Source organism: Rhizobium sp. BK176 (assembly GCF_024808055.1).
Window position 1 is genome coordinate 1 of the sequence record NZ_JANUBV010000004.1, and the last position, 111,855, is coordinate 111,855.

Sequence of the window (111,855 nt, forward strand, 5' to 3'; positions counted from 1 at the left end):
AGAAGCATGACGACGAGGCCGACAAGGGCGGCAAATCCGATGACGACGAGGGTCAGCTTGACGCTGTAAAGAAGCAGGATCGGAATGAAGACCAGCAATGACACGCCGTCGAGAAGCGTCAGAAACAGGCGGCCGGTCAGAAACTCGCGAATCCTGCCTGTCTGCTGCATGTGCTTCACGAGGACGCCCGCCGAAGCCTGCTCGAACAAGGCGATTGGAAGATTGAGCAGATGCCCGAACGTGCGTGTCGCGATGCGGATATCGATCCGGTTCGTCGCATAGAGCAACAGGTAACGGCGTAGGAAGCTGAAGGCAGCATCGAAGACAAGGGCAATGCCGATGCCGATGGTCAGGACCGTCAGCGTTGCGTAGCTCTGATGGACCAGCACCTTGTCGATGACAAGCTGAAAGAAGATCGGCGTCATCAGGCCAAGGCCGTAGAGGACGATGGCGGCAAGGGCAACATCGCGGAAGAAGCTGCGCTGCTTGATGATCTCGGGAATGAACCAGCGGAAGCCGAAAGGCTGGTCGGCATCGTTGATGCTGAAGTTTCGCTTCATCATCACGACGGATCCCCGCCAAGACCTGGTGAACTGCTCCTCGTTCAGGAGAATGAAGTCAGGGCGCTCGGCGAGCGGGTCGAGAACCCTGATTTTTGCCTCTTCTTCACCCATGGCCGGGCCGGCAATGACGACCCAGTTGCCGTTGTCGAGTTCCGCCAGAACCGGGAAGGCCTCGCCCAACTGGACGAGTGATGTCCAGGAAAGGCTGATCTGCCGTGCGCGCAATCCGGCATCCTTCGCCATGCGCAGCAGCTGCCGCATTTCGACCGGCCGCTCGTCGACTGCGTAGTCGTGCTGCAGGCGTTCGGGTGATAGATCGACGCCGTGATGGCGTGCGACGAGAGCAAGGCAGTGTAGATTGGTGTGCAAAAACGTACTCATGGCCCACCCGGGTGTCTGCGTTGAAGAAGAGGCGTTGGTCAGTTGAAGTTCGGCGAGGCGTTTGCCGATGCACCAGACGGCTGAATGATTTCAGCCTTGGGGGCCGATGGCAGGTCGTTGATGCGACGCACTGCACCCGCCTCGACAAGCCCGCCAAGCGCCTTCTGCATCAGGTCGACCGCATTCGCGAACGCGTCGACCGGCAAGATAATGCGTTGGCGGAATACCGGCTTCGGGTTGTTGCTCGCATCGCGCTCGGTGGCCGACAGCGACATCAGATCGATGCGCACGATGGTGCCGGTAACGGTGATTTCGCCAATTCCATCTGCATAGAGTTCATTGCTCATTGTCGTCTCCTCGTTTCGATAGCTGATCATGGATGGTGATGTTGTGCGTGTTGCCAGGCCGGGAACGGATCCGCGAGATGCCTACCGAGATCGGGGTCGAAGCTTGCTTCGTCTCCGATCAGGCAATCGTCGAGCGCGGCGCTGATCGCCCGCTTATCGAAGCCGGCGCCGATGAACACGAGTTCCTGGCGGCGATCGCCCCATACGGCGTCCCAATAGCGGTCGAGCAGTTGGCGGAACTGCGGATAGCGTGGCCAATGCGCCTTTGACACGCTTGCCCACCAGAAGCCCTTGGTGTCCATGCGTCGCTGTGTACCGGCAATCGAAAGGAGCCCGATCTCGTTCGGCCGCGTCGCCAACCAAAAGTGTCCCTTGGCGCGAATGAGGCCCGGCCACTGCTGCGCGAGAAAGCGGTCGAGCGCGGCGGGGTCGAAAGGACGGCGTGCGCGATAGACGAAGCTTGAGATCCCGTACTCCTCGGTTTCCGGAACATGGTCGCCCCAGCCATAGAGCTCCTTGTGCCAGTACGGGTGACGGGCCGACTTGGCCTCGCTGAAAAGGCCGGTGTCCAGAATGGTGGAAAGCGGGAGATGGCCGAAGTCCGTCTCGATGACGCGAGCATCGGGATTGAGTGCCGCAACGATCTGGCGCACCATCGCGCGGGTCTCGGAACTGACCTCGGAAACCTTGTTGATCACGACCACATCGGCAAATTCGATCTGCTCTACGAGCAGGTCTACAAGCGTTCGTACGTCATCGGTGTCGCGAGTTTCGCCGCGATCGCTCAGGAAATCGGCGCTCGAGTAATCCGCCAGGAGGTTTGCCGCGTCGACGACCGACACCATTGTATCAAGCCGCGCAACGTCGCAAAGCGCGCTGCCGTTTTCGTCGCGAAAAGAGAATGTAGCGGCGATCGGCAGAGGTTCGGCGATGCCGGTGCCCTCGATGAGCAGATAGTCGAAGCGACCGTCGGCAGCAAGCCGACGCACTTCGCTCAACAGATCGTCACGCAGCGTGCAACAGATGCAGCCGTTGGTGAGTTCCACCAGGGTTTCATTGGTGCGCGACAGGTTGGCACCCCCATCACGAACGAGCTCAGCATCAATATTGATTTCGCTCATGTCGTTGACGATGACGGCAACCCGGCGTCCTTCCCGGTTACGCAATACATGGTTGAGGATGGTTGTCTTTCCCGCGCCGAGGAAACCCGCCAAAACCGTTACTGGGAGGCGCTTGTCGCCACCTGTCATTGATACTCCCCCACTCGCTGTTACGCTGCGAGCTGCTGCCTGAATGCCACGTCCACGTAGTAGTTGGTGCTGTTGAATGTGCTCGTCGGGAACAGCCCGCTGGAGCCATATGCATAGACGCCGTTACCACCGCTCAGCGCCGACGACATCGCCTGCAGATTGCCGTTGGTCGTGGTGTCGCTGAAGTAGTTGCCGGTTGCCGAGTAATTGCCGTTCGTGCTGTAGGATACGACGTATGTCGAGCCGGCATCGATGGCGACCTGCTGCGAGAGATCGACAGATTGCCAACCGCTTGCGCTCTCGTTGGTGAAGGTGGCGCTCGCCAGCAGGGTACCGCTTGCTGTCCAGAGATAGCCTGTGTGTGCTCCGGTATTTTCCGCGCTCTTGTAGAAGCGAATACCGGTGATCCAGCCCGCTGCATCCGACTGGAATTTCATGCCGAGATTGACCGGGCTGTTGTCGTTGACGGAGACGATCGCCGGCGTCGTACCGGCGGCGAAGACATTCTGCTCGCTGCCTTCGTTGGAAATGTTGAGGGATGCCTGCGCAGTGGACGTTGCACCCTTCGTATCGGCGATGGTGTAGGAAAAGCTCGCAGATCCGGTGTAGCCCGTTTCCGGCGTGAAGGTGATCATGTTCGACTGGCTGTCGAAGGACACCGTTCCGTGCAGCGCGTTGCCGACACTGGTGACGGAAATCGCGTCGCCATCGGGGTCGCTGTCGTTGGCGAGCAATGCCGAGGCGAGGATCGTCAATTGGGTGTTTGCAACACCTGATATTCCGGAGTCGTTCGCAGCGACGGGGGCAGCGTTTTGAGTCGCTGGCTGATAAAGAACGTCGACCCAATAGTTGGTCAAATTGTAGGTCGCGCTCGGGAAGAGGCTGCCTGTGCCATAGGCATAAACGCCATTGCCCGTAGAAGATGCGGTCAGAGTGCCGTTTGAGTGGCTGGTCGTGAAATAGTTTGGCGTGGCCGCATAGAAGCCGTTCGAATGATAGCTTGCCACATAGGTAACGCCTGCGGAGATGCTGACAGGTTGCGAGAAGGTTACCGTTTGCCAGCCGCTTGCTGTCTCGTTCGAGAAAGTTGCGGACGCAAGCAGGACGCCGGTGCTGCTCCAGAGTGAACCGACGTGCGTGCCGGTGTCTTGCGCGCTCTTGTAGTAGCGCAGGCCAGTAATCTCGCCCCTTTCGGAAGAGGTGAACTTGACGCCGAGTTCCACCGATCCTGGATCATTGTCCGCAGCAATGGTCGGCGTATCCGTTGACGAAAACAGGCCTGTGCCCGTTGGCTGTGCGCCAACCGTCAAGTTGACGGTTGCCGAGGCGGTACCGCCGCGGCCATCCGCGATCGTGTATGAGAAATTTGCCGCGCCGACGTATCCTGTTGTCGGAGTGAACACGATCGTATTTGTCACGCTATCGAAAGTGACTGTGCCGTTTGCCCCGTTTGCAACACCCGTGATCGACAACGGGTCGCCATCCGGGTCGTTGTCGTTCGCCAGGAGGGCTGCTGCCGCAATGGATAGTGCCGTGCTCGAGTAGGTGCTGAAGCCGTTATCGTTGGCTGCAACAGGCACCGAATTCACCGTCGATTGATTGAATACGACATCGACCCAGTAATTGGATGCCTGATAGCTGGATGTTGGGAAGGTCGTGCCGGTGCCGTAGGAAAAGACGCCGTTCCCTCCGCTCGCCGTCGCGGAAACGCCGGTGAGGGCTCCGTTGGTATGCGCTGTGTTGAAGTAGCCGACAGTTGCCACATAGGTCCCGGTCGTGTGATACGATGCGACGTAGGTTACCCCGGCCTGGATCTGGATCGGGCTGGAGAACTTTGCGGTTTGCCAACCGCTGAGAGACTCGTTGGTGAAAGTTACAGTCGTCAGGAGCGTGCCGTCAGTGCTCCAGATCGAACCAGTGTGGGTACCCGTATCGCCGGCCGCCTTATAGAAACGAATTCCGGTGATCGAACCGCTGCTCGATGAGGTGAACTTCATGCCCAACTCGACTGCAGAATTGTCGGTAAAGGCCTGCCCCGTGGGACCTTCGTTCGGCTGAAACAGCGAAACGCCGGCAGCAACTTCCTCCACGGAAAGGCTCACGCTTCCCTGGTCCGTGCCACCTCGCCCGTCGGAAAGGGTGTAGCTGAAGCTTGCAGGCCCGATGTAGTTGGCGTTCGGTGTAAAGATCACGTTGCCGGTCTGAGTATCCAGCGCAACCGTTCCGTTGACTGCATTGCCAACGCCGATGATCGTCAGCGCATCACCATTGGCGTCAGCATCATTGGCTGTCAGCGAGGCAAATGACACTGTCAAAACGCCATTGCGGGAGATGGTAAAGCCGCTGTCGTCGGTTGCCACGGGTATGCTGTTCGGACCAGCGTCAAACACAACATCAACCCAGTAGTTTGATCCGCCAGGGTTGTTGCCCGGGAAGGTACTGCTGGCGCCGTATGCATAAACACCACCACCATCAACTGCCTTCAGCACGCCATTGGTATAGGTCGAGCCAGGAGTGAAATAGTTCTCGGTGACTGAATAGAAGCCGTTGCTGTGATAGGAGGCAACGAAGGTCGTCCCCGCGGGGATATGAATTGGAGTGGAAAAGGTGACTGTTTGCCAGCCTGAAAGGGACTCGCCCGTCGATACGCCCGTGGCAAGCAACGTGCCATTGGCATCCCACAGACTGACCGTATGCTCACCAATGTTATAGAAACCCTTGTAGAAGCGAATTCCTTCAACGAAGCCACCGATGGTTGACTGAAAACGGACCCCGAGCTCGACGCCGTCGCGGTCGACCGCAGTCTCGAGCGTGGGCTTGGAGGCCAGTGTCCAAAGACCGGTCGTGTCCGGCAGTGTGACAGTGACCTGCTTTCCGGACGATGGCGTCTCCAGGTTGACGCTGTCGTCGACTGCACGCGACATGATCGTGTAGGTGCCGCTCGCCTGGACGACCCAGTTGTAGCTCCAGTTTTCACGGCCGGTTGCCTTGAACCAATGCTGGCCGCCGTCAGTAGACACCTCGATCCCGGCGATAATGCCGCCGCCGAAGTCCTGGGCCGTTCCAGTGATCGTGACGTGCTGGCCTTCGACAAAACTCGCACCGATGATTGGCGACGTAATCGTTGATGTTGGCTTCAGGTGGTCAGTGGACTGCGTCGCGAGAATAAGGCTGGCATCCAGAGTCGTTGGCTGGATGCCCATGTCCGCGAACATGTTGACCATAGCCTGCTGGACGTTAGGGTCGGTTGGCGTCTCGGCGCCTTGGTGTTGATCGTTCAATCCCCAGGACCAGAAAACGGTGCCTGCGCCGAACACCAAAGCTCCGCTTGCGGCTCTGTACATCGTCAGGCTGTGGTCGACGACGGCATCGCCAACGCTTGTTCCATAATCCCGGAGGTAAGTGTTCACCGCCACCGTAGACAGAGACAGGTTGATCAGCCCGTCTGGCCGGAACCCATTTTCGACGTCGGAATCCCATTCATAGCCAAGCAGGTTCTGGACGAGATTGTATGTTTCTCCGGGCTGGAGGTTGGCAACGTCGGTGTTTCGCCAGAAACGCAGGTTCGAATAGTCATAAGGTATTGAAATTGTATCGGAGCGATAGCTGTCGACCGTGAACATGGTTCCGGTCAGTGAGTTCTCCGGCTCCTGTCCGGGGTCGGCATAGCGTGGATCGCGCCAAGTGCCGGTGCCGATATCGCTCGGATCCGTGCTTGTCCCCCAAGTCTCCTTGTAGCAAACCATGGTCCGGTAGGCTTGGCCGTTGCCGTCAATGCTGCTAATGGTTGAGGAGCAGATTGCCATTGCGAGACGCATCAACGCCGGAGATGTAGGAGACGTCATAGCCGTTTTGCTCAAGCCATTGGATTGCTGAGTGCTCGGCGCCAAAGATGTAGTCCCACGTTCCTCCCATCACGCTTGTATTGGTGATGATCGGCCGGTTGTAGCTGATTGCCGATGCACGCCCAATCGCAGTCAGGCCGCAACTGCAGTTTGGAGGCATGTAGCCGATCATGTCTGCTGGGTCGACCGGTACATTGCCTTCGTAGAGGCTCGCCCCACCCCATGCATTGTAGGCCTGCCAGGTCGTGTCGGAGGTCTGGAAGACGATGTCGCTGTGCGAAGCATCGTCGCGCACGACAAACGGAATGATGCTTGCGTCTTCCGTCCCGTCCTCCCGCACCAGTTTGGCGATGTACACGCCGGATACTGCGTCATCCGGAATCTGCCAGCTCGCTGAAACCGACCAGTTGCCACAGTCGATAAGGCCAAGCGACATGTCGACGATGGGGTGCGGCTGGATCTGAGCCGTCGTCAATGACTTGTCGATCGACGCAACCTTGCGCGCGCCGTCGCCGCCGTAATAGCCGAGACGATAAATGTCGATGCGGTAATGGGTCGAGTCCGTTGCGATCTTGAAGTCTACGGTGCCGCCGACATTGGTGCTGATTTCCGTCGCAAAGCCCTGAATAGTCCCGCCGCCGTCGCCGTCGAGGCCCCATTCACTGATCGGGTCGCCTTTCAGCGCGTTTTCGCGGGCGATCTTGTTCAGCGTTGGAGTGGCCGCTACTGCCGCTGTGACTGTCATCACAGGTGTCGTCGAGGCCGTCGCGGCCAGCGTCGCCGGCGCTGACGTGGATGACGCGGACGAAGTATCGTCCTCAGCCGTCCCCACACTTGCGGCCGAAAACCTCAGGATCGGCGCACTCGACGTATCGCTTGCGCCCGAGACCGGCAGTGTCACCTCGGGAGCAGCCGAAAGGGCAGATTCCAGCGACGTCGTGGCAATCGGCGTGGAAGGATCGGGAGGCAGGACCGTGCGTGGCTTCGCTGTCGTCTGTGGGTCGGGCGTGGAAGAACTTGTCGTCGATGCCCCGGCGGTCGTTAGCGCGAAGCTGGCTCCGCCGGTCGTATCGCCTGTTGAGGGCGCACCTGAAGCCGGAGACATTTGCGACGTGGCTGGATCACTCGTCAGAGGAGATGCTGTGGTCTGTGCTCCCGTAAGCGAGCTTACCGAGCCGACGGCGTTCACGTCGGTAATCGGCGGAGCCCCCGTTGAGGAACCTACTGTTGCGTTCGCGAGAAGAGCACTGCCAGTGACCGCTGCGCTGTAAACGCTCGACGTTCCGCCGTATGCGCTCAGATAGTCGCGGTTCTTGATGTTGATCCTCAGCATGACGAACGCCCCTCACTCGCACTGCGACACATGTCCAGGGAAGTATCCTGTCATGTTTGCGGAAAGAGAGAACGACAGTAATCAGCGGTATGATGTATCGCGACGCATACACCAATAGGGTTACATCTTATCTATGGAGCTGTTTTATTCAATTTTACACCGCTTAGCCGAAGGTAATACTTAAGAAGCTGGCCAGGCTGAGGGCTCGTGCGAGTTCTCGGGTCGGTCAGTCTTTCGCGGTATGGCCGTCTGTCGGATGAGCAGAAAACCGCGATCGAACGTGTCGCCGGATCGGAGCGCATCACGGCTGTGCCGGCGCTGGCAAGACGACAATGATGAAGGCGGCGCGAGAGGCGTGGGCGGCGGCCGATTATAGGGTCGTTGGTGGCGCTCTTGCGGGCAAGGCGGCAGAAGGCTTGGAAAAGGAAGCTGGCATTGCCTCCCGCACGCTGTCCGCCTGGGAACTTAATTGGCCAAGAAGCTCGCGTCAGCGCGCTCCGTGCTCGCGCTTCGCATAGCGGATCGTCACGGCCATCGGCTGGCTCCCGTCACGCGCCCGCAGTGTCGAGCAGTGCCATTGCCTCGTCGGAGAGCGAAACTGTCGCCGACTTGGTTAGGCTGTCAAGCTGCGACAGGCTGGTGGCGCTGGCGATCGGCGCCGTCACGCCCTTCTTTCTGAGCAGCCAGGCAAGCGCGATCTCCGCCGGCTTGGCGTCGGTTTCCGCCGCGACCTTGTCGAGCGCTGCAAGGATGCGCATTCCCTTGTCGTCGAGATACTGCGCCACCCGGCCTTCTCGGGCGCGGCCTTCCGTATCGGCCTTGCTGCGGTATTTTCCGGAGAGAAAGCCGGCGGCAAGACTGAAGTAGGTGATGACGCCGATATCTTCCTTGACGCAGAGATCGGCCAGCGGTCCCTCGAAGCTAGCGCGTTCGTAGAGATTGTATTCCGGCTGGATCACGTCGTAGCGCGGCACGCCGACCTTCTCGGCGGCATCGAAGGACGCCTGAAGCTGTGTCGCGTCGAGATTGGAGCAGCCGATCGCGCGGATCTTGCCTTGCTGCTTCAGCTTGGCAAAGGCGCCGAGCGTTTCTTCATAGGGCGTGTTCTCGTCAGGCCAATGCGAGAGGTAGAGGTCGATATGGTCGGTTTGCAGCCGGCGCAGCGAATCCTCGACCGCCTTCAGGATATAGGTTTCCTTCAGCGTCTTGCCCTGGCCCATGTCGGAGCCGACCTTGGTGATGATGACAGCCTTGTCACGGGAGACCTTGCCGCGCTTCAGCCACTTGCCGATGATCTCCTCGGAATCGCCGCCCTTGTTGCCCGGCACCCAGGCCGAATAGACGTCGGCCGTGTCAATCGTGTTGAACCCGGCGTCGAAGAAGGCATCGAGAATGTCGAAGGATGTCTTCTCGTCGGCGGTCCAGCCGAAGACGTTGCCGCCGAAGACGATCGGGGCGATTGAAAGGCCAGTTTTTCCAAGACGGCGCATATCCATGGCGCTCTCCTAAAGTGCTGAATTGATTGAAATCGATGACGCGACAGAACGCCGCCGGGAGGTAACCTAGCGCGGCCATCGTGCGATGGAAACCTGCTCCTTGAATTGTGATCACGCCATTGCGCCGCCGCCGTCGCCTTACTAAGGTGCGCAAAAATCGAACCAGGAGAGGAGTGAGGCTATGCTGCGTTTTGGTATTCTTTCGACCGCGAAGATCGGCCGTGAACTCGTTGTCCCCGCCATCCAGGACGCCGAAAACTGCGTCGTGACGGCGGTTGCCAGCCGCGATCTGGCGAGAGCCCGGGAGATGGCGGATCGCTTTTCCGTTCCGCACGCCTTCGGTTCCTACGAGGAGATGCTGGCTTCCGACAAGATCGACGCCGTCTATATCCCGCTGCCGACCTCGCAGCATGTCGAGTGGACCATCAAGGCCGCTGACGCCGGCAAGCACGTGCTCTGCGAAAAGCCGATTGCGCTGAAGGCCGATGAGATCGACAGCCTGATCGCCGCCCGCGACCGCAACAAGGTTCTCGTCACCGAGGCCTATATGGTCACCTACACGCCGGTCTGGCGGAAGGTCCGTTCGCTGATCGCGGATGGCGCGATCGGCACGCTCTTGCATGTCCAGGGCGCATTTACCTATTTCAACCGCGATCCCGGCAACATGCGCAATATCCCCGAGCTCGGCGGTGGCGCGCTTCCCGATATCGGCGTCTACCCGACGATCGCAACACGCTTCACGACCGGCAAGGAGCCGCTCCGTGTTCAGGCCGTTACCCGCCGCGACCCTGAGTTCGGCACCGACATCTATTCGAGCGTCAAGGCCGACTTCGGCGACTTCGAGCTGACCTTCTATGTCGCAACGCAGATGGCGAACCGCCAGGTCATGGTCTTCCACGGCACGGATGGCTTCATCGAGGTGAAGTCGCCCTTCAACGCCGACCGCTGGGGCGCCGAGGAAATCGAGCTGACCAACCGCAGCCACAATGAATCGACGATCTTCCGCTTCCCGGACAGCCGTCAGTACAAGCGCGAAGCCGAAGCCTTTGCGCGGGCTGCCAAGGGCGAGAGTGAAGAGATCGTGACGCTGGAGAGCTCGAAGCTCAGCCAGAAGTTCATCGATTCGATCTATCGCGCGAGCGAGAAGGACGGCTGGGAGCCGGTCTGATTCAGTCGCGGCGGAAGACGAAGCGGGAATAGCCGATAAAGCTGAACACCATGGAGGCGGCGGTGGAGAGCACCATCGCCGCGAGCGGCTGCAGGTCGGGCAGCCGCAACAACAGCGCTGAATAGAGTCCATAGTTAACCAGTGCCGCGGTTACGCCGACGGAGCCGTAGCGAAATCCCTCGACGGCGAGCGAATGTCCCGAGCGATCGAACGTGAAAGTTCTGTTGAAGAGCCATGTCGTCGCCATTGCGAGAGCAATCGCGATCAAGCGCGCCAGGAATGGGCCAAGTGGCGTGACATGCAATAAAAACGCCAAGACCCCGGCATCCACGAGAAAGCCAAGGCCGCCTGCAATCGCGAAGCGCAGCAGCTTCTTCATCTGCTGCCGTTTCTACTCGGCAATTGTCGGGCAGTGTCGAGATCATCCACCAGCAACGGCGTCTGCTCGCGTGGGCGAGGGGACGCAAGGCTCATATAGTGGATACGAAGCTGTTCGGCGCGGGCGCGCGAAACGGAGTCCAGGATCACGCCGGCGGTAAACATCATGAATGATACCATCATCAGTGCCATGGACAGAACCCATGTCGGCATTCGGCTGACAAGACCCGTTTCAAAATACTCGACGAGAACAGGCGCCATGAATCCCAGACTGGCCAGCATAAAGGCGGCGCTGACGATGCCAAAGAACGCGAAAGGGCGGGTTTCCTTCATCAGCATCGCGAACATCCAAAGGATCTTTGCGCCGTCCTTGAATGTGGAAAGCTTGGAATGAGAGCCTTCCGGCCGGCGGCCGTAGTCCAGCTCAAGTTCGCTGATCGGCAGCTTCAGACGCGATGCATGCACGGACATCTCCGTCTCGATCTCGAAACCTCCCGAGACGGCAGGGAAGCTCTTGACGAAGCGTCGCGAGAAGACGCGGTAGCCCGAGAAGATATCGGTGAAGTCGGTTCCAAAGATCGTTCGGTAGAGCACGTTGAAAATCTTGTTGCCGAAGGCGTGACCCTGCCTGCCGGCGTCCGCCTGCACGCCTCGCCGCGTGCCGACGACCATGTCGGCGCGCTCCGTCAGTAGCGTGCGGATCAGTTCATCGGCGTCGTCGGGGGAGTACGTCGCGTCGCCATCCGCCATGATGTAGATGTCGGCGTCGATGTCGGCGAACATACGTCTGACAACGTGGCCCTTGCCTTGCCGCCGTTCACGCACGACGCTTGCGCCGGCAAGCATCGCGTGGAGGGCGGTGCCATCCGTCGAGTTGTTGTCGTAGACATGCACCACGGCGCCCGGCAGCGCAGATCGGAACCCCCGGACAACGGCGCCAATGGTCGAGGCCTCGTTGTAGCACGGTAAGAGCACCGCAATATTCAGATTGTCGATCCGCGATCCAGTCATGATCAAACCCGTGGCGAAGAAATCCGTTCAAGAATAGATGGTGGCCGTTAACAACTAGCTATGAATCCCACGAAAACCGCCGGCCAGTGGGACCTTTACGGTTTCTTGACAGGAGCGCGTTACTTTCTTGCTACTCAAAACGGTGAGATCCGCTTCATGACGAATGTTGCCCAGATGGTCGATGCGCCGACATCGGCATCGTTGACCGCCAAGCTGCGCACCATGATGATTAGGCTGTGGCCTTCGGCGCTCCTCTACAGCGCCCTCCTCGTTGCCGCGATCCTGGCTTTGAAGCTGCCTGGCGCCACGGATTATGTCGGCGCGGATAACGATGACGGTATGCGGCTTGTCGAGGTGCGCGATTTCCTGAACGGCCAGGGCTGGTTCGACCTGATGCAATACCGGATGGGTCTCGGCGAGGGCACGTTGATGCACTGGTCCCGCCTAATTGACCTTCCTATCGCCACGCTGATCAGATTTTTCGAGTTATTTCTCCCGCAGGAGCGGGCAGAGGCGCTTGCGCTTGCCGTCTGGCCGCTTTCACTAACCGTCCCCAGCCTCTGGGCCATGGGGCTTGCCGGCCGCCGCATCGGCGGCGTGTTCGGAATGCACATCGCCTTAGGGCTGACCGCAATGCTGTTGGTCGCCAGCAACCGTTTCCTGCCTGGCGCAATCGACCACCACAATGTCCAGTTCGCGCTGGTCGCCATCATGACGGCGATGCTGCTCGATGAAGACCATCGACCGCTCAGCTACGCGGTCGCAGGACTGGCGGCAGCAACCGCGATTGCCATCGGCGCCGAAACAACGCCTTTCGTGGCGGCAGCGTGCGTGGTTGTTGCCATCTCGTGGGCGTGGGAAGGCGAGCCGTTCGCAGGCGCAGCCAAGGCTTTCGGATTGGCCTTGGCTCTTTCGATCAGTCTGCTTTTCTTCGGTACCGTTCCACCGCGGCTCTATTCGGCAGTCAGCTGTGATAACCTGTCGCTCGGCTACTACAGTCTCGCGGCGATTGGCGGCGGGCTGTTGCTGTGTGCCGCCACCCTCGCCAGCAGAACAAGCCGGCTGCTGCGGTTTGTCGTTCTGGGCGGGATCGGCGCGGTCGTCCTCGCCTCTGCGATCACGATCGCTCCGCAATGCCTCCGCAACCCGCTGGCTGACCTCGATCCACTCCTTGTCACGCTATGGTTGGACGGGGTGCAGGAAGCTCAGTCGATTGTTGCGCTAGACCAGCGGGATCCGTTCACGCTCGGCTTTTTCTACGCAACCGGGGTTTTCGCAATAGCCGTCTGCATCCTTCGCCTTGTTTTCAGGGACCGGGTGCGAATTCACCTGATCCTTCTTTTCCTTCTTTCCGTCAGCTGGGCAATCGCGGCCTTTCAGGTGCGCGGCACGATGTTTTCCAATCTTCTCGCGGTCCTGCCGCTGACGTTGCTGATCATCGACCTGCGACGTCTATCGGCCAGCGACAGCGAGGATGTCGCCGCTGCCTTCTGCTACCTTTCCACTGTTCTTATGAGTGTGGCGGCAGTCTGGGGGCTCACGGGAGGGCTGATCGGTATGCAGGTGAACAACGAGAGCGTCCTGCAAGCGGCGTCCACAAAAACCTCTTGTGCGTCGAAGTCGGCTCTGGCGCCGTTGGCCGATGTTCCCCCGGGCCTTGTGGCGGCGCCGTCCGACGTGGGCGTCTCGATTCTCCGCTTTACAGGGAATCGGATTCTGGCCGCGCCGTACCATCGAAACCAAGGTGGCATGCTGACGGAAATGCATATCGGCCTGGCGGAACCGCAGGAAGCCGAGGCCTTCCTGAAGGGTGCAGGGGTCACGGTTCTGGCTTTTTGCGCCGACTATCCGCAGACCACGGAGCTCGCCAAAATGAAGCCGGATGGTCTTTACGCGCAGCTGACGAAGGGAATCGTCCCGGCTTACCTGAGGCCGATTCCAGCGCCCGAAGGTGCACCCATTCGGTTCTTTCGTTACGTGCCCACTGGGACGTAGAATTTAGACGAAGCGTCGGCGATCGAGGATACGCGCGAAAGCGTGGAGGCCGAGAAGGCAGATCAGAAGGCCAGCGTCATAGCAAACGATCGCGGCTGCAAGATCCAGAATGGATGTCAATGACACCAGGGCCGCGCAGGCGTAGGCGACGCAGACGAGGCAGCCGACCAACACCATCGAAAAGATCGAACGCATTGGCGCAGTGGCAAAGCCCAGTGTGGTGGCTGTCAAAGCGATCATCAGCATCTCCTGATTTGCTTCAGTATAGACGGGTCTGTCTTGTCGAACAATTAATGGAGCGGTTTGTTACGGTTTTCCCCAGTGTTCGCAATCGGCACAGGAGCGCCGCTGGCGGGACGGGCACCTAAGCGAGCCCGAGAACGCTCTCTGCCGTAGTGCCGGTGGCATGGACACGGGAAACCCGCAGCGGCAGCAGCGACCCGTCTGAAACAGAGGCAAAGGTCAGAACCTGCCCCGACGCCAGGGTCACAGCCAAGTCTCCGCCGATGCCGACATAGACCGCTCTTGTAATCTCCGGGAGATCGAGATTGTCATTGGGAACGATGGCGAAGCCGGCGCTTGCCGGACCAGTAAGAGAGGGTGCGTGGGAAGCAAAACGGTCGGACATGCAAACTCCTTTTGTCGTTTGCCCGATCATCGCTCTCCAAGGATTGTCGGGGAAAACGGTCCCGCGAGTTTCGCGGCGTGGTTCAATGAAGCAACTGATTTGCCACGGAAAAAACCGAGCTCTTGCGAATTCGGTTGAAAAAACATCCCCCTGTCGAGCCAGAAGCGACGCCTTCCCTGTCTACGTCGCCGCCGAGGGGCTGGTTGAAAAAGCGCTCATACCGGTCGAAGAGCTTCCTTAGGCTGATCTCCATGGTTTCCTCTCCGGATGCGGCTTGGTTCGGCAAGGGCGTGAGCCGAAAAAGCCATTGTTGCGAGATTCCGACTAAGCGGCCTTGCGCCTGGTTTTTTGTAATACCGCCAGACTAGCTTGCGGCAATAGCTGAGTGCGCAGAATGCCTGACTAAGACAAGGGCTGCTCTTTGCCGCCGCATCGGCTAGAACAGGACCATGAGCAATGTCTTCGAGAATGATTCGCCGAGCAATCTTGCCGAGTATTCGGTTTCGGAGCTTTCCGGCTCGATCAAGCGCACCGTCGAGACTGCCTTCGACCAGGTGCGTGTGCGGGGCGAAATTTCCGGCTACAGAGGGCCCCACTCTTCCGGCCACGCCTATTTTTCCTTGAAGGATGACCGCGCGCGTATCGATGCCGTCGTCTGGAAGGGCAATTTCTCCAGGCTGAAATTCCGTCCCGAAGAAGGGATGGAGGTGATCGCCACCGGCAAGGTGACGACATTCCCCGGCTCATCGAAATATCAGATCGTTATCGAAACGCTGGAACCGGCCGGCGCCGGCGCGCTGATGGCGCTCATCGAGGAACGCAAGCGCAGGCTTGGCGCCGAGGGGCTCTTCGACCAGTCCCGCAAGCGGCGGCTACCCTTCATGCCGAAGGTGATCGGCGTCGTGACCTCGCCGACGGGCGCGGTCATTCGCGACATTCTCCACCGCATCTCCGATCGTTTCCCGGTTCATGTCATCGTCTGGCCCGTCAAAGTCCAAGGCGACGGTTCCGGTGAAGAGGTCGCCAACGCCATCAGAGGCTTCAACAGCTTCGAGCCTGGTGGGGACATGTCGCGCCCGGACGTTCTGATTGTCGCCCGTGGCGGCGGCAGCCTTGAAGATCTCTGGAGCTTTAACGACGAAATCGTTGTGCGTGCCGCTGCCGAGAGCCAGATCCCGCTGATCTCGGCGGTCGGACACGAAACTGACTGGACGCTGATCGACTATGCCGCAGATGTGCGCGCACCGACGCCGACCGGAGCGGCCGAGATGGCGGTTCCGGTGAAGGCCGAACTGGGGGCGCAGACAGCAGCACTCGCCGCGCGCCTGCAGGGGTGTATGAACCGCCGCATGGATCATCATCGCCAGTCGGTTCGGGCTCTCGTCCGCGCGCTGCCTTCTCTGGATCAGCTCTTGGCCCTGCCGCGGCGCCGGTTCGATGAGGCGGCCGCCGGTCTTGGCCGCGGTCTCGAACTCAACACGATCAATAAGCGCCGTAGTTTTGAGCGGATCGCCGCGCATTTGCGGCCCGATGTCCTGTCGAACCGCATTACGGAGCGGCGCCAATATCTGAACGAACGTATGACGCGCGCGGAGCGGACGATCGAGCGTCTTCTCGACCGCTCGAAATCGCGGGTTGGCCGTGCGGACGCGATTTTTGCGACGCTGCCGGCGCGCCTGAAGACCCAGACGGCGCGCCAGCGTGATCACCTGGCCAATCTGTCACGTCACGCCGACACCGCTGTCAGGCATCAGCTAACGCGGGCACGCGGTGAGCTCACGGCTCAAGATCGTGTACTGCAGTCCCTATCTTACAAGAACGTGCTGAAGCGAGGCTACGCGGTTATCCGGGACGACGAGAACAGGCCCGTGTCGCAGGCGGCGATGTTGGCGTCGGGGACAGGCATCTCGATCGAGTTTGCGGATGGTCGTGTCGGCGCGGTGACGACGGACGGGGGCGCGTCCTCCTCCGCGCAGAAGAAACGAGCCGCGAAACCGCACGACGAGCAGGCGCCGCCAAAGCAGGGAAGCCTATTCTAGGTGGTCATCAGCCGCTGAATGTCACGCGGACATCATGGAAATGCAACATATGCGTGCCAACCTTTCGATAAATGGGAGGGAGAAACGTGAGGCTTGCATCGTTCAATGTCGAAAACCTGTTCGACCGCGCAAAGGCCATGAACCTGGACACCTGGGCGGAGGGGCGAGTCGTTCTGGACCGCTTTGCAGAATTGCAGCAATTGTTGGGGCAGGTCACCTACAGCAGCGCCGACAAAGCCCGCATGGCCACCTTGATCATCGAGCTCGGCATGGAGGAGAGCGATATCGGCCCCTTTGTCATTCTTCGTCGCAACCGGGGCAATCTTCTGAAGCGGCCAAGGACTGGCGGCGTTGTGATAACGGCCAATGGTCGTATCGATTGGGTCGGGTCGCTCGAGCTGCGAGACGAGCCGATCAATGAAATCGCAATGCAAAACACCGCGCGCGTCATGAGCGACCTCAATGCCGACGTCCTGGGGATTGTCGAAGTCGAAAGTCGGCCGGTCCTCGCGGCGTTCAATACGCAGGTGTTACCGGCTGTGGGCGGCATGCCCTTCAATCAGGTCATGGTTATCGATGGCAACGATGAGCGGGGGATCGATGTCGGGCTCCTGACGCGCAACGGCTTCGTCCTCGATATCATGCGCAGCCACGTCGACGATCGGGATGCGGCAGGCAACCCGATCTTCTCCCGCGATTGCCCGGAGTACTGCGTGACCACTCCTGCAGGAGTGACGCTGCTTGTCATGGTCAATCATTTCAAGAGCAAGGGTTTCGGGAGCGCCCAGTCCTCCGATGCTCGCCGGCATGCGCAAGCGCAACGAGCTCGGGACATCTACGAGAAGCGCATCGCCGAAGGGTTCGACCATATCGCGCTGATTGGTGACCTGAACGACACACCAGACAGCGCTCCGCTGACGCCGCTGAAAGAGAGCACGCTCCGGGACGCCTTTACACATCCCGCGTTCGACGACGGCGGTTTTCCCGGCACCTTCGGCCTTGGCAACGCCGGCAACAAGATCGACTACCTCCTCCTGTCGCCGAAGCTTTTCGACAAGGTCGAGCGCGGCGGCGTCTTCCGCAAAGGCGCCTGGCCCGGAAGCCGGCCGAGACGCTGGGAGACGTATCCGGAACTCACCGAGCCAAAACACGCGGCGTCCGATCATGCCGCGATCTGGGTCGACCTGAACATCTGAGGCCAAAGCAAGGAGGCTGCCGCCCACCGATGCCAAGGGCACACGCGAGGAGGGCGGCTGGTCCGGCTACTCGAATGTCGCCAGAAACTTGCGCAGCAAGGCGTCAAGCTGCGCTTTCTCCTCGGCGCTGAAGCCCTGCGTCAAACGCTGCTGATTGGCGACGTGCAGACCGACTGCGCTTTCCACGGCGGCAAGTCCCGCTTCGGTCAGGGCGATGAGGACGCTTCGCCGATCGTCGGGATTGAGAACGCGCTCGACCAGCCCGGCTTTCTCCAACTGGTCGATCCGGTTGGTCATGGTGCCGGAGCTGACCATCGTCATGGAGAGCAGATCGCCCGGTGAGAGCCGATACGGCGCGCCCGAACGCCTGAGGGTTGCCAGCACATCGAAGGACGAGGAGGACAGCCCCTGCTGCTGCAACACCTGGTCCACCTCGCGGGCGAGATGCGTCGTCAGCCGTTTCAGCCGACCCATGATGCCCATCGCCTCGGTATCGAGGTCGGGGCGCTCCCTTTTCCATTGTGCAAGTATCTTGTCGACGCGATCCATCGGCCAGCCCATTCTTCCGGGGAGATTGTTATCACCATGTCTCTTGACGTCAAGATAAATGGCGCTAGATTATATTTATCTTGATATAGAGATTCTTGAGATGAAGAAAACTGGAGCGCCTCTTTCCGATGTCCTGATCACGGCGCTGGCGCCAACGATCTGGGGCAGCACCTATTTCGTGACCACATCCTTCCTGCCGCACGGATATCCACTGACGGTCGCTTTCCTGCGCGCCTTGCCGGCCGGGCTTCTGCTGCTTGCGGTCGTCCGGCAACTGCCGCAAGGTATCTGGTGGGCTCGCGTGTTTTTGCTCGGCGGCCTCAATTTCTCGTTCGTCTGGGCAATGCTGTTTGTGTCTGCCTATCGGTTGCCAGGCGGCGTTGCCGCGACGGTTGGGGCCATTCAGCCGCTTATCGTCATCCTGCTGTCGCGCATCTTCCTCGGCAAGCCGATCCATGCTCTTGCCGTGGGTGCCGGGCTGATCGGGATGACGGGCGTCGCACTGCTGGTGCTCACGCCCAACGCGGCGCTCGACCCGATCGGCGTCGTCGCGGGCATCGCGGGTGCGGTCTCGATGGCGTTCGGCACGGTGCTGACGCGACGATGGGCTCCGCCGGTCTCAAATCTTGCCTTTACCGCATGGCAGCTGACGGCGGGCGGCATCCTGCTCGCGCCCGTCGCTTTCTTCCTTGAACCCGCGCTGCCGGTGCCGACTACAGCCAGTGTCCTCGGCATGGCCTATCTTGGCCTGATCGGCGCAGCCTTCACCTATCTGCTGTGGTTTCGGGGGCTCGCGCGCATCGAGCCGTCCGCCGCGGCCTCATTGGGCTTCCTTAGTCCGGTCACAGCCACCCTGCTGGGTTGGCTGGCTCTTGGACAAAGCCTGACGCCCGCGCAGCTCGTCGGCTTCGCAATGGTGCTCGCGAGCGTCTGGCTCAGTCAGCGCGCAATGTCGGTCAGGCCCACTCGCCCTGACGCATCACCGGAACCCGCGAGCCGTCTGGCCTGACGCCGTCGATATCGACCTGGCCGGAGCCGATCATCCAGTCGATGTGGATCAGGCTCGAGTTGCCGCCTTGGGCCTTGATCTGCTCCTGCGTCAGGCTGGCGCCGTTGACGAAGCATTTCGAATAGCATTGGCCGAGCGCGATGTGGCACGAGGCGTTCTCGTCGAACAGTGTGTTGTAGAACAGAATGCCGCTCGCTGAGATCGGTGATGAATGCGGTACCAGCGCCACTTCGCCGAGCCGCCGTGCCCCCTCGTCGGTATCCAGCACCTTGTTCAGCACTTCCTCGCCACGCGAGGCCTTTGCTTCGACGATCCGGCCGCCGTCGAAGCGAACCCGGATATTGTCGATCAGCGTGCCCTGATGGGACAGCGGCTTGGTGCTCGAAACATGGCCCTCGACCTTGAGCGCATGCGGGGTCGTGAAGACCTCCTCGGTTGGAATGTTCGGATTGCAGGTGATGCCGTTCTTGGCGGTCGACGAGCCGCCATGCCACTCGTGGCCGTCGGCAAGGCCGACCGTCAGATCGGTGCCGGGCCCGGTGAAGTGCAAGGAAGCGAAGCGCTCCCCATTCAGCCAGTGTGAGCGTTTGGCAAGATTGGCATTGTGTTCAGCCCAGGCGGCGATCGGGTCTTCGACATCGACGCGCGACGCCGCAAAGATCGCCTTGGCGAGCCTGGCAACGGCGATCGCTTCCGGATCGTCAGGGAAGACCAGCGCCGCCCAGGACGGATTGGGGTAGGAGACGATGTTCCAGTTGATGTCGAAATTCGAGATCTTCTCCAGCGCCGGCTTGTAGGCCGCCGAGTTCGCCCGATTGGCGCGACCAACCTTTGCCGGATCCTGTTCCGAAAGCAGCATCGGATTGTCGCCTGAAACGGCAAGCCGGGCGGTGCCCTTTGCATAAGTCTTTGCCATGCCGTCATAGAGCCAATCGGATGCGCGATCGAAGCTCTGATCGCTGCCGTATCTGTAGCGCGCGAGCGTCGACTCCTCGTCGGAATAGAATGCCGTCACCAGCCCGGCACCCGCCATGTAGGCATGCTTGGTAATCAGGCGCACGAGGGGCAGGGCGACGACCGGGGCCGTGATCACGAGGTCCTGGCCCGTCTGCAACTGCAGCCCGACCTTGACGGCCACCTCCGCCAGCTTTTCAAGCTTTACGGGATCGACTGAGGTCTGGCTTTGCGGCATGAAATTCATGGTCGGTCACTCCTCGAACAAAACGGATTGGCCGGTAGACTTAGACCCCTTTGCGGCGAAATTGAAGTTGCTTGTCAACCGATGGCAGCTCTTTGCCGCCACCGGCTTATGCCGGGATTAGGCGGCCGAAACGGATGGCTGCTGCAACAGTACCGCATCGTGGCGCTTCAGGAAGGCCATCAGCCGATCGGCATAGTCAGGCCCGACCGCGGCCTTTACGCTCGGCCTCTCCGACAATGCTTTCCGCCAGGCCTGGACGCGGTGCAGGCCGGCAAAGATGCCGCTGTCGCCGATGGTGTTGAAAACGTCGAAGTAGCGAAAGATCGGCGCGAACACCGCATCGACCAGACTGAAGCTGTCGCCCGCGAAGTAGGGGCCGCTCTTCAGTTCGGTTTCGATGGTCGCGAACTTCGATGCAAGGACCTGCCGTTTTGCCTCTAGTTGGGCGCGGTCCTGGGTCGTCTCGTAGACCCAGAGGTCGGACAGGATCGAAGAGCCGAACTCCATCCAGCCGCGGTGGCGTGCGCGCGTCAACGGATCGGCCGGATGAAGGCTCGCGCCGTCCTGCGTCTCCTCCAGATACTCGCAGATCACACTGCTCTCGAAAAGTACCTCACGACTGCCGTCGCTGTCGCGGACGCAGAGCAGGGGCACCTTGCCGAGCGGCGAAATCTCAAGAAACCAGCCGGGTTTGTCTGCGAGATCAATGTTGATCCGCTCGAAGGGTACTCCCTTCTCCGCCAGCGCGATCGCAGCGCGCTGCACGTACGGGCAAAGGTGGTGGCTGACGAGCAGCAGAGCCGAACCCGGTGCTTGAAGTGGCAAATGATCCATAGTGGGCATCTCCATTGTAGATGCAATTGCATGTAGTAGCTGTTGCGCCGAGGTTCAAGGTAGATGTAAATGCATGTATGAACAAAAAGAACGAAACGACGCCCTCCGATGCGGCGATCGATGCCTGGATCGGGCTGATGCGCGCGCAGCAGCGACTGCTCGGTCAGATCGAAGCGGATCTCAAGTCGGCCGGGCTTCCGCCGCTCGGCTGGTACGACGTGCTCTGGGAACTGGTGCGCTCGCCGCAGGGCAGGTTGCGGCCGTTCGAGATCGAAGAGCGGACGTTGCTCGCCCAATACAATCTCTCGCGACTGATCGACCGCCTCGAGAAGGCGGGGCTGGTGCAGCGCCAGACGTTCGACCGGGACGGGCGCGGGCAGTGGGTGGTCGTTACCGAGAAGGGGCGGGCACTGCAGAAGCGCATGTGGACGGTCTATGCCAAGGCCATCGAGGCCAACTTCGGCGCAAAGCTGAGCAAGGCCGATGCCGCGACGCTCGGTTCTCTGCTGGCACGCTTCAGCTGAGATCAGGCAATGAGCGGTGCCGCTGCTGCCTTCAGCGTCTTCAACGCGTCCTTCGGGTCAAGCCGAACCTGTAGGCCGCGTTGTCCGCCATTGATGTAAACCTGCGCCTCGGCAAGCGCCGCCTCTTCGATTGCCGTCGGCACAAGCTTCTTCTGTCCGAACGGGCTGATGCCGCCGACGTGGTAGCCGGTCAGGCGCTCGGCATCGGCGGGCTTCATCATGTTGGCGGACTTTCCACCGAACGCGCTAGCGAGCTTCTTCATGCTGACTTCACGATCCGACGGCACGACGACGCAGACCGCCTTGCCGTCGACCTCCGCCATCAGCGTCTTCAACACGCGATGCGGCTCCTCGCCAAGCGCTTCTGCCGCCTGCAGGCCGACGCGCTCCGCGTTCGGATCATAGTCGTAGGTATGGACCGTGAAGGCAATTCCGGCTTGGCTCAGAACCTGCGTGGCGCGCGTGGTTTTCGACATCGATCAGGCCTTGAAGAAGCTGCCGTAGATCTCGGGCTTGAAGCCGATGAGCAACTTGCCGTCCGCCTCCACAACCGGCCGTTTGATCATCGACGGCTGCTCCAGCATCAGAGCGATTGCCTTGCCCTCGTCGAGATTTTCGCGGTCAGCGTCAGGCAGCTTGCGAAAAGTCGTGCCGGCCCGGTTGAGCACGGTTTCCCATCCGGCTTCCTTCGTCCAGGCCTGCAGGTGGGCGCGATCGATCCCGACAGCCTTGTAGTCGTGAAACTGGTAGGCGACGTCATGCTCTTCCAGCCAGGTTCTGGCCTTTTTCATGGTGTCGCAATTTTTGATGCCGTAGATCGTGACGGTCACTTAGTCCTCCAGTGTTCCGGGTTTGCGCGTCGCCTTGCTGGCGGTCTTGCAAGCAATCTTCATCAGGTCGGCGCGGCGGCGAACGAGCCGCTCGGAGCTGCGGGTCACGATCAGGCCGGCCTGCGGCGCACGAATCTCGAGGCTGCCGTCAGCCATGCCGGGGCGAGTGATCAAGGTGGCAAGCACATCGCCTTCGCCAACCCATTCGCCGATATTGTGGTGGAGAGAACCGTGCCGGCCTCCGGCGCACGGACGATCTCGATATTGTCGAGCGGTACGGCGGGACCATCGAAGGCCGGCAGCGAGACGGCGGCATCGATTGCGCCGCGGCTCGCCAGGAATTTCCACAATCCCTCGGCATCCTTCTTCGCCATCTCGGGATAGACATCACGGCGGCCGCGAAGCTCGACGGTGACGGACAGTTTCCGGGGCAGGCGCGATTGTTTCTCCGGCGTCTCGTATTTCCAGGCAAAACCGACGGCCTCCTCGAAGGCGGAACTCTCGCCATCGGAGAGGAGCACCGCTTCCATATCCATCGCCGATGCGAGATCGGCTGCCTCCGGCCAGAAAGCCTCGTCGATGTAGGCATACTGCAGCGATTCGTCGTCGCAATGCAGATCGATCACCAGATCGCAGCCGAGCGCCATATGCAGCAGCTGGCGCTTCAGCTTGTCGATGGCGGAACGGTTCTCGAGGCCCTCAAGCAACCCGTCGCGATCCTTCACCGAGATCAGCGGAAACTCGCGATTGAAATTGGTCCGTGATCCAAGATCGAAGCGGCCCTGAAGCTCGCCGAAATGCGACTGGGCCGCGCCGATCGGGTTGGCATGCGGGACGACGATGATGTCGCTCTTGATCTGACCGGCGTTTTCCGACTGGCGCAGTCTTTCACACAGGAAGTGAACCAACGCCGTGCCCGGCAGCTCGTTGGCGTGGAGAGCCGCCTGAATGTAGACCTTCGGTGCCTTGGGATCGCTGCCCTTGAAACGAAGAACCGGCAAACGCCACTCGATACCCGCCGTGTCACCGGCAATAATGATCTCGGACGTGTTCATGTCGTTCTCCGCTTCATGCCTTGTCGCAGGAGCTTTAAGCGAGTTCGATAGCCGGAGGCAAGGTGTTATCCGCGCGCATGAAGCGGCCAGCGCCCGAGTTCTTCGTAGCCGGCTTGGCCTTGGCGATTGTGTAGCAGAACGAATTCGCGCGCAGCCATCACGACTGGCTTCTGCAGGGCGAACGCGGCACCATGTCCTTGTCGTAGAGGAGCGTGGCGTGAGGTTGAAAGTTCGGGTTCAGATTGGCGTCTGCGCCCAACCGGTGCATCTCGATCGCGATTTGCACACGCAGTTGCCGTAACAGTTCCCGTCCGCCATTGCCGGCGAGTACGATCGCGTTGTCCTGCGGCAGCAGGACGGTGATGATATGGTCGAAGGCGAGCTCGAACTGACACGCATCGATCGCCGGTCCTGCCTGGCGTTCCGCCGCGATGACCCCCTCGGGAATGCGGGCGCGCTCTTGCCGACACAATAGTGCGAAACATGGACGACGGCTGGCGGACGTGGCGATGCGAGGGGAAGGTGTTCCCGCTGCAGCCACTGCTGGATCGCCACGCATTCGTCGAGCGATCGCGAGTCCGGCAAAATCGCAAAGAGAAGGCTTTCCCGGTCGAAGCGCGACGGTTGTTGGCGCGTCTTCGGCGAAGCGAAATCGAAAGATGCCTGCAAGTCCTCGTGCATGATCGGCTCCTGGGCAACGGCCGTTTCTCATTCTTCACGGAAGACAGGGAGCCTAACATTTGATCTTGAAATGACACGAACAAAAAAAGAACATAAGGGCGAACGATCGACCGGAGCAAGCTCGTGCGACGCAAGAAACGGGTTGAATTCCGGCCGCGACGGCACGATCTTCGGAGTGAACAGCAGGGAGGCAATGACCCATGCAACAGGCAATGCATCACTATCTGATTTTCGAGACGAGCGGTGGCTTCTGCGGCATCGCCTGGAATGATGTCGGCATTACGCGGTTTCAGCTGCCGACGTCGAGTGCCGAGGCAACCGAGCGATTGCTCCTTCGCCGCATTCCCGGCGCCGAGGCGGCGAAGCCGACGGCCGCCGTTGCCGAAGCTGTTGCCGCAGTGAAGCGCTATTTCAGCGGCGAGCCGACGGACTTCTCAACCGTGAAGGTCGATCTCGCTGGTCAGGATGCCTTCTTCAGGCAGGTTTACGATGCTGCCCGCCAGATCGGCTGGGGCCACACGACCACCTACGGTGCGCTCGCGAAACAACTCGGCGTAGGGCCGGAGGCCGCCCGCGACGTCGGCCAGGCGATGGCGAAAAATCCGGTCGCCTTGATCATCCCCTGCCATCGCGTGCTAGCGGCCGGAAACAAGATCGGAGGCTTCTCCGCGCCCGGCGGCTCAACGTCCAAGCAGAGGATGTTGGAGCTCGAAGGCGTTAGCCTGGCGCGGCCAAAGCCGGTGCAGCAGTCACTTGATTTCTGATGGACGTCGCCTCGATTGAGGCGACTCTCAAATCATTCCCACTCGATCGTGCCGGGCGGTTTCGACGTCACATCGTAGACGACGCGGTTGATGCCACGTACTTCGTTGATGATGCGGGTAGCGGCGCGGCCGAGGAATTCCATGTCGTAGTGGTAGAAATCCGCCGTCATGCCGTCGACCGAGGTCACGGCGCGCAGTGCGCAGACGAATTCGTAGGTGCGGCCGTCGCCCATGACGCCGACGGTCTGGACGGGAAGCAGCACGGCGAAGGCCTGCCAGATCGCGTCGTAGAGACCGGCCTTGCGGATTTCGTCGAGATAGATGGCGTCGGCTTCGCGCAGAATTTCCAGCTTTTCGCGGGTGATGCCGCCGGGGCAGCGGATCGCGAGGCCTGGACCCGGGAAGGGATGGCGGCCGATGAAGCTGTCGGGCAGGCCGAGCTCCTTGCCGAGCACGCGCACTTCGTCCTTGAAGAGCTCGCGCAGCGGCTCGACGAGCTGCATGTTCATCCGCTCCGGCAGGCCGCCGACGTTGTGGTGCGACTTGATCGTCACCGATGGGCCGCCGGTGAAGGAAACGCTTTCGATCACATCGGGGTAGAGCGTGCCCTGGCCGAGGAAGTCGGCGCCACCGAGCTTCTTGGCCTCTTCCTCGAAGGTCTCGATGAACAGGCGGCCGATGATCTTGCGCTTGGTCTCGGGGTCGGAAACCCCTTCCAGTTCGCCGATAAACTTGTCGGATGCGTCGACGTGGATCAGGTGTAGATTGTAGTGTTCGCGGAACATGGCGACGACGTTGGCCGCCTCGTCCTTGCGCATCAGGCCGTGGTCGACCAGTACGCAGGTGAGCTTGTCGCCGATCGCTTCGTGGATCAGCAATGCTGCAACAGAGCTGTCGACGCCGCCCGAAAGGGCGCAGAGGACACGCTTGTCGCCGACCTGCTCGCGGATTGCCTCGACGGCCTTCTGGCGATAGGCCGACATCGACCAGTCGCCCTTGATGCCGGCGATGTTGTGAATGAAGTTGGCGATCAGCTTGGCGCCATCGGGAGTGTGTACGACTTCCGGGTGGAACTGCACGCCGTAATATTTGCGCTTCTCGTCGGCAATGAAGGCATAGGGTGCGTTCGGTGAAGTCGCGACGACCTCGAAACCTTCGGGGAGCGCCGTGACGCGGTCGCCGTGGCTCATCCAGACCTGATGGCGCGAACCCTTCGACCATAGGCCCTCGAACAGCGCGCTGTCTTCGTCGACTTCGAGGAAGGCGCGGCCGAATTCGCGGTGATGGCCGCTCTCGACCTTGCCGCCGAGCTGCATGCACATCGTCTGCTGGCCGTAGCAGATGCCGAAAACGGGCAGGCCGCTGTCGAAGATGATCTGGGGGGCGCGGGGCGAGCCTTCATCCACCGTCGAGGCCGGGCTGCCGGACAGGATCACTGCCTTCGGCTGCAGGCGCTTGAAGCCTTCTTCGGCGGACTGGAAGGGAACGATCTCGCAGTAGACACCCGTTTCGCGCACGCGGCGTGCGATCAGCTGGGTTACCTGGCTGCCGAAATCGACGATGAGAACGCTGTCTGGATGTGCTGTCTGGGTCATGGCGAGCCTTTAATGAAAAGCACCCGGTCTTGCAATGCGCGAAATCCTTGGCTGGAGGATTTTATTGTCCCGATTGTCCCTGTTTAGCAGGGGTTAGAACCAGAATACCCCGTCCTCCAGCGCCGTAAACAGACTGTCGACGGCATAAGACAGCTTGCGATCGACGACATGCAGGTATTCTGTCCAACCGGAAATGTGCTGCAGTTCCTCCACACCGTCTGAAATCCCGCGCAGGCCGATCAGCGGCAGGCCATAGGCCTGGCAGGCACGCAGGATTGCGAAGGTCTCCATATCGACCATGTCGGCGGCGATGCCGCTGTAGGCCTGCCCGGACACGACGTTGCCACCGGTCGAGAGGCTTGCTTCGGCAATGCCCGGAATCCTCAGCGGCAATTCGACGACGGCGGGCAGATCGAGAAAAGGCGTGCGCCCCTTTTCGAAACCAAGTGGCGAGGCGTCCATGTCGCGATAGGAGACTGACGTGACCTGGTAGACTTCGGTCTGCTCAAGCTTGGACGAGCCCGCCGATCCGAGCGAGACGACGAGTTGTGGCAGGTCGTCCGCGTTATCCAATTCCGTCAGTGTCCGCGTGAGGGCGACAGCCGCCTCGACGGGGCCGACCCCGGTCATCAGCGGCTCGAAGCGGGAGCGCAGGAACGGACCGTATTCGGCCTCCGCCGCCATCACGAACAGAATGGATTTGCCGGCGACCGATTTCAGCTCAAACTTCATCCCGAAATGCCCTCTCTGCCACGGATGATCATCATGGTGCTTGTCATGGAAGCAATCAGCTTTGCCGGCCCGTCGCCAATCGCGTAGCCGCGCCCGTCCGCGACGATGATGTTCGATCCCGGCTTGGTGATCTCGCCGCGAAACAGAAAACGCTCGCCCCGGCCCGGCGACAGCAGATTGACCTTGAATTCGATCGTCAGAATGGATGCTTCGGCGTCAATGACGCTATAAGCGGCAAAACCACAAGCGGAATCGAGCGCCGCGGAAATCACGCCTGCATGCAAAATACCGTGCTGCTGGGTGAGCTTGACGTCGAATGGCAGCTCGATTTCCACCGTTGCCCGCTCGACGCGGGTCAACTCGGCGCCAATGGTCTGCAGCGCCGCCTGGCGCGCAAAGTTTCTTCGGATCCGCTCGTGGAAGTCGCCGTTGTCAGTCATCGCTTTGCCTTTTTTGCCGGCGCGAAAGTGGCATGGTGCGTCGCGTCAGACAAGCGGTTCCCGGAAATCAGTTGGCAGAAGGTTTCTGCGCGCTGGATGTTGTCTGACTGACGAAGCGTCCCGTGCCGCGCGTAAAGATTGGATTCAGTCTTTTTTGGTAATTTTCCATTAGCCATTGCCTTTCAATGGTTCCCCGGTGGCGGCTCCCTGCCATCGACAATTGTTTTGCGTGCGGGTTCTCAATGCGTCTATCGGCTGCGCCAGCGTTCTTTCTTGCTTCTCTTGCTCTGTCCGGCTGCACATCCAGCTTGGGGCCGGACCTTGTCGCGAGCGTGCCGTCCCGCGAGACGACCAGCTCGGTTGCACGCCCAAGCGCGCCTGTGCCGGCAAGCCCGGTGCCATCGGCGGATGTTGCAGAAACGCCTGCGGCAACGGCGCCAAGACAGGAAGAATTGGCCTGGGCCGGCCCGGTTCCTCAGCCACGAGCCTTCGAACCGCAGGCAGGCGTGTCCGCCGCCCCCATGCCTTCGGAAAGGCCGGTTGCAACAGTCCAGCCAGCCGTGCTAACGCCGACGGCCCCCGAAATCGACGACGCGCCGCGGACACGCTCGCGGATCTACAACCATCGTTTCCGCGACGTCAAACCGATCAATTTCGGCTCCTCGTCGCCCAGAAAGCTTGCCGTCCATGGTGTCGACGTTTCGCGCTGGCAGGGCGATATCGACTGGCAGAAGCTGAGAACGCAGGGCGCGAACTTCGTTTACATCAAGGCGACCGACGGTGGCGATCACCTCGATCCGATGTTCCGGAAGAACTGGCGCGACGCCAAACAGGCCGGGATCAAACGCGGGGCCTATCACTTCTTCTACTGGTGCCGCACGGCGGGCGAACAGGCTGACTGGTTCATCCGCAACGTTCCCCGCGAAGCCGGGGCCTTGCCACCGGTCATCGACGTCGAATGGAACGGCGAGTCGAGCTGCAAGCGGCGAGTGTCGCCCGAGAAGGTTCGCGAGAAGATGCAGGTCTTCATGGACAAGCTGGAGCAGCACTACGGGCAGCGGCCGATCATCTACACCGCGCCGGACTTCTATCGCGACAACCTGAAGGGAGCCTTCCTGAACTATCCCTTCTGGCTGCGTTCGGTCGCGGCGCACCCTTCCAAGGTCTATCCCGGACGCCGCTGGGTGTTCTGGCAGTATTCAGGCTCCGGCATCTCGCACGGCGTTGACGGCCGGATCGACCTGAATGTCTTCCACGGCAGCGAAGCGGACTGGCACGACTGGGTCGCCAAAGCCGATTAGAATCCGGCAAACGAGCTCTCTTTTTCTGCCTTCGGGCGGAAGCCTCCGTGGCTCGCGACCGACGATCCCGCTGCCGCTGCTTCAGTTCAGATAGACGATCGAGGCGTTGAGAAGCGTCGCGAAACCGACCCAGATGGCATAAGGCATGAAAAGCAGCGCGGCTGCCCGGTCGGCGTTCCAGCGGTTGACGACAAAGGCGATCACTAGCCCCAGCAACAGCACGATGACGACCAGGGAGGCGGAGAGCATCCGCATGCCGAAAAAGAACGGCGACCACAGAAAGTTCAGTACCATCTGCCAGGCCCAGATCAGCATGCCGACGGAGAGATGGCCGCGCAACCATGTCCGCGCACCGGCAATACCAATCAAAACGTAGAGGGTGAGCCACACAGGGGCGAATATCCAATCAGGTGGATTGAACGGCGGCTTGGCGAGGGATTGATACCATTCACCGGGCAAATTGTTGACGCCGACAGTCAGGCCCCCGCCGAGCGCGATGGCGATGAAGACGACGTAGGTCAGGGCTCTGCTCATCCGCGCTAGATAGGGCGAGCGCACCCTCCAACCCGATCGCTAGCGATCTTTTGCGCACAATTCAGACGGCCGCAATACGCACGATATGCTGGTCCCAGGCCACATCGCTCCGCGTTGATAAAAACCCGCCATCATAGGATGACACGGCAAAGCCGGTCTTGGCCGCTGCAATCCCAGCCGCGTCAGGCACGACCGCTTCACGCAGCACGCGGCCGCTCTTCGCATCGATCGTCACGGATGCACCGCCCTTGGGCGAGGTGATGCCGACGAGCCCATCTGCCCGGTTGATGGCGATAGCGCCGACATAGTTGGCGAGGCGGCGCGTGGTTTCGTCCGGCAGATCGACGAAGCGCAGGTCTTCTCCCTTTGCAAAGGAACCGACGAGCGGCGGCAGGTCGTTGCGGTGACCCTCGTACTGGCACGCAAACCAGATGCGGCCGCTATCGTCGACATCGACGTGACGCGTGGAGAGTTGTGCCCATTGCGACGGCAGAGAGCGCTTTTCGATCAGCGATCCCGTCGCTGCATCGATCAGCGTCAGCGAAGGCTGCATATTGAAAAGATTGAGCTTGGTGCGGCCGAAATCCGGATGCGTTTCAATCCCGCCATTGGCAATGTTCAGCATGCGCCCGTCGTCGGACACCGTCATGTCATGCGGACCGACACCGTAGGTCTCGAATTCATCGATACGATCGAAACGACCGGTCGCGTCGTAAAGGCCGATCACGCCGCGATTGGCGTCGAAGGCATTCTCGCTGGCATAAAGGAGCCGACCATCTGGTGAAAAGGCGCCATGACCATAGAAATGGCGTCCCTCGGCGGCGGCAATGGTGATTGGCTCGTTCTTGCCGCGCGGGTCGAAGATCATCGCATAGGTGCCGGGGCGACGCGCAAAGGCGACGGTCTTTCCGGTCGCCCGGCTGAAGGCCATGCCATGCGCCCGCGCGGGAAGCGCAACCTGGTCGATAATTTCACCGCGTTCCGAGACCGTGGCTATGGCATAGGATCCGTCGGCCGTCCGCAAACCGGATGCATAAACAGCATCTGCACGCTCCAGTGCCATCAGCGCGCGCGGCTGCAGTGCCGCCAGGAACGTTAGTCCGGCAGCCTTGACGAAACTGCGCCGATCAATCGCAGAGCTGTTCCACATGTTCAGTCGCCGTCGGAGAAGGAGAAGCCAGCCGATAGGCCGATCGCCGCTCCGTAGTCGTCGCTTATCTTGGTAATCAGCTCACGCGTGCTGACCAGAAGGGCATCCAGCTTTGCTTTCTCGGCATCGCTTGTCGCGACTTCGATATCGGGGTTGAGCTTTGGTACGGTTTCCAGCAGCGACTTGAAGCTGGCATCGATCGCGTCGGCAATTGGTTTCTTGTCGGCGGGAAGAAGCTCTACCATGCCGGCCTTCTGCCAGAGCGTGCGCAGTCCGTCGAGATTGGCTGCCATCGACTTCCAAGTGTTCTTGGAACGCCAATAGATCGCCATGCGCGGGCGCGGCGTGCTGTCCTTGCCCTTGTAGAACTGCTCGAGACGCTGATCGCGAACCGTTTCGGCGCCGTGGACGAGAATACCGAGCAGCGCCGTCACTGCTTCCTTGTTATCCATGAAGTCCGCGCTTTGCGGGCCGGGATGCTTCCAGCTCGCCTGCACGCCGTCGGGCTTTTCCCAGGCGGCGACAACCTCGCCGGCCTCGCGCTGAATGTTGCCGGCGACGGCTGCGCCATAGAGGCATCGGAAACTATTTTTCTGTGTCGTCAGGTCTTCGGCGCCGGTGCCGTAGAGCACGTATTCAAGCGCAGTGAGCCCTTGCAGCGCAACACTCTTGCCGGCGATCGCATCGACCGTGGTGTCCTTCGGATCGGCTTTGGCGATCAGCGCCTGAACCTGCTTCAGGCCGACCCCTTTGCGATCGGGATAAAACAGGATGTGCTCGAAGAGATTGTCCTGAATGACAGGTCCTGTCTGGACGATCTCGATGACCGACCAATAGCGGATCGTGTCGTCGAAAGCCGACTTCGCCTTGTCGAGCTTCTGCTGCGTCGCGTCTTCGCAGAGGTCCTTCATCGCCGTCGTCAGGCGTGCGGCCGATTGCTGGGCATTGCGATAGCCGGGGCGGATCACCTCGTCAACTGCCCGCTGCATCACCGTGGATACCGCTTCCTCGTTCAGGCCGGCTTGCGGTGCGGGGGTCTGTGCGGAGGCAGAAGTAGCAAGGGCCAAGGAGAGAAGAAGAGGTTGCCAAAGGCGCATCAAAGGGACTCCAGGAATGTAATCAGTGCCTGCCGATCATCCTTCGGCAGGGATGCGAAAGCGTCACGCGCTTTTTGAGCCTCGCCGCCATGCCAGAGAATCGCTTCGGTGAGATTTCTGGCGCGGCCGTCGTGGAGGAAAAAGCTGTGCCCGCTGACAGTCTGGGTCAGACCTATACCCCATAGTGGCGGCGTGCGCCATTCACGACCGTTGGCGCTCCCGACTTGTTGTCCGTCCGCGAGACCTTCGCCCATATCGTGCAGCAGGAAGTCGGAATAGGGCCAGATCAGCTGGAAGGATTGGGCCTTGTCGGCGCTGTCCCGGCGGGTGACGAACTTCGGCACGTGGCAGGAAATGCAGCCGCTTTGGTAGAAGATCTTCTTGCCCTGCAGGGTAGCCGGGAAGCTCGCCTTTCGCCGGGCAGGGACGGCCAAGTTGGCAGAGTAGAAGGTCACGAGGTCGAGGATCGGGCCGGGGGCCTCCTCCTTGCCAAGCCGTTTCTGCACGCCGGTCGGCATCTCCCTGCACTTGGCCTCGGCTACGGTGCAATCGCCATGCGAGTCAGGCTGGTCCGGCGTCGAAATGCCGATGTCATTGGAGAAGGCATCCGCGCTCTGATCGCGCACACTTGCGTTCTGCGCCTTCCAACCGAAGCGGCCGAGCGCGATCTTGCCTGTGCGATGGTCGCGCACAACAGCCGCCTTGCCGTGAATGCCATCGCCGTTCGTATCGTCCGGATCGGCATGGGCCAGGATATCCGCCTCGGGGATGGCTTCGATCAGGCCGAGCCCGATCATCGCGGGCGCAACGCGCGGCGAGATCGTCGTCGCCGGGTCGAGTGGGCCATAGCCTGGGTTGGTCACCTCGTAGCTCGGGCGGCGGAGCGAAGCCGTCTCTCCGCCAGCAAGTGTGACCGTTACCTCGGAGTAGCGGATCGCCATCTTGCCCTCGGAGGGCAGACCCGGAACCGCAAGATCCTGCAGCTGGTGGCCGTAAACGGGATCAGGGAAGTTGACGATCTCGGCGTTGGCAATTGCCCGCTGTTCGTCAGGCGTGGCTGCGGGACGCGACAGGCGCAGGAACATCGAGGTGGCGCTGACGCCGCCTTCCGGCGGCTTGCCACGGCCGTCGTTTACGTGACAGCTCATGCAGGAGCGGGCATTGAAGAGCGGCCCAAGGCCATCCGAGGCCTGTGTCGAGGAAGGAGCGGAAACCCAGAGCTTCTTGAAGAGGGCGTTTCCCAGTCGGAACGGCTGCTCTTCCTCGAAGGGGATGGTCGCGGAAATATGCGAAAAGGAATCCTCGGTGGCCGGATCGATGGACGTGGCGCCGCCCGCCTGCATCGCCTCGTATTGCTCGGCCTTGGAAAAATCCGTGGTCGGCCGGGTCACCGCGGCGACGCGTTTCATATCCGCTTCGGAAAGGTCGCCTCGTTTCGTCGGAAGATCGAACCCGGATGCCAGCGCAACGGAAAATCCGGCAATCGCGGCGCAAAATGCTGCGCAACTCAGAAGACGACGAGCCGATCTGGGAGGCATTCGAGAGTTCGGGCCGCTGCGTCGAACGAAGCGGCCCGCCTTTTCACTTATTGGAAGACCGCGCCAGGATTATCCAAGCTGTCGGAACCTTCAAGCTTCACCGTGCCGAGATCGAGTGCGGCAATAACGCGCTGCACCGTCTTGGTCTGGTCGACGAGACCGTCGATGGCAGCCTGAACGACAGCGTTGCCCTTCTTGTTGCCTTCGCCGATCATCTGGTCGTACTTCTCGACGTTCAGACCGCGCTTCGCCATGACCTGCATCGCATCGAGCGTCTTCTTCAGTTTGGCCTGCATTTCCTTGTCGAGTTTCTCGTCCTTGGCGGCGACGAGATCGTGCAGCGACGGTCCCTTCATCTTCGTGCCGTCAACGCGGGTGTAGTCGCCCGTGTAGGCAGCGGCGATGCCGATCGCGTCGTTGAGGTGCGAGTTGAAGGTGTTGTCGGAGAAGCAATCATGCTCTTCTTCCGGATCGTGCAGCAGCAGGCCGAGCTTCATGCGCTCGCCAGCCAGTTCTCCGTAGGAGAGCGAGCCCATACCCGTCAGGATGGCAACGAGACCAGCTTTCGGATCGGCTTCGACATGCTTGGTGGCTTCACCATCCGCAGTCCAGTTGTTGGTCATCTCCTGAAGGTCGGAGACCAGCAGCGTCGAGGCGGACTTCAGATATTCGGCACGGCGATCGCAATTGCCGTGCGTGCAATTCTTCAGGTCGTAGTCAGTGGCAGGGCGGTTGCCAGCTCCGGGACCGGTGCCGTTCAGGTCCTGGCCCCAGAGCAGGAACTCGATGGCATGGTAGCCGGTGGCGACATTGGCTTCGACGCCGCCGGCTTCGGCCAGCGTGCCGGAGAGGAATTCGGGCGTCAGCTTCGACGCGTCCACATCCTTGCCGTCGATCTTGATCGTCTTGTTGGCGATGACATTGGCAACGTAGAGCGAATTCTCGTCGCTCTCGGTTCCGTACGACGCATCGACGTAATCGATCAGGCCTTCGTCGAGCGGCCAAGCGTTGACCTTACCTTCCCAGTCGTCAACGATCGGGTTGCCGAAGCGATAGACTTCCGTCTGCTGGTAAGGGATGCGTGCCTTGATCCACGCGGCGCGGGCAGCCTTCAATGTCTTGTCGGTCGGGTCCTTGAGCAGGGCGTCGATTGCCGCGTCAAGGGCCTTGGCCGTCGTCAGCGAATCTTCGTATTTGGCATGCGCAACGTCAGCGTAGTGCTTTACAACTGCAGCAGCATCCGGAGCCGCGTAGGCGGGAATGGCAAGCAGAGCGGTTGGGGCCACCGCCAGCGCCACGGCTGCGCAGAAATTCTTGTTGAGTTTCATGATCCTCTCCTGTGCGGACGTTCAGCGCGAAGTCCGACGCAAATCTCTTTGCGCAAAAGCAAACTGGTGTCAAACACTCTAGTTTGGAATGGTTTTAAGTGTATTCGCCGCGGTTGCGGGCGCGAAGACCGGCTGTTCAGCCGTTCCGCTTCATGCGGCAGAAGAAGAACCCGTCCGTATCGGTGGAAGCGGGCGTCAGCGTGATGGTCTTGCCGTCGGACGAGCGTGGGCGCGGGCTGTCCTTTCCGAACAGTCCGTCCCAGGCGGGCAGGGCGCTGACGATCTCGTAGTCGCCGTTCTCGGCGGTGAAGCGTCGGACCTGCTCTTCGTTTTCCTGCGGCAGAACCGAGCAGGTGACATAGATCAACTCGCCACCGGGGCGGACAAAGGCGCTCGCCTGCTTGAGGGCATCCTGCTGCTGGGCCGTGCGCTCGTCGAGGTTCTTGGCGGTCAATCGCCATTTGGTGTCGGGCCGCCGCCGCCAAGTCCCGGTTCCCGTGCACGGCGCATCGACGAGCACCTTGTCGCAGCGATCGCTAAGGCTCTTCAGGGCCTTGGCGTCATCATGGACCTGGACATTGCGGGTGCCCGCACGCTTCAGCCGTTCGATGATCGGGGCGAGCCGCTTGCGGTCGGCGTCGTAGGCATGAACCTGGCCCTTGTTGTGCATCGCCGCCGACATGGCGAGCGTCTTGCCGCCGCCGCCTGCGCAATAGTCAAGCACCTGTTCGCCGTCCTTGGGAAGCACGAGATCGGCAACGATCTGCGATCCTTCGTCCTGAACTTCGAACCAACCTTTTTGGAACGAAAGCTCAGCTGTCACGTTTGGAAGTCTTGAGGCTCCTTCGCCGGCGGGAATCCGGATCCCGTAGCGCGCGATTTTTGCCTCTTGTGCGCCGGCCCTCTCAAGCGCTTTGACCGTCTTGTCGCGGGTCGCCTTGAGGATGTTCGCGCGCAGATCAAGTGTAGGACGTCCCGCAAGGGCCTGTGCCTCGGCAAGCCAGCTGTCGCCGAAGGCATTTTCAAAGGAGGATTGGACCCACTCAGGGATATCACCCTGGATATGAGCCGGAGCGTCGGTCAGGCGCCGGCTATTGAATGCGGACAGTTGAGCTTCCGAAAGGGGGGCAGGTGCGAACTTGTCGTCCGCAAGTTCCGCAGCAAGCGTGTCCGGCGTGAAACCCCACTGGCGGAACATCACGGCGTAAGCGATGGAGGAAGCACTGTCGTCGTCCATCAGCCAGGCGTGGGACAGGCGCATGCGGAGCGCATCGTAGACGATGTTGCCGATCGCGGCGCGGTCGCCGGAGCCGGCAAACCGATGAGCGAGGCCCCAGTCCTTCAATGCATCGGCTACAGGCCGTCTGCGGGCATCGATATCTGCAAGAACCGAAATCGCCCCTTCGAGCCGCCCGCCCAATCGCATTCAAACAGCTCCTATCGCCTGGATCAAAATACCGGGCTTGTGAACAATCCGCAGGAAGCGCGACAGACGCAGCGGATAGTACACAAGTCTAAACCGCGTCGTAGACGCGATTGGCGGCAAGAGCAAGCGACCCGTTCGTATACGGGCGAACGCTTAGCCTATGACTTCGTAGCAGACCTTTGCCGTGCCACTGCTGACCATGCCAATGTTCTGGGCGGCAGCGCGGGAGAGATCGAGGACGCGGCCGCGAATGAACGGACCACGATCGTTGACGCGAACGACGACGCTGCGGCCGTTGTTGCGGTTGGTAACTTTCAGCTTCGTGCCAAATGCCAATGAACGATGTGCTGCAGTATTGATGGTCGGGTTCATACGTTCCCCGGAGGCGGTTTTGGAGCGAAGTGCGTACCAGGAAGCGCCACCGCAACCATTTGCAGCAAATCCTTCGACGGGAAGGATGGTAGAGCAAGCTGCAATTGTTGCTGCGGCGATAACAGAACGGCAGATTTTCTTCAAAACGGATTGTCCCTCAACTGTTGAACTCACGCCTTGTGGGCGGTGAAGGGGTTGAATCCGGCCAAGTGTGGCGAAAAAGTGCCCCCAATTATCACGGAATGTTACAGAGTGTAATATCTGTGATGGATAGATGCACGACAGGTAACGCCGTTAAAAACAAGGAGATGGAAAAAAAGATAATGAAATCAAGTAAAATTCGAACGTTTTTTACAAGACATGATCCACGCAACCCGAGATCACAAAATTTACGAAAATAATTTTGCGCAATTGCCATAATTGCTGCCCCATTTGAGCAAATTTAGGGGCCGTTAACCATAAAGCGGCGCAGAATTGTGCGTGCGCACCGGAAAGGTAGGAATTTCCTACCTCTTTTGGCGAGCTGTCTGCGAGCGGTTGCACAACCCATGGACGTAAAAATCTGAGGTCCGCTCCCGCCGGCTTGCCAACTCGTGCTATCAAGTTGGCTGGGAGTTGGCGAGGTGTCGCTCAAAATACGACGACGTTGTCGAAAATGCGGACGCCCGAACGTCTTTAGCTTGCAGGCGCGCAAGTAGTGCACGCCTCGTCAACTTGGGCAGGGAGGCTGCGAAGTTATGAGCATACCCTATCGTTGGATCATTGTTGCTGCTGGGGCTTTGATGACGTGCGTCGCGCTCGGCGCGATGTTCTCCCTAGCGATTTTCCAGGAGCCGATCGCCATAGACACCGGCTGGTCACATGCTGGCATCGCGAGCGCAATGACGCTCAATTTCATTGTCATGGGGATCGGTGGCTTCTTCTGGGGCACCGCAAGCGATCGCTACGGGCCCCGCGTCGTCGTTCTGATCGGGGCCGGAGGCCTCGGCCTGGCGCTTGTGCTTGCAAGTCGAGCCGAGTCCCTTCTGCAATTCCAACTGACCTACGGCATTCTGGTCGGGCTGGCCGCCAGCACCTTCTTTGCGCCGATGATCGCGACGACGACGGGTTGGTTCGAGGAGAACCGTGGCCTTGCCGTTTCGCTGGTGTCGGCTGGCATGGGCGTTGCGCCCATGACTATCTCACCGTTCGCGCGCTGGCTGATCTCCGCCTATGATTGGCGAACTGCGATGCTGCTGATCGGCATCACCGCCTGGGTGCTACTGATACCGGCAGCCTTGCTCGTTCGCCGTCCGCCCGCGGAAACGGGGGACGCTGCGGCCGCCGATGTGGCGAGTGGCGAGCAGCCGTCGCTTTCCCGAGTGTTCCGCTCGCCGCAATTCATCGTGCTCGGGCTGACATTCGCTGCCTGCTGTGCCGCGCATTCAGGGCCGATCTTCCACATGGTCAGTTACGCCACGATCTGTGGCATTGCGCCGATGGCCGCTGTCAGCATCTACAGCGTCGAGGGGCTCGCGGGGCTGGGCGGACGGCTTCTCTATGGCGGGCTTGCCGACAGGATCGGCGTGAAGCCGGTGCTTGTGGCCGGCCTGCTTGTCCAGGCGATCGCGCTGGCAACCTACCTTTTCGTCAGCAGGCTCGGTGAATTCTATGCTCTGGCGATCATCTTCGGTAGTGCCTATGGCGGCGTGATGCCGCTCTATGCGGTGCTGGCGCGGGAATATTTCGGACCGCGTATCATCGGCACCGTTTTCGGCGCCGCCACTATGCTCTCCAGCCTCGGCATGGCCTTCGGCCCACTGATCGGTGGCTGGATCTTCGACACGTTCCACAACTACTCGTGGCTCTTCATCGGATCCGCCCTGGTTGGGCTTGGGGCGGCTGCGATTGCCCTGGCGTTTCCGCCGCTCGCAAGAGCAAAGACCGAACCGGCTCTCGGCGTGTCGGCTTGAGGCTGCCTATCCTCGCCAGCTGTTGCTTTGCTTCAGCTGCGCGAGGGAGGTCGGATAGGTCGGGAACGTGAAGGTAAAGCCTGCCGCTTTCAGCTTGGCGTTGGATACCCGCTTGTTCTCGCCGTAGAAGGACCGCGCCATCGGCGTGAGTTCGGCAGTCTCAAACGGCTGCTCCGGCGGGGGCTCGACGCCCAGAAGGCGAGCGGCCTCGACAATGACATCCTGAGGCGGGCCGGGCAGATCGTCGGTGACATTGTAGATGCCGCCAAGTCCGCGCTCGGCAAGGAACCGCGTCGCAGATCCAATGTCCTCGACGCGGATGCGGTTGAAGACCTGGTCTTTCTTGATCAGCCGCCTTGCCGTGCCGCGCTCCAGATTGCAAAACGCATTGCGGCCGGGTCCGTAGATGCCGGAAAGGCGGAGAACCGCCGCCGGAATATTGTTCTTTGCGCCGATGGCCATCCAGCCGTCTTCCGCTTCCAGCCGCTCCTTTGAGCGGCCGGAAACCGGCGTGCAGGGCGTGTCTTCAGTGACCCAGTTGCCCTTGTGATCGCCGTAGACGCCGACCGTCGAGAGATAGCCGATCCACTGGAGCTTCGGCATCATCTCCCGCAATCGCTCACCTGCGAGCCCGATCAGCGGATCGCCGCTTTCCCGTGGAGCAATGGATTGAACGAGATGCGTCGTATCGCGCATCGCGACGCTCAGATCATGTCCCAGAGTCTCGCCGTCGAAAAGGAACGCGTTGATCCCGAGGCCACGCAAAGCGGCAGCCTTTTCGTCCGTCCGTGTCGTCCCGGTTACGCGCGCCCCATCAGCTATGAAAGCCTCGGCGATTGCCTTACCGGAAAAACCGCAGCCGAAAATCATCACATCCATCATACAGCTCCCGCTAGCCGCCATTCGTCCCTGACATCGCTGTCCGATTCATCTGGCCTTTGTGCCGCAAAGGCTGCGAATTCACCAGCCTCGAAAAGGCGTGAAAGCGCCCAGACCGCCATACCACGTACGACGGGCGAGGGGTCCAGCGACAGCGCCCGACATCGCTCGACAAAGCGGCGGTCGCCCGAATTGCCGGCAGCGATGAGCACATTGCGGATGAAGCGGTCGCGGCCGATCCGCTTGACCGGCGAGCCGCTGAAGAATGCGCGAAAGGCGGCGTCGTCGAGGTTGAGCAGGAACTCGATCGTCGGTTCCTTCAGGTCCTCTCGGGGCTGCAGCTTCATTTCGGACGCCTCATGGGCAAACTTGTTCCATGGGCAGACGGCAAGGCAATCATCGCAGCCGTAGATCCGATTGCCGATCAACGGACGCAGGGCGGGATCGATCGGTCCCTTGTGCTCGATGGTCAGGTACGAAATGCAGCGTCGCGCGTCGATTTGATAGGGTGCCGGGAATGCATTGGTCGGGCAGATGTCGAGACAGGCACGACAGGAGCCGCAGTGGTCGACTTCAGCGGCATCTATATTCAGATCCGCGGTTGTGAACATCGAGCCGAGAAAGAGCCACGAGCCGAGTTCACGGCTGACGAGGTTCGTGTGCTTGCCCTGCCAGCCAAGGCCGGCCGCAGCCGCAAGCGGCTTCTCCATCACAGGCGCGGTATCGACGAAGACCTTCACGTCCGCCCCCGCACGCGCCGCAAAACGCGTCGCAATCTCCTTCAGCCGTCCCTTGATGACGTTGTGATAGTCGCGATTGCGCGCATAGACCGAGATCGCGGCCTTGTCGGGTTTCGTCAGAATTTCGCGGGGATCTTCATCCGGTCCGTAATTGAGGCCGAAGACGACGATTGACCGGACATCGCTCCAGAGCGTGCGCGGATCGCCGCGCCTGTCGCGAGTTTCCGCCATCCACTCCATCGTGCCGTGCCGCCCGGCGTCGATGAATTCGCCAAGCCGCTCCTTGGCCTCGGGGATTGCATCGGCTCGGGTGATGCGACAGAGATCGAATCCGAGAGCGTTCGCCTCCGAGCGAACGAAGGCGGTGAGGGTGTCGCGGCGTTTCTGTTCCTTGTTTTCTGTGGCCATCGAAGGCCCTCGTCAGAAATCCAGATCGGCGTAGTGGGACACCGGTGTCAGGCCCCGTACGCGTTCGGTGAGCAGGGGCCGGAAGGATGGACGCGACTTCAGGCGCTGATACCACTCCTTGACAACAGGCGCTTCCGACCAGTCGATCTCGCCGAGGTAGTCGAGAATGGAAACGGCGGAGGCGGCAGCCAGGTCGGCATAGCTCATGCGGTCGCCAGCCAGCCACTGGCGCGAGCCTGCGAGCCATGTGAGGTACTTCATATGCTGGCGGATGTTTGCCCGTGCCGTGCGAAGGATCTTCGAGTCAGGCGCACCGCCTCCCTGGTCCGCCGTCATCTGCAGCTTGTAGACCCGCTCGCGGGCAAGCGGCCTGGTGACGTCGGTTTCCATCTTCTGCATGAACCACTCCGCCAGCCGGCGGATTTCGGCGCGCTGGAACGGATCTTCTGCGAGTAGCCGGCGATCCCGCTTGAGCACGCCATGCGTCTCGTCGAGATACTCCGAGATGACTGTGGCGCCGCAGAGCGCCCGCATGCTGTCATCGACATACACCGGCAAGGTTCCGGCCGGGTTCAGCGCGAGGAAATCCCGCCGCTTCTCCCATGTCTGTTCTTCGATCAGATCCGCCTGATAGCCGTACTCCGTCAGGATCAGCCGAACGAAGCGTGATGCGGATGACATGGGGTGATGATAGAGCGTGGGCATCGATTCTCGGATTTTTGATGGCTGTGGGTGCGTTGCGGGAGCGCGATGATCATAGCGCCCTAGTCATGACTTATTCGTTGAAGCTATAGGAGTTTGGTCCTTCCAATACAAGCGAGTCGGACAGCCGACCGCCTGGACAAAGGACGTGTACGCGCCAAAGACCGATTTTTGCCTTCCCGCCCTGCCTTCGTCACTTACGGCCGCCATAACCCCCGCGCAGCCCGACCAAATTTCCACGGAGAGAATGTATGGAATATGTGAACTCTATAATTCTAGGCATAATAGAGGGAATTACCGAGTTTCTGCCGATTTCGAGCACTGGCCACCTTATCATTGCGGAACAATGGCTCGGCCACCGCTCGGACATGTTCAACATTGTCATTCAGGCTGGTGCCATCCTCGCCGTCACCATTATCTACTGGCGGCGCCTCGTGGATCTCGTTCTCGGATGGCGTGATCCGAGAAACCGCGCCTATGCCGCCAAGCTGATTGTCGCATTTCTGATCACGGCCGTCCTCGGGCTGATCGTCAAGAAGCTCGGCTTCGAGTTGCCGGAGAACGCAACACCGATCGCCTGGGCGCTGATCATCGGCGGCGTCTGGATGATCTTTGCCGAGTGGGCCGCCGCGCGTAGGCCCCCGCACAAGGAAATCACCTGGCTTGTTGCCATCCTGGTCGGCATTGCCCAGGTCGTCGCAGGCGTTTTCCCGGGAACTTCCCGCTCGGGTGCCACGATCTTCGTCGCTATGCTGGCCGGCACTGGCAACCGCGCTGCGGCGACCGAATTCGCCTTTCTGGTCGGCATCCCGACCATGTATGCTGCCAGCGCCTACGAACTGTTGAAGACGTTCAAGGATGGCGGCGCCGCAAATGAGAACTGGACGAGCCTCGGTATCGCCTTCGTCGTCTCGACGATTGTCGCGTTCGTGGCTGTGAAGTGGCTGCTCTCCTATATCCGCAGCAACCGTTTTACGATGTTTGCCATCTACCGCATCATTCTGGGCGCCATTCTGCTTGGCATGGCCGCGACTGGGGCGATCGCCTGAGATAGCTTTTGACTGCCGCATTTGCGCACTGATCGCGCAAATGCGGATTGCCCGACGAAGTGACAAACACTTCAGATGTCTGACGGCACAAAAAAACCGGCGTAGAGCGCCGGTTTTTCGTTATCGGCTGATGGAGCCGGTCTCGCAGGGATCGATGCCATAAGCTGGCGAGCACTCACCCTTCACCGCTGCAACCGAGCCGGGTGCAATGAAGGAGCCTGCCAGAATAACCAGCGCCGCGCACGCAAACAGAAGCGCGATTGACCTACCCATCGAAGAAAGCCTTTCAAAGTCGTTAGCGCGCCGTCAAGGCGCTGAGTCCATTGGGAGACGCGCGGGGTGTGTAGTCAGTGGAATGACAAATAGCAATAAATGTTCCTGCTAAATTTGGTGTTAATTCCGCTAATTTTTTGGTGCGGCTTTTATGCAACGAGTGCCTTGCCGGCACAGAGAAAAAAGCATCCACAACTTGCGCGATTCCGGAAAACTCTTCCAAGAAAAATGCCGCCCGCGATCCCGCGAGCGGCACACCTAGATAGAAGTGGACAGCGGCTTTAGGCGGCCTTGCCCGAGCCGGTGTATTGGCCGTGTGGACGATACTGCACGAGGTACGACCCGATAACCGAGTTCACCAGAGTTGGCGTGACGCCGATGCCCTTCAGCGTACGGCCTTCAGCTTCTGCTTCCTTCGAGACGACGTTGTTCTTCCTCAGGAGGCGCACCTGGTCCGCCGTGATCGGCGGGGTGATGAACGGAACGAGCGAGGCAATGCTGCCGATCATCGAGGCGATGCCGAACGGAAGCGACACGAGGCGGTTCTTGCGCGAGGTTGTCTTCAGCATGATTTCAAGACATTCGCGGAAGGTCAGTACTTCGGGGCCGCCGAGCTCGAAGGTTTCGCCAGCGGCAACCTTGCCCTCGACAGCCTTCGCGACCGCTTCGGCGACGTCGACGACGTAGACCGGCTGGAATTTCGTCTTGCCGCCGCCGATCAGCGGCAGCATCGGCGACATGCGCGCCATGTCGGCGAACTTATTGAAGAAGCTGTCCTCGGGGCCGAAGACCACCGACGGACGATAGATGATGGCGTCCGGCTTTATCGCGTGGATCGCCGCCTCGGCGCGACCCTTCGTGCGGGCATATCCGGAGTCGGAATGGGCATGTGCGCCGATCGCGGAGATATGGATCAGCTTGGCACCGACGCCGCGCGCGGCTTCGGCGACGGCACGGGCGCCAAATTCCTGGACCGCCTCGAAGGTATTGCGGCCGGCTTCGTGGAGGATGCCGACGCAGTTCACCACATAGTCAGCGCCGTCGACCGCACGATCGACCGAGTTGCGGTAGCGCAGGTTCGCCTGGACAAAGGAAATCTGGCCGACATTGCCGAGTGGCTGCAGGAAGCCGGCGAGATCGGGACGGCGGACGGCAACACGGATGCGGTAGCCGCGCTTTGCGAGCTCGCGAACGATATGCCTGCCGATGAAGCCGGACCCTCCGAACACGGTGACGAGTGGCGGCAGGTTGGCAAGGGTCATGGCAGGCTCCTCGAAAGGCTCAGTTGTGTGGTCGATGTGGTTTCGTCTTAGACCAATCACGGCGTGACGAAAAGGGCCATCGCGCCGCAGTTCTCACCGCTGAGAACTCGTCTCAGATGCCTTCGACGACGACCATCTCGGCATCGGCGATTTCCTGGCGGATTTTCGCGGCGATCTGGTATTCCGGTGAATTGTAGCAATCGACGGCATGCTGCATCGAGGGAAATTCGATGACCACGTTGCGTGCGCGGGACTTGCCTTCAAGCTCGGTGATCGCGCCGCCACGGGCGAGGAAGTTGGCGCCGTACTTGTCGAATGCCAGCTTTCCGGCTGCGACGTAGTCCTTGTAACGCTCGAGGTCGCGAACATCGACGCGTGCGATCCAGTATGCTTTTGCCATCTGAGTGCTCCCTGGCATGCTTGGTTATTGTAGGACGGTTGCCATTTCGGCGAGGATCGCCCGCGCGGCTTCGCGAGGATCGGCGGCTTTGACGATCGGGCGGGCAACGACCAGATGGCTGGAGCCGGCCTTCAGCGCATCGGCCGGTGTCATCACACGTTTCTGGTCGCCCTTGTCGGCGCCGGCAGGGCGGATGCCCGGCGTGACGAGCGCCATATCGGGGCCGATGATCTTGCGCACGGCCGCAGATTCTTCCGCGGAGCAGACGATGCCGCCCATGCCGGCGAGATGCGCCTGTTCGGCGCGGCGCAGCACGAGCGTATGCGGATCATACTCGTAGCCTGCGGCGATCAGGTCCTGCTCGTCCATCGATGTCAGCACGGTGACACCGAGGAGGCAGAGATCGGAGCCCTTCGCCGCCTCGACCGCAGCCTTCATCGCCTTCGGATAGGCGTGCAGCGTCAGCATCGACATGCCCATCTTGACGATGTTCTCGACGCCCGACGCGACCGTATTGTCGATATCGAGCAGCTTCATGTCGAGGAAGACCTTCTTGCCGCTCTTGGCAAGGTCGCGCGCAAATTCCAAGCCGCCGGCAAAGGCCAGTTGATAGCCGATCTTGTAGAAAACCACGTCGTCGCCGAGTGTGTTGACGATCCTTTCGGCTTCGCCAAGCGTTGGAACATCCAGCCCGACGATCAGGCGCTCGCGTGCGTCCATCTCACATCCATCCCTGCCACTCTTCGATAGGCGTCCAGTCGCACGATAGGCGCTGATCTGCAAGGCTGAAACAATAGAGATTGCCGCCACCGCCAGGCTGATCGCCGTCGCGCCGGATCGCCCGGCCCTGAAGGTGGCATTTCAGCAGCGTGCCGACGCCGCCGTGCCCGACAAACGCGATGGGCAGGACGGAATCATGCGATGCGAGGACATCGGTAACCGCCGAAACGATACGCCGTTGTGCATCGATTGCTCGCTCCCAACCGCGGAAGCTCTCCTCGGGGTGCGCAAAGAACCAGTCGGCTGCCTTTTCGAACTCCGGCGGCGACAGGAAACCGGTTGCCGTGCGATCGTTCTCATGCATGCCCGGGACGATTTCGACGGTCAGTCCGGCTGCGGACGCAAGGATTTCGGCAGTTTCGATCGCTTTCGTCTCGTCGCTGGAAACGACCCGCCGCAACTGCCTTGCCCAACCGCTTTCAGCTGCCTTGCCAGCGCGCGCAGCCCCGATCTCCGACAGCCGCCATTTCGGTACAGGGACATCGGGGTCGATCTTCACCTGTGGATGCGTGATGTAGAGGCCGAACACCGGTTCAGCCGCGCCGGTAGATCCAGAGCTGCGCAGGTGGAATGTTGCGGACGATGAAGTCGAAGTGCTGGATATGGTAGCGATCCGGCCGCGCGATGATCGGCGATACAGGGCCGTAGGAAATCTGCACGACCGGGCGACCGGCTGGCAGACGGTCGAGCAGGCTCTCGAGAAGTGCGATGCGCGCCTGCATCGGAAAGTTCAGCAGCGGCACGGCGGAAACGACGGAATCGAACGTTTGATCCTTCATGGCGCCGAGCGTCTTGTCGAGATTGAACGCGTCGCCATTGATGAAATTCACGCCCGGATAGAGCCGGACGAGATGTTCGTAGAAGTCGGTCGAATATTCGACGGCGACCAGATTTCCTGGCTTCACGCCGCGACCAAGAATGGCTTTGGTGATCGCCCCGGTGCCGGGTCCGAGCTCAAGGACCGGCAGTCCCGAGTGAGGGTTGATGACGCTTGCCATCTTACGGGCTGTAATGGAGGAGGTGGGAACAATCGAACCGACGGTTTTCGGCCCCTGCATCATTCCTTTGAAGAAGCGGATCTCTTCGTCAAACTTCTTGCCCAGCCGTTCCTTTAGGCGCAACGCCATGCCCGTCCTCCTGGTTATGCAACAAAACAGCCCGCTTTCTAATTGCAGTCAGTCTCAGCGAAAAACAAGGCCTGACGTCGCAATTGGCAAAGTTTGCACGGCAAATGCGACGCCCGTCTAGACGCGCATCGGCATCAGCACGTAAAGGGCGTCGTCGCCTGCGGTGTCGCGAATGAGCGTCGGCGATCCCGCATCGGCGAGCAGGAAGATCGCTTCGTCGCCGGAAAGCTGTGCAGTGATATCAAGCAGGTATTTGGCGTTGAAGCCGATTTCCATCGCGTCCGTGTCATAGCCAACGGCGACTTCTTCCGTCGCGCTGCCCGAATCCGGATTGTTGACGGTGAGCAGCAACTGGCCGTCCGAGAGAGCGAGCTTGACGGCGCGGCCACGCTCGGAGGAGATCGTCGAGACGCGGTCCACGGCCTGCGCGAACGTCGTGCAGTCGACACGCATTTCCTTGTCGTTGTTGGCCGGGATAACGCGCTGGTAATCGGGGAATGTGCCGTCGATCAGCTTCGAGGTCATGACGATCGGGCCGATGCTGAGGCGGATCTTGGCGTCCGACACTTCGACGGTCACCATCGCATCCGGAACATCGACGAGCTTCTGCAGTTCGCCGACGGTCTTGCGCGGAATGATGATGCCCGGCATGCCTTCGGAGCCCGATGGCGCATCGACGTCGGCGCGGGCGAGGCGATGGCCGTCGGTTGCGACGGCGCGCAGCTTCAGATCGCCCTGGCTTTCGATGGTGTGGAAGAAGATGCCGTTCAGGTAATAGCGCGTTTCCTCAGTCGAGATCGCGAACTGGGTACGATCAATCAACATCTTGAGGTCCGTCGCCTTCAGCTTGAAGGTGTGGCTGAAGGTGCCCGCGGTGAGATCCGGGAAGTCGGACTGCGGCAGGCACTGAAGCGAGAACTTGGAGCGACCGGACGCGACAGTCATCGAGCCGCCGTCTGTGCTCGTCGCCAGCAGGACTTCGGAACCGTCAGGCAGCTTGCGCACGATGTCGTAGAGAAGATGGGCAGGAACGGTAGTGGCGCCGGCCTGTTCGACGTTCGCAGGCGTCGCCTCGGTCACCTCTAGATCGAGGTCGGTCGCCTTCATGTCGAGGTTCTGACCATCGGCGCGCAGCAGGATGTTGGACAGGATCGGGATCGTGTTCCGGCGTTCGACCACGCGATGCACGTGGTTCAGCGACTTCAAAAGGTTGGACCGCTCAATTGTAATACGCATGGGATGCTACCGCTTTCGACCGTTACTGCTTGGGCGCGCATGCTGCGCGCCGCAAGGAATGCCTTTGCCCAAAAGGGACCGTAGAGTGGATAGGCAAAATGGCAGGATTTTGAGACCGATTGCAAGAGGCGCAAATGGCCGCGCCAGTGCAATTGCCGTTTTCCGGTGCAATGCACACAGAAATTGCTGCGGCCTTGCCGAAAGGCGGGGTCTCGCCCATAACAGCGGAAACGAGAGATGAGTATCGATACCTTGAGCAATGACGATGTGATGGCCGATGGCGGCAGGCAACGCAGCTTCCGCCTGCACAATATGTCCGTTCCGGCACGACCATTGGAGCCGGCGCTCTATCTCGTCGCGACGCCGATCGGTAATCTAGGCGACATCACGCTGCGTGCCTTGGAAACGCTTGCCGGCGCCGACGTCCTGGCCTGCGAAGACACGCGCGTCACCCGCGTCTTGCTTGACCGGTTTGGCATTCAGAACCGCCCCTATGCGTATCACGAACACAATGCCGACGAGGCTGGGCCGCGGCTTTTGCAGGCGCTGGAGGCCGGAAAGTCTGTGGCTCTCGTCTCGGACGCCGGAACGCCGCTGGTCTCCGATCCCGGCTATCGCCTCGCACAGAACGCCATCGAGGCGGGCTATCGCGTCGTGCCGATTCCCGGCGCCTCCGCGCCGCTTGCGGCTCTGGTCGGTTCCGGCCTGCCGAACGAGGCCTTTCTGTTCGCCGGGTTTCTGCCGACCAAGGACAAGGCCCGCCGTGATCGGCTGGCGGAGTTCGAGGCAGTTCCCGCAACGCTGATGTTCTTTGAATCGCCGCATCGCATTGCTGCTACGTTGACCGCTGCCGCCGATGTGCTCGGCGGCGATCGCGCGGCATCCGTCTGTCGCGAATTGACGAAGACCTATGAAGAGTTTCGCCGTGGGACGCTGGCCGAGCTCGCGGCGCATTACGCCGATGTCGATAACGTCAAGGGCGAGATCGTGCTGGTCATCGGACCGCCTCCCGAGCGGGCGGTCGAAGCAGCCGATGTCGATGCGATCTTGGCGGACTTGGCCAAAACCTTGCCAACCTCCAAGGCTGCCGCGGAAGCGTCAAAGCTGACCGGCGTCTCCAAGAAGGAACTCTATCAGCGGCTCCTCGACATGAAGGGCGGCGATGGGCGATAGGACTCCTCCTGCTGCCGACCGCCGAAGGGCGCTCCGCCGGGGCCATGTCTCCGAGTATTTCGCTGCTCTCTATCTCATGTTGAAGGGATATCGCATCGTCGCCATGCGTTATCGCACCAAGCTCGGCGAGATCGACATCATTGCACGCAAGCGCAATCTGGCGATTTTTGTTGAAGTGAAGGCGCGGCGCGAGGAGATGATCGCCATCGACGCCGTGTCGCCAACGGCGCAAAAACGGATCAGAGCGGCCAGTGATCTATGGCTTCAGCGCCAACGCGATTATGCTTTGCTTTCGCAGCGTTACGATATTGTGGCCATCCTGCCCGGCCGGCTGCCGCGTCATTTTCCGAACGCCTTCTGACCTCTTTGCACTCGCGTGCAAAAAGAGCCGACTGTAACAGTCCCGTCATCAAATCATCAAGGAGGCGTCATGGAACGCCTCTATTGCACTCCTCACCCCAACAACTGGTGGAGAGGGATTAGTCATGTTCAAGAAATTTACGATGGCGGCCGTGGCCGTGAGCTTCTCGGCCTCGTCGTCTTTTGCCGCGACCAATATCACTTGGTGGCACGGCATGGGCGGCCGCAACGGCGAAGTCATCAACGAAGTCGCACAGAAGTTCAACGCATCGCAGACGAGCTGCGCGATCACGCCGGTCTCCAAGGGATCGTATGAAGAAGCGCTGGCAGCCGGCATCGCCGCTTTCCGCTCGGGCGAACAGCCGAACATCCTGCAGGTATTCGATGCGGGTGCCGCGACCATTATCAACGCCAAGGGCGCTGTCATCCCGGCTGAAGACCTGATCAACAACGCTGGCTACAAGTTCGACCGCAACGCCTTCATTCCGGGCGTTCGCTACCTCTACGCTGCTGCTGACGGCAAGTTCGTCGGCATGCCGTTCAACTCGTCCGCTCCGATCATGTATACGAACCCGGAAGCGCTGAAGAAGGCCGGCGTCGAAGCCCCGAAGACCTGGGAAGAGTTCGAGGCGATCGCGCCGAAGCTCAAGGATGCCGGCTACATCCCGCTCGTCCAGACGCAGCTGACCTGGGAGTTCACCGAGAACTTCTTCTCGCGCAACAACATCCAGTTCGCCACCAACAACAACGGCTACGACAGCATCGTCGACACGAAGCTCAAGGTCACCGACCCGAACCTCATCATGATGTTCGAAAAGCTCAAGGCCTGGAAGGATGAAGGCTACTTCGCCTATTACGGCGCCGGCTGGAACGACAACCAGAAGCCCTTCGAAGAAGGCAAGGTCGCTCTGTGGATCGGTTCCTCGGGCTCCTTCGGCGGTCTGAAGAAGACGGCAACCATGCCCTTCTCGGCAACCTTCCTGCCTTATTGGAACTCGATCAGCGGCGCCGGCAAGAACACCTTCATTGGTGGTGCTGCCCTTTTCGCGATGGCCGGCAAGCCGGAAGCCGAAAACAAGTGCGTTGCCGACTTCTTCCAGTTCCTGACCTCGCCTGAGATCCAGAAGTTCTACCACCAGGCAACCGGTTATGTCGCCATCACCGAAGCAGCCTACGATCTCGCCAAGAAGGAAGGCTACTACGAGAAGGAGCCTGTCGCCGAAGTCGGTATCAAGCAGCTGAAGCTGGAAGGCGGCGAATGGTCGAAGGGCTATCGCCTCGGCTTCTACCCGCAGATCCGCTCGATCATGGAGCGCGAATACAACCGCATCTTCGCTGGTGAAACCACAGTCAAGGACGCGTTCGACACCATCGAGAAGGAAGGCAACGAACTTCTCGCCCGCTTCGCCAAGACCGCTGGCTGATCCAAGCCACGTCGACCATGACAGTCAACATGGACCTCCCTTCTCCGGAAGGGAGGTCCTATCAGCGATAGAGGACCGCGCGTGGCCTATACACCTTCTCAACCTCGCCTCGGCCGGTTCATACCGGGCTTTGCGGCAGGCGCCAGGAAACCGGCAGCCGCTGCCGAGCCGGCAGGCGCCAAGCGCGTCCAGTTCTCGCCATCGCTCATCCCCTATCTGTTTCTGGCGCCGCAGCTCGCGGTGATCTTCATTTTCTTCTACTGGCCGTCGGTACAGGCGGTGCAGTCGTCCTTCTACATCGAGGACCCCTTCGGCTTCGGCTCGACCTTCGTCGGCTTCGCCAACTATACGGACGCCATCTTCAGCCCCGAGTATCTGAGCATCGCCAAGTTTACGGTCGTCTTCACAGCGCTGGTGACCTTCTTCTCGCTGGCGCTCGGTCTGCTGCTGGCGGTCAAGGCTGATGCCGTCATTCGCGGCAGCTCCGCCTACAAGACGCTGCTGATCTCGGTCTATGCGATCGCCCCGCCGGTTGCGGGCCTCATCGGCATGATGTTCTTCGACCTGCACATCGGCCCCTTCGTCAAACTGGCGGCATGGTTCGGCTGGGACATGCAGGTTGGTCTGAACTACTACGACACCGCCTTTGCGCTGATTGTCGTCGCGGTCTGGAAGCAGATCCCCTATAACTTCATCTTCTTTCTGTCGGGTCTTCAGGGCGTGCCGGTTTCCGTGCGCGAAGCCGCCACCATCGACTGCCGCTCCGGCTTCCGTCGCTTCTGGACGGTGACGCTGCCGCTGCTGGCGCCGACGGCCTTCTTCCTGCTGATCATCAACATCACCTACGCGCTGTTCGACACCTTCGGCGTCATCGACGTGATGGTGAAGGACAAGCCGGCCAACAATCCGATCACCCTTGTCTACAAGGTCTACATGGATGGCTTCCGCGGCAATGACATCGGCAGCTCCTCGGCGCAGTCGGTGATCCTGATGATCGTTGTCTTCGTCCTCACCATCATTCAGTTCCGCTTCATCGAGAAGCGCATCCACTACACGTGAGAGGGGACGACCATGTATAAGACGAAACCCCTCGACCATCTGATCCTGATCCTCGGTTCGCTGTTCCTGATCGTGCCCGTGATCGTGGCCTTCATGACCTCGACCCACGAGGCGGCCGAAATCCACACCAAGGGCCTGATGCTGCTCCCCGGCGACAATTTCGTCGGCACCTATGAGAAGGTCCTGACCCAGAAGGGCGGCTTCACCGGCCAGGTCACCGGCCTCAACATGGTGCTGAACTCGCTCATCCTCGGCATCGGCTTTGCCGTCGGCAAGATCGTGCTGTCGATGATGGCGGCCTACGCCATCGTCTATTTCCGCTTTCGCTTTGCGACGCTCGCCTTCTGGATCATCTTCACGACGTTGCTGCTGCCGCTCGAAGTGCGCATCATGCCGTCCTATGAGGTGATGAGCAAACTCGGGCTGCTGAACACCTACACCGGCCTGATCGTGCCGCTGCTGGCGTCGGCGACCGGCACCTTCTATTTCCGTCAGTTCTTCAAGTCCGTTCCCGAGGAACTCTTGGAGGCGGCCCGCATCGATGGCGCCGGGCCGTTCAAGTTCTTCGTCGATATCCTGATCCCGCTGTCGCGCACGATGATGGCGGCGATCTTCATCATCATGTTCGTCTATGGCTGGAACCAGTATCTCTGGCCCATGCTGATGACCACCGACGAGAGCTTCTTCACGCTCATGCGCGGCATCAAGTCGATCCTGCAGGTCTGGGTCGGTTCGCAAATTCCCGATTACAACGAAGCCTTTGCACTCGCCGTGCTGGCCATGCTGCCGCCGGTGCTGATCGTCGTGATTTTCCAGAGATGGTTCATCAAGGGCCTCACCGAGAGCGATAAGTAAGGAAGAAACATGGCACGGATCGAAATCTCGAAGGTCTGCAAGGATTATCATGGCGGCGTTCGCGCCGTGAACGGCGTCGATATCTCGATCGCCGATGGTGAGTTCATCGTCCTCGTCGGCCCGTCCGGTTGCGGCAAGTCCACGCTACTGCGCATGGTGGCGGGTCTCGAGGAAATCTCCGACGGCACCGTCAGCATCGGCAACCGCGTGGTCAACAGCGTCGACCCTGCCGATCGCGACATCGCCATGGTCTTCCAGAACTATGCGCTCTATCCGCACATGACGGTGCGCGAGAACCTTGAATACGGCCTGAAGAACCGCAAGACGCCGAAGTCGGAAATCGACGCGCGCGTCGCCGAGGCCGCCCGCATGCTGCAGCTCGAGCCCTATCTCGATCGCCGCCCGCGCGCGCTGTCGGGCGGTCAGCGCCAGCGCGTCGCCATGGGCCGCGCCATCGTCCGCAAGCCGGCCGCCTTCCTGTTCGATGAACCGCTGTCGAATCTCGATGCCAAGCTGCGCGTTTCCATGCGCGGCGAAATCAAGCGCCTGCAGCGCCGCCTCGGCACCACCTCGCTCTATGTCACCCACGACCAGCTGGAAGCGATGACGCTCGCCGATCGCCTCGTGGTTCTGAGCCATGGTGAAATCGAGCAGATCGGCACACCGCTCGAGGTCTACCATCGCCCGGCTTCCACCTTTGTCGCCAGCTTCATCGGCTCGCCGGCCATGAACCTCCTTAAGGGCGAGTTGCATGGCGACAAACTGGCGCTCGGCCCGAGCCTGATTGACCTTGCCGGCAGCGCGCCGACGTCGGGTCCGGTCACGGTCGGGATTCGCGCCGAAGACCTCCGCCTTGCCCGTGCCGGTGAACATGCCATGACGGTCGCGATCGACTATGTCGAAGAGTTGGGTTCACAGCGTCTGGTGCACGGAAGTCTTGGCGATCAGCAGTTGACCGCGGTCCTGTCGCCTGAGGCGGAGCTGAAGTCCGAACTACGGCTGGTCATCGGCGCAGAGCGGCTGCATTTCTTCAATCACGAGACGGGCAAGCGCATCGGCGAGCCGGCAGCTTCGCCGGCCGCCGTGGTCAAAACGGAAATCGCCTGACGCCTCACTGATCCTTAAAATTGTACGGATCGCCTGTACGGTGCCTTTACGACTCTCTGCTATCCCGACACGGATTGGATAGCTGGGGGGCTCATGGGTATTCATATGATGCTGGCAAGCGTGGTCGCGATGGCGGCGCGCGTGGTGCCCTTTCCGAGCCTGCCGCAGCCGCAAGCAAAGACATTCGTGGCGAAGTCCGGCGATACTTTCGACATGCGCGCGACGCCGATCAATCCGGATTGGGTGATCAGCGGTAACCCTCAGGCGCGCACCGGCGAGCATTCTCGCAGCAATGACGATGCAGCCTATACGGCGATCTGGGATTGCACGGCCGGCGAATTCCGTTGGCACTTCTACTGGGACGAAACGGTGATGATCCTCGAAGGCGGCGTCCATATCGTTGCCGGGGACGGCACGGAGCGGACACTGCAAGCCGGCGATGTTGCCTTCTTCGCTGCGGGCACCTGGGCCAGCTGGCGCGTGGACAGTTACGTGCGCAAGGTTGCGTTCCTGAGGAAGCCGTTCCCGAAGCCGGTCGCGCTCGCCTACCGGCTGAAGAGCCTGTTGCGCGGCGACGTCCAAAAGAGCGGCATCGCCGCCTGACGATTTCCCGTCCCGCCACAACGAAGCCGTTGATTGACGTTGCTTTCGGGGCATCCGCAGCCTACATCTGTCCGCATCAGCTAAGGGACGGAAATGGCTAAGATCAGGAATGTAGCGGTCCAGATGGACCATGTCGCCGGCATCAATATCGCGGGCGATTCCACATTTGCGATGAGCCTGGAAGCGCAGGCTCGCGGCTACAAGCTTTTCCATTACACGCCTGAGCGCCTGAGCTTCCGGGACGGCAATCTGTACGCCACGGTGGAGCCGATGGTGTTGCGCGACGTCAAGGGCGATCATTTCGAGCTCGGGGCGCCCGAACGCGTCGACCTTTCCACCATGGACGTGATCCTGCTTCGCCAGGATCCGCCGTTCGACATGGCCTATATCACCTCGACCCACCTGCTGGAGCGGATCCATCCGAAGACGCTGGTCGTCAATGATCCGGCCTGGGTTCGGAACTCTCCCGAAAAGATCTTCGTCACCGAATTTGCCGATCTGATGCCGAAGACGCTGATCACCAAGGATGCAGCGGAAATTCGCCGCTTCCGAGACGAGATGGGCGACATTATCCTGAAGCCGCTCTACGGCAACGGCGGCGCCGGCGTTTTTCATTCGACAAAGGACGACCGCAACCTGTCGTCCCTGCTAGAAATGTTCGGTCAACTCTTCCGTGAACCTTTCATTGCGCAGCAGTACCTTCCTGATGTTCGCAAGGGCGACAAGCGCATCCTGCTCGTCGACGGCGAGCCCGTCGGCGCCATCAATCGCGTGCCCGCCGAGCACGACAGCCGTTCCAACATGCATGTCGGAGGACGCGCCGAGGCGACTGAACTGACGGCCCGCGAGATCGAAATCTGCAAGCGCATCGGCCCTGCGCTGAAGGAACGCGGCTTCCTCTTCGTCGGCATTGACGTCATCGGCGACTACATGACGGAGATCAACGTCACCTCGCCGACCGGCATCCGCGAAGTGCGCAAATTTGGCGGTTTCGATATCGCCGCCCTGCTGTGGGATGCGATCGAGCAGAAGCGCTAGGCATCGTTTTGTTGCCGCGCGCTGAGAACGGGCGCGCGGTTTTGCGGACATTTCGTCTCTTCCGGATGCTCCCGCTCGATACGGTCGGGACACGTCGGCCGGTTTGTTCCGCCTATGCAACCTGCCACAACCTACCCACAGCGTTGGCTTGAATCTGTTCTTTTATTGTTCTTGTTTCATTCCTGTTTCTATGCAAGATTGCAATTGGCGACAATGATGCGTCGTTAAACTGCAGTGTAGTGGGTTGCGGCACAGGGGATGGGGCATGGTCGCACGCGTCAGCACGGTTGCATTTCAGGGTATTGAGGGTGTTCCGGTCGAGGTCCAGGTCATGGTCGCGCCCGGCCGGGTCGTCACCCAGATCGTCGGCCTTCCCGATAAGGCGGTGGCAGAAAGCCGCGAGCGCGTTCACGCCGCGCTGCACGCCTCGGGCCTGGCCCTCCCGGCCAAGAAGATTACTGTCAACCTGGCGCCGGCGGACCTGCCCAAGGAAGGCTCTCATTTCGACCTGCCGATCGCCCTTGGCCTGATGGCCGCCTTGGGCGCCATTCCGGCGGATGCACTCTCCGACTACGTGGTGATTGGCGAACTCAATCTGGATGGGACGATCGCCCCCGTCGCCGGGGCGCTGCCGGCCGCGATTGGCGCCAACGCCATCGGCAAGGGATTGATTTGCCCGGCCGAAAGCGGCGCGGAGGCGGCCTGGGCGGGACCGGATATCGACATCCTCGCGCCGCGCAGCCTGATCGCGCTCGCCAATCATTTTCGCGGCACCCAGGTTATCTCCCGTCCAGAACCCTCGATCCGCGCCAATACGGTCAGCCTGCCTGATCTTGCCGATATCAAGGGGCAGGAAAGCGCCAAGCGGGCGCTGGAAGTGGCGGCGGCCGGTGGCCACAATCTCCTGATGGTCGGTCCGCCCGGCTCCGGAAAATCCATGCTTGCAGCGCGTTTGCCCTCGATCCTACCGCCGCTTTCCGCTGCCGAGCTTCTGGAAGTGTCGATGATCCATTCGGTAGCCGGACAATTATCCGGCGGGAAGCTCTCGGATCGACGCCCCTTCCGTACGCCGCATCATTCCGCCACCATGGCAGCCCTCGTCGGCGGCGGTGTGCGCGCCAAGCCCGGCGAGGCGTCGCTAGCCCACCATGGCGTTCTGTTTCTCGATGAGTTTCCCGAGTTTTCGCCGCAGGCGCTCGATGCTCTGCGGCAACCGCTCGAAACAGGCGAATGCATCATCGCCCGCGCCAATCATCGTGTGGCCTATCCGGCCAACATCCAGCTCGTCGCGGCGATGAACCCCTGTCGCTGCGGCATGGCCGGCGAACCCGGCCATAGTTGCGTACGCGGTCCACGCTGCATGACGGACTATCAGTCGCGCATTTCAGGCCCGCTAATGGATCGCATCGACATCCGCATCGATGTTCCGGCTGTCTCCGCCTTCGATCTCATTCGGCCGATGCCTGCTGAAAGGAGCGTGGATATCGCCCGCCGCGTCGCCCGTGCGCGCGAGATTCAGCGGGATCGCTTCAAGGCGGCGACCCCGGGGGCAATCGGGACCAACGCCCGCTGCTCGACCGCCATGATCGAGACATACGCCGCACCGGATGCTTCCGGCCTGCAGTTGCTCCGCGACGCAGCCGAAAAAATGAAGTTCTCGGCGCGCGGATATCATCGTGTCCTGAAGGTGGCGCGCACCCTGGCAGATCTCGATGGCAATGAGATGGTGGGTCGCATCCACCTCGCCGAGGCGATCTCCTATCGCATCGCCGGCGAACGTCTGACCACGCCCGCCTGAAACGAAAGGGGGGCGCCCGCCGAGAGCGCCCCGCGTCAGGAATGCCGGCTTAGCCGCCAAGCCCCTCAAACAGGGCCGTGGAGAGATAACGTTCGGCAAAGGATGGGATGATCACGACGATGTTTTTCCCCGCGTTCTCCTCACGGCTGCCGATTTTGATTGCGGCGGCCAAGGCTGCGCCCGAGGAAATGCCGACCGGCACGCCTTCCAGCCTGGCAACCTCGCGGGCAAGGTCAAGCGCTTCGGGGCTGCTGACCGTGACGATTTCGTCGTAGATGTGGGTATCGAGGATCGCCGGCGCGAAGCCTGCGCCGATGCCCTGGATCTTGTGCGGACCCGGCTGGCCGCCGGAAAGGACGGGAGATTCCGCAGGTTCGACGGCGACGACCTTGAAGCCAGGCTTCTTCGATTTCAGCACCTGGCCCGCGCCGGTGATGGTGCCGCCGGTGCCGATGCCGGCAACCAGGATATCGACCGCACCGTCGGTATCGTTCCAGATCTCCTCGGCTGTCGTGCGGCGGTGGATTTCTGGATTGGCAGGATTTTCGAACTGCTGCGGGATAATCGCATCGGGGAGTGTCGCCGCCAATTCCTCGGCCTTGGCGATCGCGCCCTTCATTCCCTTCGGACCTTCGGTGAGCACGAGTTCGGCGCCGAGCAGTGCCAGCATCTTGCGGCGCTCGACGGACATGGTTTCCGGCATCGTCAGGATCAGTTTGTATCCCTTGGCCGCCGCGGCAAAGGCGAGCGCAATTCCGGTATTGCCCGATGTCGGCTCGATCAGGGTCGTCTTGCCGGGCGAAATCTTGCCCTGTGACTCCAGCGACTCGATCATTGCGACGCCGATGCGGTCCTTCACGGAAGCAATCGGATTGAAGAATTCCAGCTTCGCCAGGAGGTTCGCTTTGACGCCCTTCGCCTTCGCGAGCTTGTCGAGCCGCACAATTGGCGTGTCACCGATGGTCTCGGTGATCGAGGAATAGATGCGGCCGCGGCCCGGTTTCTTCGACATTAGGCTCTCCCTTGGTGAAATGTGCGGAGAGAATAGGGTCAAAGATGGATGGAGGCCAGTGTGGGTTCATCCGCCAGAAGCGGTCAGGCGAGAAAAAATCCTTTAGGAACCGGGCTTTGTCGAATGAATTTTTCAGGCCGCGCGGGTGGCGATGAAGGCGGCCGTGCCGGCGAGAATACCTGCCGCCGTCTTGTTCAGCGCCGCCAGCGCACGCGGTTGCTTCAGCATCATGCGGGCGCGTGACGCAAGCAGCATATAAGGGACCAAAACCACAAGCAGGACGACGAAGGTGGTTGTCAAAAGGACACCATATTCACGAAGCCCGATGCTGTTGATGTCGATCAAAGTCGGCACCAGTGCGACATAGAAGAGCATGGTTTTGGGATTGCCGAGTGTTACCAGCAGGCCGGACAGGAAGCTCATGCCGACATTGCTCGCCTTCCTGGCCGCGATGTCGTGGGGCAGCAACCCGGCCGTCCAGAGCTTGTAAGCGATGTAGCAGAGATAAAGCGCACCGGCGATCTTGATGACAATGAAGAGTTCGGTGAACGTCTGCGCCACGAAAGCGAGGCCGAGAATGACGGCAGTGAGATAGGTCATATCACCAAGCACTAGACCGAGGCCCATAAAAAATGTCTCGCGAAAATTCGAGCCGAGTGCGCGCGCGACGATCGCCGTGATGCCCGGTCCGGGGATGGCGGCAGCGATGAAAAGGGCTGCAGCATATGCAAAAAGGGCGGTGAAGGACATGGTGCAAGCTCCTGCTTCAGACGCCTTCTACGCCTGCAAACGGGGGATTTCAAGGATGTGACGCTCTGTCACTAGGCTGCAGTGCATAGCCGCTATTGACGCTTGTTGTGACGGTTCTAGTTCCAAGGCGGGGTCGAAGCTGTGAAGGCCGGCATCGCGCCAACAACCAAATCCGAGGGGCAATGGGCAATGAACCCTCCATACCGACCAATACCTACTGTTCGCCAAAGGAGATATCGATGAGCCTCAACGCAGCCGAAAAGCGCAAACTCGCCCCACTTGCCACTCCGACGGACCTGAAAGGCAATGCCATCCAGGACATCTCGGCCGCTTTAGCGGCGCTGCTGGCAGACGTCTTCGCGCTCTACATGAAGACCAAGAATTTCCACTGGCATATGTCGGGGCCGCATTTCCGCGACTATCACCTGATGCTCGACGAACAGGCTGAGCAGATCTTTGCCACGACCGACGCGATTGCCGAGCGCGCCCGCAAGATCGGCGGAACGACGTTGCGCTCCATCGGCCATATCGGTCGCCTGCAGCGCATCAATGACAATGACGCCGAGTATGTGACGCCGGAGGACATGCTGGCGGAACTGCGCGACGACAACAGGCAGCTTGTATCGCTGTTGCGCGAAACCCACGATGTCTGCTCCGAGCACAATGACTTCGCTACCACAAGCCTGCTGGAAGTCTGGATCGACGAGGCCGAGCGCCGCACTTGGTTCCTGTTCGAAACGACGCGGCAGCAGAAATAGCGTCGGCGCCCTCTGGCCTATGAGCTTGCCCGCGCACGTAGCAACTGCGCGGGCGTCCAGCCGAGGTTCATGCCGGCCGCGGCGACGAGAATGATCGCTGCACCAACGAGCTGAAGCGGTTGCAGCGCATGTCCGAAGGCCACCCGGTCCACGAGGATGGCGGCGATCGGATAGATGAACGACAGCGCCCCTGTCAGATGGATCGGCAGCTTCTGGATCGCTCCGTAGAGCAGCACATACATCAGCCCTGTATGAACGATGCCCATGGTGGCAAGGATTGACCAGGACTGTCCGTCGGTTGGCAGGTCCGAGAAGTTCACGGTCGGCAGCAGCATCAGCACGCCGGTCGCAACCTGTATCAGCGCTATGAGATGCGGCGGCGTTCCCTTGAGCCATTTCGCGGCAAGGGCTGCCAGCGCGTAGAAAAACGCAGCGCCAAGCGCCAAAAGGATCCCGGCCGCATAGCCCTCGTGTTCGGCTGACGTCGCCGGCTTGGCCTCGACGATGGCCGCCATTCCGCCAAAGGCCAGCGTCAGCCACAACAGCTTCGCGGCGGTGATCTTCTCGCCGAGAAAAAGCGCACCGAGCGCAAGCAACATGAAGGGTTGCGTATTGTAGACGGTCGTCGCTATCGAAATCGAGGCGTGGCCGTATGACGCAAACAGCAGCAGCCAATTGAGAACAATGGCAACTCCGCCGAAGACCGCGATGCCAAACGCCTTGAAGCTGATGACGCCCGGTCGCAGCAGTCCCATGGCCGCGCAGACGGCGAGCAGGCTGATCGCCCCAAAGAAGCAGCGCCAGAACACCACGCCGCTCACAGGCTGGCCGGACATCACGACGAACCAGCCGATGGTTCCTGAAATCAGCATTGCCGCTGTCATTTGGGCAGCGCCGGCGCGAACTTCGCTGTGCATCGCATCTCTCCATGTTGATGGAGAAAGAATATTGCGGGGTCATCGTGACTTATATAGATTCCATTAGGCTCGCTGCGCAATCGTCCTATCTTTGTGAGGAAAAGTGTCTGTATTGCCTAATGACAACTTGATCGATGCGGTCGACCAGAAAATCCTGCAGGCACTGGCGGAGAATGCCCGCATTTCCTTGAAGGAACTGGCGCAGGCCGCGGGCCTCTCTTCGCCCAGCGCCGCCGAACGTCTCCGCCGCCTTGAGGAACGCGGGATCATCGCCGCGTTCACAATTGATATCGACGCCGCGGCGCTCGGATATCCGCTGCAGGCGATCGTGCGCGTCCGGCCGCTGCCGGGACAGTTGCATGTCGTCCAGCGCATCATCCAGGATACGCCCCAGTTCGTGGAGTGCGACAAGGTGACGGGTGATGACTGTTTCATTGCCCGGCTTGTCGTTTCCTCCATGGCGGAACTCGACGCGATCCTCGACAAGGTGGCCGAGAAGGCCGAGACCAGCACCTCGATGGTCAAGGCATCACCGGTAAAACGCCGTCTGCCGCCGCTCTCGCGGGACCGATAGATCAGAAATCGGCCATCGGCGACAGCATTGCAGGTCGATCAAAGGCGATCGCGCCGGGTGTGCGGATCATGAAGTGCGTGTGGCCGTCGAGCGGTCGCGCCTCGCCGTTCCACCCGAGTTTGTCAGGGCAGAACAACACATCGACGGCGCCAGGCTCTATGTCGAGAGCTCCGATGATCGAGGTCAGCGAGGGGATATCGGCCGCGACGACGTCGAGGAGAATCAAACGTCCCGGCGGTTCCATCTTCCAGGCAATCGCGGCCTGTTCCCGTTCCATCCAACTGACCCTGACGCCGGGGTCGAGCTGTGTGTTGATGAGAAACATCGCGGCGCTCTGACACACGGCGAGCACGTCTGAGACTGGTTCGCGGGCTCTCAAAGCTGCGCGCAACAACTCGAGGTCTGCCGCGTCGAGCGGATCGAGGCAACAGGCTGGCGTTTGCGCCTTTGAAACAGCCGGCGCCTTGCCGGAATAGGCATGCATTGGAACCGAGCGGAATCCGTAGGGTTCATACAGCGACGGCTTGTCCGTGTAGAGGGCGATCGCTTCGAAGCCCATCTCCTCACACCACGCGAGCGCCTTGCGGGTCAGGTCGCGATACAGGCCGCGTCTGCGCCAGGGCGGCCGGACCGCGCCTGATTGGAATGCGGCGGCATTCAGTGTTCGACCGTTGATGACGAGGGGCATCGCAAAGGCCGAAAGATTGGCGGCAAGCAGGCCATCGCGGTCAAACCAGCCGAAGGGCATGCTGCTAGGGTCGGGTCCGCCCATTTGCTGCAATGGGCCGATATCGATATCGAATGTGTCCTTTAGGAGATCGACCAGCGCCTGCCATGCCTTAAGGTCGCCGAAATAGTCTTGGCGGAAGGTCAAGCCGGAATGATCGATCCCCTTGGAGGTCATACCCCGGTCGAGCCGAAACCGCCGGCGCCGCGCGCCGTGGCACTCGCCTCGGAGATTTCGCAGATATGAGCCTGAATCGCCGGTGCGATTACCATCTGGGCGATGCGCATGCCCCGGGTGATCTCGAACGGCTCGTCGCCGAGGTTGATCAGCAGAACCTTGACCTCGCCGCGATAGTCGCTGTCGATGGTGCCGGGTGTATTCAGGCAGGTGAGGCCGTGCTTGAAGGCGAGGCCGGAGCGCGGACGCACCTGGCCCTCGAATCTTTCCGGAATTTCGAAGATGAAACCGGTCGGCACCAGCGCGCGCTTGCCAGGCGCGAGGATGGTCGGCGCGTCGGCATCGACGGCGGCGCGCAGGTCCATGCCCGCCGCCCCCTTGCTTTCATAGGCCGGCAGTTCGAGGTCCTTGCCGTTGGCAAGGCGGATGATGTTGAGCGTCGGGCGCGTATCGGCATGAATGGTCATGCCGCATTAGTTTGCGCCCGAAGCGCCAAGGTCAATTGCAATGCCGGGCTTTAATCGCTAGATACGCCGCAATTCCACAGGATTCACATTATGGCCGAAAGTCTCGCCGAGGCGGTCTCCCGCCGCCGCACATTCGCTATTATCGCGCACCCGGACGCGGGTAAGACCACGCTCACCGAAAAGCTGCTGCTGTTCGGCGGCGCCATTCAGCTTGCCGGCGAAGTCAAGGCAAAGAAGGATCGCATGCAGACGCGCTCCGACTGGATGAAGATCGAGCGTGAGCGCGGCATCTCGGTCGTCACCTCGGTCATGACGTTCGAGTACAAGGACAATGTCTTCAACATCCTCGATACGCCCGGCCACGAAGACTTCGCCGACGACACCTATCGCACGCTGACGGCGGTCGATGCCGCCGTCATGGTGATCGATGCCGCCAAGGGTATCGAGCCGCGGACACTGAAGCTGTTCGAAGTCTGCCGCATGCGCGACATTCCGATCATCACCTTCATCAACAAGATGGACCGGGAAAGCCGCGATCCCTTCGAGATTCTTGACGAAGTCGAGGAGAAGCTGGCGCTTGACTGCGCACCGGTGACATGGCCGATCGGCCGTTCCAAGACCTTCTGCGGCACCTACCACCTGGCGAACAACGAGGTGCGTGCTTCGGACACGCAGGAGATCATGACCAAGGTCACCGATCCCGAGATGGTAGCCCATCGCCTGCCGGAGAACGAGCGTGACGCGTTCATCGAGGAGACGACGCTGGCGATCGAGGCATGCAAGCCCTTCGACAGGAAGGCCTTCCTCGAAGGCCATTTGACGCCCGTCTTCTTCGGTTCGGCGCTGCGCAATTTCGGCGTGCGCGACCTTATCGATGCGCTCGGCGAGTTCGCCCCGCCGCCCCGTGATCAGGTCGCCGACATCCGTACCGTGCAGGCGACCGACAACAAGATGACCGCCTTCGTCTTCAAGATCCAGGCGAACATGGACCCCAATCATCGCGACCGCATCGCGTTTGCCCGCATCTGCTCGGGCAAGCTCGAGCGCGGCATGAAGGCCCGCCTGTCGCGCACCGGCAAGCAGCTCGGCCTCACCGCGCCGCAGTTCTTCTTTGCCTCGCAGCGGCAGCTTGCGGATACGGCCTATGCCGGCGACGTCGTCGGCATTCCCAATCACGGAACGCTGCGCATCGGCGATACGCTGACGGAAGGCGAGTCGCTGGTGTTCCAGGGCGTGCCGAACTTCTCGCCGGAAATCCTGCGCCGCGTACGTCTGGAAGACGCCATGAAGGCGAAGAAGCTCAAGGAAGCGCTGCAGCAGATGGCGGAAGAGGGCGTCGTCCAGCTGTTCTCGCCGGAAGATGGTTCGCCGGCTATCGTTGGCGTCGTCGGCGCGCTACAGCTTGACGTTCTGAAGGAGCGCCTGATGGCCGAATACGGCCTGCCGGTCTCCTTTGAAATGTCGCGCTTCTCCGTGTGCCGCTGGATTTCGGCTGATCAGCCGGCAGAGCTCGAAAAATTCATAACCGCGCGTCGCGGCGATATCGCCCGCGACCTCGATAACGACCCGGTGTTCCTGGCGCAGGACAGCTTCTCTCTGCGCTACGAGGCCGAGCGCTACCCGGCGATCAGGATGGCCGCCCTCAAGGAATACCACGCCGTCAAGGCCGCGTGATATTGGATCGGATACACCGATCTGCCATGATGTATCTTCGAACAGGAGCGTTTGATGGTACGCGAGAACGAAATCCGGGAAAACGAAGTCGCGGTCGATCTGCCGCCGGCGACGGATGCGGGGCTGGTGTTCATCGGGCGTATCTTGACCCCTGGGACCTCGCGCATGGAGACGCCGCGCCAGGGGCGGCATGACGGTCCGCTTTGCAAGGTCGAGATATTCGAGCCATGGAGGCAGGCACTCCAGGGCGTGGAAGCCTTCGAGCGGCTGGAGATCCTCTATTGGCTTGATCAATCACGTCGTGATCTCGTTCTGCAAAGTCCTGCCAATAGCGGAAAAGTGCATGGCACTTTTTCGCTTCGCTCGCCGGTGCGGCCAAATCCGATCGGCACCTCCATCGTCAAGCTGGAAGGGGTCGAAGCGGGCGTTCTTTTGGTTCGCGGGATGGATTGCCTTGACGGCACGCCGCTGCTCGACCTGAAGCCCGATCGCACGCTGTTCAAGCCGATCGCGCCGCCGCAGCCCGGAGATTTCCAGACCGGCGACGACGTCGCGCATTATTGCAAGAAGGCCTGACGATCAGTCGACCGCGACCATAACGTCAGAGGCCTTGACGACCGCATAGGCGTCGCCGCCGACGGCCAGCCCCAGTTCATCGACGGCTTCGTTGGTGATCGAGGACGTGACGATGGAACCGCCGCCGATATCGATGCGGACGTGCGCCGTGGTCGCACCCTTCTTCACCTCGACGATCTTTCCTTTCAAGCGATTGCGTGCACTGATCTTCATGGAAGCCTCCTGTTTTGCATGCGGACAGTAGTGGCTAAGGTGTGCGCCGGCAATCTACTCGCCGCGCGGATAGCGTTGGCTTTCCTCCAGCACGTTCAGATCCATGTGATTGCGCATGTAGCGCTCGGAAGCCCGCTGCAGCGGCTGGTAGTCCCAGGGATAGTAGGCGCCGTTCCGCAACGCCTCGTAGACCACCCACCGGCGCGCCTGGCTTTCGCGCACGTCGGCGTCGAAGTTCTGCAGGTTCCAGCGCTTCTCGGCCTGAGCCGTCAATCCGGCGAGAGCATCGGCATATCCCGCATCGCCCGCAAGGTTCTTCAATTCCCTTGGGTCCGCCTCGAGATCGAACAGCATCGGCGGGTCCTTCTCGCACAGCGTCAGCTTGAAGCGGCCGTCGCGCAGGCAGACGAGCGGGGCTTCCGACCCCTCGGCGGCATATTCCATCGGCACCGGGCCACGACCGCCGGTGCCGGTGGCAAGCGGCGTCAGATCCTCGCCATCCGTCCATGGTGCGAGCTTGGCGATGTCGATGCCCGCCAGTGCCGCAAGCGTCGGCGTCACGTCGAGCGTCGAGGCAGGCTGCCGGATAGAGGCCGGTGCCCAGCCGGGCGCCGCAATCGTCAGCGGCACGCGCGACGAACCATCGAAGAAGCACATCTTGAACCAGAGGCCACGGTCGCCGAGCATGTCACCGTGGTCGGAAACGAACAGCACGATGGTATTGTCCGCCATCCGCGCACGCTCGAGGACATCAAGGATCTCGCCGATCTTGTCGTCGATGTAGGAGATATTGGCGAAATAGCCTTGGCGCGCGCGGCGGATCTGTTCCGGGGTGATGTCGAATGCGTCGTAGTCGCAGGCCTTCAGCAGGCGCTGAGAATGCGGATCCTGCTCGTCGAACGGAATTGCGCCGACCTCGGGATCGAGCGCCGGGGAATTCTCGTAGAGGTCCCAATACTTGCGGCGAGCGACATAGGGGTCGTGCGGGTGAGTGAAGCTCACAGTCAGGCACCATGGGCGGTCGTCCTGACGGCGCGAGAGGTCGTAGAGCTTGCGGGTCGCGTTGTAGGCGACCTCGTCGTCATACTCCATCTGGTTGGTGATTTCGGCCACGCCGGCACCGGTGACCGAGCCGAGATTGTGGTACCACCAGTCGATGCGCTCGCCGGGCTGGCTGTAATCGGGTGTCCAGCCGAAATCGGCAGGGTAGATATCGGTGGTCAGGCGTTCCTCGAAGCCATGCAGCTGGTCGGGGCCGACAAAATGCATCTTTCCGGAAAGGGCGGTGTGATAGCCCGCCGCCCGCAGGTGATGGGCGAATGTCGGAATGTCGGACGCGAATTCGGCGGCGTTGTCATACACGCGGGTCCGGCTCGGCAATTGCCCGGACATGAAGGATGCGCGCGCCGGCGCGCAAAGCGGACTTGCCGTGTAAGTGTTGGCAAAACGCACCGAACGCTGCGCCAGGGATTTCAGATGCGGCGCATGGAGAAAATCAGCCGGCCCATCGGGAAACAGCGTGCCATTGAACTGATCCACCATCAGAATGAGAATATTCGGGCGCGCCATGCGTATCGTCCTTCGGTTTGCGGGAGCGGGAACTTAGCCGTGTGCTCTGCGCTATTCCAGCCCGCATCGACTGGAAGGCGCAACAGGAATCTCGGCCTCATCTCGCATGTGCCATTTGATTGCTTTATTGATTATCGATACCAATTGACCTGTGAAGCGGGCATTTTTTGATATCATCTCTAAGGATTTTTTATGGAAAGCCGCCGCGTCGAACTTGGGTGGATGCGCATATTCTCCGAGATCGGCAAGACAGGTAGTCTGTCGGCTGCGGCAAGCGCTCTTGGTCTGACGCAACCCGCCGTCAGCTATCAGGTTCGCCGGCTGGAGGAGCAACTAGGCGTGAGCCTCCTGAAACGACAACATCGCGGCGTTGAATTGACGGCGGAGGGCCAACGCCTGCTCGATGTAGTGGCAAAGAGCGTCAGCGAGATTGACGAGCTGGCGCGGCGCTTCCGCACTGAACCGGACAGGCCAACGATCCGACTGCGGACGGACTTCGCATTCTCTTCGCTCTGGCTGATCCCGCGGATGCACGCATTCCGCACGCTTTACCCGGATGTCGACATTCAGATTGTCGCGACACAACGAATAGAGAAAGGTCGTTCGGACGACGGCGATATTGCAGTGGTCTTTGGTCGGCGATCCGAATTCGATCGCGGCGCGGTTCTGCTCCTGCCGGAAAAGGTCGCACCGGTCTGCACCCAGGGCTTTCTCGATCGCTACGGCTCCCTCTCGACGCCTGATGATCTCGCGCGGACGCGTTTGATTCATCTCGATACCGAGGAACCGTCGCCTTGGTTCGACTGGCGAACCTATCTGGCGGAGCTTGGTGTCCGCCGCGATGGTCACGCCGGGCAGGGCGACCTCAGCTTCAACACCTATTCGCTGGTGGTACAGGCGGCAATCGGCGAACAGGGCGTTGCAATCGGATGGATGGGCCTGGTCGACTCCCTGCTAGCAACCGGGATGCTGAAGACCGCTGGCCCCGCGCTGGAAGCGCCGGATCGAGGCTATTGGTTGCTGCTGCCGCGGCACATGCGCGATGCCCAAAGTGACCTGCTTGCAGCGTGGCTGATGGCCGAGGCTGGCATCGACTGACGCTACCCTCAAGCGACGAGGTCATCGAGGAAATCTTGGCACCAGCGCGATACATCGTGCACCAGCAGGTGGTCCATCATCTTCCGCCAACGTTCCTGGCGTTCCTCAAGCGGCATGTTCAAGGCCCGTGCCAGTGCGTTGGCTGTTCCCTCGATGTCGTAGGGATTGACCAGCAAGGCACCCTTCTTCAGTTCGCGGGCGGCACCCGCGAAGCGTGAGAGCACCAGCACGCCGGGATCCTCCGGGTCCTGGGCGGCAACATACTCCTTGGCCACGAGGTTCATGCCGTCCCGAAGCGGCGTGACCAATCCAACCTCGGCCAGCCGATAGAGACCGGCGAGGATCGGGCGGCTGACGGAGCGGTTGATGTAGCGGACCGGCACCCAGTCCACCGTTCCCAAGGCACCGTTGACGCGGCCGGCCTGCTCCGCGACGGTGCGTTGCATCTGCTCGTATTCAGGCACTTCCGATCGGGATTTCGGTGTGATCTGGAGATAGGTGACTTTCCGTTGGTGGGCAGGATTGTTGACGATAAAGCGCTCGAAAGCATCCAGCCGCTGTGTGATGCCCTTCGAGTAATCGAGCCGGTCGACGCCGATGATAAGATCGCGGTCCTTGACGCTCTGCCGTGCGCGCTGCACCAGATGATGGCTGCTCGCCTTCTTGGCAAAATCGGCAAAGGCAGCCGTTTCGATGCTGATCCCGTAAGCGCCGCCCTTGAAAACCTTGCCGTTTGCCGTGAACCGGCCATCCCCGATCGCATCGCCCATGTCCTCGCGGCGAAGGCACCCGGCGAAGTTTTCCAGATCATGGTCCGTCTGAAAGCCGACGAGATCGTAGGCCGCCAGACCATGCATGATCTCCTCGTGAACCGGCATCGTGTAGAGCACATCGGCCGGCGGCCAGGGAATGTGCAGGAAGAAGCCGATACGATTCTTGAACCCCATCTGCCTGAGTTCCGCAGCCAGCGGGATCAGATGGTAGTCATGCACCCAGATGATGTCGTCCGGCCGCAGCAGCGGCGCCAGCCGATGCGCGAAGAAGCGGTTGACGCGAAAATACCCTGCCATTTCCTTGCGACCGTACTCCGCGAGATCCAGCCGGTAGTGACATATCGGCCAGAGCACCCGGTTGGCGAAGCCGTGGTAGTACTCCTCGACATCCTTGCCGGTGAGGTCGGTCAGGGCGTAGGTGATCTTGCCTTCTTCTGTCAGGGAGAGCGGACCGGGCTCGTCGTTTTCGCTCGACTTTCCGGACCAGCCCATCCAGATGCCGCCGCGCTGTTCCAATGCCGCTTTCAGAGCCACTGCCAGTCCGCCAGCGGAGGCCGCGCCCTCCTTTGTCGGGGCTGGCACGCGATTGGAAACGATGACGAGACGGGACACAGGGATTCCTTTCCTGGGAGGGCAGCGCGAGCGCTCGGATCAAACGGCAAACTGCCCAATGAGTTCCCGTACTGCCGATGCCGAAGGCAGCGTCAGTGCGGCGGCCGTTTCGGAGGTTGCGCCCACCCGAACGGAGAGGCCGCCCTGACGATTGGCGATGCGAAACATCGCTTCATCGGTTACGTCGTCACCGATGGTGATCGGACGTCTGCCTGCAAACGGTGGCATCGACAGGAACGCCTCGACAGCGTTTCCTTTGTCGGCGCTGGCGGGGCGGATTTCGAGGACCATCTTGCCTCGCTGCAAGGTCCAGTTCGGGCCGGCCCGGGACAGCATCCGCTCCATGATGGACTCCACCTGCGCCTGCTTGTGTGGCGCTAGACGGTAGTGGGCGGCGACTGCCGCTCCCTTGTCTTCCACGAGCACGCCTTCCAGCCCTTCCGTTTCCTTCCGAAGATCGGCCTTCAGAGCCTCGAAGGCGGCTGTCGTTTCTGCCTTGGCGACCTTTCCGTCGGGTCGACGTAACTCGGCGCCGTGCAGGCCGGCGATCGGAAACCGGAATGGCGAGAATAATTCATCAGCATAGGCGAGCGCTCGCCCGGTGACCAAGGCCAACGCGCCACCGAGCCTTTGCGAAGCGATATCGAGACCTGCAGGCAGCAGCGGGGGTACGACGATCGCGTCCGGTACCTCGGCGAGATCGAGCAATGTCCCATCGATATCGAGGAAGAGAGCGCAATCTTGAGGCGAAGAGGACAGAGCGCTCAGCACTTTCTTCTGCCCCGAGGCCGATTGCGGCGTCGCGGCAGGAAATGGCTTACTGGTGTACGACATGGTGACTTACCTATGTCGCTATCATCCCAAGGCAACCCGCGCGGTTGAATGTTGCGAGGAAATCTCGGATTTCTACCGGCGTCCTGCGCTCGGCCGTTTCATTCAGCCGGGATCGTGCCGGAATGCTCGGCAAAAAAAGCCTTGGCGTCGGCCGTGAAGGCTTCTCGCTGATCTGCCCGCGTATAAAACATGTGGCCGCCTCGATAGACCTTCAGCGCCACCCGCTCGCCGGCAAGCGAAGGCGGCAGGTGGTCAACGACATAGCGGCTGACGCCGTAGGGCGTCACCAGATCGCTGGAGCCATGGGCGATCAGCAGGCGGAATTTCGGATTGGAGGCGAGCAGCTGGCGGATGTCGTCGGTCACGCTCGCCTGCAGCCTTGAACCGCCGCCGCGTCCGCCCCATTCCCATCTGCGGCTGATGTCGCCGTCCAGCAGCGAATAGGTCATCTCGGTCTTGAAACCGAGTTCGTTGCGCGCATAGTCGGCAAAGGCGCCGCCATAGGCGCGGGTGAAGCCGTCGAGAATTGCGTCGTCGCCGCGGTCAGAGTCCGACTCCGGGTAAGGATCGGGCGTCGAGAACGCCGCGTCGTAAGGGCTGACGACCTTGCCGTCCTGGCCACTTGACTGCTTGGCGTAGGCATTTCCGAGGAAGCCACGGTTCTTCGTTACGACATCCTCGGGAATACCGGTCATGCCGGCAATCTTCCCATAGAAGGCTTTGGCGGAATCGCCTGTCGGCGCCGGGCCGGCAAGTGTCGTCAGATAGTCGCCGAGTGCAAACTTCTCCGCCTCGCTTTGCCGTACTTCATCGAAGGCGTTGCGCCTCTCCATGTTCGCTGCAGCGAGCGATGGAAACTCAAGCGCGGCGCCGAGTGCAAACTGATCTGCATTGAACATCAGTTGCCCTTCGAGCAGGGGCGAAAGCAGGATCGCGCCGGAGACGATGATGCCTTGGCTATCCTTCAGTGCTCCGGCGACTTTGGCGGCGCGGAAGCCGCCGTAACTTTCGCCGAGAAGAAACTTCGGCGAACCGGAGCGATTGTTGTGAGCGACGTAGAGAGCGATCGCCTTTGCAATGCTCTCCGCGTCGGAGTTGACGTTGTAATATTTGGACGCGTCGTCAGCCTTGGCGGTCCGGCTCCAGCCGGTTCCGATCGGATCGATCAGGACAAGGTCGGTGAAGTCGAGCCAGCTCAGCGGATTGTCGACCAATTTCGCGTCGGCCCCATCGTCGCCCTTCGGGCCGAAATCGAGGATACGCGGCCCCACAAGGCCGAGTTGGAGAAATGCCGAGGCAGCACCCGGGCCGCCATTGAAGGCAAAGGTCAGCGGTCGGTCGGGCGCTCCATTCTTGGCGACATAGGCCGTATAGAAGATGGCGCCGGTCTTGGAGCCGTCTTGCGCGAAGAGATCCAGCGTCCCGGCCGTTGCGACATAGTCGAGCTGTCGGCCACCGATGGTCATTGTGCGCTCGGTCGCCGAGTCGATTGGCAACAGGCTCAGTACACTATCGTCAGATGCCCGCTGTGTAGAAGCATCGCCTCCGCCCTCCTGCGATACGGCGGGAGTGATCGGGGCAAGCAGGGCGGTTGCGAGCAGAATGGCGGACAGGAAACGCAAGACTTCTCCTCCGGCGGAAGCGGCATGGAAGAGGTCAGCCTAGCATCGCCCGGTGAGGGGAGAAATCAACAGATGGTGAGGCGGACGTCAGTCCGCCTTCTCGATCGTCCGCGCATTGACGAATTGTGCACGGCCGGCGTTCCAGCCATTGATGGCGGCACCGGTGCCCAGCGCCACGAAGAGCACCGCCGACCAGCCAAAGCTGCCGGTCCAGCTGCGGATCAGCCCAACGACGAGCGGACCGATCGCCGCAAGCAGGTAGCCGACACATTGGGCCATGCCGGAAAGGTGGGCCGCGACATGCGGATCGCGAGACCTCAAGACGATCGTCGTCATGGCAACCGCAATCAGTCCGCCTTGGCCGATACCCTGCAGCACGGCCCAGACCCAGACCGTGGACAGCGGCGCAAATACCAGGCCGAACAGGGCGACGACGGCGACGGCGCAGAGCGACGCGTTGATCACCCGCTGATCCTTGCCCCTGACCGCGATCTGCGGGGCGACAAGGCATGCCGCGGCCTGAACCATCACCGACACGGAAACGATCGCCCCCGCAGTGATGCCGTCAATGCCGCGTTCGCGCAGGATCGGAACGAGCCAGCCGAACACGCAATAGGCCAGTGCTGATTGCAGCCCCATGAAGAGTGTGACCTGCCAGGCCAGGCGATCGCGCCAGAGCCCTTGCACCGAAAAGCCGGTGCGCTTGACCTGGTTCTTCGTGGACAGCACCTGCGGCAGCCAGATAATCGCGACGACCAGCGCGGGTATCCCCCACGCGGCGAGCGCCGCGGAAAGGGAATCACCGAGAATGTGTTCGAGCGGCAAGGTGAAGCCCGCCGCGCTCGCGGCGCCGGCGCACAGCGCCATCGTGTAGAAGCCGGTCATCAATGCGGCGCGATCGGCAAAGTCGCGCTTGACCAAGCCCGGCAGCAGCACGTTCCCGACAGCGATGCAGCCGCCGGCGAGGGCAGTGCCGACGAAGAGCAGCGGAATCGAGGAAAGGCCACGCAAGGCTGTCCCGAGCGCCAGCAGGACGAGCACGCCGAGAAGCGTGCGTTCCGTGCCGATCCGCTGGGCAAGCCGCGGCGCCAGCGGTGAAAAGGCACCGAGGCAAACAACGGGCAAAGTGGTCAGCAGGCTGGCGCCCAGCGCGGAGAGGCCGAGTTCAGATTTGATTTCGGGCAACAGCGCCGAGGCGCTGGAGAACACCGGACGCAGATTGAACGCAATCAGAACGAGGCTTGCCCCAAGCAGAAAGCGCGCCGCGGCGCTGCTGCCGACCGGCGGCTTCGGTTGCGGGACGCTGTCGGCCTCGGCGTCGATGAGCTGTTCGTCCGCCAGGTCGTAGACGTGAGCGGAATCCTGGAGGGGCGTTGTCATGAATGGAGCATCCGGTCGAGAGCACTGATGATCGGGGCCATGAAGCGGCGTACGGCGGCGTCGGCCTGCTGCGGATTGCCGCTGGCGATTGCGTCGATGATGTCCGCATGCGCCCGCATATCGGGCTCCGGAATTTCATCATCCAACGTCGCCTTGATCGTCTCGGTGATCGAGGCGGAGAAAAACTCATAGATTTCAATCATCGCACGGTTGGCAGACGCGGCGATGACCGCCTTGTGAAAGGCAAGATCGCGTTCGACGAAGGCGCTTTTGTCGCCGCCTTCGAAATTGCCGCGCTTTTCAAGAAGTGCCCGAAGCTCCGCGATGATCGCAGGCGTCTGCCGTAGGGCCGCGAGCCGTGCCGCCTCGACGTCGAGCGCGCACCGGGCCTCGAACAGATCGCGCAGACTGGCGCGACGGGCCATGGTGAGCGGCAGCCGGGTATCCGTGGTCGAGAGCACGTAGGTTCCCGAGCCCTGCCGGGTCTCCAGCAGGCCTTGCGACACCAGCACCCTGACCGCCTCGCGGACAGTTCCGCGGCTGACGGAGAGCATGGACGAAAGCGTCGCCTCGTTCGGCAATTTATCGCCAACCGCCCACCTTTTTCCGAGGATCTCCGCACGGATCGCCTCAATGGCGGTATCTGCTAGCTTGGTTTTTGCGAGTGGTTCCATCGTTCGTATTCGTAAAGTCATCAGATGACTTTACGAATACTCCGAGATCATGATGTTCGTCAATGCCATCGCGAAAATTGGAAAAGGGCCGCGCGAGCGACCCTTTCCATGAGTTCTGGCCTGTAAATGGCCGGACCGTCAAAGCGGCCCTAGGAAGGTGGGCTTAGAGCGAGGGCTGCCTCGCTTTCATCACCACTTCCATGCCTTTTACGAGGTCTGAAATCTCATTAGACATTGGATCACCTTCCTTTCGTTCTGTTGTCGATAAGAAGAAGGTAGGATGATTCGCCGGCGATGCAAGAAGAATTCCTGACGAGGACGGCGCGACAACTTGCCAATCCCACGATTTCATTTCGCTGTCATCGGTGATCCTGTAATGATTACAACGGAGTGCTTGCTTCTGTTCCATTGTAGACTTTAGTGGGAAAGCCTGTGGATTGAGCCGGCTCAATGTGCGGCCTTGATGAACGTGCCATTCTGCAGTTCGCGCATCGCCTGCATGATCTCTTCGCGGGAATTCATGACGATCGGCCCGTGCCAGGCGACCGGTTCCTCGATCGGCTTGCCCGAGACAAGCAGGAAGCGGATACCTTCGTCGCCGGCCTGCACTGTCACTTCGTCACCGCTGTCGAAGACGACCAGCGTTCGGTTGCCCGACATGTCGCGGATGTTCAGCTCTTCGCCGTTGACCTCTTTCTCGACGCGGACGCCGAAGGGTTTCGACGCGTCGCGGAACGTGCCGGAGCCAGCGAAGATATAGGCAAAGGCATTGCGATAGGTATCGACCGGCAAGCGCTTCTTCTTGCCTGGCGGTACCGAGACATCGAGGTAGATCGGCTCGGCTGCCACGCCGTCGACTGGGCCTGCCTTGCCCCAGAAGTCGCCGCAGATGACGCGCACAGCCGTGCCATCGTCATCGACCACGACAGGAATGTCGGCGGACTTGACGTCCTGGTAGCGTGGCGCCGTCATCTTCAGCGACGAGGGGAGATTGGCCCAGAGCTGGAAGCCGTGCATGCGTCCGGCAAAATCGCCCTTCGGCATTTCCTGATGCATGATGCCGCTGCCCGCCGTCATCCACTGGATGTCGCCGGCGCCGAGCAGGCCGCGATTGCCGAGGCTGTCGCCATGCTCGACCGTGCCGGCGAGAACATAGGTGATCGTCTCGATGCCGCGGTGCGGATGCCATGGGAAGCCGCGGATATATTCGGCCGGATTGTCGTTGCGGAAATCGTCCATCATCAGGAACGGATCTGTCATCGACGGATCTCCGAAGCCGAAGACGCGATGCAGCTTCACGCCGGCGCCTTCCATTGTCGGCGTTGCAGTGCTCATATGCTTTACGGGACGGATCGACATGGCATCCTCTCCAAGGTTCAACTTAGCCCGAAATATAGCCATCGGGCCGGCCCGAGCGAAACCGCCGGAGGCAGGAACGCACTGTTCACAAAAGAAGATGCGCCATTGCGCAATGTGAACGCGTCAACCGTCAGAAATTTGTCATCTTCCGCTTGCAAGCCACGAAGCCGTTCAGGTCTTATTAACCATCGGATTCGACAATCATTGTCGCGTTTCAGCATTTCTCCCGCTTCCGACGGAGCGGGTTCCGGAGTGGAAAGAGCATGTGTCGCTGGGCAGCCTATCGCGGAGAACCCCTCTATCTGGAGGAACTGGTGTCATCGCCCGCGCACTCGCTGATCGAGCAATCGCATTGCGCCACCCGGGCCAAGACGCCCACCAATGGCGACGGCTTCGGCATTGCCTGGTATGGCGACCGACCGGAGCCGGGTCGCTATCGCGACACCTTGCCGGCCTGGTCCGACTGCAATCTCAAGAGCCTTGCGCGGCAGATCCGTTCGCCGTTGTTCCTGGCGCACGTGCGGGCGGCGACCGGCGGCGGTACCCGTCGCGACAACTGTCACCCTTTCACCTACGGCAACTGGTCGTTCATGCACAACGGCCAGATCTCCGGCTTCGAGCGGCTGCGCCGACCCATGGAAGGCATGCTGGACGACGAACTCTTCAATGCCCGCGGCGGGACGACCGATTCAGAGCTGATGTTCCTGCTTGCCCTGCAGTTCGGTCTACAACAGACGCCGGTGGCTGCGATGGCGGAGATGATCCGCTTCGTCGAAAGCCTCGCCGACAAGCTGCTGGGATCTGTGCTGCTGCGCTATACGGCGGCCTTCTCCGATGGCAAGTCGCTCTATGCGATCCGCTATGCGACCGATCGCAAGGCGCCGACGCTTTACGCCTCACCGCTCGGCAAGGGCTATTGCCTAGTGTCCGAGCCGCTCAACGATGACGTCGATGCCTGGGCAGAGATCCCGGACGGCAGCGTCGTCACGCTCGGCGACGGTGGTCTCGACATCGTACCGTTTCGTCCGGTGCAGGCTGTGGTGAGAGCCGCTCCGGTCGCCATCACGGCTTGAGCCGTTCGGCAATCATTGCCGCCAGCCTGGTGGCAACCTCTTCCTTTGCAAGGTCCGGCCACTGCTCGATGCCGCTGTGGGCGACGATCTTTACGCGGTTGCGCACACCGCCCATGATGCCCGTTGCCGGCGAAACATCGTTGGCGACGATGATATCGGCGCCCTTGCGATCAAGCTTTGCCCTGGCGTTGTTTTCGACGTCCTGGGTTTCTGCGGCGAAGCCGATCACCAGCTTCGGCCGCATCGTGTGATGGCCGACTGTTTTCAGGATGTCCGGATTTTCCGTTAGCGCGAGCGTCGGAATGGATTCGCCCGGATGCTTCTTGATCTTCTGGTCGGCGGCTGAGGCCACGCGCCAGTCGGCGACGGCCGCGACCATCACGGCGACATCGGCGGGCAGCGCTGCGAGCACGGCATCCCGCATCTGATCGGCGCGCTCCACATGGACAACCTTGACGCCAAAAGGATCGGGAATGGAAACCGGTCCGGAAACGAGGGTCACATCTGCGCCAAGCGTGGCGAGTGCCGCGGCAATTGCATGCCCCTGGCGGCCGGAGGAGCGATTGGCGATGTAGCGCACGGGGTCAATCGGCTCATGCGTTGGCCCGGAGGTGACGATGGCCCTGCGACCGGCAAGCGGTTTTGGCCCATCGCTGAGCAAAGCTTCTGCCGCAGCAACGATCTCCAGCGGTTCGGCCATGCGACCGATGCCCGCCTCACGGCTCTCCGCCATCTCGCCGGACATCGGCCCGATGAAGCGGATGCGGTCGCCGCGCAGCGTCTCGACGTTGCGCTTCGTCGCCGGATGCGCCCACATATGCGGGTTCATGGCGGGTGCGACGAGAACCGGCCGGTCGGTCGCAAGCAACACCGTAGAAGCAAGGTCGTCCGCAAGCCCGTTCGCCATCTTGGCAAGCAGGTCCGCCGTCGCCGGCGCGATCAGGACAAGGTCGCAATCGCGCGCCAGCCGGATGTGCCCGACATCCTGCTCGTCCTGCCGAGAAAAAAGATCGGTGAACACATGGTCGGCGGCAAGCGCGCCGACGGCAAGCGGCGTCACGAATTCCTGCGCGCCTGTGGTCATCAGCGGTCGCACGGAAGCGCCCCGCTCCCTGAGCCGTCGGATCAGGTCCAGGCTTTTATAGGCCGCGATCCCGCCTGAAATGATGAGGAGGATGCGTTTGCCGCTGAGAACCATGGCTCTTTCCATCGATTAGCTGATTGCATCAAACCCTAAGCCTTTGGGGAATAATAAGCAATCGGCACTGGAAGCGCATCGGTCGCAGTGACAACGCGGACGTCCTGTGGCATGGAGCGAAGCATGGGGACCATGCGGAGAATCTTGCGGGATCGGGTATCGGTAAGCGCCGTCGCGCTGCTGTTCGCCTGCCTGCTTTTGATCCAGGGGCTGCTGACCGGCACCGCGCAGGGATCGATGGTGGCATCCGCCGTCGATCCCTTCGCGATCATCTGTTCTTCGAGCGGACACGGTTCCGTCGATGATGCCGGGCACGGTAATTTGCCGGCCAAGAAGATGCCGGAGTGCCCGTGCGGCACGCTCTGCCGCCTCGCATCGACTGCCATGCCGGCAATTCTCGGCGGGCAGACAGCTCCTCTTTATGTTGCGGTCGAGGCCTCTATCGACATAGCGGCCCGAGCGGATGCCGTTGTTTCATATCCTTTGCGCGGACGGATCGCCGAACCGCGTGCACCTCCCATCACAGCCTGACGTCATCGTCGTCCGCCTCTACGCCTGTTGCTGCAGAGGCCGATTTTCTCACGTTGGGAGTCCTCCATGTCCGATCTTACCATCGGTCGCGAGAGCGTTGGCGCTTCGGTGCGCTCCGCCTCCGACCTCTACCGCGCCGTCTGGCGTTGGCATTTTTACGCAGGCCTTCTCGTCCTGCCTTTCATGATTACGCTGGCAATCACCGGCGGCCTCTATCTCTTCAAGGATGAGATAGACGCGGCGATCCATTCCGATCTCAAGCGCGTCGAAGTGCAGCCGGGCGTAAACCCTGCGGCACCTTCAGCTATGGTGGCCGCCGCGCTTGCTGTCCACCCTGGAACTGCAGTCAAATTCACCGACCCGGTCACGCCCGACGCTTCTGCCGAAATCACCGTCGGTACCGAGACGGAAGGTAAACTTGCTGTTTACGTCAACCCCTACACCGCCAAGGTGCTGGGCGCATTGCCGGATCGCGGCACCGTCATGTGGACGATCCGCTATCTTCACAGCCTAAAATATTTCGGAAACTACGCACGCATGCTGATCGAAATCGCGGCCGGTTGGTCAATCCTGCTGGTTGCCACGGGCATCTACCTCTGGTGGCCGCGACGCCAGACTGGGGGCGTTCTTTCCGTTCGCGGCACGCCGAAGCGCCGGGTCTTCTGGCGGGACATGCACGCCGTGAGCGGCATATTCGTCGGCTTCTTCATCGTCTTCCTGGCCATCACGGGCATGCCGTGGTCCGGGGTCTGGGGCGGCAAGGTCAATGAGTGGGCGAATGGTAATAACTTCGGCTATCCCGCAGGGGTGCGCGTCGCCGTACCGATGTCCGACGAGCACCTCGATCACATTGCCAAGACCTCGTGGTCGCTGGAGCAGGCGCAGGTCCCGCAGTCTGCCGGGCACGCGCATCATGCACAGCCGATCAGTCTCGACGGCGCCGTCGCCACCTTCGACCGTCTTGGCCTGCATCGTGGCTACGCCGTGAATATTCCGACGACGTCGGACGGTGTGTTTACCGGATCGGTCTATCCCGATGACCTTACCAAGCAGCGGGTCGTACATCTCGACCAGTATTCCGGAACGCCACTGATCGACATGAGCTATGCCGACTACGGTCCGCTCGGAAAGTCGCTCGAGTGGGGCATCAACACCCATCTCGGTCAGCAATTCGGGCTTGTGAACCAGCTTGTGCTTATCGTCGCTTGTGCGGCGATCATCCTGCTTGCGGTTTCGGCTGCGATCATGTGGTGGAAGCGACGCCCGGCCGGATCGCTCGGCGTTCCGCCGATGCCGGCGGACAAACGCGTGTTTCGCGGCCTGATTGCGATCCTTGCCATCGGCGGGGTGCTCTTCCCGCTGGTCGGCCTGTCGCTCATCGTTATGCTCGGCTTGGATTGGCTCTACGTCAGGTCCAGAAGGTTGCGATCGATGTGACATCGCGGGGGAGGCGGACACACTCGCGCCTAGCCCGATCGACAGATAGCAGAAAGGCCGTGGAGGAGAGAATCCACGGCCTTCTCACGCATCCTCTCTCGGGGTCTCGGTCCTCAGAGGTTGCTCATCCCGCCATCGATGACAAGTTCGCTGCCGACGATGTAGGCAGCTTCATCGGAGGCGAGGAAGATGATCGTCTTGGCAACCTCGCCGGCGTCGCCGAACCGGCCGACCGGAATTTGCGCCTGGATCTGCGATGCCATCGCCTTGGCGTCGGCTTCCGACATTCCGAACTTGCCATAGAGCGGTGTCGCGATCGGACCGGGGCTAACCGCGTTGACGCGAATGCCGCGGCCGATCAATTCGCCGGAGAGCGTCTTTGCCAGCGTCAGCAGCGCGCCCTTGGTCAGGGCGTAGACGCTGGAATTCGGCATGCCGATATGGGCGTTGATCGAGGTGTTGAGAACGATCGAGGCCTGCTTCGAAAAGAGCGGCAAGAGTGCCTGGATCAGGAAGAACGGACCCTTGACATTGATCGCGATCGACTTGTCGAAGGCTTCCTCGCTCCATTGTTCGAGCGGGCCGAACTCGGCCACGCCGGCATTGACGAAGAGGATGTCGAGATGACCGAAAACTTCCTTGATGGTGGCGGCGACGGTCTTCTGGCCGGCAGCGTTGCCGGCATCCGCCTGGATGACCAACGCCTTGTCGCCAAATTCGGCACGGGCGGCCTCGACGCTCTTTTCGCTACTGCCGGTGATGGCAACGCGAGCGCCTTCGGCGATGAATTGACGGGCGGTTTCGAGGCCGATGCCGCTGGTGCCGCCAGTGATGAGAGCTGTCTTGTTCTGCAAGCGTGCCATTGTCGTGGGTCCTTATGATCCATTGATGTTGGGAGGATGCGATTGCAATTGCTAGCCGCGATATCCGCTCTTTCCACAATCTTTCCGGTCAGAGCGGATAGCTTTCGAACTCAGGTGCGGGTGATCGAGGCGCCACCGTCGACCAGCGAGGCGGTGCCGGTGACGAAGCTCGAGTCGTCGGATGCGAAGTAGAGCACGGAGCGGGCAAGTTCCTCAGGCGCAGCGACACGCTTCAGCGCATGCAGGTTGGTGATGAAGCTCTGCTTGCCTTCGGTGTCGTTCATCTCGCGATACATGTCGGTGTCGACAGCACCCGGCAGAACCGCATTGACACGCACATTCTTCGGGCCGAATTCGGCGGCGAGCGCCTGCGTCAGGCCGATGAGGCCGGACTTGCTGGCGGCATAAGCGGCAACGCCCGGGAAGGCGAAGCTGTAGCCGACGAAAGTCGAGGTGAAGATGACCGAGCCGCCGCCGTTCTTTTCCATCTGGCCGATCTGATGCTTGGCAGCCAGGAAGGAGGCCGTCAGGTTGATCGTCAGCGCCTCCGTGAAACCGGCTTCAGAAACGCCAGTGCTAGGACCGGCTTCGCCAAGGATGCCGGCATTGTTGAAAGCAATGTCGAGCTTGCCGTAGCGATCGACTGCGGTGGCGACCAGCGCCTTGTGATAGTCTTCCGAGCGGACGTCGCCGGCAACGGCAACGGCGTCTCCACCGGCTGCCTTGATCTCTGCCACCAGGCTTTCAAGTTCTGCCTGGCGGCGGGCGCCGACCACGACCTTTGCGCCCTCGGCAGCAAAGAGCTTGGCCGTTGCGCGACCGATGCCGGCGCTTGCGCCGGTGACGATGGCGACTTTTCCATTCAAGCGGTTCATTGTTCCATCTCCAGTGTTGGGTAGTGGGTGGCGATTGCCGTCCCTTTCGATGAGCAGAAGATGGCATTTTCTTTTCGTTCGGATTAGTCTCCAAATGGTGGAACTCGAATTCGGATTTGCCGAACGATGATCAGGGTTGAGGGAATAACGGCTTTCGTGGCGATCGTGGAAGCCGGCTCGGTCAGCGAGGCCGCCCGGCGCCTGCGGTTGTCGAAGTCTGTCGTCAGCGAGCGACTGGCGGAGCTTGAAAAATCGCTTGGCGGTGTGCTCCTTCATCGCACCACGCGAAAACTCACCCTCACGGAAGACGGCACGGCCTTTCTGGAGCGCGCGACGCGGATCGTTCAGGAAATAGAGGAAGCCACCGCCGAGATGGCGGTACGCCGTGGCACACTATCCGGACCGCTGCGCATTGCCGCCCCCGTCACCTTCGGGCGCATGCATCTTGGCCCTGCGCTATACCCGTTTCTGGCCGAGCACCCGGAGATCCAGCTTGTGCTCGACATCGACGACCGCCGCGTCGATGTCTCCTCGGAAGGGTATGATGCCGTGGTCCGCCATGGCCCGATTGTCGACTCCCGGCTGGTTGTATGGAAGCTCAGCCGCAGTCGTCGGATTTTGGTCGCCTCGCCGGATTATCTCGGCCGCCATGGTATGCCGAAGACCCTTGCCGACCTTGATGACCATAAAGGCATCTTCTACACCAACCGGGGCGTTGCCGACTGGCGGTTCCAGACCCCGGATGGAGCGATCGTCGTGCGGGCAAGCCAGGCCGTCGGCATGAACAACGGAGACATGATCCGCGATGCCGCGGCCGCCGGTCTCGGAATCGCGCTGCTGCCAGCCTTCATCGCTGGACCTGCGATCAGTAAGGGACAGCTGCAGGAAATCGATGTCGGCTACAGGCCGGAAGCCGAGTTCATCTATATGGCGCATCCGGAGGGCCGCAATCCGTCCGCGAAGTTGCGCGCCGTCGCGGACCATCTGCGCAGGACCTTCGGAGATCCGCCCTATTGGGATCCCGCCGGCTGATCAGATGAGGCTCATCATGTTTGCGGCGACGCGCGACCGCTGTGCCTTCAACATAGCAAGTCCGAGACGCGCCACCAGCGGTGGCCCCTCGATCGGTCGGTAGGCGACGCCATCGAGAGCCAGATGGGCAATCGAAGCCGGAACGATCGACACGCCGAGATCGGCGGCCACAAGATTGACGACCGACGGAATCTGTGGCGCCTCCTGTGTCACGACGAGCTCGAAACCGGCATCGCGGCATCCGCGCACGATATCGTCATAGAGACTGAGACCAACCGTGCGTGGAAACAGAATGAAAGGTTCGCCAGCAAGCGCCGAGAGTGGCACCTTCCCGTATTTTGCAAGCGGGTGGTGCGCCGGCAAAGCAATCAGCATCGGCTCGTCCGCCAGTCGCTTCAGCGTGACGTCTTTCGGATCTTCCAGACCGGGTCTGATGAAGGCGACGTCGATTTCCTGCCGCAGCAATTTCTCCATCAACCAATTGCTGTTCATCTCGGTCAAGGAAAGGCTGACATCGGGCCACTGGCTGCGAAAGCGGCGGATCGTGCCGCTGACCGCCGTGTTGAAGGCGGAGGATGCGGTAAAGCCGAGTGCCAGCCGCCCGGTCTCGCCACGTGTCGCGCGCTGTGCGGCGAGTTTCGCTTTTTCGGCCGCAGCAATGGCAGCCCGGCCTTCCGGCAGGAATGCGCTGCCCGCCTCCGTCAGTTCCGCGCCATGCGGGACGCGATGAAACAGCGCGGCGCCGACCTCATGTTCAAGGTCGCGGATCTGCTGGCTGAGCGGCGGCTGGCCGATGCCGAGCTTCGCGGCGGCGCGGGTGAAATTCCCCTCTTCGGCCACTGCCAGGAAATAGCGGATATGGCGCAACTCCATTGGTATCTCCAAAAGCTATCAACAATGGCACTTTCATATATTGGACAAATAGCGCGCTGCTGGCTAGGTCAAAAGGCGTGAAAGGTTGGTGCCCCGATGCAACGCGCCGCAGATAAGCCCTTAGACGCCTCCGAAATCCACTCGCGTCCAAATCTCCACGTCGTGCGAACGACGGCGGGGCCGCAGGACAGGCAGTTCCTGCTGCGCGGCACCTCGTCCTATCGGCGCGCCAGCCTCGCGCTCTTCCTTTCCGGCTTTGCTACCTTTTCGCTGCTCTATTGCGTGCAGCCGCTGATGCCGATCTTTGCCGCGGACTTCGGAGTAAGCCCGGCGGCGAGCTCGCTATCATTGTCTTTGTCGACCGGCTTTCTCGCCTTCGCCATCTTCTGTGCCGCGGCCGTCTCCGAAAGCTTTGGCCGCCGCAGCCTGATGTTCGCTTCGCTGCTCGGGGCCGCGCTTTGCACGATCGCCTGCGCCCTCGTCCCAAGCTGGCACGCGCTGCTTGTTATCCGCGCGCTTGAAGGGCTGTTGCTCGGAGGCGTACCGGCTGTCGCGATGGCCTATCTCTCCGAGGAAATCGATCCGCGGGGACTTGGCGCTTCGATGGGCCTCTATATCGCTGGGAATGCCTTCGGCGGTATGGCAGGCCGTGTCGTCACGGGCACGCTGGCTGAATTTTTCTCCTGGCGCGTCGCATTGGGCGCGCTCGGCGTGCTCGGCCTTGCTGCAGCAATCGGCTTCTTCCTGCTGCTCCCCGCATCGCGCAATTTTACACCGCGCAAGGGTTTCGACGCCCGATTTCACGTGAGGGCCTGGGCCGGACATCTTAGCAATCCTGCCCTGCCGCTGCTCTTCGCCATCGGCTTTCTCGCCATGGGCACCTTCGTCACGGTTTACAACTACATCGGCTTCCGCCTAGTTCAGCCGCCATACAACCTCAATCAAACCGAGCTTGGCCTGATCTTCACGGTTTACCTCTTTGGCATTGCTGCCTCGTGGGTTGCCGGCATGCTCGGTGATCGCATCGGTCACTTCATCGTCCTGCCGGCCGGCATTGCGGTCGCGGCATTGGGTGTGACCGCGACGCTCTCGTCCTCCTTGCCGCTGATTGTCCTTGGCATCGTGCTGCTGACATCGGGCTTCTTCGTCGCCCATTCGGTGGCAAGCGCGCTCGTCGGTCGCCTTGCCCGCGGCACCAAGGGGCACGCTTCCGCGCTCTATCTGCTGTCATATTACATCGGTTCCAGCGTTGCCGGTTCGGTCGGTGGCTATTTCTGGGGTGCCGATGGCTGGGATGCCGTCGTTTCCTTCACGCTGGCGCTGCTGGTGCTCGGTATGGTCGCGGCGCTCGCCGCCGCGAGGCTGGCCAAACGATAGGCGTCATAACCAAAGATAGTAAGCGGACTAAACAGTCTTTGCTGTGCGCCGCGGTTGAGCCCCTCTCATGCCGCTCCACAGATACCAGAAGACGGAGATCAGGATGATCACACCGCCGATGATTGTGGAAAGGGTGGGCGTCTCCGAGAAGGCGAGCCAGACCCAGAGCGGACCGAGTACGACGTCAAGCAAGCCGATCAGTCCAGCCTCGCTCGACGGAATATAGCGGCCGCCGGTCATGAACAGCAGATAGGCGATCCCCGATGTCGTCGACCCAAACACCACGAGCACGAGGATTTCCTGCCAGCTCGGTAGCGTGTGGGACATCAGCGGCAGACAAAGCAGCACACAGAGGCCCGACCCCAGCGCGTTGACTGGCGCCAGCCGCAGCGCCGGATAGCGTCGCGCTGCCACGAGCAGAATGCTGAAGGTTAGCGTCATCAGGAACGCCAGGGCATTGCCCGCGATGTCCTGGGGCCTCGCCCCGAAACCTGCAACAATCAGGACGCCAACGAAGGCGATCATACTGGCGATAAGCACGCGCCGGCTGATCTTCTCCTTCAGCCAGAGATAGGCGATGGCTGCGGCGACGAAGGGAACGGTCGCATAGATCGCCAGCACGTTGGCGACGGTCGTCAGCTTGAGCGCGCCAATATAGCCGTACATCGAAATCGCGGCCATCAGACCAAACAGCGGATAGAAATAGAGCGGTACCTTGCCAGGCGCGGCACTAATCCGCTTCTTTGCCAAAATGATGATCGTCAGCGCCAGTCCACCAAACAGTGAGCGCCAGCCGAGCACCGTCCAGACATCGAGGTCGAGCGCCCGGACGAAGAGCCCCGCGGTGCTCCACATGATCGTAGCAATGCTGACGAGGAGCATACCGTAGGTGCGGGGCTGCATGGTGAGGTCCGTTCGTTGGAATGGCAGCTGTCGAGTCGACATCCGATCTCTATCAGAGACGCCAGACCAGCGATCGATCGGTTGCGCCACGCCATAGCGTAATCCGACACAAAATGCCTCCAGACAGCCGCCGCGGCGCTATCCGAGCCTGATGTAGGGTACGTCCTTCTTGGCCACTTCGTCGAGAGCCTCGTCATAGCCGGCATCGGCATAGCGCATGACGCCAAGTGCCGTGTCGTTGGTGAGCGCATGGTCGAGCCGCTCGTCGGCGGCATCGGTACCATCGGCCACGACGGTCACGCCGCAGCTCGTCATGTAGCCGGCATAGCCGCCGCCGCCGGAATGAACGACGACGAGATCAGCCATCGACGAGCAGAGCATCATCGCATCGATCAGCGGCCAATCGGCGATCGCGTCGGAGCCGTCCTTCATCCGCTCGGTCATGATGTTCGGATGCGCCATCGCGCCGGCGTCGAGATGATCCCGCGAGAAGGCGACGGGCCCTTTCAGCTCACCGCTTGCGACGAGTTCGTTGACCCGGCGGGCGAGCATCGTGCGCTCGCCGTGGCCGAGCCAGGCAATGCGGGCCGGCAATCCCTCGAAAGGCACATGCTCGCGCGCCAGCCGGATCCAGTTGGTGATGATCTTGTTGTCTGGGAACAGTTCCAGCAGCAGATCATCGATCCGGGCGATGTCGCTTTCTTCGCCCGACAATGCCATCCAGCGGAAGGGGCCGATTGCCCGGGCAAAGAGCGGCCGCAGATAGGCTTCGGTGAAGATCGGAATATCGAAGGCGTTGGCGACGCCGCCTTCCTTCGCCTGTGTGCGAATGAGGTTGCCGTTGTCGAAGACCTCAGCACCTTTTTTCTGGAAGTCCAGCATCGCCGTCACATGCTGCACGATCGAGGCGCGGCTTGCCGCCATCAGCTGTCCCTGGCCGTCGTCGCGCAGCTCGCGCACCTGCGCGAGGCTCATCCCCTTCGGCACGTAACCGTAGACAAGATCGTGCGCGGAGGTCTGGTCGGTGACGATATCGGGCACGATGCCGCGCCGTGCGATTTCGGGATAGATTTCCGCGGCGTTGCCCACGAGACCGACGGATAGCGCCCGCTTTTCCTTCACGGCGGCGTCGATCATCGCAAGCGCCGTACCGACATCCGGCGCAATTTCCTGCAGGTAGCCGATCTCCTGCCGCTTCTTCGCGCGCTCCGGATCGATGTCGACGCAGAGGATGGCTGCACCCGCCATGCGGCCAGCCAGCGGCTGCGCGCCGCCCATGCCACCGAGCCCCGCCGTCAGCACGAAGCGTCCGAAGAGATCGCCGCCGAACCGGCGTTCGGCAATGCGCATGAATATTTCATAGGTCCCCTGGATGACGCCCTGGCTGCCAATATACTGCCAGGCGCCGGCCGTCAGCCCGCCCCAGCAGATCAGTCCCTTGCGCTGCAGCTCGTAGAAGACCTCGGCCTTCGCCCATTGCCCGACGATGTTGCAGTTCGCCATGATGACAAGCGGCGCCTTAGCGTGCGTCTTCACAAGGCCGATCGGCTTGCCGGACTGGATGAGCAGCGTCTGGTCTTCGTCCATTTCGGTCAGCGCCTTGACGATGCCCTTGTGCGCCGCCCAGTTGCGCGCGGCTTTGCCGAGCGCGGCGTAGACCACGAGATTGTCCGGATCCTCGCCGACGGAGAGAACGTTTTCCAGAAGCCGCAGCAAGGCCTCCTGCCGCCAACCCTTGGCGCGCAGGTCCGGCCCGCCCGGAATCGGAAATTTCGGATGACGTGGATTGGGCTTCGGCATCTTGGTTGTTCCTCTATCTTCGCTTGCCGCGTCGGAATCCGGCGCGGCTCAGGCTCTTGCCGCGAGCGCGTAGCGGGCAAGCTCGATGCCCATCGCCTTCTCCACCGGGGGGTAGACGGCCGGGTCGAGAACGCTGGCCGACAGCGGAATGATGTTCATCGGCACATGCAGGATGAAGACATGCATGCCGCCCTTCAACTGGCCGACGCTCAGCGGTTCGCCCTCGGGCGAGAGGGTTGTGATGACCGAGGGGAAGGTGGCGATCCGTTTGCCCTCGATGTCGTCGACGGCCATGTATTCATTCATTACATGCATGGTCACCGCCTTGTCGCCGGAGCCGACGACGATTGAGCCGATGTCGAAGGCCTCCTTGGTATAGACGACGTCCTTCTTGGTGATGATACCTTCGGCCAGGATATGGCCGCCGGTTGTTTTGCAGATGGCGTCGATCACGGCTGAACCGCCTTTCTTCTCAGCCGCAATGATCGCCTCGCCCAGTGCCAATGCCATCGATATGCCGCCAAGTGCTGCGTGGGTGCGCACATAAGAGGCACGCAGCGGGTTGCGGCAGCTGGCGATGAAGCCGCCCGACTGGTCGGAAGCTGCCCGCAGAATCGGCGAGATCTTCGCTGTCGCGCCCTTCACGACAAGCTCGATGTATCGGTTCTCGGCGCGGTTCCCGCCGACCGCCGTCTGGATCATCTGTTCAGGCGAACCCGCCATGCCGATCGAGCCCATGTCTCCGGTCGGATGCGCGCGGATATCGCCGACGGCGTCGACGACCTTGGTTCCGAGAATGGCAGAGGGCAGCCAGCCGTTCAGCGTTGACGACTTGCCGTTCTGGCCGATGATCAGGCCGGACAGTTTCTCGCCGAGTTCGTCCTGCAGCAGCTGGACCGCCTTCACATAGTCGATGCCCTGCATTTCCCAGGCTGTCGTGGAGGCGGGTGCGCCGATCGCGGCGGCCGTCGCGATCCAGTCGTCATCTTTCAACTCGTCGATCGACACAAGTTCCGGCTTGCCGACGTTGACCGCTGCATAGCCGAGCATGCGGCCGTGATCCGCCCAGCCGCCGCCACCGGCAGCATAGACCGACCCGCCCTTGACAGCTGCTTCGACGTCCTTTTCAACCAGTATGCGTCCCATCAGGCATTCTCCTGCTTCAAGCTCTTGTCCATGTCCAAGACGGCTTCGCAAAGCACGGCCGCCCCAAGCGCAATGTCGTCGTTGTCAGCCCATTCGTCAGCGGAGTGGCTGCGCCCCTCCCTGCAGGGCACGAAGATCATCGCGGCGGGCGCGACCTTGGCAATCCAGGCCATGTCGTGGCCGGCGCCCGATGCCATTCGGCGGTGGCTGGCGCCTACGGTTCCGCACGCCTTTTCAAGTGTCTTCAACAGTCCGGCATCGCTTGGCGTCGGACGGTTATCCGAAACCCGCATGGGACTCTTGATCGATACTCCGTAAGCGATGGCTAACTTTATGACATGTTCATCCAGCCACTCGCAGAAGGCTTCCATGTCGTTGCGGACCTCGGCGCGTCCATCGATCAGCAGGACGACCTTCGAGGGAACGACGTTGGCCGCGTTCGGCTCGATCCGGAACTCGCCGACCGTCGCCGCGAAATGCCCCGGTGTCTTCGCACGGGCGGCTGCGGCATTGCGGATATCGAGAACCAGTTGTGCGGCGGCGACCAGCGCATCCGAGCGGCTATCCATGGGCGTCGTGCCGGCATGGTCGGCGCGCCCCTCGACGACAATCTCAATCCGGGTGATCCCGGCGATCGCAGTGACGATGCCGATATCCTTCTTCTCGTTCTCGAGGACTGGGCCCTGCTCGATATGCAGTTCGAGAAAACCGGCAATGTCAGGCCGGTTCTGCTGCGAGAGCACGCCCGGGCGGCCGCCAACCTCGGCAATCGCCTCGGCGAGATCACGTCCTTCAGTCACGCGCGAAAGCCAGGCTTCCGGCAGTTGCCCGGTCATGCCTCGGCTTCCGATACAGGAAACGCCGAAGATGCTGACCTCCTCCGCAAGGAAATCGACGATCTCCAGGTCGTGATCGAGCTCGAGGCCCTTGTCGCTGAGCGCACGAGCGACCTCAAGTGCGGCCACCACGCCGGCAATACCGTCAAAACGGCCACCATCAGGTACGGTATCCGAGTGCGAACCGAGCATCATCGTGCCGCGCCCGTCAATGGCGCCCCGCCGCTTGCCGATCAGATTGCCGGCGGCATCGATCCTTGTCTCAAGGCCAGCCGCCCGCATGCGCGCTTCGATATAGGTGCGGCCCTCGAGAAAGAGTGGCGAGAAGGCGCGACGGGTCCAGGGATGGCCGGGCTCGGTGATCCCGGCCAAGGCGTCGATATCTTCCGCGATACGACCCGTATTGACCGGCAGGTTTCTGGTCATTCTGCGGCTCCGGCGATTACTTGCCTCGGCAGCGGACGCACAAATCGGCCGGTCCGAGGTTCAGCCAATACGGTCGCGCCGTCGCTGATCTTCTCCCCGCGCAGATAGGTCGCAGCGACTGTCCAGGGAAGGCGGATGCCGTTGTACGGGCTCCAGCCGACCACGTTGTTGCCGCTGGCTGCGGCGTCATAGACCGTTTCGCGTGGCTCAAGCACGACGATATCGGCGTCCTTGCCTGGCGTCAGCGCGCCCTTCACGTGGTCGAGACGAAAATGCCTCGCCGGGTTTTCCGCCATCAGCTTCGCCGCCCAGGTCAGCGGGATGCCGCGCTCGAAGGCACCCTTGATGAAGAGCGGTATCATCACTTCGAGCCCGGGCACGCCGGACGCGTTTGCGAGCATGTCAGGGTTGGTCTTGCGATTTTCGGACCAGCTGACGTGGTCCGTCGAGACCAGCCAGACATTGCCTTCCGCAACCTTGCGCCACAGCGCCTCGACCTCGGCGCGTGGTCTGATCGGCGGATTGATCTTTGCCTTGCCGCCGAGCCGCTTGACGTCGTTTTCCTCGTCCAGGGTCAGGTAATGAATGCAGCATTCAACCGTCGCCTCGAAACCATCGCGGCGGTAGGCGCGTGCGATGTCGTAGCCGCGTCCAAGCGAGCAATGCACCACATGTGACGGGCATCCCGTATTGGCCCCGGTTTCGAAGATCGTGTGCATGGCGAGCAGCTCGGTGATCGGCGGCCGGGACAGTCCATGCGCGCGCCAATCCGTGATGCCGCTTGCCTTCACGCGATCCATGTAGGTGCGAACGGCCTCGTCGTCCTCGTTGTGAACGCCGGCGGTCAGCCCGGTCGGTGCAATTGCGGCAAAGCATTCGTCCAGCAGGGCAAGGGGGATGCGCGGAAAGCGTTTCGGATCCGTACCGAACGTCGAAAACTTGAACGCGGCAACGCCGGCATCGACCATTTCGGCAACCCGCTTGGCGCCTTCCTCAGGATCCACGGTGCCGTAGAGCGCAAAATCGACCCGCGCCTGCGGGCCGGCATGGGCAATCTTCTTCTTCACGGCTTCTGCCGAGCAGACGAGGTTGCCTTCATCATAGGGCATATCGACGATCGTCGTCACACCGCCGGCAGCAGCCGAGCGAGTCGACCAGATGAAATCCTCCTGGTCCTTCTGCGACAGCGAGTGAACCTGGGCGTCGATGGCGCCCGGCAGGATCAGGGCCTTGCCGAGGAGATGGCGCTCGCGTGCAGCAGGCGGCACGCCGAGGCCGACTTCCGCAATCTTGCCGTCGCGGACGGCAACGTAGCCGGCTTCCAGGATGCGCTCCGGCAAAACGACCGTGCCTTGCAGAACGAGATCGAAATCAGCCATGCCGCTTTCTCCGTGGCAGATATTGAAGGGATCAGATGGCGACGGGTTCCTGGGTCAGGCGCTGCTCGATGCGCGCCAGCGAGCCGAGTGCAAAGAAATCGTCGAAGGATGCGATCGGCACCTCTTCGATCAGCTTCGACATGAAGGCGTCGGAGCCGAATTCTTCCTCGATCGCTTCCACCTCGGCAGAGAGTGGCCGGTCGACCGTATAAAAGTCCGCATGCTTGCGAACGATGTCATAGAGCATCCCGCCGACGCCTTTCGGCTTGTCGCCGAGAATGTCCACCGCCTGCGCTGAAAGCAGCGCTTCGAGAGCGGCGAGGCGCATCAGCGCGCGCGTCTGGCGTTCGAAGCGCTCGATCACCAGCGGCAGGAAGGCAGCCTCATCCTCGAGGCCGGCTGCAACCACCAATGACTGCGCCGAAACCGGGTTGGACATCGACAGCACGCGAGAAAAGATTTCGCCGGCCAGCTTGATGATCGGACCGAAGCCAGTGGCGATACGGCCGGGCGGCACGAGATTGACCGGCAGGTCACGGCGCTGGCCGTTGCCGAGCAGGACACAGCGGTTGAAGGCATTGCGGGCGGCGTGCGCCATGCAGAGAGCAGCTGATTCCAGCAGGATTGTCACGTCGAGCGGCAGCGATCCGCCCGAGGTCATTACCCGCCCCTCGACGACGACTGGATTGTCGTCGGAGCGTCCGGTGGCGGCGAGGATCTTGTGACCCGTCGTCAGCAGGTTCTCGATGACGGCGCCGAAGACCTGCGCGATCATGCGCAGGCTCAATGGGTCCTGGACGTGAGTCTTGATCGGCCAGTGCCAGGCGTCCGACGCATTGCAGAGCCAGGAGCCGATCAATGCCTCCCGGGAGGTGCCGACATGGCGAACGGAAAGCCACGGGTCGCGGGAAGCGCCAAGCGCGCCTGAAGCCATCATGCCGGAGGCGAGCAGCACGCGAATGGAAGACGCAGCATTGCGAGTCGCGTCCGCTGCCGCGGCAAAACTCACGGCATTGACGCTGAGCGAGGCCAGGCTGTCGCGCGGTGCCATGGTGAAGGGTTTCATGCCGGCAGCGGCGAAAGCGTCGGCTGCCTGCATGCGCTTGCCGCGATGGACGGCTTCACCGACTCCCGTCAGTACAGCGCCGATCTGCCCCATCAGGCCGATGTCGGCGCAGCCAATGGAGCCAGTACGGCGGACGACCGGAATGATATCCGCCTCCAGCATCTGCATGTACGCATTGACGAGTTCGGGTGTGCAGCCGACTTGGCCTGTCAGCGCAGTATTGATGCGGATGGCCATAGCGTTGCGCACGACCGAGCACGAAAATGGCGTCCCGGTGCCGAAGTGATGCGCCCGCACCAGCCCGAGATTGAAGGCATCGAGGTCCTCGGGGGACCACTCGACATCCTTCATGGCGCCGACGCCGGTGGTCGCTCCATAGACGGGCATTCCAGACTTGATCGCATCCTCGACGATCCCGCGCGCGATCTCGACGCGAGCCATCCCGGTCGCAGAAGCCGAGATCGCCACCTTTCCCGATCCGACCCTCACCATTTCGGCAAAGCTGAGCGGCTGTCCGGAAAGTTCGATGCGGGGGCGTTCATGCTTCATCTGCCATATCTCCTTGAAAAGTGAGACTATGCGACGGCGCTACTCGATGGGATATCCCAAATATCGAACACAACATGCATTGCTGCGATGGATCAGGTGACCACCCAAGCAATATAAAGAAGGGCGAGCGCGATAATCCAGAGGGCGAACCGGCCGGAACGATTGTGTCGCGCCTCGGATTTGCCGATCGCCTCAGCCGTTTCCGCGTCGAACCGCAATCCGTTCTCGCTCATCTGCAGCAGTTGATGGTGGAATTTCTCGGTCTTGGCGGCAATCTCGGGCGCTGCTTCGGCTAGCTTCACAGCCGCCTTCAGCCCGTCCTTGAGATCGGTGACGATGCGCTTCGGGCCAAGATTGTTGCGGATCCAATCGCCGACAACGGGTTCGGATGCCTTCCACATGTTGAAGCGTGGATTGAGCATGCGCGACACGCCTTCGACCACGACCATGGTCTTCTGCAGCATGACCAGTTCGGGCCGCGTCGCCATGTCGAAGAGTTCGGTCACCTCGAACAGCAGGGTCAGCAGCTTGCCCATCGAGATCGTCTCGGCAGGCTGGCCGTGGATCGGCTCGCCGATCGCGCGGATCGCCTGCGCGAAGCTTTCGACATTGTGGTGGCCCGGCACGTAGCCCGCCTCGAAGTGGACTTCGGCGACCCTGATATAGTCGCGGGTGATGAAGCCGAAGAGAATTTCGGCCAGGAAGCGGCGTTCCTTTTTCCCCAGTCGTCCGACGATCCCCATGTCGACCGCGACGATGTCGCCGTGCTCGTCGACAAACAGGTTACCGGGATGCATGTCGGCATGGAAGAAGCCGTCGCGCAGCGTGTGGCGAAGGAACGACTGAATCAGCGTGTCTGCAAGCAGATTGAGATCGTGACCGGCGGCGCGCAGGCCCTCGACATCCGACATTTTCACGCCGTCGATCCACTCCATCGTGATCACGTCGCGGCCGGTGCGCTCCCAATCGACCTTCGGGACACGAAAGCCCGGGTCTTTCTCGGTATTTTCGGCGATCTCGGAAAGGGCCGCCGCCTCGAGCCGCAGATCCATCTCAACCTTGGTCGTCTGCTCCAGAGTCTTCGTGACTTCCACCGGCCTCAGGCGCCGGCTCGAGGGCATGAAGCGCTCCTGCATGTGAGCGACGAGATACATCGCTTCGATGTCATGGGTGAAACGCTGGCGCACGCCGGGGCGGACGACCTTCACCGCAACCTTCTTGCGTCCCGCAGGCGTATTGACTTCGGCGGGGTGCACCTGCGCGATCGAAGCGGCGGCAATCGGCTCGCCGAAGCTTGCATAAAGTTCTTCTGTCGGGCGGCCGAGCGATCCGGCGATGCTCGCCTTGGCGGCGGCGAGCGGAAAGAATGCCATGCGGTCCTGAAGCTGCGACAGATCGTCGGCGAACTCGACACCAACGACATCGGGGCGCGTTGCCAGGAACTGGCCGATCTTCACATAGGAGGGGCCCAGCCGCTCAACGGCTTGCGCCAGCCGGTCGCTGCGCTTCTTCGATTTTGAACGATTGCGCGCGAACAGGCCCACAAACGACTTGGCAAGGCCGACCGATGGCGGCAGGTCTTCCGATGGCAAAGCCGAAATCACGCCTTCGCGCACCAGAATCCAGCCGACGCGCCAGAGCCGGAAATATGCCCCCAGAGTGCTCATGCCGGATTGCCTGCCTGCGAAAGCGAGCGGGTGAACGATTGTTCTCGAACCATCCCTTAGAGCTTCCAGCCGGAGTGGAGGGCCGCAATCCCGCCGGTGTAGTTCGTAAAGCTCACGCGCGAGAAGCCGGCGTTGCGGATCATCTCGGCGAAATTCTCCTGGTTGGGAAACTTGCGGATGGATTCGACAAGATATTGATAGGGCTCGGCCTCGCCGGTGATCGCCTTGCCGAACTTCGGAATGGCGTTGAATGACCAGCTGTCATAGACGCGGTCGAGGAGCGGCATGTCCACTTCAGAGAACTCGAGCACCAGCAGGCGGCCGCCACGTTTCAGGACACGATAGGCTTCGCTGAGCGCCACGTCGATGCGCGGGACATTGCGGATGCCGAAGGCTATCGTGTAGGCGTCGAAGCTGTTCGGCTCGAACGGCAGATCCTCGGCATTGGCCTCGACGAAAGTCAGGTTGTCAGAAAGCTTCTTCTTGGCGGCGCGCTCGGCGCCGACGGCGAGCATCGAGCCGTTGATGTCGAGCACGGTCGAATGCGCCATCCGGTTCGAGGCTTCGATGATGCGAAAGGCGATATCGCCGGTGCCGCCGGCCACGTCGAGCGTCCTGTAGCCGGGTTCCTTGCGCGGATTGAGTGCCGCAATCATTGCGTCCTTCCAGACGCGATGCATGCCGACCGACATGACGTCGTTCATGATGTCATAGCGCTTGGCGACCTTGTGGAAGACCTCGTTGACGAGACCCTGCTTTTCACCGTCCGCCACTTCACGGAAGCCGTAGGATGTTTCCATGCCGCCTTCGGCGGAGGTACGGCTTTCTGACATCGAAATACTCCATCTATCTGAAATCGGCGCGGCGACCATAGCGAACGGACGCGCGCGGCGCTATCTGTGGGCCACGGTCAAGGCCGCGGCACCTTGGCGCTATAGCGCACAACGCCCGTGGTTGAAACATGTTAGATATAGATGGGTTAAGATGCCGGAATTGCCAGAAGTCGAAACCGTCCGACGCGGGCTTGCCCCCACGATGGAAGGCGCGCGGATCGCCCGCCTAGAGCTGCGTCGCAAGGACCTGCGGTTTCCCTTTCCGGACGGTCTGGAGACGCGGGCAACCGGCCGCGAGATCGTCGCGCTCGGTCGCCGCGCCAAATATCTGCTGATCGACCTCGACGACGGCACGACGATCATCTCGCATCTTGGCATGTCCGGCTCGTTCCGCATCGAGACCGGGCCAGTGTCCGATCAGCCTGGCGACTTTCATCATCCGCGTTCGAAGGATGAAAAGCACGACCACGCCATCTTCCATCTCGAGGGACCGACAGGCATCAGCCGCGTCATTTATAATGACCCGCGCCGCTTCGGCTTCATGGATATGGCGCGGCGCTCCGAGCTTGAGCTCAATCCCTTCCTCTTCGGCCTCGGGCCGGAGCCGACCGGTAACGCACTCAGCGCCGCCTATCTGGCGGAACGTTTCATCGGCAAGGCGCAGCCGCTGAAGAGCGCGCTGCTCGATCAGAAGAATATCGCAGGGCTCGGCAATATCTACGTCTGCGAGGCGCTATGGCGCGCGCACCTGAGCCCGACCCGTGCTGCGGCGACGATCGTGACCAAGACGGGGAAACCGGCCAAGCAGATGGATCTTCTGGTCACCTCGATCCGCGACGTCATTGCCGACGCCATCAAGGCGGGCGGCTCGTCGCTGCGGGACCATATCCAGACGGACGGTTCGCTCGGTTACTTCCAGCACTCCTTCTCGGTCTATGATCGCGAAAGTCTGCCTTGCCGTACTCCGGGCTGCGGCGGTACGGTCGCACGCATTGTTCAGGCGGGGCGTTCGACCTTCTATTGCCCTACCTGCCAGAAATAACGGGAGGATTGTCCATGGCCTACGAAACGCTGATCGTCGAAACCCGCGGTGCAGTCGGGTTGATCACCTTGAACCGCCCGCAGGCGCTGAATGCGCTGAACTCGACGGTGCTGAAGGAACTCCTGCAGGCCTACGAAGCCTTCCAGGCCGATGATGCCATCGGCGCCATGGTCCTGACCGGTTCCGAGCGCGCATTCGCGGCCGGCGCCGACATCAAGGAAATGCAGCCGCTCAGCTATGTCGATGTCTACAGCCGCGACCTGATGAGCGGCTGGGACGATGTCGCCAAGGTGCGCAAGCCCGTCATTGCGGCCGTCAGCGGCTTTGCGCTCGGCGGCGGCTGCGAGCTCGCCATGATGTGCGACATGATCATCGCCTCGGAAACCGCCAAGTTCGGCCAGCCCGAAATCACCCTCGGCGTCATCCCCGGCATGGGTGGCTCACAACGGCTGACGCGTGCCGTCGGCAGATATAAGGCGATGGACCTGATCCTGACCGGCCGGATGATGGATGCTGCTGAAGCCGAGCGCGCAGGACTCGTTTCGCGTGTGGTGGCGCCGGATCGGCTGCTGGACGAGGCGCTGGAGGCGGCCGCCAAGATTGCCTCGCTGTCGCGTCCGTCCGTGCTGATGGCGAAGGAGGCGGTAAACCGCGCGCTGGAGACGACCTTGGATGAAGGTCTGCGCTTCGAACGCCGGCTTTTCCATAGCCTGTTTTCCACCGAAGATCAGAAAGAGGGGATGACGGCTTTCATCGAAAAGCGTAAGCCTGCCTTCAAGAACCGCTGAGCCTTGGAGAAAGGCGGCGTTTCCTCGAAAATGCGCGTTGACGTGGGTCGGCTTTAGGGTTATATGCCCGCCCACGGTTCGGGAAGCCACTCCGGTTTTCCGATTATGCTCCCGCATTGCTGTATGAAGTGGCCGCAAGGCCCGCGGTAATGACGGAGTTTGTTCGAATTCTTAGAGAGGCATCCATGGCCAATACAACTTCGGCGAAAAAAGCGACCCGCAAGATCGCCCGCCGTACCGACGTCAATAAGGCTCGTCGCTCGCGCGTTCGTACTTTCGTTCGCAAGGTCGAAGAGGCAATCGCATCTGGTGATGCTGCCAAGGCAAAGGAAGCTTTCCTGGCCGCGCAGCCTGAACTGGCTCGCGCCGCAAGCAAGGGCGTTGTTCACGCCAACACGGCTTCCCGCAAGGTTTCGCGCCTCGCAGCTCGTGTGAAGGCCCTGTCGGTTTCTGCGACAGCATAATCCTTCGTTAATAAACGCATCATTATGATTAGCCCGGCAACTTTGTCGGGCTTTTTCGATTCTGCCGACTGGCTTCCGTATGGTTAACTCGGCGACGATTTCATGTCGAGCGTGTGACACGAAAAATATAACAAAAACAAATACTTGTTGTAGGATACTTCAGGTGCACGCGACTCGGGCTCTACAATCTGCGGTCTGAGCAGAGTCAAGAAGCTTTTTTATTTTTTTCTTTTTATGCGTGTCAAAAATGTCAGCGAGGCGAATCTCCTTGATTCAAAAGCGATTCTTTTTTGACACGGATGTGACGCCCTAAAGGTGCCGCGGGAGTCAACGGGCCGCTCTTAATTTTGCGTAAAATTCATCGTTGATTCCCGCAATCGATCCTGCCTAAATGCCCTCCAACAAGGGGTCCAGACATCACCTGCGAAGGCTCGGTCTGAAACTGCCACGTCGGCAGGACGATGATCCTGTGCCACTTGTTACGGAGAGTCAAAGTCTCCGGTTTTTCACGCACTTGAGCATTTTTGACCGCGACGTGGCTGTCGCGGAATGGTGATGTTTTGTGTGTTGGTTGCACGCGTGGCGTGAAGCCGGAATGGGGAAGAGAAGTCGTGACAGGACGACCGGATGCTGGCTTACGAGGAGCGGCATCCAGTCCGACAGGGGGCAGTCGGGCCGCATGAAGCGGGCTCGCGCTTTCTCGGGAAGTCTTGTGAGTGGGGCAGTATTCGAGTGAACCGGCAGGCGAGTGGCTCATGAGGGTGCCACTTTCTGGTCATAGCGGGGAAATAATCGGGCGACGAACAAAGTCGGCCGACGAATGGAAGGCGGCATGATGCAGATGAATACAATGACGGCGGATGTCCTGGAGAGTGGGGACAATGAACCGCAGGCGTTTGGCTCTATTTGCGCCGAAACGGCAGGGGAAAAGGGAGAAATGAAGCATGGTGTACTTTTCGATCGTGTCAGCGCCCGTCTGAAGGCGCAAGTCGGTCCGGATGTCTATGCAAGCTGGTTTGCGCGGCTGAAATTGCATTCGGTTTCAAAGAGCGTCGTGCGCCTCACGGTGCCGACAACTTTCCTGAAGTCCTGGATCAACAATCGGTATCTTGAGCTGATCACCAGCCTGTTCCAGGCCGAAGACTCCGAAATCCTGAAAGTCGAAATTCTCGTGCGCACCGCAACGCGTAGCGTTGGCAAACCGGCTGAAGAGCCGGTTTCTCCAGAGCCTGTTGCTGCCGCACAGACGCGCCGCTCCGTGGCGCAGCATGCCGGGCAGATTGTTCAGCACACGGTCTCATCCGCGGCTGCGGCCCGTCCGGCCAGCTCCGGCCAGCCGCTCTTTGGCTCGCCGCTGGACTCCCGTTTCACCTTCGACACCTTCGTTGAAGGCAGTTCGAACCGTGTAGCGCTTGCTGCTGCCAAGACGATTGCGGAAGCCGGACAGGGCGCTGTTCGCTTCAACCCGCTTTTCGTCCATTCCAGCGTTGGACTCGGCAAGTCGCATCTTCTGCAGGCGATCGCCAATGCCGCGGTTCAAAACCCGCGTGCGCTGCGCGTCGTCTACCTGACGGCGGAGTATTTCATGTGGCGTTTCGCAACCGCGATCCGCGACAATGATGCTTTGACGCTCAAGGACTCGCTGCGCAACATTGACCTTCTGATCATCGACGACATGCAGTTCCTGCAGGGCAAGATGATCCAGCATGAGTTCTGCCACCTGCTGAACATGCTGCTCGACAGCGCCAAGCAGGTCGTGGTCGCTGCAGACCGCGCTCCCTGGGAGCTGGAATCGCTCGATCCACGCGTCCGCTCGCGTTTGCAGGGCGGTGTGGCCATCGAGCTCGACGCCCCGGATTACGAGATGCGTCTCGAAATCCTGAAGCGTCGTCTCACTGCTGCTCGCCTCGAGGATCCGTCGCTGGAAATCTCGGCCGAGTTGCTGAACCACGTTGCGCGTAACATCACGGCAAGCGGCCGCGAGCTGGAAGGCGCCTTCAACCAGCTGCTTTTCCGCCGCTCCTTCGAGCCGAACCTCACGGTCGAGCGCGTCGATGAGCTTCTTGCGCATCTCGTCGGCTCGGGCGAGCCGCGCCGAGTCCGCATCGAGGACATCCAGCGCATCGTCGCACGGCACTACAACGTGTCGCGCCAGGAGCTGGTTTCGAACCGCCGTACCCGCGTCATCGTTAAGCCGCGCCAGATCGCCATGTATCTGTCGAAGACGCTGACGCCGCGCTCCTTCCCGGAAATCGGTCGTCGCTTTGGCGGTCGTGACCACACGACCGTGCTGCACGCCGTGCGCAAGATCGAGGAGCTTATTGCCGGGGACACGAAGCTCTCGCACGAGATTGAACTGCTGAAGCGCCTGATCAACGAATAATAAGTAGGCAACCTCTCTGAGCAACTTTTAACGGCCGGGCTATGCTCCGGCCGTTTTCCTTTGCCGGCAATCTTCTGTACGCTTGACGCTGGGAACGTGTCGCCATGCGCTCGTGGGAGGGATCGATGGGATTTGACAGGATTGCCGTACTTGGGCTGGGCAAGGTCGGGCGGCTGGCAGCCACGCTCCTCCACGAAGGAGGCTTCGACGTTCTCGGCGTCGACCTTCAGGCGCCAAACGAGGAGGTGCCGTTCAAGTGCTGGAGTGGAGACATTTCCGATCCGGTCGTGATCGGTGAACTGCTATCAGGCGTCGAGGCCGTGCTTTCCTGCCTGCCTTATCACCTCAATATCGGCCTGGCGCGTGCCGCCCACCTTGCGGGGATCCACTACTTCGACCTGACCGAGGATGTGCCGACCACCAATTTCATTATTGAATTGTCGAAGACAGCGCGTGGGCTGATGGCGCCACAATGTGGCCTTGCCCCCGGCTTCGTCGGCATTGTCGGATCCAGCCTTGCGGACGGATTCGACAAATGCCGTTCCATTCGCATGCGGGTAGGCGCGCTGCCGCAGAACCCGACCGGTCTCCTTGGTTACGCCTTCAACTGGTCGCCGGAGGGCGTGGTCAACGAGTATCTGAACGACTGCGAAGTGATCGAGGGCGGCGTTCGCAAACTCGTCTCGCCGATGGAATGGCATGAGACGATTTATGTCGAAGGCGTCAAACTTGAGGCGTTCACGACGTCAGGCGGTCTCGGAACCATGTGCGACACGCTCCTCGGCAAGGTCGAGAACCTCGACTACAAGACGATGCGCTATCCGGGGCACATGGATCTGATGAACTTCTTCTTCCACGAACTGCTGATGCGCGACAGGCGCAAGCTTGCCGGCGAGATACTGACCAATGCCAAGCCTCCGGTCGATGACGATGTTGTCTATGTCCATGTGGCGGCGGAGGGTACGGTAAACGGCACCCTGCGCCGCAAGGAATTTGTCCGCGCCTATTATCCGATCGAGATCGCGGGGGCCCGCCGCACCGCGATCGCGTGGACGACATCGGCCTCGGTGGTTGCCGTCATCGAGATGGTGCGCGACGATCTGCTGCCGTCCACCGGCTTCCTGCATCAGGAGTACATTCCGCTGGCGATGTTCCTGAACACGCCAACCGGCAGCCTTTTCAAGACTGGCGCGCCTGCCCGTTAGCCTGTCAGGCTCGTCCAATATGCGCCCTCGAAGGGCACAGCCGCAAAACGCTCGTTGATCTCGGCGAGGCTGCCCGTCGGATCGAGATCGCCGAACAGGTCGGGCCTGATCCAGGATGCTACCGCTTCCGCCGCCAGCACGTTCAGCGGCACGGCGTTGAAGAAGTTCCACATGCCATGCACGTTCCCTTCGCGCACCGCCTTCAGCGGCGCAAGCGTGGGGGCCTTCACGGTCTCCTCGAGCGACCGACGCGCTTCCGCAGGATCGACGCCAGGGCCGATCGAGAAGGCGGTGTAAGTCCCGCCGGGCGAGCCGGTGGCGATATAGACGTCCGGCTCCGCCGCGATGACATATTCCGCCGTAACCGGACCGCCCTGTGGCGGCAGGTTCTTGTCCGCGATGTTGCGTCCGCCGGCAAACGCAATCAATTCGCCGAGGCTGGTTCGACCGTATGCCCAACTGCCGCGCGTTGCGCTCGGGAAGGCATCCATTAGCACCAGCGGCCCATCCTCGCCTTTCCCCGTCGCTCCCGCTCTGATGCGCTGCACCCGTTTTTCGAAAAGCTGGGCATAATCTTCAGCCTGCTGATCACACTCCAGGATGCGACCAAGGAGGCGGATGTCCCGCGGGGTGCTCTTCAGTGGATCGACATTGAAATCGACGACGATGACAGGCACGCCGGTCAATTGGAGATAGTCGATGGCACGCTTTCCTTGCTCGCCCTCTGCCTGCCACATGCCCATGACCGCCAGGTCGGCCTCCAACGAGAGGGCAGCTTCGAAGTTCATACCATCCGCCAGGCCGTTGCTGACAAGCGGGACTTCGTTGAGGGCGGGAAACTTGCCGCGGAAGGCATCATAGATGAACGGATTGTCCGTTTTCATGTCCGTCGCCCAGCCGGCCAGCAGGCTGACCGGATCCGGATGGATCAGCGACAGCGCGACAAGATTGAAACCCGTGCCGAGGATGATCGACTTCGGCTTTTTGGGTATCGTGACGGTCCGCCCGACGGCATCGATCACGGTCAGCGGCCATCGCGTCTCAGCCTTCAGCAGAGCCGGCGCACAGAGCGTCGCAGACGCCGCGGCGAGAAAGCCACGCCTTGTGATGGTGAGGCAGGTCATTGCATATTCCTTTGACTGGGAAGGGCGCAAAGCTTGCCGCAGCTCTGGACGCCAGGCAGCATGTAGCGCAGGCAGCATATCTTCCGGCGAGCGACGCGCTCTCCGTCTTCCTCGACATATCGCAGGCTGCCGCAAAGTGGGTTGACGCCGCCATCGGGCAGACAGCCGCGCACAAAGACGGTGAGATCCGGGCCTTCCGGCGGCAGGGTCAACCGCAGCACGTAGTCGAGATACACCGCGGCATTGTTCCAGCACAGCTTGGCCGAAACACCGCAGGCGGTGAGCCTCCTGATCGCTTCCGGAAGGTGTTCCTCCAGCAACGGGCCAATCGCCTCAAAGCCGTCTTCCTCGCCGTTCCGGGCATTCCGGCCCCGGTGCGGCACGCCGAACGCCCGCGGCAGGCCATTATCCTGCAAAGCAATCGTCATGTCGTCAAAAGCGACCGGCAGCTCCTGTGCGGCGAGACGGCGAGCCAGCACATAGGGAATGGAGAGAGCGGAGAAGTAATACAGCGACCACATCGACACGACCGCACGCCGGTCACTGTCGCCACAGGCCGTGGCATAGCGACCGATCGCCTGCTCGAACCCGCCATTTCCGAAGAACGACGGCAGCGGCACGCCGTCGGGCAGATCGGCGGAAAGAGCCATTTTCTCGCTGCACCATGCATGCTCGCCGGCAAAAGCCGGCGAGAGGACCGAGGCACTGGCGCCCGGAGCAGCGATATGGTGCCCAGCACTCGCCATCAGCTCACCACGTATAACGCAGGCTGCCGATCACGGTGCGACCCTGATCGCGATAGCAGAAGCCAGCCGAGCAGATGGGCTCGCGGCGGTCGAAGAGGTTGGTGGCATTCACCTGCAGGCTCAGGCCCTCGTATTTCTTATCGAGCGCCGCAAAATCGTAGCTGACAGCGGCGTCGAAGAGGACGCGCGACCCGTTCTGGGCGGTGTTGGTGTCGCTCGTATAGCTCTTGCCGAGATACCGCGATCCGAAACCGATACCGAGACCGTAGATCGGGCTACTCTCCCGGAATGTATAATTCGCCCAGAGCCCAGCCATGTGCCTCGGAACCGATGAGACGGAATTGCCTACAGTCCCGGTCGTTCCTTCCAGGATCTCGGTATCGGTGTAGGTATAAGACGCAACCAGCGACAGGCCATTATCGAGGCTCGTGTTCGCTTCGAGCTCCAATCCACGAGAGCGAATCTTGCCGCGCTGCACCTGAATGTTCGCCGGTCCGGTCGGCAGATTCACGACCTCGTAGTAAAGGCTATTCTTCTGGTCGATATTGAACAGCGCCGCCGTGAGCAGCGTATTGCTGTTCGGAAGGAGGTACTTGACCCCTATCTCTTCCTGGTCGCTTTCCGTCGGTTTAAAGGGCTGGTCTGTCTCCTGGTTGATGCCCGCATTGGGTGAGAAGGCGGTGGAGTAGCTGGCATAAGGTACGACGCCGAAATCTGTCTCGTAGCCTAGACCGATGCGGCCGGAGAATGCCTTGTCCCTCTGCGAAATGGTCGTCAAGGCGTTCGTGCTGAGGTCGGTATTGTCGGTGTCCGTCGAAACCCAATCGTAGCGACCTCCGAGGGTCAGTATCCATGCGTCATAGCGGATCTGGTCCTGCAAATAGGTGCCGACTTGCCATTGGTCCTGGACGGTACGCGTGTCGAAATCGATCGGCGCAACGAAAGCCCCTGCCGTCGGATTGTTGGTGTCGAGCGGCGGCGACACGCCGCGGCCATCGAGCGAACGCCAGCGCAGCTTTGTCAGGTCCAGACCCGCAAGCAGCGTATGGTCGACGGCGCCGATCTCGAACTGCGCTTCTAGCTGGTTGTCGATAACGAAGGCCGTCAGCCGCTCGTCGAACGTTCCGGCGCTGCGATCGAGGAGACTTGGATCGATCTCATTGGGGGCGTAGGCGAAGGCCCAGTCGGCGTCGATATTGAGCGTCGATGCACGGGCGTTTTGGCGGAATACGAAGACATCGTTCAGCCGATGCTCGAATTCATAGCCGATGCGGGCCTGGTTTTGGACTGAATCGTTGAAGGCCGGATTGCCTGCGAAAAAGTCCGTTACGTTGCCGGCAGGGTCGTTGTAATAGGCCGCGGTGCCGCCGGTCTTCGTTCGGGAGTATTCGCCGAGAATGGTGAGCCTCGTGTCTTCGTCCGGCTTCCACATGAAGGCTGGCGCGATATAGATGCGGTCGTCGGGAACGCTGATCTGCTCGGTATTGGCATCGCGGTAGAGGCCAGTCAGACGATAGTAGAAGGGATCCGTATTGTTGACGGGGCCTGAAACGTCGAACTGGGTTTGATAACGCTGTTCAGTGCCGTACTGCAGCTGAACTTCATGAAATGGCTCTTCCGTCGGCCGTTTGGTGATGAGGTTGAAAAGACCACCGGCACCTGTTGCCCCATAAAGCGCGGAGGAGGGACCACGAAGGATGGAGACTCCTTCAAGCCCGTAGGGCTCGGTCTTGAAGAGCGATGAGCCTGCGCCTGGCTGACGGAGGTTGTCGCGGAAAATCCCGGTATAGGTCACGTCGAAACCGCGTACCGAGAACGAATCGAAACGCGGATCGAAGCCATAGGCGCCGACGCGTGTGCCGGGTGTGTAGGCAACGGTATCGAGCAACGTCTGCGGATTGCGATCCTTCAACTGCTGTTCGGTCACCGACGAAATCGATTGTGGCACCTCGATAAAGGGTGTGTCGGTCTTCGTGCCCGTGGCGCTGCTCTTGCCGACATATCCCTCTGCCTGGATCACGCCGCCGCTGCCGCCATTGACAATGATGTCTTCCAGAACCGTCGCACCGTCCTGCTGCTTTCCCGTCGCGTCCTGTGCTGCGACTGGCGTGAGAAGATGAACGAGCGCCATGCCGGCCAATGCCGACGTTGAAAGGATTCGAGAGGAAAATCGGAGACTATTCATTGGCTTATCACACCGGGAATGTGCATAGAGAAAAATATGTGGAGTGTAATAGTCAAGAAATTGTCCGAAGAAAACCCTATTTTATGATTAAATTACTCCACTTTTTAATCAGCATGATTTTAATCAGCATGATAAAGTGAGCGCATCCAATCAGGCTTGTGCCTCCGACAACAGCCACCGACGGAAGGCAGCTGCAGCCGGCCGCTCCAGCGCAAGGCCCGGATAGACGAGATGAAAGGCAAGCCGGCTTGCAATGCCGATCGGGAAGGGCGTGACCACTGCGCCTTCTTTCAGGTCTCGTTCCAGAAACGAGCGTCGCATCAAGGCAAAGCCCAGCCCGGCCTTCATCGCGTCATAGGCTCCGTTGCCATGCATGAAGACCGGCCCGCGCGAGGGGTCGACTCCGGTCGCGCCGGCTGCTTCCAGCCAGAGCTGCCAGTCATGGCGATAGACATCATGGATCAGCTGGAAACCAGAGAGGGCGCCCGCGGACGGATTGGGCCCCAGTTCTGTGGCGAGCTTTGGCGTGCAGACCGGCACCAGTTCGTCATCGACAAGCCGTTCGCTGATCAGGTTATCATATCCGCCGAGGCCGTGGCGGATCGCGAGGTCGATCCCGTCACGCTGAAAGTCGAGGACGCGGTGTGATGCGCTGATGCGGACGTCGATTTCAGGGTGCATAGCCTCGAAACGTCCAAGGCGCGGCACCAGCCAGTAGGTTGCAAATCCCGCCGTGCAGGTGACATTGAGGACGGCGCCGCGTCCACGCGCCGTGATCGCCGCCGTCGCTTCCCGAACCAGACGAAATGCCGCCCTCAGGGTCGAGAAATAGTCCGCACCCTCCACCGTCAAGGCGAGCGCCCGCGTCTTGCGCTCGAAGAGCTTGATGCCAAGCGACGCCTCCAGGTCGCGAATCTGCAGGCTGACGGCGCCTGGTGTGACGTTCAGCTCCTTTGCCGCCAGCGTCATGCTGAGATGCCGGGCGGCAGCCTCGAAGGCCCGAAGCGCTGAAAGCGAGGGGAGATAATCACTCATGGTTTAGCTCAGCTATATCATGTATCGAGAAAGACTCGTTTGTCTCATGCCAGGAATGGCAATAATATCAGCAGGAAAGCCATCGCAAAAGCCGTTTCCGGCTGAATGAAGAGCGAGAATAAATCGAGAAAACCGCTCTTAGATCGCGCAACAATCGGGTGGTGGCCGTTGGCGATGGCATATATGCCGTAGCAGACTGACTTTGGGAGTAGATGATGCAGCAGAAACAGATGGGTTTTTCCGAATGGGGGATGTTGCTGGTGCTTTCCCTCTTGTGGGGCGGCTCCTTCCTCTTCAACGGCATTCTGGTGAAGACCCTGCCGCCGTTCACGATCGTCACGGGCCGGGTCCTGATCGCCGCGCTGGCGTTGAACATGATCGTCCGTGCAACCGGCCATACCATGCCGCGTGACGGCAAATCCTGGGCGGCGTTCTTCGGCATGGGCATCCTGAACAATATGATCCCCTTCTGCCTGATTGTCTGGGGCCAGACGCATATCGCAAGCGGTCTCGCTTCCATCCTGAACGCCACCACGCCGCTCTTCGGCGTCGTTGTCGCGCATTTCCTGACCGCGGACGAAAAGATGACCGGCAATCGCCTGCTTGGCGTTCTCGTCGGATTTGCCGGCGTCGCCTACATGATTGGCTTCGACGTTTTGCGTGATCTCGGCTCGAACGTGCTGGCGCAGCTGGCGGTGCTCGCTGCTGCTCTGTCCTATGCCTTTGCCGGGATTTTCGGCCGCCGCTTCCGCCAAATGGGCATGGCGCCGCTCATTCCCACCGCAGGGCAGGTCACCGCCTCCACGGTCCTGATGCTGCCGATCGCGCTCATCGTTGACCAACCTTGGACACTAGCCGCCCCGTCAGTCGAGACTTGGCTGGCGCTGCTGGGTCTGGCCCTGCTATCGACCGCGATCGCCTACGTGCTGTTCTTCCGCATCCTTGCGACGGCAGGGGCAACGAATCTGATGCTGGTGACCTTCCTGATCCCGGTCAGCGCCATCCTGCTCGGCGCGGCCATCCTCGGCGAACAGCTGCAGTCCAAGCATCTGATCGGTATGGCGATGATCGCGATCGGCCTTGCGGCGATCGATGGGCGGTTGTTCTCCCGTTGGCGCGGGCGGGTGGCGTGACGGGTGAAGATTGCAAACCCGCAGGGTATGGCTACTATCCCGAAGACCGCAATTTCGGGCGTCGAGATGAAGCAGCAGGCAGGCAATACGATCAGGATCGAGCGGGCGTCGAGCGATAATATCGACGCGTGGGCGAAGCTTCGCGCAGCCTTATGGTCGGACCAGTCGATGGAGGAGCATTCCCGGGACCTGCGGCGGCTGCTCGATGATGACGCTGCCGATTTCCGCGGTTTTCTGGCCTTTCGGCCGGATGGCGAGGCGGTCGGCTTCGCCGAAGCATGCTTGCGGCGTGACTACGTTAACGGCTGCAGATCGTCGCCGGTTCTCTTCCTCGAGGGCATCCATGTCGAACCGGCGTTTCGGCGGGGCGGCATCGGGCGGGCTTTGCTTGAGGCCGTGCGCGCCTTCGGCAAGGCGTCAGGCTGTACGGAATTTGCGTCGGATGCGCTTTTGGACAATGTCGACAGCCACCGCTTCCACGCTGCCCTCGGCTTCGAGGAAACTCAGCGCGTCGTCTATTTCAGACAGCCGCTCTAGCAGGCCAGATCGGCGACGACGGAATCGAGGATCAGCATGCCCGACGGCGTGCAGCGAAGCCGGGAATTGCCGATCCGCTCGATGAAGCCGTGCTCCAGCAGGAACTCCTCCCGCTTCGGGTCGAGATCGCGGCCCGAAAGCTGCTGCCAGCGGGCGAGATCGACGCCTTCCTTCAGGCGCAGCCCCATCAGCAGCAGTTCGTCCGCCTGCTCCTCGTAACCGAGTTGTTCCTGGTCGATCATCCCATGGCCGTCGCGCTCGACAAGATCGAGCCAGCTTTCAGGCTTGCGTTCGGTCGCGGTTGCGATCTTCATGGAGCCGCGTGTCAGTCGTCCGTGGGCGCCGGGGCCGATGCCGGCATATTCGCCATAGCGCCAATAGGTGAGGTTATGGCGGCTCTCGGCACCTGGGCGGGCGTGGTTGGAGACCTCGTAGGCAGGCAGCCCTTCGCGGGCCGTGATCTCCTGGGTCGCCTCGTAGAGCAGAGCCGACTGATCGCCATCCGGAACGATAAGCTTGCCGGCCTTGTGAAGGCCGAAGAAGGGCGTGCCCTCTTCGATCGTCAGCTGATAGAGCGAGAGATGGTCGACCGCGTAGGAGATCGCCTCCTTCAACTCGCGCTCCCACTCGTCGACCGTCTGGTTCGGGCGGGCATAGATCAGATCGAAGGACATGCGCGGGAAGATGTCGCGCGCGAGCTTGATCGCCTTCAGCGCATCGGCAACGTCGTGCAGTCGTCCGAGGAACTTCAGATCACGATCATTCAGCGCCTGGACGCCGAGCGAGACGCGGTTGACGCCGGCGGCGCGATAGCCGCGAAAACGCTCCGCTTCGACGCTGGAGGGGTTTGCCTCCATGGTGATCTCGATACCATCTGGCATATGCCAGTGCTTACCGATGCCGTCGAGAATGGCCGCAACCGTCGAGGGGTTCATCAGCGAGGGCGTGCCGCCGCCGAGGAAGACGCTCGTCACCGTCTTCGGCCCGCTCAGTTGGCGCACCGTCGCCATCTCCTTCAGGAAGGCCGCGGTGAAGCGCTCCTGATCCACCGGCTGATGGCGGACATGGCTGTTGAAATCGCAGTAGGGGCACTTGGCGGCGCAGAACGGCCAATGCACGTAGACGCCGAAGCCGGGTTCACCGGTATCGGGCAAAAGAGCGGCATAGCGCGTCAGGTTAGGCTGTTCCAAAGTGTCCACGTTTGCCCTTAGGCTTCCAGGCAGGTTTCGACGAAAATCTTGAAGGCGCGGGCGCGGTGCGACAGGGCTTCTGCGTCGACCGGCTTCCAGCCGTGCTTTTCTTCCGCGCTCATCTCGCCAAAGGTAGTGTCATAACCCTCGGGTTGAAAGACCGGATCGTAGCCGAAGCCCTGGCTGCCGCGCGGCGGCCAGACGACAGCGCCTTCGACTTCCCCACGAAACAGCTCGGTATGGCCATCCGGCCAGGCCAGGCAGAGCACGCTAACGAAGCGGGCGGCGCGTTGTTCAAGTTCGGAAGCGCCGGCCTTGTCCAGCGCCGCCTCGACCTTTTCCATCGCCATCGCGAAGTCGCGGGTGCCGTCCGGCTTTTCTGCCCAGTTGGCGGTGTAGACGCCCGGGTCGCCGCCGAGCGCATCGATAACGAGGCCGGAATCGTCAGACAACGCGGGCAGTCCTGAGGCTTCGGCAGAAGCGAGCGCCTTGATCTTTGCGTTTTCCTCGAAGGTGGTACCCGTTTCGTCGGGCTCGACGAAGTTCAATTCGGCCGCCGACTTCGCGGTGAAGCCAAAGGGGCCGATCAGGTCCTGAATTTCCCGGATCTTACCGGCATTGTGGCTGGCAACGACGATGGTCTTGGTTTCGAGCTTGCGCATGATGGTCCTATTCGATGCCCCAGATGCGGGCTTCAGCGCATTCGAGGCTGTTGCCCGCCGGATCGCGGAAATAGATCGAGCGGCCGCCTTGCGGCCAGGTGACTGCGGATTCGATGGCAACGCCGTTGGACTTCAGCCGGGCCGCAATTGCATCGAGATTTTCCCCGGAGACACGGAAGCAAGCGTGTCCCGCGCCGGTCGTGCCGTGCGGCGGCACCTGCAGGGAGCCGGGCGAGGGTGGCTTGATCGTTTCGTCAGGGTTGAAGATCAGCAGAACGCTGGCACCGCAGCGAAAGAAGACATGCCGGTTGCCGCCGCGCGAGATCTTCGATAGGCCGAGGATGCCTTCATAGAAGACTTCTGCCTTGTCGAGATCATCAGCATAGAGCGCCGTTTCCAGCATGCCTTCCAGCATGTCGTTCATCCGGCGATCGCCTGCTTCTGCATTGCGACGAGTTCGGCGATACCTGCCTTGGCGAGCGTCATCAGCGAAGCGAACTCCTCGTCGGTGAAGGGCGTACCTTCTGCAGTGCCCTGGATTTCGACGATACCGCCGGTGCCGGTCATCACGAAGTTCGCGTCGGTCTCGGCCGAGGAGTCTTCGAGGTAGTCGAGATCGAGCACCGACTGGTTGGCGAAGATTCCGCACGAGATGGCCGCGACATGGTCCTTCAGCACCCGCTCGACCTTGAGCATGTTGCGGCTCTCCATCCACTTCAGGCAGTCGTGGAGCGCAATCCAGGCACCGGTGATCGATGCCGTGCGCGTGCCGCCGTCCGCCTGAATGACATCGCAGTCGAGCGTGATCTGGCGTTCGCCGAGTTCCTTGAGATCGACGACGGCGCGCAGCGACCGGCCGATCAGGCGCTGGATTTCCTGGGTGCGGCCACCCTGCTTGCCGGCCGCAGCCTCGCGCTTCATGCGGTCGCCGGTTGCGCGCGGCAGCATGCCGTATTCAGCCGTGACCCAGCCCTTGCCGGTGTTGCGCAGCCACGCCGGCGGCTTTTCCTCGACGCTAGCCGTGCACAGCACATGCGTATCGCCGAACTTCACCAGACAGGAGCCTTCTGCATGCTTGGAGAAATTGCGCTCGAAAGAGACCTTGCGCATCTGGTCGGTTTTTCTGCCTGAGGGCCGCATACTATTCTCCTAATCGTCATGCCGAAGACGCGAGCAGCCTTCGGATAGATCATGCGTGCTGTGGTGTTGAGAGCTTCTACGATTGGCAGCGCCCATTTGCAATTTCCCTTTTGCCGCTGCGGGGAGATTGGCTATATTTTGTCGGATCATCGTCAGCACGGGTACGCAAGGCTTCATGGAGTTCAGATCGACGTCGGTTTCAGATGCAGTGGCTGCGCTGGATGAACGCTCTAAGGAAATCTTTCGCCGCATTGTAGAGGGCTATCTGGAAACGGGTGAACCGCTCGGCTCCCGTAACCTGTCGCGCATCCTGCCGATGTCGCTGTCGCCGGCGTCCGTGCGCAATGTGATGAGCGATCTGGAAGAACTTGGCCTCATCTATTCGCCGCATGTTAGCGCCGGCCGTCTGCCGACGCAGATCGGCCTACGCTTCTTCGTCGACGCCTTCATGCAGGTAGGCGATCTCTCAGCCGAGGATCGCGCCAATATCGATCGGCAGGTGCGCGCCGAAAGTCGCGACAATCCGATGGAGTTGATGATGAACGAGGCGAGCCGCATGCTCTCGGGCATTTCGCGCGGCGCCGGACTGGTCATCACCTCGAAGAGCGATCCTGTTCTCAAGCATGTCGAATTCATCAGGCTTGAGCCGACCAAGGCGCTCGCGGTGCTCGTCGGCGATCACGACCAAGTGGAAAACCGGATCATCGAGCTTCCGGCAGGCGTCACGTCATCGCAATTGACCGAGGCAGCAAACTTTCTCAATGCGCACATGACCGGGCAGACGCTGCCGGAACTGCGCAATCAGTTGAGCCGACTGAAGGATGATGTGCGCCGCGAGCTAGACACGCTGTCGCAGGATCTCGTCGAGCGCGGCATCGCCGTCTGGTCCGGTAGCGCCGACGAAGGCAAACCCGCGCAGCTCATCATTCGCGGCCGTGCCAATCTGCTGGCCGGTCTCGCCGGTGCCGACGATCTTGACCGTCTGCGCATGCTGTTCGACGATCTGGAGAAGAAAGACAGCTTGCTCGAGCTTCTGAACCTGGCCGAAAGCGGCCCCGGGGTGCGGATTTTCATCGGCTCGGAGAACAAGCTGTTCTCGCTCTCGGGCTCGTCGTTGATCGTCGCGCCCTACAGGGACGACGATGACCGCATTGTCGGCGCCGTCGGTGTTATAGGGCCGACGCGTCTCAACTACTCGCGCATCGTTCCGATGGTCGATTACACCGCTCAGCTGATGACGCGATTGTCGCGCGGCACGAAGTAGAAGAGCTACTCCGGCAGAGTGTCGCCCGAGCCGCCCATCTCCGCCGGCATATCTTTGTACTTTGGCAGGCCATCGCGGATGCGCAACACGCTTTCCTGATAGTTCACGTGCAACGCCGGGGCATAATCGAGATCGGGCAGAAGGGCTGCGTAAACGTCGGTGACGCCCCAAGTCGGGTGCTCCGTGTAGAGATGACCACCGCAGCGGTCGCAGAATTTCCGAACGCTGGTATCGGACCTCTGGTAGCCCTCGACGTGCTCTCCACCCTTGGTGACGTGGACCGCCTGGGGCTGCCAGAGCGTGAAAGCGTTGACCGGCCCGGCCGACCAATGCCGGCAGGAGGCGCAGTGGCAGTATCCCATTGCCACCGGTTCGCCGGTCGCAACAATCTCGACCGTGCCGCAGAAGCAGCGCCCGGTATAGCTTTTCTGATCGTTCATGGTAGCAGCTCCCTGACCCAGGATGAGGCCGAAGCACTGAAGGTTTAGGCGGCGCTAAAATAAAAGAACTTT

106 protein-coding genes and 3 pseudogenes are annotated in these 111,855 nt (G+C 61.1%); 39 read left to right on the forward strand and 70 right to left on the reverse strand.

Going from position 1 to position 111,855, the window contains the following annotated elements; all coding sequences use genetic code 11:
• From FHT76_RS15395 to FHT76_RS15410, 4 genes and pseudogenes are all read right to left on the reverse strand, one after another.
• Positions 1–944: ABC transporter transmembrane domain-containing protein (locus FHT76_RS15395; protein ID WP_259185672.1), on the reverse strand; the 944-nt coding region annotated here is incomplete at its 3' end.
• A gap of 38 nt (positions 945–982) precedes the next feature.
• Complete coding sequence (locus FHT76_RS15400; RefSeq protein WP_183753448.1) at positions 983–1,291, reverse strand: hypothetical protein; 309 nt, start codon at positions 1,289–1,291, stop codon at positions 983–985.
• 26 nt (positions 1,292–1,317) lie between these two features.
• Positions 1,318–2,541 carry a GTP-binding protein gene (locus tag FHT76_RS15405; protein WP_183865210.1) on the reverse strand — a complete coding sequence of 408 codons (1,224 nt, stop codon included), beginning with the start codon at positions 2,539–2,541 and terminating at the stop codon, positions 1,318–1,320.
• Between the two features lie 20 nt (positions 2,542–2,561).
• A pseudogene (locus FHT76_RS15410) lies at positions 2,562–7,218 on the reverse strand (DUF4082 domain-containing protein).
• Between FHT76_RS15410 and FHT76_RS15415 the strand changes: the two are divergent.
• Both FHT76_RS15415 and FHT76_RS15420 read left to right on the forward strand, forming a co-directional pair.
• Positions 7,121–7,657, forward strand: a complete 537-nt coding sequence (locus FHT76_RS15415) for a hypothetical protein (RefSeq protein WP_405049506.1) — start codon at positions 7,121–7,123, stop codon at positions 7,655–7,657. The pseudogene FHT76_RS15410 and the gene FHT76_RS15415 sit on opposite strands and share 98 nt — an antisense overlap.
• Before the next feature lie 299 nt (positions 7,658–7,956).
• A pseudogene (locus FHT76_RS15420) lies at positions 7,957–8,210 on the forward strand (AAA family ATPase); the annotation flags it as partial.
• Between the two features lie 57 nt (positions 8,211–8,267).
• Here FHT76_RS15420 and FHT76_RS15425 read toward each other — a convergent pair.
• A complete protein-coding gene (locus FHT76_RS15425) occupies positions 8,268–9,215 on the reverse strand; it encodes an aldo/keto reductase (RefSeq protein ID WP_183860686.1) in 948 nt (315 codons plus the stop codon).
• A 181-nt stretch (positions 9,216–9,396) separates the two neighbouring features.
• On the opposite strand from FHT76_RS15425, the gene FHT76_RS15430 reads away from it, so the two are divergent.
• Complete coding sequence (locus FHT76_RS15430; RefSeq protein WP_183860684.1) at positions 9,397–10,383, forward strand: Gfo/Idh/MocA family protein; 987 nt, start codon at positions 9,397–9,399, stop codon at positions 10,381–10,383.
• A 1-nt stretch (position 10,384) separates the two neighbouring features.
• Here FHT76_RS15430 and FHT76_RS15435 read toward each other — a convergent pair whose 3' ends face one another.
• Positions 10,385–10,762 carry a GtrA family protein gene (locus FHT76_RS15435; RefSeq protein ID WP_183753436.1) on the reverse strand — a complete coding sequence of 126 codons (378 nt, stop codon included), beginning with the start codon at positions 10,760–10,762 and terminating at the stop codon, positions 10,385–10,387.
• Positions 10,759–11,772, reverse strand: a complete 1,014-nt coding sequence (locus tag FHT76_RS15440) for a glycosyltransferase family 2 protein (protein ID WP_183860682.1) — start codon at positions 11,770–11,772, stop codon at positions 10,759–10,761. Before FHT76_RS15440 ends, FHT76_RS15435 begins: the two co-directional genes overlap by 4 nt.
• 156 nt (positions 11,773–11,928) lie before the next feature.
• Here FHT76_RS15440 and FHT76_RS15445 point away from each other — a divergent pair, with 156 nt between their 5' ends.
• Positions 11,929–13,767 (forward strand): hypothetical protein, encoded by a 1,839-nt coding sequence (locus FHT76_RS15445; protein ID WP_183860680.1) that lies wholly within the window; start codon positions 11,929–11,931, stop codon positions 13,765–13,767.
• 3 nt (positions 13,768–13,770) lie between these two features.
• Here FHT76_RS15445 and FHT76_RS15450 read toward each other — a convergent pair whose 3' ends face one another.
• Together FHT76_RS15450 and FHT76_RS15455 are read right to left on the reverse strand one after the other, a co-directional pair.
• Positions 13,771–14,007: a hypothetical protein gene (locus FHT76_RS15450; protein WP_183860678.1), complete on the reverse strand. Its 237-nt coding sequence runs from the start codon at positions 14,005–14,007 to the stop codon at positions 13,771–13,773.
• Positions 14,008–14,131: 124 nt separating this feature from the next.
• Complete coding sequence (locus FHT76_RS15455) at positions 14,132–14,395, reverse strand: hypothetical protein (RefSeq protein ID WP_183753428.1); 264 nt, start codon at positions 14,393–14,395, stop codon at positions 14,132–14,134.
• Positions 14,396–14,844: 449 nt separating this feature from the next.
• Here FHT76_RS15455 and xseA point away from each other — a divergent pair, with 449 nt between their 5' ends.
• Both xseA and FHT76_RS15465 read left to right on the forward strand, forming a co-directional pair.
• Positions 14,845–16,434, forward strand: a complete 1,590-nt coding sequence (gene xseA, locus FHT76_RS15460) for an exodeoxyribonuclease VII large subunit (protein WP_183860676.1) — start codon at positions 14,845–14,847, stop codon at positions 16,432–16,434.
• A gap of 86 nt (positions 16,435–16,520) precedes the next feature.
• Positions 16,521–17,630 (forward strand): endonuclease/exonuclease/phosphatase family protein, encoded by a 1,110-nt coding sequence (locus tag FHT76_RS15465; protein ID WP_183860674.1) that lies wholly within the window; start codon positions 16,521–16,523, stop codon positions 17,628–17,630.
• Between the two features lie 66 nt (positions 17,631–17,696).
• On the opposite strand, the gene FHT76_RS15470 is transcribed toward FHT76_RS15465, so the two are convergent.
• Complete coding sequence (locus FHT76_RS15470; RefSeq protein WP_183753422.1) at positions 17,697–18,179, reverse strand: MarR family winged helix-turn-helix transcriptional regulator; 483 nt, start codon at positions 18,177–18,179, stop codon at positions 17,697–17,699.
• A 100-nt stretch (positions 18,180–18,279) separates the two neighbouring features.
• Here FHT76_RS15470 and FHT76_RS15475 point away from each other — a divergent pair, with 100 nt between their 5' ends.
• Positions 18,280–19,188 (forward strand): EamA family transporter, encoded by a 909-nt coding sequence (locus tag FHT76_RS15475; RefSeq protein WP_259185673.1) that lies wholly within the window; start codon positions 18,280–18,282, stop codon positions 19,186–19,188.
• Here the strand turns inward: FHT76_RS15475 and FHT76_RS15480 are convergent.
• Together FHT76_RS15480 and FHT76_RS15485 are read right to left on the reverse strand one after the other, a co-directional pair.
• Entirely contained in the window at positions 19,136–20,389 is a 1,254-nt protein-coding gene (locus FHT76_RS15480) for an aminopeptidase (protein ID WP_183860670.1), read from the reverse strand. The two genes, FHT76_RS15475 and FHT76_RS15480, sit on opposite strands and share 53 nt — an antisense overlap.
• 117 nt (positions 20,390–20,506) lie before the next feature.
• Complete coding sequence (locus FHT76_RS15485; RefSeq protein ID WP_183860668.1) at positions 20,507–21,223, reverse strand: glutathione S-transferase family protein; 717 nt, start codon at positions 21,221–21,223, stop codon at positions 20,507–20,509.
• Positions 21,224–21,243: 20 nt separating this feature from the next.
• On the opposite strand from FHT76_RS15485, the gene FHT76_RS15490 reads away from it, so the two are divergent.
• Positions 21,244–21,747 carry a MarR family winged helix-turn-helix transcriptional regulator gene (locus tag FHT76_RS15490; RefSeq protein WP_183860666.1) on the forward strand — a complete coding sequence of 168 codons (504 nt, stop codon included), beginning with the start codon at positions 21,244–21,246 and terminating at the stop codon, positions 21,745–21,747.
• Between the two features lie 2 nt (positions 21,748–21,749).
• Here the strand turns inward: FHT76_RS15490 and ybaK are convergent, their stop codons facing one another.
• The 4 genes and pseudogenes from ybaK to FHT76_RS15510 form a co-directional block, all read right to left on the reverse strand.
• Positions 21,750–22,223 (reverse strand): Cys-tRNA(Pro) deacylase, encoded by a 474-nt coding sequence (gene ybaK / locus FHT76_RS15495; RefSeq protein WP_016552399.1) that lies wholly within the window; start codon positions 22,221–22,223, stop codon positions 21,750–21,752.
• Positions 22,224–22,226: 3 nt separating this feature from the next.
• The gene (locus tag FHT76_RS15500) at positions 22,227–22,577 is read right to left on the reverse strand and encodes an ArsC family reductase (protein WP_183860664.1); all 351 of its coding nucleotides are present in this window, start codon (positions 22,575–22,577) and stop codon (positions 22,227–22,229) included.
• Positions 22,578–23,632: pseudogene (locus FHT76_RS15505) on the reverse strand (succinylglutamate desuccinylase/aspartoacylase family protein).
• Between the two features lie 157 nt (positions 23,633–23,789).
• A complete protein-coding gene (locus FHT76_RS15510) occupies positions 23,790–24,173 on the reverse strand; it encodes a hypothetical protein (protein ID WP_259185674.1) in 384 nt (127 codons plus the stop codon).
• A 340-nt stretch (positions 24,174–24,513) separates the two neighbouring features.
• Here FHT76_RS15510 and FHT76_RS15515 point away from each other — a divergent pair, with 340 nt between their 5' ends.
• Positions 24,514–25,077, forward strand: a complete 564-nt coding sequence (locus FHT76_RS15515) for a methylated-DNA--[protein]-cysteine S-methyltransferase (RefSeq protein WP_259185675.1) — start codon at positions 24,514–24,516, stop codon at positions 25,075–25,077.
• Between the two features lie 32 nt (positions 25,078–25,109).
• Here FHT76_RS15515 and guaA read toward each other — a convergent pair whose 3' ends face one another.
• From guaA to FHT76_RS15530, 3 genes are all read right to left on the reverse strand, one after another.
• Entirely contained in the window at positions 25,110–26,672 is a 1,563-nt protein-coding gene (gene guaA, locus FHT76_RS15520; protein WP_183753406.1) for a glutamine-hydrolyzing GMP synthase, read from the reverse strand.
• Positions 26,673–26,765: 93 nt separating this feature from the next.
• Positions 26,766–27,404 carry a 5'-methylthioadenosine/S-adenosylhomocysteine nucleosidase gene (locus FHT76_RS15525; RefSeq protein ID WP_016552405.1) on the reverse strand — a complete coding sequence of 213 codons (639 nt, stop codon included), beginning with the start codon at positions 27,402–27,404 and terminating at the stop codon, positions 26,766–26,768.
• Complete coding sequence (locus tag FHT76_RS15530) at positions 27,401–27,844, reverse strand: PaaI family thioesterase (RefSeq protein WP_183753404.1); 444 nt, start codon at positions 27,842–27,844, stop codon at positions 27,401–27,403. The genes FHT76_RS15525 and FHT76_RS15530 overlap by 4 nt, the downstream gene beginning before the upstream one ends.
• Before the next feature lie 242 nt (positions 27,845–28,086).
• Between FHT76_RS15530 and FHT76_RS15535 the strand changes: the two genes are divergently transcribed.
• Positions 28,087–29,145: a GH25 family lysozyme gene (locus tag FHT76_RS15535; RefSeq protein ID WP_183753402.1), complete on the forward strand. Its 1,059-nt coding sequence runs from the start codon at positions 28,087–28,089 to the stop codon at positions 29,143–29,145.
• Positions 29,146–29,226: 81 nt separating this feature from the next.
• On the opposite strand, the gene FHT76_RS15540 is transcribed toward FHT76_RS15535, so the two are convergent.
• The 7 genes from FHT76_RS15540 to FHT76_RS15570 form a co-directional block, all read right to left on the reverse strand.
• Positions 29,227–29,679: a TspO/MBR family protein gene (locus FHT76_RS15540; protein ID WP_183753400.1), complete on the reverse strand. Its 453-nt coding sequence runs from the start codon at positions 29,677–29,679 to the stop codon at positions 29,227–29,229.
• Between the two features lie 61 nt (positions 29,680–29,740).
• Positions 29,741–30,829, reverse strand: a complete 1,089-nt coding sequence (locus tag FHT76_RS15545) for a DUF1513 domain-containing protein (RefSeq protein ID WP_259185677.1) — start codon at positions 30,827–30,829, stop codon at positions 29,741–29,743.
• A 2-nt stretch (positions 30,830–30,831) separates the two neighbouring features.
• Complete coding sequence (locus FHT76_RS15550; protein WP_183860656.1) at positions 30,832–31,926, reverse strand: imelysin family protein; 1,095 nt, start codon at positions 31,924–31,926, stop codon at positions 30,832–30,834.
• Positions 31,926–33,464 carry a di-heme oxidoredictase family protein gene (locus FHT76_RS15555; RefSeq protein ID WP_183860654.1) on the reverse strand — a complete coding sequence of 513 codons (1,539 nt, stop codon included), beginning with the start codon at positions 33,462–33,464 and terminating at the stop codon, positions 31,926–31,928. The genes FHT76_RS15550 and FHT76_RS15555 overlap by 1 nt, the downstream gene beginning before the upstream one ends.
• A gap of 47 nt (positions 33,465–33,511) precedes the next feature.
• Positions 33,512–34,792, reverse strand: coding sequence for an imelysin family protein (locus tag FHT76_RS15560; protein ID WP_183860652.1), 1,281 nt, complete (start codon positions 34,790–34,792; stop codon positions 33,512–33,514).
• A gap of 136 nt (positions 34,793–34,928) precedes the next feature.
• Positions 34,929–36,218, reverse strand: coding sequence for an RsmB/NOP family class I SAM-dependent RNA methyltransferase (locus FHT76_RS15565; RefSeq protein WP_183860650.1), 1,290 nt, complete (start codon positions 36,216–36,218; stop codon positions 34,929–34,931).
• 153 nt (positions 36,219–36,371) lie between these two features.
• A complete protein-coding gene (locus FHT76_RS15570) occupies positions 36,372–36,734 on the reverse strand; it encodes a septal ring lytic transglycosylase RlpA family protein (protein WP_183860648.1) in 363 nt (120 codons plus the stop codon).
• A 593-nt stretch (positions 36,735–37,327) separates the two neighbouring features.
• Here FHT76_RS15570 and FHT76_RS15575 point away from each other — a divergent pair.
• Entirely contained in the window at positions 37,328–38,542 is a 1,215-nt protein-coding gene (locus FHT76_RS15575) for an MFS transporter (RefSeq protein ID WP_183860646.1), read from the forward strand.
• Positions 38,543–38,548: 6 nt separating this feature from the next.
• Here the strand turns inward: FHT76_RS15575 and FHT76_RS15580 are convergent, their stop codons facing one another.
• From FHT76_RS15580 to FHT76_RS15590, 3 genes are read right to left on the reverse strand one after another with little or no spacing between them, the layout of a single operon-like run.
• The gene (locus FHT76_RS15580; RefSeq protein WP_183753386.1) at positions 38,549–39,421 is read right to left on the reverse strand and encodes an SDR family oxidoreductase; all 873 of its coding nucleotides are present in this window, start codon (positions 39,419–39,421) and stop codon (positions 38,549–38,551) included.
• Positions 39,421–40,569, reverse strand: a complete 1,149-nt coding sequence (queG, locus tag FHT76_RS15585) for a tRNA epoxyqueuosine(34) reductase QueG (protein ID WP_259185678.1) — start codon at positions 40,567–40,569, stop codon at positions 39,421–39,423. Before queG ends, FHT76_RS15580 begins: the two co-directional genes overlap by 1 nt.
• Before the next feature lie 12 nt (positions 40,570–40,581).
• Positions 40,582–41,274: a glutathione S-transferase family protein gene (locus tag FHT76_RS15590; protein ID WP_016552418.1), complete on the reverse strand. Its 693-nt coding sequence runs from the start codon at positions 41,272–41,274 to the stop codon at positions 40,582–40,584.
• Between the two features lie 248 nt (positions 41,275–41,522).
• Here FHT76_RS15590 and FHT76_RS15595 point away from each other — a divergent pair, with 248 nt between their 5' ends.
• On the forward strand, positions 41,523–42,320 hold the full coding sequence (locus FHT76_RS15595; protein WP_183753382.1) for an undecaprenyl-diphosphate phosphatase: 798 nt from the start codon (positions 41,523–41,525) through the stop codon (positions 42,318–42,320).
• 120 nt (positions 42,321–42,440) lie between these two features.
• On the opposite strand, the gene FHT76_RS15600 is transcribed toward FHT76_RS15595, so the two are convergent.
• The 7 genes from FHT76_RS15600 to dnaN form a co-directional block, all read right to left on the reverse strand.
• Positions 42,441–42,593 (reverse strand): hypothetical protein, encoded by a 153-nt coding sequence (locus tag FHT76_RS15600; RefSeq protein ID WP_016552420.1) that lies wholly within the window; start codon positions 42,591–42,593, stop codon positions 42,441–42,443.
• Positions 42,594–42,874: 281 nt separating this feature from the next.
• Entirely contained in the window at positions 42,875–43,855 is a 981-nt protein-coding gene (locus tag FHT76_RS15605) for a complex I NDUFA9 subunit family protein (protein ID WP_183753380.1), read from the reverse strand.
• A gap of 112 nt (positions 43,856–43,967) precedes the next feature.
• Positions 43,968–44,255 (reverse strand): DUF1330 domain-containing protein, encoded by a 288-nt coding sequence (locus FHT76_RS15610; protein WP_016552422.1) that lies wholly within the window; start codon positions 44,253–44,255, stop codon positions 43,968–43,970.
• Between the two features lie 24 nt (positions 44,256–44,279).
• Positions 44,280–44,975, reverse strand: a complete 696-nt coding sequence (pyrF, locus tag FHT76_RS15615; protein ID WP_183753378.1) for an orotidine-5'-phosphate decarboxylase — start codon at positions 44,973–44,975, stop codon at positions 44,280–44,282.
• A 1-nt stretch (position 44,976) separates the two neighbouring features.
• The gene (locus FHT76_RS15620) at positions 44,977–45,564 is read right to left on the reverse strand and encodes a histidine phosphatase family protein (RefSeq protein ID WP_183860640.1); all 588 of its coding nucleotides are present in this window, start codon (positions 45,562–45,564) and stop codon (positions 44,977–44,979) included.
• Between the two features lie 4 nt (positions 45,565–45,568).
• On the reverse strand, positions 45,569–46,162 hold the full coding sequence (gene pmtA / locus FHT76_RS15625) for a phospholipid N-methyltransferase PmtA (protein ID WP_183753374.1): 594 nt from the start codon (positions 46,160–46,162) through the stop codon (positions 45,569–45,571).
• Positions 46,163–46,279: 117 nt separating this feature from the next.
• Positions 46,280–47,398 (reverse strand): DNA polymerase III subunit beta, encoded by a 1,119-nt coding sequence (gene dnaN / locus FHT76_RS15630; RefSeq protein WP_016552426.1) that lies wholly within the window; start codon positions 47,396–47,398, stop codon positions 46,280–46,282.
• A 270-nt stretch (positions 47,399–47,668) separates the two neighbouring features.
• Between dnaN and rsmI the strand changes: the two genes are divergently transcribed.
• The 9 genes from rsmI to FHT76_RS15675 all read left to right on the forward strand — a co-directional run bounded on the left by rsmI (position 47,669) and on the right by FHT76_RS15675 (position 56,815).
• Positions 47,669–48,571, forward strand: coding sequence for a 16S rRNA (cytidine(1402)-2'-O)-methyltransferase (rsmI, locus tag FHT76_RS15635; protein WP_183860774.1), 903 nt, complete (start codon positions 47,669–47,671; stop codon positions 48,569–48,571).
• Complete coding sequence (locus tag FHT76_RS15640; protein WP_183860638.1) at positions 48,561–48,932, forward strand: YraN family protein; 372 nt, start codon at positions 48,561–48,563, stop codon at positions 48,930–48,932. Before rsmI ends, FHT76_RS15640 begins: the two co-directional genes overlap by 11 nt.
• A gap of 124 nt (positions 48,933–49,056) precedes the next feature.
• Positions 49,057–50,355 (forward strand): extracellular solute-binding protein, encoded by a 1,299-nt coding sequence (locus FHT76_RS15645; protein ID WP_183860636.1) that lies wholly within the window; start codon positions 49,057–49,059, stop codon positions 50,353–50,355.
• An 81-nt stretch (positions 50,356–50,436) separates the two neighbouring features.
• A complete protein-coding gene (locus tag FHT76_RS15650) occupies positions 50,437–51,414 on the forward strand; it encodes an ABC transporter permease subunit (RefSeq protein ID WP_183860634.1) in 978 nt (325 codons plus the stop codon).
• Positions 51,415–51,426: 12 nt separating this feature from the next.
• Positions 51,427–52,269: a sn-glycerol-3-phosphate ABC transporter permease UgpE gene (gene ugpE, locus FHT76_RS15655; protein ID WP_183753368.1), complete on the forward strand. Its 843-nt coding sequence runs from the start codon at positions 51,427–51,429 to the stop codon at positions 52,267–52,269.
• Positions 52,270–52,278: 9 nt separating this feature from the next.
• Positions 52,279–53,376, forward strand: coding sequence for an ABC transporter ATP-binding protein (locus tag FHT76_RS15660; RefSeq protein WP_183860632.1), 1,098 nt, complete (start codon positions 52,279–52,281; stop codon positions 53,374–53,376).
• 93 nt (positions 53,377–53,469) lie between these two features.
• Positions 53,470–53,979 (forward strand): cupin domain-containing protein, encoded by a 510-nt coding sequence (locus FHT76_RS15665; protein ID WP_183860630.1) that lies wholly within the window; start codon positions 53,470–53,472, stop codon positions 53,977–53,979.
• Positions 53,980–54,072: 93 nt separating this feature from the next.
• Positions 54,073–55,017: a glutathione synthase gene (gene gshB / locus FHT76_RS15670; RefSeq protein ID WP_183860629.1), complete on the forward strand. Its 945-nt coding sequence runs from the start codon at positions 54,073–54,075 to the stop codon at positions 55,015–55,017.
• Between the two features lie 265 nt (positions 55,018–55,282).
• Positions 55,283–56,815: a YifB family Mg chelatase-like AAA ATPase gene (locus tag FHT76_RS15675; protein WP_259126388.1), complete on the forward strand. Its 1,533-nt coding sequence runs from the start codon at positions 55,283–55,285 to the stop codon at positions 56,813–56,815.
• Positions 56,816–56,864: 49 nt separating this feature from the next.
• Here the strand turns inward: FHT76_RS15675 and cysK are convergent, their stop codons facing one another.
• Positions 56,865–57,827 (reverse strand): cysteine synthase A, encoded by a 963-nt coding sequence (cysK, locus tag FHT76_RS15680; RefSeq protein ID WP_183860625.1) that lies wholly within the window; start codon positions 57,825–57,827, stop codon positions 56,865–56,867.
• Between the two features lie 132 nt (positions 57,828–57,959).
• Positions 57,960–58,577 (reverse strand): LysE family translocator, encoded by a 618-nt coding sequence (locus tag FHT76_RS15685; protein WP_183860623.1) that lies wholly within the window; start codon positions 58,575–58,577, stop codon positions 57,960–57,962.
• A gap of 239 nt (positions 58,578–58,816) precedes the next feature.
• Between FHT76_RS15685 and FHT76_RS15690 the strand changes: the two genes are divergently transcribed.
• A complete protein-coding gene (locus FHT76_RS15690; RefSeq protein ID WP_016552437.1) occupies positions 58,817–59,335 on the forward strand; it encodes a Dps family protein in 519 nt (172 codons plus the stop codon).
• 17 nt (positions 59,336–59,352) lie between these two features.
• Here the strand turns inward: FHT76_RS15690 and FHT76_RS15695 are convergent, their stop codons facing one another.
• Entirely contained in the window at positions 59,353–60,252 is a 900-nt protein-coding gene (locus FHT76_RS15695) for a DMT family transporter (RefSeq protein ID WP_183860622.1), read from the reverse strand.
• A 103-nt stretch (positions 60,253–60,355) separates the two neighbouring features.
• On the opposite strand from FHT76_RS15695, the gene FHT76_RS15700 reads away from it, so the two are divergent.
• A complete protein-coding gene (locus FHT76_RS15700; RefSeq protein ID WP_405049255.1) occupies positions 60,356–60,826 on the forward strand; it encodes an Lrp/AsnC family transcriptional regulator in 471 nt (156 codons plus the stop codon).
• 1 nt (position 60,827) lies between these two features.
• Here FHT76_RS15700 and FHT76_RS15705 read toward each other — a convergent pair whose 3' ends face one another.
• The gene (locus FHT76_RS15705; RefSeq protein WP_183860620.1) at positions 60,828–61,730 is read right to left on the reverse strand and encodes a GNAT family N-acetyltransferase; all 903 of its coding nucleotides are present in this window, start codon (positions 61,728–61,730) and stop codon (positions 60,828–60,830) included.
• Positions 61,727–62,197 (reverse strand): dUTP diphosphatase, encoded by a 471-nt coding sequence (dut, locus tag FHT76_RS15710; RefSeq protein ID WP_183860618.1) that lies wholly within the window; start codon positions 62,195–62,197, stop codon positions 61,727–61,729. The genes FHT76_RS15705 and dut overlap by 4 nt, the downstream gene beginning before the upstream one ends.
• 90 nt (positions 62,198–62,287) lie before the next feature.
• Between dut and FHT76_RS15715 the strand changes: the two genes are divergently transcribed.
• Together FHT76_RS15715 and tsaA are read left to right on the forward strand one after the other, a co-directional pair.
• Entirely contained in the window at positions 62,288–63,871 is a 1,584-nt protein-coding gene (locus tag FHT76_RS15715; RefSeq protein ID WP_183860616.1) for a peptide chain release factor 3, read from the forward strand.
• Positions 63,872–63,925: 54 nt separating this feature from the next.
• Positions 63,926–64,447 carry a tRNA (N6-threonylcarbamoyladenosine(37)-N6)-methyltransferase TrmO gene (gene tsaA / locus FHT76_RS15720; protein WP_259185679.1) on the forward strand — a complete coding sequence of 174 codons (522 nt, stop codon included), beginning with the start codon at positions 63,926–63,928 and terminating at the stop codon, positions 64,445–64,447.
• Positions 64,448–64,450: 3 nt separating this feature from the next.
• On the opposite strand, the gene FHT76_RS15725 is transcribed toward tsaA, so the two are convergent.
• On the reverse strand, positions 64,451–64,660 hold the full coding sequence (locus FHT76_RS15725; RefSeq protein ID WP_016552447.1) for a molybdopterin-binding protein: 210 nt from the start codon (positions 64,658–64,660) through the stop codon (positions 64,451–64,453).
• Between the two features lie 54 nt (positions 64,661–64,714).
• Entirely contained in the window at positions 64,715–66,229 is a 1,515-nt protein-coding gene (betC, locus tag FHT76_RS15730; RefSeq protein WP_183860613.1) for a choline-sulfatase, read from the reverse strand.
• A gap of 192 nt (positions 66,230–66,421) precedes the next feature.
• On the opposite strand from betC, the gene FHT76_RS15735 reads away from it, so the two are divergent.
• On the forward strand, positions 66,422–67,327 hold the full coding sequence (locus tag FHT76_RS15735; RefSeq protein ID WP_183860610.1) for a choline sulfate utilization transcriptional regulator: 906 nt from the start codon (positions 66,422–66,424) through the stop codon (positions 67,325–67,327).
• A gap of 8 nt (positions 67,328–67,335) precedes the next feature.
• On the opposite strand, the gene otsA is transcribed toward FHT76_RS15735, so the two are convergent.
• The 6 genes from otsA to FHT76_RS15765 all read right to left on the reverse strand — a co-directional run bounded on the left by otsA (position 67,336) and on the right by FHT76_RS15765 (position 74,581).
• The gene (gene otsA / locus FHT76_RS15740; RefSeq protein ID WP_183860609.1) at positions 67,336–68,712 is read right to left on the reverse strand and encodes an alpha,alpha-trehalose-phosphate synthase (UDP-forming); all 1,377 of its coding nucleotides are present in this window, start codon (positions 68,710–68,712) and stop codon (positions 67,336–67,338) included.
• 39 nt (positions 68,713–68,751) lie between these two features.
• Positions 68,752–69,546 (reverse strand): trehalose-phosphatase, encoded by a 795-nt coding sequence (gene otsB / locus FHT76_RS15745; protein ID WP_183860607.1) that lies wholly within the window; start codon positions 69,544–69,546, stop codon positions 68,752–68,754.
• Between the two features lie 98 nt (positions 69,547–69,644).
• Positions 69,645–71,168 carry a S10 family peptidase gene (locus FHT76_RS15750; protein ID WP_183860605.1) on the reverse strand — a complete coding sequence of 508 codons (1,524 nt, stop codon included), beginning with the start codon at positions 71,166–71,168 and terminating at the stop codon, positions 69,645–69,647.
• Positions 71,169–71,255: 87 nt separating this feature from the next.
• Positions 71,256–72,548, reverse strand: coding sequence for an MFS transporter (locus tag FHT76_RS15755; protein ID WP_259185680.1), 1,293 nt, complete (start codon positions 72,546–72,548; stop codon positions 71,256–71,258).
• The gene (locus FHT76_RS15760; RefSeq protein ID WP_183860601.1) at positions 72,545–73,222 is read right to left on the reverse strand and encodes a FadR/GntR family transcriptional regulator; all 678 of its coding nucleotides are present in this window, start codon (positions 73,220–73,222) and stop codon (positions 72,545–72,547) included. Before FHT76_RS15760 ends, FHT76_RS15755 begins: the two co-directional genes overlap by 4 nt.
• 447 nt (positions 73,223–73,669) lie before the next feature.
• The gene (locus FHT76_RS15765; protein ID WP_016552455.1) at positions 73,670–74,581 is read right to left on the reverse strand and encodes a pirin family protein; all 912 of its coding nucleotides are present in this window, start codon (positions 74,579–74,581) and stop codon (positions 73,670–73,672) included.
• Between the two features lie 263 nt (positions 74,582–74,844).
• Between FHT76_RS15765 and FHT76_RS15770 the strand changes: the two genes are divergently transcribed.
• Entirely contained in the window at positions 74,845–75,654 is an 810-nt protein-coding gene (locus tag FHT76_RS15770) for a class II glutamine amidotransferase (protein WP_183860599.1), read from the forward strand.
• Here FHT76_RS15770 and coaBC read toward each other — a convergent pair.
• Positions 75,644–76,852, reverse strand: a complete 1,209-nt coding sequence (coaBC, locus tag FHT76_RS15775) for a bifunctional phosphopantothenoylcysteine decarboxylase/phosphopantothenate--cysteine ligase CoaBC (RefSeq protein ID WP_183860597.1) — start codon at positions 76,850–76,852, stop codon at positions 75,644–75,646. The two genes, FHT76_RS15770 and coaBC, sit on opposite strands and share 11 nt — an antisense overlap.
• A 123-nt stretch (positions 76,853–76,975) precedes the next feature.
• Here coaBC and FHT76_RS15780 point away from each other — a divergent pair, with 123 nt between their 5' ends.
• Both FHT76_RS15780 and FHT76_RS15785 read left to right on the forward strand, forming a co-directional pair.
• Positions 76,976–77,383 carry a DUF2946 family protein gene (locus FHT76_RS15780; RefSeq protein ID WP_259185681.1) on the forward strand — a complete coding sequence of 136 codons (408 nt, stop codon included), beginning with the start codon at positions 76,976–76,978 and terminating at the stop codon, positions 77,381–77,383.
• A gap of 66 nt (positions 77,384–77,449) precedes the next feature.
• The gene (locus FHT76_RS15785) at positions 77,450–78,820 is read left to right on the forward strand and encodes a PepSY domain-containing protein (protein WP_183860594.1); all 1,371 of its coding nucleotides are present in this window, start codon (positions 77,450–77,452) and stop codon (positions 78,818–78,820) included.
• 113 nt (positions 78,821–78,933) lie between these two features.
• Here the strand turns inward: FHT76_RS15785 and FHT76_RS15790 are convergent, their stop codons facing one another.
• Together FHT76_RS15790 and FHT76_RS15795 are read right to left on the reverse strand one after the other, a co-directional pair.
• Positions 78,934–79,683 (reverse strand): SDR family oxidoreductase, encoded by a 750-nt coding sequence (locus tag FHT76_RS15790; protein WP_259126392.1) that lies wholly within the window; start codon positions 79,681–79,683, stop codon positions 78,934–78,936.
• A 110-nt stretch (positions 79,684–79,793) separates the two neighbouring features.
• Entirely contained in the window at positions 79,794–80,558 is a 765-nt protein-coding gene (locus FHT76_RS15795; RefSeq protein ID WP_016552461.1) for an SDR family oxidoreductase, read from the reverse strand.
• Between the two features lie 126 nt (positions 80,559–80,684).
• Here FHT76_RS15795 and FHT76_RS15800 point away from each other — a divergent pair, with 126 nt between their 5' ends.
• Positions 80,685–81,590: a LysR family transcriptional regulator gene (locus tag FHT76_RS15800; protein ID WP_112657784.1), complete on the forward strand. Its 906-nt coding sequence runs from the start codon at positions 80,685–80,687 to the stop codon at positions 81,588–81,590.
• Here FHT76_RS15800 and FHT76_RS15805 read toward each other — a convergent pair whose 3' ends face one another.
• Positions 81,591–82,463, reverse strand: coding sequence for a LysR family transcriptional regulator (locus tag FHT76_RS15805; RefSeq protein WP_183860590.1), 873 nt, complete (start codon positions 82,461–82,463; stop codon positions 81,591–81,593).
• Between the two features lie 96 nt (positions 82,464–82,559).
• Here FHT76_RS15805 and FHT76_RS15810 point away from each other — a divergent pair, with 96 nt between their 5' ends.
• Positions 82,560–83,840 (forward strand): MFS transporter, encoded by a 1,281-nt coding sequence (locus FHT76_RS15810; RefSeq protein ID WP_183860588.1) that lies wholly within the window; start codon positions 82,560–82,562, stop codon positions 83,838–83,840.
• Positions 83,841–83,867: 27 nt separating this feature from the next.
• Here the strand turns inward: FHT76_RS15810 and FHT76_RS15815 are convergent, their stop codons facing one another.
• The 8 genes from FHT76_RS15815 to ubiE all read right to left on the reverse strand — a co-directional run bounded on the left by FHT76_RS15815 (position 83,868) and on the right by ubiE (position 94,445).
• Positions 83,868–84,743, reverse strand: coding sequence for a DMT family transporter (locus tag FHT76_RS15815; RefSeq protein WP_183860586.1), 876 nt, complete (start codon positions 84,741–84,743; stop codon positions 83,868–83,870).
• Between the two features lie 138 nt (positions 84,744–84,881).
• Positions 84,882–86,543 carry a urocanate hydratase gene (locus tag FHT76_RS15820; RefSeq protein ID WP_183860584.1) on the reverse strand — a complete coding sequence of 554 codons (1,662 nt, stop codon included), beginning with the start codon at positions 86,541–86,543 and terminating at the stop codon, positions 84,882–84,884.
• Between the two features lie 48 nt (positions 86,544–86,591).
• The gene (locus FHT76_RS15825) at positions 86,592–87,689 is read right to left on the reverse strand and encodes a DUF917 domain-containing protein (RefSeq protein ID WP_183860582.1); all 1,098 of its coding nucleotides are present in this window, start codon (positions 87,687–87,689) and stop codon (positions 86,592–86,594) included.
• A complete protein-coding gene (locus FHT76_RS15830) occupies positions 87,689–88,951 on the reverse strand; it encodes a Zn-dependent hydrolase (protein ID WP_259185682.1) in 1,263 nt (420 codons plus the stop codon). Before FHT76_RS15830 ends, FHT76_RS15825 begins: the two co-directional genes overlap by 1 nt.
• Positions 88,948–90,330, reverse strand: coding sequence for a dihydroorotase family protein (locus tag FHT76_RS15835; RefSeq protein ID WP_259126394.1), 1,383 nt, complete (start codon positions 90,328–90,330; stop codon positions 88,948–88,950). The genes FHT76_RS15830 and FHT76_RS15835 overlap by 4 nt, the downstream gene beginning before the upstream one ends.
• A 31-nt stretch (positions 90,331–90,361) precedes the next feature.
• Entirely contained in the window at positions 90,362–91,945 is a 1,584-nt protein-coding gene (locus tag FHT76_RS15840) for an aromatic amino acid lyase (protein WP_183860576.1), read from the reverse strand.
• A 92-nt stretch (positions 91,946–92,037) separates the two neighbouring features.
• On the reverse strand, positions 92,038–93,612 hold the full coding sequence (ubiB, locus tag FHT76_RS15845) for a 2-polyprenylphenol 6-hydroxylase (RefSeq protein ID WP_183860574.1): 1,575 nt from the start codon (positions 93,610–93,612) through the stop codon (positions 92,038–92,040).
• 56 nt (positions 93,613–93,668) lie between these two features.
• Positions 93,669–94,445 (reverse strand): bifunctional demethylmenaquinone methyltransferase/2-methoxy-6-polyprenyl-1,4-benzoquinol methylase UbiE, encoded by a 777-nt coding sequence (gene ubiE / locus FHT76_RS15850; RefSeq protein WP_183860572.1) that lies wholly within the window; start codon positions 94,443–94,445, stop codon positions 93,669–93,671.
• Between the two features lie 151 nt (positions 94,446–94,596).
• Here ubiE and mutM point away from each other — a divergent pair, with 151 nt between their 5' ends.
• The 5 genes from mutM (at position 94,597) to FHT76_RS15875 (ending at position 100,327) form a co-directional block, all read left to right on the forward strand.
• Positions 94,597–95,487: a bifunctional DNA-formamidopyrimidine glycosylase/DNA-(apurinic or apyrimidinic site) lyase gene (gene mutM, locus FHT76_RS15855; RefSeq protein WP_183860569.1), complete on the forward strand. Its 891-nt coding sequence runs from the start codon at positions 94,597–94,599 to the stop codon at positions 95,485–95,487.
• Positions 95,488–95,501: 14 nt separating this feature from the next.
• The gene (locus FHT76_RS15860) at positions 95,502–96,275 is read left to right on the forward strand and encodes an enoyl-CoA hydratase (protein ID WP_183860568.1); all 774 of its coding nucleotides are present in this window, start codon (positions 95,502–95,504) and stop codon (positions 96,273–96,275) included.
• A 185-nt stretch (positions 96,276–96,460) separates the two neighbouring features.
• The gene (gene rpsT, locus FHT76_RS15865) at positions 96,461–96,739 is read left to right on the forward strand and encodes a 30S ribosomal protein S20 (RefSeq protein ID WP_016552476.1); all 279 of its coding nucleotides are present in this window, start codon (positions 96,461–96,463) and stop codon (positions 96,737–96,739) included.
• A gap of 835 nt (positions 96,740–97,574) precedes the next feature.
• Positions 97,575–99,122 (forward strand): chromosomal replication initiator protein DnaA, encoded by a 1,548-nt coding sequence (gene dnaA, locus FHT76_RS15870; RefSeq protein ID WP_183753895.1) that lies wholly within the window; start codon positions 97,575–97,577, stop codon positions 99,120–99,122.
• Between the two features lie 125 nt (positions 99,123–99,247).
• Positions 99,248–100,327: a saccharopine dehydrogenase family protein gene (locus FHT76_RS15875; protein WP_183860566.1), complete on the forward strand. Its 1,080-nt coding sequence runs from the start codon at positions 99,248–99,250 to the stop codon at positions 100,325–100,327.
• On the opposite strand, the gene FHT76_RS15880 is transcribed toward FHT76_RS15875, so the two are convergent.
• From FHT76_RS15880 to gcvA, 4 genes are all read right to left on the reverse strand, one after another.
• Positions 100,324–101,451, reverse strand: coding sequence for an ABC transporter substrate-binding protein (locus FHT76_RS15880; RefSeq protein WP_183860564.1), 1,128 nt, complete (start codon positions 101,449–101,451; stop codon positions 100,324–100,326). The two genes, FHT76_RS15875 and FHT76_RS15880, sit on opposite strands and share 4 nt — an antisense overlap.
• A complete protein-coding gene (gene fhuF, locus FHT76_RS15885) occupies positions 101,448–102,197 on the reverse strand; it encodes a siderophore-iron reductase FhuF (protein WP_183860562.1) in 750 nt (249 codons plus the stop codon). Before fhuF ends, FHT76_RS15880 begins: the two co-directional genes overlap by 4 nt.
• A gap of 4 nt (positions 102,198–102,201) precedes the next feature.
• A complete protein-coding gene (locus FHT76_RS15890) occupies positions 102,202–104,382 on the reverse strand; it encodes a TonB-dependent siderophore receptor (protein ID WP_183860560.1) in 2,181 nt (726 codons plus the stop codon).
• A gap of 150 nt (positions 104,383–104,532) precedes the next feature.
• Entirely contained in the window at positions 104,533–105,417 is an 885-nt protein-coding gene (gcvA, locus tag FHT76_RS15895) for a transcriptional regulator GcvA (protein ID WP_183753271.1), read from the reverse strand.
• A 215-nt stretch (positions 105,418–105,632) separates the two neighbouring features.
• Here gcvA and FHT76_RS15900 point away from each other — a divergent pair, with 215 nt between their 5' ends.
• Positions 105,633–106,550: a DMT family transporter gene (locus FHT76_RS15900; RefSeq protein ID WP_259185735.1), complete on the forward strand. Its 918-nt coding sequence runs from the start codon at positions 105,633–105,635 to the stop codon at positions 106,548–106,550.
• 66 nt (positions 106,551–106,616) lie between these two features.
• Positions 106,617–107,087, forward strand: coding sequence for an aminoglycoside 6'-N-acetyltransferase (aac(6'), locus tag FHT76_RS15905; protein ID WP_183860772.1), 471 nt, complete (start codon positions 106,617–106,619; stop codon positions 107,085–107,087).
• On the opposite strand, the gene hemW is transcribed toward aac(6'), so the two are convergent.
• From hemW to rph, 4 genes are read right to left on the reverse strand one after another with little or no spacing between them, the layout of a single operon-like run.
• Positions 107,084–108,286, reverse strand: a complete 1,203-nt coding sequence (hemW, locus tag FHT76_RS15910; RefSeq protein ID WP_259185683.1) for a radical SAM family heme chaperone HemW — start codon at positions 108,284–108,286, stop codon at positions 107,084–107,086. The two genes, aac(6') and hemW, sit on opposite strands and share 4 nt — an antisense overlap.
• Positions 108,287–108,294: 8 nt before the next feature.
• Positions 108,295–108,939: an RdgB/HAM1 family non-canonical purine NTP pyrophosphatase gene (rdgB, locus tag FHT76_RS15915; RefSeq protein WP_259185684.1), complete on the reverse strand. Its 645-nt coding sequence runs from the start codon at positions 108,937–108,939 to the stop codon at positions 108,295–108,297.
• 7 nt (positions 108,940–108,946) lie between these two features.
• On the reverse strand, positions 108,947–109,363 hold the full coding sequence (locus FHT76_RS15920) for a VOC family protein (protein ID WP_259185687.1): 417 nt from the start codon (positions 109,361–109,363) through the stop codon (positions 108,947–108,949).
• Positions 109,360–110,079 carry a ribonuclease PH gene (rph, locus tag FHT76_RS15925; protein ID WP_016552488.1) on the reverse strand — a complete coding sequence of 240 codons (720 nt, stop codon included), beginning with the start codon at positions 110,077–110,079 and terminating at the stop codon, positions 109,360–109,362. The genes FHT76_RS15920 and rph overlap by 4 nt, the downstream gene beginning before the upstream one ends.
• A gap of 175 nt (positions 110,080–110,254) precedes the next feature.
• On the opposite strand from rph, the gene hrcA reads away from it, so the two are divergent.
• On the forward strand, positions 110,255–111,343 hold the full coding sequence (gene hrcA / locus FHT76_RS15930) for a heat-inducible transcriptional repressor HrcA (protein WP_016552489.1): 1,089 nt from the start codon (positions 110,255–110,257) through the stop codon (positions 111,341–111,343).
• Positions 111,344–111,348: 5 nt separating this feature from the next.
• Here hrcA and FHT76_RS15935 read toward each other — a convergent pair whose 3' ends face one another.
• On the reverse strand, positions 111,349–111,783 hold the full coding sequence (locus FHT76_RS15935) for a GFA family protein (protein ID WP_016552490.1): 435 nt from the start codon (positions 111,781–111,783) through the stop codon (positions 111,349–111,351).
• Positions 111,784–111,855: the final 72 nt, after the last annotated feature.

What these genes read in the sequence shown, in the direction of transcription:
- gshB (WP_183860629.1), top strand. Translation starts at nt 54,073, where the DNA reads ATGGCTAAGATCAGGAATGTAGCGGTCCAGATGGACCATGTCGCCGGC.
- pyrF (WP_183753378.1), bottom strand. Translation starts at nt 44,975, where the DNA reads ATGGACGCACGCGAGCGCCTGATCGTCGGGCTGGATGTTCCAACGCTT.
- FHT76_RS15825 (WP_183860582.1), bottom strand. Translation starts at nt 87,689, where the DNA reads ATGGGACGCATACTGGTTGAAAAGGACGTCGAAGCAGCTGTCAAGGGC.
- FHT76_RS15715 (WP_183860616.1), top strand. Translation starts at nt 62,288, where the DNA reads ATGGCCGAAAGTCTCGCCGAGGCGGTCTCCCGCCGCCGCACATTCGCT.
- FHT76_RS15800 (WP_112657784.1), top strand. Translation starts at nt 80,685, where the DNA reads ATGATCAGGGTTGAGGGAATAACGGCTTTCGTGGCGATCGTGGAAGCC.
- rsmI (WP_183860774.1), top strand. Translation starts at nt 47,669, where the DNA reads ATGGCCGATGGCGGCAGGCAACGCAGCTTCCGCCTGCACAATATGTCC.
- FHT76_RS15900 (WP_259185735.1), top strand. Translation starts at nt 105,633, where the DNA reads ATGCAGCAGAAACAGATGGGTTTTTCCGAATGGGGGATGTTGCTGGTG.
- FHT76_RS15610 (WP_016552422.1), bottom strand. Translation starts at nt 44,255, where the DNA reads ATGGCAAAAGCATACTGGATCGCACGCGTCGATGTTCGCGACCTCGAG.
- FHT76_RS15480 (WP_183860670.1), bottom strand. Translation starts at nt 20,389, where the DNA reads ATGAATTTCATGCCGCAAAGCCAGACCTCAGTCGATCCCGTAAAGCTT.
- FHT76_RS15565 (WP_183860650.1), bottom strand. Translation starts at nt 36,218, where the DNA reads ATGCGATTGGGCGGGCGGCTCGAAGGGGCGATTTCGGTTCTTGCAGAT.
- guaA (WP_183753406.1), bottom strand. Translation starts at nt 26,672, where the DNA reads ATGACCCAGACAGCACATCCAGACAGCGTTCTCATCGTCGATTTCGGC.
- FHT76_RS15600 (WP_016552420.1), bottom strand. Translation starts at nt 42,593, where the DNA reads ATGGGTAGGTCAATCGCGCTTCTGTTTGCGTGCGCGGCGCTGGTTATT.
- FHT76_RS15540 (WP_183753400.1), bottom strand. Translation starts at nt 29,679, where the DNA reads ATGAGCAGAGCCCTGACCTACGTCGTCTTCATCGCCATCGCGCTCGGC.
- FHT76_RS15485 (WP_183860668.1), bottom strand. Translation starts at nt 21,223, where the DNA reads ATGGATCATTTGCCACTTCAAGCACCGGGTTCGGCTCTGCTGCTCGTC.
- FHT76_RS15675 (WP_259126388.1), top strand. Translation starts at nt 55,283, where the DNA reads ATGGTCGCACGCGTCAGCACGGTTGCATTTCAGGGTATTGAGGGTGTT.
- FHT76_RS15555 (WP_183860654.1), bottom strand. Translation starts at nt 33,464, where the DNA reads ATGCCTCCCAGATCGGCTCGTCGTCTTCTGAGTTGCGCAGCATTTTGC.
- FHT76_RS15535 (WP_183753402.1), top strand. Translation starts at nt 28,087, where the DNA reads ATGCGTCTATCGGCTGCGCCAGCGTTCTTTCTTGCTTCTCTTGCTCTG.
- FHT76_RS15735 (WP_183860610.1), top strand. Translation starts at nt 66,422, where the DNA reads ATGGAAAGCCGCCGCGTCGAACTTGGGTGGATGCGCATATTCTCCGAG.
- FHT76_RS15660 (WP_183860632.1), top strand. Translation starts at nt 52,279, where the DNA reads ATGGCACGGATCGAAATCTCGAAGGTCTGCAAGGATTATCATGGCGGC.
- ubiE (WP_183860572.1), bottom strand. Translation starts at nt 94,445, where the DNA reads ATGTCAGAAAGCCGTACCTCCGCCGAAGGCGGCATGGAAACATCCTAC.
- FHT76_RS15875 (WP_183860566.1), top strand. Translation starts at nt 99,248, where the DNA reads ATGGGATTTGACAGGATTGCCGTACTTGGGCTGGGCAAGGTCGGGCGG.
- betC (WP_183860613.1), bottom strand. Translation starts at nt 66,229, where the DNA reads ATGGCGCGCCCGAATATTCTCATTCTGATGGTGGATCAGTTCAATGGC.
- FHT76_RS15475 (WP_259185673.1), top strand. Translation starts at nt 18,280, where the DNA reads ATGAAGAAAACTGGAGCGCCTCTTTCCGATGTCCTGATCACGGCGCTG.
- FHT76_RS15725 (WP_016552447.1), bottom strand. Translation starts at nt 64,660, where the DNA reads ATGAAGATCAGTGCACGCAATCGCTTGAAAGGAAAGATCGTCGAGGTG.
- ugpE (WP_183753368.1), top strand. Translation starts at nt 51,427, where the DNA reads ATGTATAAGACGAAACCCCTCGACCATCTGATCCTGATCCTCGGTTCG.
- FHT76_RS15440 (WP_183860682.1), bottom strand. Translation starts at nt 11,772, where the DNA reads ATGACTGGATCGCGGATCGACAATCTGAATATTGCGGTGCTCTTACCG.
- cysK (WP_183860625.1), bottom strand. Translation starts at nt 57,827, where the DNA reads ATGTCGAAGAAACCGGGCCGCGGCCGCATCTATTCCTCGATCACCGAG.
- FHT76_RS15645 (WP_183860636.1), top strand. Translation starts at nt 49,057, where the DNA reads ATGTTCAAGAAATTTACGATGGCGGCCGTGGCCGTGAGCTTCTCGGCC.
- ubiB (WP_183860574.1), bottom strand. Translation starts at nt 93,612, where the DNA reads ATGAGCACTCTGGGGGCATATTTCCGGCTCTGGCGCGTCGGCTGGATT.
- queG (WP_259185678.1), bottom strand. Translation starts at nt 40,569, where the DNA reads ATGGCCACAGAAAACAAGGAACAGAAACGCCGCGACACCCTCACCGCC.
- FHT76_RS15780 (WP_259185681.1), top strand. Translation starts at nt 76,976, where the DNA reads ATGGGGACCATGCGGAGAATCTTGCGGGATCGGGTATCGGTAAGCGCC.
- FHT76_RS15935 (WP_016552490.1), bottom strand. Translation starts at nt 111,783, where the DNA reads ATGAACGATCAGAAAAGCTATACCGGGCGCTGCTTCTGCGGCACGGTC.
- FHT76_RS15550 (WP_183860656.1), bottom strand. Translation starts at nt 31,926, where the DNA reads ATGCGCCTTTGGCAACCTCTTCTTCTCTCCTTGGCCCTTGCTACTTCT.
- FHT76_RS15785 (WP_183860594.1), top strand. Translation starts at nt 77,450, where the DNA reads ATGTCCGATCTTACCATCGGTCGCGAGAGCGTTGGCGCTTCGGTGCGC.
- dut (WP_183860618.1), bottom strand. Translation starts at nt 62,197, where the DNA reads ATGACCATTCATGCCGATACGCGCCCGACGCTCAACATCATCCGCCTT.
- FHT76_RS15455 (WP_183753428.1), bottom strand. Translation starts at nt 14,395, where the DNA reads ATGTCCGACCGTTTTGCTTCCCACGCACCCTCTCTTACTGGTCCGGCA.
- FHT76_RS15755 (WP_259185680.1), bottom strand. Translation starts at nt 72,548, where the DNA reads ATGACAACGCCCCTCCAGGATTCCGCTCACGTCTACGACCTGGCGGAC.
- FHT76_RS15765 (WP_016552455.1), bottom strand. Translation starts at nt 74,581, where the DNA reads ATGTCGATCCGTCCCGTAAAGCATATGAGCACTGCAACGCCGACAATG.
- dnaA (WP_183753895.1), top strand. Translation starts at nt 97,575, where the DNA reads ATGCAGATGAATACAATGACGGCGGATGTCCTGGAGAGTGGGGACAAT.
- FHT76_RS15690 (WP_016552437.1), top strand. Translation starts at nt 58,817, where the DNA reads ATGAGCCTCAACGCAGCCGAAAAGCGCAAACTCGCCCCACTTGCCACT.
- FHT76_RS15890 (WP_183860560.1), bottom strand. Translation starts at nt 104,382, where the DNA reads ATGAATAGTCTCCGATTTTCCTCTCGAATCCTTTCAACGTCGGCATTG.
- mutM (WP_183860569.1), top strand. Translation starts at nt 94,597, where the DNA reads ATGCCGGAATTGCCAGAAGTCGAAACCGTCCGACGCGGGCTTGCCCCC.
- hrcA (WP_016552489.1), top strand. Translation starts at nt 110,255, where the DNA reads ATGGAGTTCAGATCGACGTCGGTTTCAGATGCAGTGGCTGCGCTGGAT.
- rph (WP_016552488.1), bottom strand. Translation starts at nt 110,079, where the DNA reads ATGCGGCCCTCAGGCAGAAAAACCGACCAGATGCGCAAGGTCTCTTTC.
- FHT76_RS15640 (WP_183860638.1), top strand. Translation starts at nt 48,561, where the DNA reads ATGGGCGATAGGACTCCTCCTGCTGCCGACCGCCGAAGGGCGCTCCGC.
- ybaK (WP_016552399.1), bottom strand. Translation starts at nt 22,223, where the DNA reads ATGTCGAAAACCACGCGCGCCACGCAGGTTCTGAGCCAAGCCGGAATT.
- rpsT (WP_016552476.1), top strand. Translation starts at nt 96,461, where the DNA reads ATGGCCAATACAACTTCGGCGAAAAAAGCGACCCGCAAGATCGCCCGC.
- FHT76_RS15405 (WP_183865210.1), bottom strand. Translation starts at nt 2,541, where the DNA reads ATGACAGGTGGCGACAAGCGCCTCCCAGTAACGGTTTTGGCGGGTTTC.
- otsB (WP_183860607.1), bottom strand. Translation starts at nt 69,546, where the DNA reads ATGTCGTACACCAGTAAGCCATTTCCTGCCGCGACGCCGCAATCGGCC.
- FHT76_RS15705 (WP_183860620.1), bottom strand. Translation starts at nt 61,730, where the DNA reads ATGACCTCCAAGGGGATCGATCATTCCGGCTTGACCTTCCGCCAAGAC.
- gcvA (WP_183753271.1), bottom strand. Translation starts at nt 105,417, where the DNA reads ATGAGTGATTATCTCCCCTCGCTTTCAGCGCTTCGGGCCTTCGAGGCT.
- fhuF (WP_183860562.1), bottom strand. Translation starts at nt 102,197, where the DNA reads ATGGCGAGTGCTGGGCACCATATCGCTGCTCCGGGCGCCAGTGCCTCG.
- FHT76_RS15530 (WP_183753404.1), bottom strand. Translation starts at nt 27,844, where the DNA reads ATGACTGACAACGGCGACTTCCACGAGCGGATCCGAAGAAACTTTGCG.
- FHT76_RS15860 (WP_183860568.1), top strand. Translation starts at nt 95,502, where the DNA reads ATGGCCTACGAAACGCTGATCGTCGAAACCCGCGGTGCAGTCGGGTTG.
- rdgB (WP_259185684.1), bottom strand. Translation starts at nt 108,939, where the DNA reads ATGCGCAAGCTCGAAACCAAGACCATCGTCGTTGCCAGCCACAATGCC.
- FHT76_RS15770 (WP_183860599.1), top strand. Translation starts at nt 74,845, where the DNA reads ATGTGTCGCTGGGCAGCCTATCGCGGAGAACCCCTCTATCTGGAGGAA.
- coaBC (WP_183860597.1), bottom strand. Translation starts at nt 76,852, where the DNA reads ATGGTTCTCAGCGGCAAACGCATCCTCCTCATCATTTCAGGCGGGATC.
- FHT76_RS15575 (WP_183860646.1), top strand. Translation starts at nt 37,328, where the DNA reads ATGAGCATACCCTATCGTTGGATCATTGTTGCTGCTGGGGCTTTGATG.
- FHT76_RS15490 (WP_183860666.1), top strand. Translation starts at nt 21,244, where the DNA reads ATGCAATTGCATGTAGTAGCTGTTGCGCCGAGGTTCAAGGTAGATGTA.
- FHT76_RS15795 (WP_016552461.1), bottom strand. Translation starts at nt 80,558, where the DNA reads ATGAACCGCTTGAATGGAAAAGTCGCCATCGTCACCGGCGCAAGCGCC.
- FHT76_RS15880 (WP_183860564.1), bottom strand. Translation starts at nt 101,451, where the DNA reads ATGACCTGCCTCACCATCACAAGGCGTGGCTTTCTCGCCGCGGCGTCT.
- pmtA (WP_183753374.1), bottom strand. Translation starts at nt 46,162, where the DNA reads ATGGCGTTGCGCCTAAAGGAACGGCTGGGCAAGAAGTTTGACGAAGAG.
- FHT76_RS15525 (WP_016552405.1), bottom strand. Translation starts at nt 27,404, where the DNA reads ATGAAGTTTGAGCTGAAATCGGTCGCCGGCAAATCCATTCTGTTCGTG.
- FHT76_RS15560 (WP_183860652.1), bottom strand. Translation starts at nt 34,792, where the DNA reads ATGAAACTCAACAAGAATTTCTGCGCAGCCGTGGCGCTGGCGGTGGCC.
- FHT76_RS15665 (WP_183860630.1), top strand. Translation starts at nt 53,470, where the DNA reads ATGGGTATTCATATGATGCTGGCAAGCGTGGTCGCGATGGCGGCGCGC.
- FHT76_RS15695 (WP_183860622.1), bottom strand. Translation starts at nt 60,252, where the DNA reads ATGCACAGCGAAGTTCGCGCCGGCGCTGCCCAAATGACAGCGGCAATG.
- FHT76_RS15830 (WP_259185682.1), bottom strand. Translation starts at nt 88,951, where the DNA reads ATGACCAGAAACCTGCCGGTCAATACGGGTCGTATCGCGGAAGATATC.
- FHT76_RS15805 (WP_183860590.1), bottom strand. Translation starts at nt 82,463, where the DNA reads ATGGAGTTGCGCCATATCCGCTATTTCCTGGCAGTGGCCGAAGAGGGG.
- FHT76_RS15835 (WP_259126394.1), bottom strand. Translation starts at nt 90,330, where the DNA reads ATGGCTGATTTCGATCTCGTTCTGCAAGGCACGGTCGTTTTGCCGGAG.
- FHT76_RS15425 (WP_183860686.1), bottom strand. Translation starts at nt 9,215, where the DNA reads ATGGATATGCGCCGTCTTGGAAAAACTGGCCTTTCAATCGCCCCGATC.
- dnaN (WP_016552426.1), bottom strand. Translation starts at nt 47,398, where the DNA reads ATGCGTATTACAATTGAGCGGTCCAACCTTTTGAAGTCGCTGAACCAC.
- FHT76_RS15685 (WP_183860623.1), bottom strand. Translation starts at nt 58,577, where the DNA reads ATGTCCTTCACCGCCCTTTTTGCATATGCTGCAGCCCTTTTCATCGCT.
- FHT76_RS15590 (WP_016552418.1), bottom strand. Translation starts at nt 41,274, where the DNA reads ATGCCCACGCTCTATCATCACCCCATGTCATCCGCATCACGCTTCGTT.
- FHT76_RS15810 (WP_183860588.1), top strand. Translation starts at nt 82,560, where the DNA reads ATGCAACGCGCCGCAGATAAGCCCTTAGACGCCTCCGAAATCCACTCG.
- FHT76_RS15545 (WP_259185677.1), bottom strand. Translation starts at nt 30,829, where the DNA reads ATGTGGAACAGCTCTGCGATTGATCGGCGCAGTTTCGTCAAGGCTGCC.
- FHT76_RS15840 (WP_183860576.1), bottom strand. Translation starts at nt 91,945, where the DNA reads ATGAAGCATGAACGCCCCCGCATCGAACTTTCCGGACAGCCGCTCAGC.
- FHT76_RS15470 (WP_183753422.1), bottom strand. Translation starts at nt 18,179, where the DNA reads ATGGATCGCGTCGACAAGATACTTGCACAATGGAAAAGGGAGCGCCCC.
- FHT76_RS15400 (WP_183753448.1), bottom strand. Translation starts at nt 1,291, where the DNA reads ATGAGCAATGAACTCTATGCAGATGGAATTGGCGAAATCACCGTTACC.
- FHT76_RS15450 (WP_183860678.1), bottom strand. Translation starts at nt 14,007, where the DNA reads ATGATCGCTTTGACAGCCACCACACTGGGCTTTGCCACTGCGCCAATG.
- FHT76_RS15605 (WP_183753380.1), bottom strand. Translation starts at nt 43,855, where the DNA reads ATGACCCTTGCCAACCTGCCGCCACTCGTCACCGTGTTCGGAGGGTCC.
- FHT76_RS15920 (WP_259185687.1), bottom strand. Translation starts at nt 109,363, where the DNA reads ATGAACGACATGCTGGAAGGCATGCTGGAAACGGCGCTCTATGCTGAT.
- FHT76_RS15815 (WP_183860586.1), bottom strand. Translation starts at nt 84,743, where the DNA reads ATGCAGCCCCGCACCTACGGTATGCTCCTCGTCAGCATTGCTACGATC.
- xseA (WP_183860676.1), top strand. Translation starts at nt 14,845, where the DNA reads ATGAGCAATGTCTTCGAGAATGATTCGCCGAGCAATCTTGCCGAGTAT.
- FHT76_RS15580 (WP_183753386.1), bottom strand. Translation starts at nt 39,421, where the DNA reads ATGGATGTGATGATTTTCGGCTGCGGTTTTTCCGGTAAGGCAATCGCC.
- FHT76_RS15445 (WP_183860680.1), top strand. Translation starts at nt 11,929, where the DNA reads ATGACGAATGTTGCCCAGATGGTCGATGCGCCGACATCGGCATCGTTG.
- FHT76_RS15435 (WP_183753436.1), bottom strand. Translation starts at nt 10,762, where the DNA reads ATGAAGAAGCTGCTGCGCTTCGCGATTGCAGGCGGCCTTGGCTTTCTC.
- FHT76_RS15430 (WP_183860684.1), top strand. Translation starts at nt 9,397, where the DNA reads ATGCTGCGTTTTGGTATTCTTTCGACCGCGAAGATCGGCCGTGAACTC.
- FHT76_RS15790 (WP_259126392.1), bottom strand. Translation starts at nt 79,683, where the DNA reads ATGGCACGCTTGCAGAACAAGACAGCTCTCATCACTGGCGGCACCAGC.
- FHT76_RS15760 (WP_183860601.1), bottom strand. Translation starts at nt 73,222, where the DNA reads ATGGAACCACTCGCAAAAACCAAGCTAGCAGATACCGCCATTGAGGCG.
- FHT76_RS15515 (WP_259185675.1), top strand. Translation starts at nt 24,514, where the DNA reads ATGCAACAGGCAATGCATCACTATCTGATTTTCGAGACGAGCGGTGGC.
- FHT76_RS15820 (WP_183860584.1), bottom strand. Translation starts at nt 86,543, where the DNA reads ATGCCGAAGCCCAATCCACGTCATCCGAAATTTCCGATTCCGGGCGGG.
- tsaA (WP_259185679.1), top strand. Translation starts at nt 63,926, where the DNA reads ATGGTACGCGAGAACGAAATCCGGGAAAACGAAGTCGCGGTCGATCTG.
- FHT76_RS15595 (WP_183753382.1), top strand. Translation starts at nt 41,523, where the DNA reads ATGGAATATGTGAACTCTATAATTCTAGGCATAATAGAGGGAATTACC.